The sequence below is a fragment of the Rubritalea spongiae genome (genome assembly GCF_042652385.1).
GTDB classification, from domain to species: Bacteria; Verrucomicrobiota; Verrucomicrobiia; order Verrucomicrobiales; family Akkermansiaceae; genus Rubritalea; species Rubritalea spongiae.
Genome location: NZ_JBHSJM010000001.1, coordinates 3,220,670 through 3,336,012, shown reverse-complemented (window position 1 = coordinate 3,336,012; position 115,343 = coordinate 3,220,670). Strand labels below are relative to the sequence as shown.

General features: G+C 46.8%; 86 protein-coding genes and 1 pseudogene (2 of these 87 running past the window's edge). 36 read left to right on the top strand and 51 right to left on the bottom strand.

Annotated features, from left to right (window positions below; translation table 11 throughout):
* From ACFPK9_RS14765 to ACFPK9_RS14665, 21 genes are all read left to right on the top strand, one after another.
* Positions 1 to 156, top strand: partial view of a circularly permuted type 2 ATP-grasp protein gene (locus ACFPK9_RS14765; RefSeq protein ID WP_377095993.1) — the end only. It extends 1,281 nt beyond the left edge of the window; the window shows 156 of its 1,437 coding nt (coding positions 1,282-1,437); its start codon lies off the left edge, out of view; its stop codon occupies positions 154 to 156.
* Between the two features lie 23 nt (positions 157 to 179).
* Positions 180 to 1,175, top strand: a complete 996-nt coding sequence (locus tag ACFPK9_RS14760) for an alpha-E domain-containing protein (RefSeq protein ID WP_377095990.1) — start codon at positions 180 to 182, stop codon at positions 1,173 to 1,175.
* Positions 1,176 to 1,187: 12 nt separating this feature from the next.
* On the top strand, positions 1,188 to 2,039 hold the full coding sequence (locus tag ACFPK9_RS14755) for a transglutaminase family protein (protein WP_377095987.1): 852 nt from the start codon (positions 1,188 to 1,190) through the stop codon (positions 2,037 to 2,039).
* 214 nt (positions 2,040 to 2,253) lie between these two features.
* Positions 2,254 to 5,076 carry an acetylxylan esterase gene (locus tag ACFPK9_RS14750; protein ID WP_377095984.1) on the top strand — a complete coding sequence of 941 codons (2,823 nt, stop codon included), beginning with the start codon at positions 2,254 to 2,256 and terminating at the stop codon, positions 5,074 to 5,076.
* Between the two features lie 70 nt (positions 5,077 to 5,146).
* On the top strand, positions 5,147 to 5,563 hold the full coding sequence (locus ACFPK9_RS14745; protein ID WP_377095981.1) for a hypothetical protein: 417 nt from the start codon (positions 5,147 to 5,149) through the stop codon (positions 5,561 to 5,563).
* Positions 5,564 to 5,743: 180 nt separating this feature from the next.
* The gene (locus tag ACFPK9_RS14740; protein WP_377095978.1) at positions 5,744 to 6,865 is read left to right on the top strand and encodes an alpha/beta hydrolase fold domain-containing protein; all 1,122 of its coding nucleotides are present in this window, start codon (positions 5,744 to 5,746) and stop codon (positions 6,863 to 6,865) included.
* Positions 6,866 to 7,081: 216 nt separating this feature from the next.
* Positions 7,082 to 8,920: an alpha-L-fucosidase gene (locus tag ACFPK9_RS14735; RefSeq protein ID WP_377095975.1), complete on the top strand. Its 1,839-nt coding sequence runs from the start codon at positions 7,082 to 7,084 to the stop codon at positions 8,918 to 8,920.
* 201 nt (positions 8,921 to 9,121) lie between these two features.
* On the top strand, positions 9,122 to 9,790 hold the full coding sequence (locus ACFPK9_RS14730; protein WP_377095972.1) for a hypothetical protein: 669 nt from the start codon (positions 9,122 to 9,124) through the stop codon (positions 9,788 to 9,790).
* Between the two features lie 12 nt (positions 9,791 to 9,802).
* Positions 9,803 to 10,750: a hypothetical protein gene (locus ACFPK9_RS14725; RefSeq protein WP_377095970.1), complete on the top strand. Its 948-nt coding sequence runs from the start codon at positions 9,803 to 9,805 to the stop codon at positions 10,748 to 10,750.
* 30 nt (positions 10,751 to 10,780) lie between these two features.
* The gene (locus ACFPK9_RS14720; protein WP_377095967.1) at positions 10,781 to 12,661 is read left to right on the top strand and encodes a sulfatase; all 1,881 of its coding nucleotides are present in this window, start codon (positions 10,781 to 10,783) and stop codon (positions 12,659 to 12,661) included.
* Between the two features lie 128 nt (positions 12,662 to 12,789).
* Positions 12,790 to 14,325 (top strand): sialate O-acetylesterase, encoded by a 1,536-nt coding sequence (locus ACFPK9_RS14715; protein ID WP_377095964.1) that lies wholly within the window; start codon positions 12,790 to 12,792, stop codon positions 14,323 to 14,325.
* A gap of 13 nt (positions 14,326 to 14,338) precedes the next feature.
* Positions 14,339 to 15,763: a glycoside hydrolase family 28 protein gene (locus tag ACFPK9_RS14710; RefSeq protein ID WP_377095961.1), complete on the top strand. Its 1,425-nt coding sequence runs from the start codon at positions 14,339 to 14,341 to the stop codon at positions 15,761 to 15,763.
* Positions 15,764 to 15,991: 228 nt separating this feature from the next.
* A complete protein-coding gene (locus ACFPK9_RS14705; protein WP_377095958.1) occupies positions 15,992 to 16,135 on the top strand; it encodes a hypothetical protein in 144 nt (47 codons plus the stop codon).
* A 24-nt stretch (positions 16,136 to 16,159) separates the two neighbouring features.
* Complete coding sequence (locus ACFPK9_RS14700; protein WP_377095955.1) at positions 16,160 to 17,467, top strand: sulfatase family protein; 1,308 nt, start codon at positions 16,160 to 16,162, stop codon at positions 17,465 to 17,467.
* 396 nt (positions 17,468 to 17,863) lie between these two features.
* Complete coding sequence (locus tag ACFPK9_RS14695) at positions 17,864 to 18,565, top strand: PEP-CTERM sorting domain-containing protein (protein ID WP_377095952.1); 702 nt, start codon at positions 17,864 to 17,866, stop codon at positions 18,563 to 18,565.
* A 291-nt stretch (positions 18,566 to 18,856) separates the two neighbouring features.
* Positions 18,857 to 19,570, top strand: coding sequence for a PEP-CTERM sorting domain-containing protein (locus tag ACFPK9_RS14690; protein ID WP_377095949.1), 714 nt, complete (start codon positions 18,857 to 18,859; stop codon positions 19,568 to 19,570).
* Between the two features lie 410 nt (positions 19,571 to 19,980).
* Positions 19,981 to 20,658: a hypothetical protein gene (locus tag ACFPK9_RS14685; protein ID WP_377095946.1), complete on the top strand. Its 678-nt coding sequence runs from the start codon at positions 19,981 to 19,983 to the stop codon at positions 20,656 to 20,658.
* Between the two features lie 127 nt (positions 20,659 to 20,785).
* Complete coding sequence (locus ACFPK9_RS14680) at positions 20,786 to 22,306, top strand: arylsulfatase (RefSeq protein ID WP_377095943.1); 1,521 nt, start codon at positions 20,786 to 20,788, stop codon at positions 22,304 to 22,306.
* 208 nt (positions 22,307 to 22,514) lie between these two features.
* Positions 22,515 to 25,013, top strand: coding sequence for a DUF1592 domain-containing protein (locus ACFPK9_RS14675; RefSeq protein ID WP_377095940.1), 2,499 nt, complete (start codon positions 22,515 to 22,517; stop codon positions 25,011 to 25,013).
* 11 nt (positions 25,014 to 25,024) lie between these two features.
* The gene (locus ACFPK9_RS14670) at positions 25,025 to 26,338 is read left to right on the top strand and encodes a DUF1552 domain-containing protein (RefSeq protein WP_377095937.1); all 1,314 of its coding nucleotides are present in this window, start codon (positions 25,025 to 25,027) and stop codon (positions 26,336 to 26,338) included.
* 50 nt (positions 26,339 to 26,388) lie between these two features.
* Positions 26,389 to 27,801: a sulfatase family protein gene (locus ACFPK9_RS14665; RefSeq protein WP_377095934.1), complete on the top strand. Its 1,413-nt coding sequence runs from the start codon at positions 26,389 to 26,391 to the stop codon at positions 27,799 to 27,801.
* A gap of 91 nt (positions 27,802 to 27,892) precedes the next feature.
* Here ACFPK9_RS14665 and ACFPK9_RS14660 read toward each other — a convergent pair whose 3' ends face one another.
* From ACFPK9_RS14660 to ACFPK9_RS14555, 22 genes are all read right to left on the bottom strand, one after another.
* The gene (locus tag ACFPK9_RS14660; RefSeq protein ID WP_377095932.1) at positions 27,893 to 29,404 is read right to left on the bottom strand and encodes an alpha-L-fucosidase; all 1,512 of its coding nucleotides are present in this window, start codon (positions 29,402 to 29,404) and stop codon (positions 27,893 to 27,895) included.
* 172 nt (positions 29,405 to 29,576) lie between these two features.
* A complete protein-coding gene (locus ACFPK9_RS14655; RefSeq protein WP_377095929.1) occupies positions 29,577 to 31,775 on the bottom strand; it encodes a DUF7133 domain-containing protein in 2,199 nt (732 codons plus the stop codon).
* A gap of 897 nt (positions 31,776 to 32,672) precedes the next feature.
* Positions 32,673 to 33,626 carry an alpha/beta hydrolase gene (locus tag ACFPK9_RS14650; protein ID WP_377095927.1) on the bottom strand — a complete coding sequence of 318 codons (954 nt, stop codon included), beginning with the start codon at positions 33,624 to 33,626 and terminating at the stop codon, positions 32,673 to 32,675.
* 242 nt (positions 33,627 to 33,868) lie between these two features.
* On the bottom strand, positions 33,869 to 35,236 hold the full coding sequence (locus ACFPK9_RS14645; protein WP_377095924.1) for an ammonium transporter: 1,368 nt from the start codon (positions 35,234 to 35,236) through the stop codon (positions 33,869 to 33,871).
* Between the two features lie 19 nt (positions 35,237 to 35,255).
* Positions 35,256 to 35,891, bottom strand: coding sequence for a hypothetical protein (locus ACFPK9_RS14640; protein WP_377095921.1), 636 nt, complete (start codon positions 35,889 to 35,891; stop codon positions 35,256 to 35,258).
* 5 nt (positions 35,892 to 35,896) lie between these two features.
* Positions 35,897 to 36,091: a hypothetical protein gene (locus tag ACFPK9_RS14635; RefSeq protein WP_377095918.1), complete on the bottom strand. Its 195-nt coding sequence runs from the start codon at positions 36,089 to 36,091 to the stop codon at positions 35,897 to 35,899.
* 1 nt (position 36,092) lies between these two features.
* Positions 36,093 to 36,482, bottom strand: a complete 390-nt coding sequence (locus ACFPK9_RS14630; protein ID WP_377095916.1) for a hypothetical protein — start codon at positions 36,480 to 36,482, stop codon at positions 36,093 to 36,095.
* Positions 36,483 to 36,489: 7 nt separating this feature from the next.
* Positions 36,490 to 36,978, bottom strand: a complete 489-nt coding sequence (locus ACFPK9_RS14625; RefSeq protein WP_377095913.1) for a chemotaxis protein CheX — start codon at positions 36,976 to 36,978, stop codon at positions 36,490 to 36,492.
* Positions 36,979 to 36,993: 15 nt separating this feature from the next.
* Positions 36,994 to 37,605, bottom strand: coding sequence for a response regulator transcription factor (locus ACFPK9_RS14620; protein ID WP_377095910.1), 612 nt, complete (start codon positions 37,603 to 37,605; stop codon positions 36,994 to 36,996).
* Positions 37,605 to 39,365: an ATP-binding protein gene (locus ACFPK9_RS14615; protein ID WP_377095907.1), complete on the bottom strand. Its 1,761-nt coding sequence runs from the start codon at positions 39,363 to 39,365 to the stop codon at positions 37,605 to 37,607. The genes ACFPK9_RS14620 and ACFPK9_RS14615 overlap by 1 nt, the downstream gene beginning before the upstream one ends.
* Before the next feature lie 690 nt (positions 39,366 to 40,055).
* On the bottom strand, positions 40,056 to 40,871 hold the full coding sequence (locus ACFPK9_RS14610; protein ID WP_377095905.1) for an SDR family oxidoreductase: 816 nt from the start codon (positions 40,869 to 40,871) through the stop codon (positions 40,056 to 40,058).
* 226 nt (positions 40,872 to 41,097) lie between these two features.
* The gene (locus ACFPK9_RS14605; RefSeq protein WP_377095902.1) at positions 41,098 to 42,612 is read right to left on the bottom strand and encodes an arylsulfatase; all 1,515 of its coding nucleotides are present in this window, start codon (positions 42,610 to 42,612) and stop codon (positions 41,098 to 41,100) included.
* 47 nt (positions 42,613 to 42,659) lie between these two features.
* Complete coding sequence (locus ACFPK9_RS14600) at positions 42,660 to 44,180, bottom strand: sulfatase-like hydrolase/transferase (RefSeq protein WP_377095899.1); 1,521 nt, start codon at positions 44,178 to 44,180, stop codon at positions 42,660 to 42,662.
* Between the two features lie 26 nt (positions 44,181 to 44,206).
* Positions 44,207 to 45,706, bottom strand: a complete 1,500-nt coding sequence (locus ACFPK9_RS14595) for a sulfatase family protein (RefSeq protein ID WP_377095896.1) — start codon at positions 45,704 to 45,706, stop codon at positions 44,207 to 44,209.
* A gap of 168 nt (positions 45,707 to 45,874) precedes the next feature.
* Positions 45,875 to 47,416, bottom strand: coding sequence for a sulfatase-like hydrolase/transferase (locus tag ACFPK9_RS14590; protein ID WP_377095893.1), 1,542 nt, complete (start codon positions 47,414 to 47,416; stop codon positions 45,875 to 45,877).
* Between the two features lie 342 nt (positions 47,417 to 47,758).
* Positions 47,759 to 49,324 carry a sulfatase family protein gene (locus ACFPK9_RS14585; RefSeq protein WP_377095890.1) on the bottom strand — a complete coding sequence of 522 codons (1,566 nt, stop codon included), beginning with the start codon at positions 49,322 to 49,324 and terminating at the stop codon, positions 47,759 to 47,761.
* Positions 49,325 to 49,383: 59 nt separating this feature from the next.
* The gene (locus ACFPK9_RS14580; protein WP_377095887.1) at positions 49,384 to 49,644 is read right to left on the bottom strand and encodes a hypothetical protein; all 261 of its coding nucleotides are present in this window, start codon (positions 49,642 to 49,644) and stop codon (positions 49,384 to 49,386) included.
* A 77-nt stretch (positions 49,645 to 49,721) separates the two neighbouring features.
* Complete coding sequence (locus tag ACFPK9_RS14575) at positions 49,722 to 50,384, bottom strand: PEP-CTERM sorting domain-containing protein (RefSeq protein ID WP_377095884.1); 663 nt, start codon at positions 50,382 to 50,384, stop codon at positions 49,722 to 49,724.
* A gap of 409 nt (positions 50,385 to 50,793) precedes the next feature.
* A complete protein-coding gene (locus ACFPK9_RS14570; RefSeq protein WP_377095881.1) occupies positions 50,794 to 53,583 on the bottom strand; it encodes a sulfatase-like hydrolase/transferase in 2,790 nt (929 codons plus the stop codon).
* Between the two features lie 237 nt (positions 53,584 to 53,820).
* On the bottom strand, positions 53,821 to 54,621 hold the full coding sequence (locus ACFPK9_RS14565; protein WP_377095879.1) for a PEP-CTERM sorting domain-containing protein: 801 nt from the start codon (positions 54,619 to 54,621) through the stop codon (positions 53,821 to 53,823).
* Between the two features lie 135 nt (positions 54,622 to 54,756).
* The gene (locus ACFPK9_RS14560) at positions 54,757 to 55,428 is read right to left on the bottom strand and encodes a response regulator (RefSeq protein WP_377095876.1); all 672 of its coding nucleotides are present in this window, start codon (positions 55,426 to 55,428) and stop codon (positions 54,757 to 54,759) included.
* Positions 55,429 to 55,437: 9 nt separating this feature from the next.
* Positions 55,438 to 57,429, bottom strand: a complete 1,992-nt coding sequence (locus ACFPK9_RS14555) for a sensor histidine kinase (RefSeq protein WP_377095873.1) — start codon at positions 57,427 to 57,429, stop codon at positions 55,438 to 55,440.
* A 218-nt stretch (positions 57,430 to 57,647) separates the two neighbouring features.
* On the opposite strand from ACFPK9_RS14555, the gene ACFPK9_RS14550 reads away from it, so the two are divergent.
* The 9 genes from ACFPK9_RS14550 to ACFPK9_RS14510 all read left to right on the top strand — a co-directional run bounded on the left by ACFPK9_RS14550 (position 57,648) and on the right by ACFPK9_RS14510 (position 70,882).
* A complete protein-coding gene (locus ACFPK9_RS14550) occupies positions 57,648 to 58,328 on the top strand; it encodes a PEP-CTERM sorting domain-containing protein (RefSeq protein ID WP_377095870.1) in 681 nt (226 codons plus the stop codon).
* A gap of 118 nt (positions 58,329 to 58,446) precedes the next feature.
* On the top strand, positions 58,447 to 60,057 hold the full coding sequence (locus tag ACFPK9_RS14545) for an alpha-L-fucosidase (protein ID WP_377095867.1): 1,611 nt from the start codon (positions 58,447 to 58,449) through the stop codon (positions 60,055 to 60,057).
* A 112-nt stretch (positions 60,058 to 60,169) separates the two neighbouring features.
* The gene (locus ACFPK9_RS14540) at positions 60,170 to 61,630 is read left to right on the top strand and encodes a sulfatase family protein (protein ID WP_377095864.1); all 1,461 of its coding nucleotides are present in this window, start codon (positions 60,170 to 60,172) and stop codon (positions 61,628 to 61,630) included.
* Between the two features lie 106 nt (positions 61,631 to 61,736).
* On the top strand, positions 61,737 to 63,305 hold the full coding sequence (locus ACFPK9_RS14535) for an alpha-L-fucosidase (protein WP_377095862.1): 1,569 nt from the start codon (positions 61,737 to 61,739) through the stop codon (positions 63,303 to 63,305).
* Between the two features lie 2 nt (positions 63,306 to 63,307).
* Positions 63,308 to 64,825 carry an arylsulfatase gene (locus tag ACFPK9_RS14530; protein ID WP_377095859.1) on the top strand — a complete coding sequence of 506 codons (1,518 nt, stop codon included), beginning with the start codon at positions 63,308 to 63,310 and terminating at the stop codon, positions 64,823 to 64,825.
* Positions 64,826 to 64,852: 27 nt separating this feature from the next.
* Positions 64,853 to 66,349 carry a sulfatase family protein gene (locus ACFPK9_RS14525; RefSeq protein WP_377095856.1) on the top strand — a complete coding sequence of 499 codons (1,497 nt, stop codon included), beginning with the start codon at positions 64,853 to 64,855 and terminating at the stop codon, positions 66,347 to 66,349.
* Position 66,350: 1 nt separating this feature from the next.
* Positions 66,351 to 68,108, top strand: a complete 1,758-nt coding sequence (locus tag ACFPK9_RS14520; protein ID WP_377095853.1) for an arylsulfatase — start codon at positions 66,351 to 66,353, stop codon at positions 68,106 to 68,108.
* Positions 68,109 to 68,285: 177 nt separating this feature from the next.
* Positions 68,286 to 70,226, top strand: a complete 1,941-nt coding sequence (locus tag ACFPK9_RS14515) for a histidine kinase (protein WP_377095850.1) — start codon at positions 68,286 to 68,288, stop codon at positions 70,224 to 70,226.
* Positions 70,223 to 70,882: a response regulator gene (locus ACFPK9_RS14510; protein WP_377095847.1), complete on the top strand. Its 660-nt coding sequence runs from the start codon at positions 70,223 to 70,225 to the stop codon at positions 70,880 to 70,882. Before ACFPK9_RS14515 ends, ACFPK9_RS14510 begins: the two co-directional genes overlap by 4 nt.
* A gap of 420 nt (positions 70,883 to 71,302) precedes the next feature.
* Here ACFPK9_RS14510 and ACFPK9_RS14505 read toward each other — a convergent pair whose 3' ends face one another.
* The 3 genes from ACFPK9_RS14505 to ACFPK9_RS14495 all read right to left on the bottom strand — a co-directional run bounded on the left by ACFPK9_RS14505 (position 71,303) and on the right by ACFPK9_RS14495 (position 74,437).
* Positions 71,303 to 72,025, bottom strand: coding sequence for a PEP-CTERM sorting domain-containing protein (locus ACFPK9_RS14505; RefSeq protein WP_377095844.1), 723 nt, complete (start codon positions 72,023 to 72,025; stop codon positions 71,303 to 71,305).
* Between the two features lie 325 nt (positions 72,026 to 72,350).
* The gene (locus ACFPK9_RS14500) at positions 72,351 to 73,880 is read right to left on the bottom strand and encodes a sulfatase family protein (protein ID WP_377095841.1); all 1,530 of its coding nucleotides are present in this window, start codon (positions 73,878 to 73,880) and stop codon (positions 72,351 to 72,353) included.
* A gap of 182 nt (positions 73,881 to 74,062) precedes the next feature.
* A complete protein-coding gene (locus ACFPK9_RS14495; protein ID WP_377095839.1) occupies positions 74,063 to 74,437 on the bottom strand; it encodes a PEP-CTERM sorting domain-containing protein in 375 nt (124 codons plus the stop codon).
* 136 nt (positions 74,438 to 74,573) lie between these two features.
* Between ACFPK9_RS14495 and ACFPK9_RS14490 the strand changes: the two genes are divergently transcribed.
* From ACFPK9_RS14490 to ACFPK9_RS14480, 3 genes are all read left to right on the top strand, one after another.
* Positions 74,574 to 75,638 (top strand): IS110 family RNA-guided transposase, encoded by a 1,065-nt coding sequence (locus ACFPK9_RS14490; protein WP_377092807.1) that lies wholly within the window; start codon positions 74,574 to 74,576, stop codon positions 75,636 to 75,638.
* 541 nt (positions 75,639 to 76,179) lie between these two features.
* Positions 76,180 to 78,132 carry an ATP-binding protein gene (locus ACFPK9_RS14485; protein ID WP_377095836.1) on the top strand — a complete coding sequence of 651 codons (1,953 nt, stop codon included), beginning with the start codon at positions 76,180 to 76,182 and terminating at the stop codon, positions 78,130 to 78,132.
* Positions 78,133 to 78,160: 28 nt separating this feature from the next.
* Positions 78,161 to 78,820 carry a response regulator gene (locus tag ACFPK9_RS14480; protein WP_377095833.1) on the top strand — a complete coding sequence of 220 codons (660 nt, stop codon included), beginning with the start codon at positions 78,161 to 78,163 and terminating at the stop codon, positions 78,818 to 78,820.
* 491 nt (positions 78,821 to 79,311) lie between these two features.
* On the opposite strand, the pseudogene ACFPK9_RS14475 reads toward ACFPK9_RS14480, so the two are convergent.
* Positions 79,312 to 79,992, bottom strand: a pseudogene (locus ACFPK9_RS14475) (IS5 family transposase); the annotation flags it as partial.
* A 148-nt stretch (positions 79,993 to 80,140) separates the two neighbouring features.
* On the opposite strand from ACFPK9_RS14475, the gene ACFPK9_RS14470 reads away from it, so the two are divergent.
* Complete coding sequence (locus ACFPK9_RS14470) at positions 80,141 to 80,515, top strand: PEP-CTERM sorting domain-containing protein (RefSeq protein WP_377095830.1); 375 nt, start codon at positions 80,141 to 80,143, stop codon at positions 80,513 to 80,515.
* A 224-nt stretch (positions 80,516 to 80,739) separates the two neighbouring features.
* Here ACFPK9_RS14470 and ACFPK9_RS14465 read toward each other — a convergent pair whose 3' ends face one another.
* From ACFPK9_RS14465 to ACFPK9_RS14385, 17 genes are all read right to left on the bottom strand, one after another.
* A complete protein-coding gene (locus tag ACFPK9_RS14465; protein ID WP_377095827.1) occupies positions 80,740 to 81,810 on the bottom strand; it encodes a hypothetical protein in 1,071 nt (356 codons plus the stop codon).
* A 123-nt stretch (positions 81,811 to 81,933) separates the two neighbouring features.
* A complete protein-coding gene (locus ACFPK9_RS14460) occupies positions 81,934 to 82,881 on the bottom strand; it encodes a hypothetical protein (RefSeq protein WP_377095824.1) in 948 nt (315 codons plus the stop codon).
* Between the two features lie 276 nt (positions 82,882 to 83,157).
* Positions 83,158 to 83,796: a hypothetical protein gene (locus ACFPK9_RS14455; protein WP_377095821.1), complete on the bottom strand. Its 639-nt coding sequence runs from the start codon at positions 83,794 to 83,796 to the stop codon at positions 83,158 to 83,160.
* Between the two features lie 293 nt (positions 83,797 to 84,089).
* Positions 84,090 to 85,484: a DUF1501 domain-containing protein gene (locus ACFPK9_RS14450; protein ID WP_377095818.1), complete on the bottom strand. Its 1,395-nt coding sequence runs from the start codon at positions 85,482 to 85,484 to the stop codon at positions 84,090 to 84,092.
* Positions 85,485 to 85,526: 42 nt separating this feature from the next.
* Complete coding sequence (locus ACFPK9_RS14445) at positions 85,527 to 87,395, bottom strand: DUF1800 family protein (RefSeq protein ID WP_377095815.1); 1,869 nt, start codon at positions 87,393 to 87,395, stop codon at positions 85,527 to 85,529.
* Between the two features lie 746 nt (positions 87,396 to 88,141).
* Positions 88,142 to 90,868, bottom strand: coding sequence for an alpha/beta hydrolase fold domain-containing protein (locus tag ACFPK9_RS14440; RefSeq protein ID WP_377095813.1), 2,727 nt, complete (start codon positions 90,866 to 90,868; stop codon positions 88,142 to 88,144).
* A gap of 86 nt (positions 90,869 to 90,954) precedes the next feature.
* Positions 90,955 to 91,275, bottom strand: coding sequence for a hypothetical protein (locus tag ACFPK9_RS14435; RefSeq protein ID WP_377095811.1), 321 nt, complete (start codon positions 91,273 to 91,275; stop codon positions 90,955 to 90,957).
* A 455-nt stretch (positions 91,276 to 91,730) separates the two neighbouring features.
* On the bottom strand, positions 91,731 to 93,605 hold the full coding sequence (locus ACFPK9_RS14430; RefSeq protein ID WP_377095808.1) for a sulfatase: 1,875 nt from the start codon (positions 93,603 to 93,605) through the stop codon (positions 91,731 to 91,733).
* 199 nt (positions 93,606 to 93,804) lie between these two features.
* Positions 93,805 to 95,253, bottom strand: a complete 1,449-nt coding sequence (locus ACFPK9_RS14425; protein WP_377095804.1) for a sulfatase family protein — start codon at positions 95,251 to 95,253, stop codon at positions 93,805 to 93,807.
* An 89-nt stretch (positions 95,254 to 95,342) separates the two neighbouring features.
* Positions 95,343 to 96,083 (bottom strand): SGNH/GDSL hydrolase family protein, encoded by a 741-nt coding sequence (locus ACFPK9_RS14420; protein WP_377095801.1) that lies wholly within the window; start codon positions 96,081 to 96,083, stop codon positions 95,343 to 95,345.
* Between the two features lie 292 nt (positions 96,084 to 96,375).
* Positions 96,376 to 98,139, bottom strand: coding sequence for a family 78 glycoside hydrolase catalytic domain (locus ACFPK9_RS14415; RefSeq protein WP_377095799.1), 1,764 nt, complete (start codon positions 98,137 to 98,139; stop codon positions 96,376 to 96,378).
* A gap of 529 nt (positions 98,140 to 98,668) precedes the next feature.
* Entirely contained in the window at positions 98,669 to 99,958 is a 1,290-nt protein-coding gene (locus ACFPK9_RS14410; protein WP_377095796.1) for a histidine phosphatase family protein, read from the bottom strand.
* 375 nt (positions 99,959 to 100,333) lie between these two features.
* Positions 100,334 to 100,492: a hypothetical protein gene (locus ACFPK9_RS14405; RefSeq protein ID WP_377095793.1), complete on the bottom strand. Its 159-nt coding sequence runs from the start codon at positions 100,490 to 100,492 to the stop codon at positions 100,334 to 100,336.
* Between the two features lie 185 nt (positions 100,493 to 100,677).
* The gene (locus tag ACFPK9_RS14400) at positions 100,678 to 101,586 is read right to left on the bottom strand and encodes an IS3 family transposase (RefSeq protein WP_377092530.1); all 909 of its coding nucleotides are present in this window, start codon (positions 101,584 to 101,586) and stop codon (positions 100,678 to 100,680) included.
* Positions 101,587 to 101,588: 2 nt separating this feature from the next.
* Complete coding sequence (locus ACFPK9_RS14395; protein WP_377092531.1) at positions 101,589 to 101,855, bottom strand: transposase; 267 nt, start codon at positions 101,853 to 101,855, stop codon at positions 101,589 to 101,591.
* 570 nt (positions 101,856 to 102,425) lie between these two features.
* Positions 102,426 to 104,024 (bottom strand): arylsulfatase, encoded by a 1,599-nt coding sequence (locus ACFPK9_RS14390; RefSeq protein WP_377095790.1) that lies wholly within the window; start codon positions 104,022 to 104,024, stop codon positions 102,426 to 102,428.
* A gap of 227 nt (positions 104,025 to 104,251) precedes the next feature.
* Positions 104,252 to 105,811 carry a sulfatase-like hydrolase/transferase gene (locus ACFPK9_RS14385; RefSeq protein WP_377095788.1) on the bottom strand — a complete coding sequence of 520 codons (1,560 nt, stop codon included), beginning with the start codon at positions 105,809 to 105,811 and terminating at the stop codon, positions 104,252 to 104,254.
* Positions 105,812 to 106,517: 706 nt separating this feature from the next.
* On the opposite strand from ACFPK9_RS14385, the gene ACFPK9_RS14380 reads away from it, so the two are divergent.
* Positions 106,518 to 107,537 (top strand): permease, encoded by a 1,020-nt coding sequence (locus ACFPK9_RS14380; protein WP_377095786.1) that lies wholly within the window; start codon positions 106,518 to 106,520, stop codon positions 107,535 to 107,537.
* Entirely contained in the window at positions 107,534 to 108,445 is a 912-nt protein-coding gene (locus tag ACFPK9_RS14375) for a TIGR03943 family putative permease subunit (protein WP_377095785.1), read from the top strand. Before ACFPK9_RS14380 ends, ACFPK9_RS14375 begins: the two co-directional genes overlap by 4 nt.
* Positions 108,446 to 108,562: 117 nt before the next feature.
* Here ACFPK9_RS14375 and ACFPK9_RS14370 read toward each other — a convergent pair whose 3' ends face one another.
* The 8 genes from ACFPK9_RS14370 to mbhE all read right to left on the bottom strand — a co-directional run.
* Positions 108,563 to 109,516 (bottom strand): ThuA domain-containing protein, encoded by a 954-nt coding sequence (locus ACFPK9_RS14370; protein WP_377095783.1) that lies wholly within the window; start codon positions 109,514 to 109,516, stop codon positions 108,563 to 108,565.
* A 615-nt stretch (positions 109,517 to 110,131) separates the two neighbouring features.
* Positions 110,132 to 110,431: a monovalent cation/H(+) antiporter subunit G gene (mnhG, locus tag ACFPK9_RS14365; RefSeq protein WP_377095781.1), complete on the bottom strand. Its 300-nt coding sequence runs from the start codon at positions 110,429 to 110,431 to the stop codon at positions 110,132 to 110,134.
* Positions 110,431 to 110,718 carry an MrpF/PhaF family protein gene (locus ACFPK9_RS14360; RefSeq protein ID WP_377095780.1) on the bottom strand — a complete coding sequence of 96 codons (288 nt, stop codon included), beginning with the start codon at positions 110,716 to 110,718 and terminating at the stop codon, positions 110,431 to 110,433. Before ACFPK9_RS14360 ends, mnhG begins: the two co-directional genes overlap by 1 nt.
* Positions 110,708 to 111,025, bottom strand: coding sequence for a Na+/H+ antiporter subunit E (locus ACFPK9_RS14355; RefSeq protein WP_377095778.1), 318 nt, complete (start codon positions 111,023 to 111,025; stop codon positions 110,708 to 110,710). Before ACFPK9_RS14355 ends, ACFPK9_RS14360 begins: the two co-directional genes overlap by 11 nt.
* Positions 111,018 to 112,517 (bottom strand): Na+/H+ antiporter subunit D, encoded by a 1,500-nt coding sequence (locus ACFPK9_RS14350; protein WP_377095776.1) that lies wholly within the window; start codon positions 112,515 to 112,517, stop codon positions 111,018 to 111,020. Before ACFPK9_RS14350 ends, ACFPK9_RS14355 begins: the two co-directional genes overlap by 8 nt.
* The gene (locus ACFPK9_RS14345) at positions 112,514 to 112,846 is read right to left on the bottom strand and encodes an NADH-quinone oxidoreductase subunit K (protein WP_377095774.1); all 333 of its coding nucleotides are present in this window, start codon (positions 112,844 to 112,846) and stop codon (positions 112,514 to 112,516) included. The genes ACFPK9_RS14350 and ACFPK9_RS14345 overlap by 4 nt, the downstream gene beginning before the upstream one ends.
* A 23-nt stretch (positions 112,847 to 112,869) precedes the next feature.
* A complete protein-coding gene (locus ACFPK9_RS14340; RefSeq protein WP_377095773.1) occupies positions 112,870 to 113,292 on the bottom strand; it encodes an MnhB domain-containing protein in 423 nt (140 codons plus the stop codon).
* Between the two features lie 3 nt (positions 113,293 to 113,295).
* On the bottom strand, positions 113,296 to 115,343 hold the 3' portion of the coding sequence (gene mbhE, locus ACFPK9_RS14335) for a hydrogen gas-evolving membrane-bound hydrogenase subunit E (RefSeq protein ID WP_377095771.1). Its footprint extends 241 nt past the window's final position; 2,048 of the gene's 2,289 nt are visible here — the last part of the coding sequence; its start codon lies off the right edge, out of view; the stop codon is at positions 113,296 to 113,298.

The window sequence follows — 115,343 nt, the reverse complement described above, 5'->3', positions numbered from 1 at the left end:
GGTCGACACATCGACCTCCGCCCCTTCATACTTTATGGTGAAAAAATCGAAATCATCCCCGGTGGACTCACTCGTGTCGCTCTCACAAAAGATTCACTCATAGTCAATTCCTCGCAGGGAGGAGGAAGTAAAGACACATGGGTTCTCCATCACTAAACTAGTTCATTATCACAAACCCTATGCTCTCAAGAGTTGCAAACAGCCTATACTGGCTCAGCCGTTATTTAGAACGCGCTGAAAATTTGACCCGCCTCGTCGATGTGAACCGCTATGATGCGCTCGATTCCATAGCGAGCGCCAAAGAAGCCGACCCTACGTGGAGCCCCTTACTCTACGCCACCTGCTCACAGGTGGAGTACGAGGCCGCCAAAGAAGCTTCAGAAGACGAGATCGATGTCAGCTGGTTCATTACCTTTTCCACCACAACGCATGATTCTATCCGCCAATGCATTGCCCAAGCACGTGAAAACGCTCGCATGGTACGTGATCAGATCTCCGAAGAAATGTGGCTAGAGCTCAACAGCTTTCACCTATTTTTACAATCGAAGGAAGCTGAAATTTTGTGGGAAAATAGACCAGATGCTTTCTACCGCAGAACTATTAAAGCATGTATGCTCTTAGCAGGCCTCATCAATGCCACAGTCCTGCAAGACGAAGGTTGGCACTTCATGGAAGCCGGGCGCTACCTCGAACGAGCAGACAAAACGACTCGGGTTCTCGATATGTTGTCTTATCAACCTAATCCCAACCGAGGAAAGCTCGCCTCTGCGCTGCGCTCATGTTCTGCCCTTTCAGCCTACCGTGCCGAAAACCGAGGCGAAATCACCCTCGATGGAGTCATCGATTTCCTCTTGTTCTCTCCATCCTTCCCGCGCTCAGTTCGCTTCTGCCTCCGCCAGCTCGATAGCCAACTTCACGCGATCTCAGGCAGCTACAGTGGAAGCTTCACCAACGAAGCTGAACGACTCGCAGGCAGTGCGCTCGCACAGCTCAATTTCTCCAGCATTCAAAATGTTCTCAACACCGGTTACCACGAATATATCGATGGCCTCCAGTTGCAGTTCAATCGCATTGGACGTCAAATTTTTGAAACCTACATTTTGCTGCCCCAAGAAATCAATAGCCTTCCAAAATACGGTACCCCCCATTGGCAACAGCAACAACAGCAGCAATAATTCGTCCAACTGATGCAATTTAAGGTACATCACCGGACCGAATATCACTATTCACGACCGATCACTAATAACTCGAACGAACTTCGACTGACGCCTCCGAATACCGAATCTCAGCAATGCCTGAGCTCATACATTAGTGTCGTACCTGCAACACGTCTGAAAAGCTATTCTGATCTCAACGGCAATCGTGTCCATCATTTTGAAATTCCGCGCCCACACCAGCGGCTCAGTATAGACTGTTTCTCAACCATCGAGACACAGCCAGCAGTGGATTTTTCCGATCTACCCTATGGATCATCACACGACACACTCTCTGCATGCTGCTCACTAGAGAAATGTCATACCTTCCTTCAAAGCAGTCCTTTGGTAGAAGTCACACCTGAATCATGGAGACGCGCTATCGATATCCAAGACCACTCCACCGATATATTCCAAACGAGCTACGCGATCATGGAATACATTTTCGAGCACTATACTTACGACCCAGATTCCACCACCGTCACCACTCACGCCAATGAAGTGCTCAAACAACAAACTGGTGTTTGCCAAGATTTTGCTCATGCCATGACGGCTCTCTGCCGTTCCATTCACATCCCCACGCGCTATGTGAGCGGCTATTTTTTCGATGCCACACGGGATCATATTCTTCGTGGAGCATCAGCTTCCCACGCCTGGGTCGAGGTCTACATTCCTCACTTTGGCTGGATTGGTCTCGACCCAACAAACAACAAAGTGGTCGATGAAACCTACATCAAAGTCGCCACTGGCCAAGACTATCGCGCCGTCGCCCCCATCATGGGCAGCTACTATGGCGGTGAACGCAGCGGCCTTGTTGTCAGCGTTCGAGTTGACCGCATTGAGTAGTATTCACATTACGTGATTTAACTCAGACATCATTGTTTGCGTTGCTGGGCTAACTTGCGCCCAAGCCTTTGATTGCTGGGCAACCCCCTATTTTTAGTTTCGATCGCAGCTTTGCGCCGTTATCTCAATATGACTATCTTTAGAGGATCTATTTACAAATGCAGGCCCCCTTCATGGTGTTCCCTCACACCAGACTGATACAACAATACACACTATGATCTTTCGTGCCTTCTTATTCTTTCTAGTCGCTAGCTCTCCACTCATCGCAGACACTGCAAGTGATCTTGCGGCACTAGAAGCTCTCAGCAATTTGACTTCCGCTCCTACCATCTATGAAGTCGACGACTCTTCTGGAGTTGAAGAGTCCTCTGCAACTATCGCAACTCTCTCACCCGGTGATCATAAAACCATCTTCTTTGATTCAATAGACTACGAGGGGAATCCAACGCGGGTCTACGCCTGGGTCAATGTTCCAGCTGGCGTCTCCGATGTCAACAAAGCATCAGCAATTGTCTTAGTGCACGGCGGTGGTGGACGCGCTTTCGAAGATTGGGTGGATCGATGGTCGGCTCGTGGATACGTTTCCATCTCCATAGATACCGAAGGCAATTCGAACAATAGCGCTGGAGCGAAAGTGCATCACGCTTTAGGAGGACCACCTCGTACCGGGGTCTACAATGAATCCTCAACTGCGATCGAAGATCAGTTCATGTATCACGCCACCGCAGCGACAATATTGGCGAATTCTTTATTACGCAGTCTTCCCTTTGTCGAAGACACCAAGATCGGCGTGCATGGAGTTTCTTGGGGCGGGGTCATCACCGCCACTGCCATCGGACTTGATCAGCGCTTTGCCTTTGCGATTCCATCCTACGGTTGCGGCCACATGTATGACGCCGTTGGAAATTGGGGCGACTCTCTCAAAAATAATGAACAGTATAAGTCGGTGTGGGACCCCTTCCTGCGTCTAGACAGAGCCACAATGCCCATCATGTGGCTTTCTTGGCCGACCGACAGGCCATTTAATATCGATAGCCAGGCTCAGTGCGCCGCTAAAGCTCCTGGGACGCAAATGGTGACGCTTATCCCAGGCATGGGCCATGGACATGGTGCGACTTGGACCCGCGCCGATTCCTATGACTTCGCCGACAGCATCGTCAATACAGGCAATGCTTGGTGCACCCAGCAAAGTCTCAGCCTCGTTGGTGATCAGATCACAGCTGAATTTGCGTCCACACGTACATTGAATAGTGCATCATTAATCTACACCAATGAAACTGGTTCAACAACCCCAATGACTTGGCCTGAAGTGGCCGTGGATAGTTTTGCTGAAACCTCCGTTGGCTCTGGCGTCTGGCGTGTAACCGCCACACTTCCCGCAGATGCCACCGCATGGTTTCTTAATGTCACCGCAACACCAACAGTTACTGGTTACCGGGACGATACCGTTTTCGTAAGTAGCGGCCTGCAGGAAGTCGTAGAAATTCAACAGCCACCATTGCTTCAACTTGGCTTAAAAGAAAATGGCGACACAACTACCAGCGGCAGTGTCAGTATAGATTTTAGCGCTATATATAACCTTGATGTCACCTCAGTAGACTTTGTCAATGAGTCGCATGCCGGAGCTTTTTCCCACATCCTCTCCTTCCCCTACATTTTACTCAGCGGTGATACTATGGATGTGTATTTTGATAATAGCGTAGCGGAATTAGCAGTTGGAGAAAGCGCAACGGCCACCATGCAGATCACATGGCTCGGTCTAGACAATACAGCAAATACGCTGAATATCCCCCTCCAAGCCACTGTCGACTCACCTCGCGAGATCATCTACGATGTCAGCGCCAATTGGAGTTCAAAATCACCAACAGTTGCCGATCATGTTATCATTCGTGACGGCGCTATTGTGACGCTAGATCAAGATATTGAAGTTTCGAAACTTACAGTTGGAAAAGACAGCTCTCAGGGAGAACTAATTATCGACCAATCATATGAAATTCTTGTCAGCGATGATTTAAGCGTTTTCTCAGGAAGCACTATTACGGTCAAAGACGGTAACCTCGATTATCTAGATCCTACATTACAGCTCGATGGTGAAATTCATATCACTGGAGGGTCATTCCATTTGATTGGCACCCAGCTTACTGGAGATGGAAAAATGCTCGTGACAGCAGGAGAATTAATTTTCGATGCCGCTAAATCAATCGATCTTGCCGAAATTGAAATTTCTGGCGGCACACTCAACTTCAATGGAAATGGCGGCACGACACAAACCTACTTTGGCGACAATGGAGTTAGCACGCTCACCATCATCGGTAGTACACCGGTGATCTCAGTCGGGCGCTTGAATTTACAACCACACACATCCACAAGCCCATTCATTCGTTTTATACTGGACGCAAATGGCGTTTCACCAGTGTCGTCTACTTCCTTCATGAACCTACCTCAGCTAAGCATCGTAGTGGATGCAGCGGACTACACTGGTGGAAGCGCTGATCTAGTTCTACTCGAGTCCAGCAACTTCGCTACACTTGGAAACACCGCGAACTACTCAGCCCCAGGCTTTTCAGCTAAAGGCCTCGATACCTACTTCCAGCAAAGCCAAGCCACAGATGATGTCATATTAAAATTAACGAAGAACGCCTACGGCAACTGGGCAGATTCAGAATCGCTCCCCTCTGGTAACTATGACTCAAATGCCGACCCTGATGGCGACGGAGTAGTTAACCTCCTCGAATTCGTTCTTGGCTCAGATCCGCAATCCAGTGCACCTTCAAACGTTCCGATTGCAGCGATCAGTTCAGACAATTTACTTTTCAGCTTCACCAGAAATACCGACGCCAATGCTTCGACGACTCAGGTATTTCAGTATTCAGCGAATCTCTACGATTGGACAGACCTGCCAATCGATGCATCAGACCCGAACATCACCATTAATGCAGCCGGCGCAGGCTTGGAAACTGTAGAAATAATGATCAGCCCATCCGCCCCAACCGAAGGAAAACTATTCGGCAAGATCATGGTCGAACTAAACCAGTAAGTGATGAAAGCATCTAACAAGTAAAAGTTACCAGTACTGAACAATAAACCTCATCTAAAACCCCCAAAAAATGTCTACTTCAAACAGCCTCATTCGCTTATTGGTAGGCCTGTTCATCCTCCCCTCTGTCTACGCTGCCCACACTGTATTTTTAAATACTTCCACAGATGGCTTGTGGAACACTGCCAGTAAGATTGATGCGATCCACGGTGAGACCCTCCCCCTTGGCAGTCAGGGAACTTTCCGCTTCAAGCTCGATACACTCGGAGTAACACCGCTGACATTAGACGGCGACCTCGCAGTTCATGCTTCCTATAAATTAATTGTCGATAGCAATGACTATGAGGCAATGAACGGATTTTTCCCTCTCATCACCAGCGGTAGAACACTTGGCAAATTTTATGATACTAATACCACACTACTTCGTTTCGAGCGGCGTGAAGCTGCATTGATCACTCAGGACAATGGCTTGTGGCTGCGACTCTAAGCACCGCAGTCTTCACTGATATCTCCATGGATTAGTCCTTAGAGCGAAATAGCTCACTCATACTCCTCATTCACTGCTGAAAGATACTTCTAGCTAAAGATTCATGAAATCCCTCCACAAATCCTGCGTATCATTTTTCACAAGCTTTCTAAATATTCCCCCATTTTTTAATACATACCTATGAAACACACACACCTTACGATTCTCGTAGCGGGCCTCACCTTCGCATCGCCTTGCCAAGCCCTTGAGCCATTAAAAGACTCAAGCGAGCTCTATAACGTAATTCTAGCCAAACGCACACTCGCAAGCTTGGACAAAAACAAAGACGGCTTCATTCAAGAAGAGGAAGACTCCAGAGGCTGGAAGAAAAAAGTACGCTATGATGCAAACAAAGATGGCTCCCTCGATTTTGATGAACTTAAAAGTATCCCGCAATCCTACATCGACAGCCCTGGCAAACAACTACGTAATGTCATGTTTAAGCGCTCTGAAACAGGCGAAGTCTTTTTCGATTTCTATTTCCCCGATGTCGACGATAGCAGCAAAAAGCCTGTGGTCATTTATACCCATGGAGGTGGCTGGGCCGTTGGCAGCAAACATGGAGCGGCGGTGGCATCATTTAAAGCTGTCCATAAAGAACTTCTCAAAAACGGCTTCTGCGTTCTTTCTGTCGACTACCGTTTGGTGAAAAAAGATGGCAAGACGGCAATGCGCGATTGTGTGATCGATGCGCAAGACGCTCTTAGATTCATCTCAGCTTACCACAAAGAGCTGGGTATCGACCCGACACGCATTTTCACTTTTGGCGACTCAGCTGGCGGTCATTTAGCACAAATGGTTTTACTTGCTCCATCAGACAGCATCAAAGGGGACCCAGATTTGGTAAAGTACGACTACAAGACCGTCGCCGGAGTTTCATGGTATGGCCCTTGTGACTTCCAAGACGAACAATTATTCAACCACAATGACCGTGAAGGATTCAGAGACCGCTTTGGTCCACGCATTCTCGGCGCAAACAGTAAGCCGGAAGACAAAGCTGCACTCTATCGCGAAATGAGCCCAGTAAACTACCTCACAAAAAATAGCCCACCACTACTAATGATCCAAGGTGACAAAGACACCACGATCCCAGTGAAGCAAGCCTATCGCATGCAAGAAGCGCTCAAAACCACCGACGCCCCAGTCGAGATTCTCATCGTAAAAAATGCAGGCCACAATTGGCGCCCAGTCGATGGAGTAGTCACTCCGAACCGCAACGAAATCATCAAACAAACAGTCGAATTCATCACTAAACACAAGTAACTAATAAGGTCTTAATAAGAGAGATCTGAAAGAGAATCTAACATTCCTGAAAGATGTCGCGTCGCAATTTGTAAATATCATTGGCATATTAAGCTAATGTGAAAGCATTGCGCTATTCTGAACGTTTCAACTTAAATACGTAGAAGCCAATTCTCGACAGAATAGTCTAGAGCTGTAAAACAGACCTCCACGACGCGATATTTACTAATGAATAACATGAATCTCACTTTCAAGGCATGTGCTACAGCCTTTGCTTTACTCCACTCCACTCCTTTTCTCACCGCTGCTGAAAAAGAAAAAAGCATGGATAAAATGTGGGGTGAAAAAGAAGCCCTCTCCATCGAAGCCAAGCATCCGTCTCTTAAATGGTTTACCCACGACAAGTACGCCATGTTTATCCACTGGGGCCTCTATTCAGAAATGGGTGGAGTGTGGAAAGACAAAACCTATTACGGCATTGGTGAATGGATCATGCACATGGCTGAAATTCCTGTAGACGAGTATAAGGCCTACGCCAGTCAATTTAATCCAGAGAAGTTTGATGCAACTCAACTCGTCAAACTCGCCAAAGCTGCGGGTATGAAAACCATCGTCATCACAGCCAAACACCACGATGGCTTCGCACTCTTTGACTCCGCTGCCAGCGATTTTACCGTCACCAAAGCCACGCCCTACAAACGTGACTTGATGAAACAGCTTGCCGATGCCTGCGCAGCAGAAGGCATCCGCCTCGGCTTTTACTACTCACAAAACCAAGATTGGACCGAGCCCTACGGAGGCGAGTACAAAGGTGAGCGCCCTAAAGACTACACACCTGACGACTTTAACATCTACTTCGAAAAGAAAGTCATCCCACAGGTGACCGAGCTTCTCACGAACTACGGAGACATCGCTATGGTCTGGTTTGACACCCCAGGTGACATGCCAAAAACCTACAGCGAGCGCCTCGTCAAACTCGTTACTAAACACCAGCCAAATTGTCTAATCAACAGCCGTATCGGCGGTGGTTACGGCGATTATGTCTCACTTGGAGACATGCACATCCCACCAGTTCGCCCTGATGTCGGCGCATGGGAAACCGTAGACACGACTAACGATTCCTGGTCCTACGCTTGGTACGACCAAAACTGGAAGTCACCAAAGACTATCATTGAACGCCTAGTTAAAGTCACCGCTCGAGGTGGTTCCTACATGCTCAATGTCGGCCCTAAAGGTGACGGAACGATTCCCGCAGAAGCTGTCACTTCCCTAGAAGAATCAGGAAAATGGCTCAAAGCACATAGCGAAGCCATCTATGGAACCGAAGGCTCACCATTCGACCAAGGATTCAGCTGGGGAGATATCACTAGTAAAGGCAACGACCTCTACCTCCATGTCTTCGACTGGCCAGAAGAGGGCACACTACGCCTCGCAGACCTAGGTGCTAATATCAAATCTGCAACCATGCTTCACAACAACTCCAAAGTGGATTGCAGCCAACAAGGATCCACTCTCGAAGTAAAACTCGGCTCCCAAGTCGGTCGCGACCTCCCGATCGTCCCAGTCATCAAACTCACTCTCGATGCTCCTGCAGTCGTCAAAAACCAAGCCACGCAAGTCGATGGTCTCACCCCTGTCACTCTACTCGCTGAAATGGCTACAGCTGAAGGATGTGAAGAAAAAGGCTACCGATGGATGGAAAAATTCGGTGAGTGGAAACACGACCACTTCATTCAAGGCTGGAAGTCCAAAGACGCCAAGGCGACTTGGGACATCAACGTCCTCGAACCTGGACAATACCACCTCAGCCTCGAGTATTCCTGTGAAAACGATGCAGCCAATTCCGAGTGGATTCTCTCATGCGGCGATGAAAGCATCACCTTCATCACCTACGAATCAGGAGCAGACTCTACCAAGTCATTCCAACCCGGCCCTGCGCGCCAGCGCAACTTCAAGGTGAACCTCGGAGTCCTCGAAATCCCTAAAGCTGGCCTCAACCAACTCAAAGTCGTCCCCCGCAAGCTCATTGGTGAAGGCATCGGCATCAAAGGAATTACTCTCAAGCCGTATCGCTAAAGTACAGAATTGTTGGGCTCCCTAACAGCTCCTAACAATCGTAAAATTCACTCACAGCCAGTCGATCACACCAATCGCCTGGCTGTTTTCGTTTAATTCATACCCCCTATATATTGTCTGAGCCATTTTCTCGAAACTCCTCTTCATTTATGCTCCCATCTCCTTCCCACATCTATGAAACAAAAAAACTCAACTCCAACCATGAAACGCCTACTCACAGCACTCAGCTGCAGTACCATTTCTATTTCAAGCCTCTTAGCCGCTGACACTATCGAAGAATCTAACGGCATCGTCTTTATCGAGCTCGAAGACACGGACTCTCGACTCGGTAAATGGAAACTGCGAGACACGAATCTTAAAAATTCATTCTCATGTAAAGGCTACCTCGAATTCACAGGCAACACTCCCTCCAAAGGCGCCCCTGAATCTCCGCTAGAGTACACTTTCACCATCAACAAAGACGGGCTCTACTTTCTACACCTACGCTGTGCGAAAGAAACTGTAGAAATCAGAGGAAAAGAACGTGATGACGTAGCTAACGATTGCTACTTCAGAGTCGAAGGCAATTTCGAGGCTGGTCCAAAAGCTGCAGACAAACACCGCGCACAAGCACCTCTCGAGTTACTCAAACAAGACACTAAATTTTTCGGAGGCGCTGATAACGAATTCGTATGGGTATCAGGCAACCGTTTCGATCCCGGTGGTCACAACAATAAACGCATCGCCGTCTATCATTTTAAAGCTGGAGAGACATACAAACTCGTCATGTCTGGCCGTTCCCAGTCTTTCAAAGTCGATTGCCTCGCATTCATCCACGCCGACCAACCAAGCAAAAAAGTCGAAAGCTTGGTTCAAACTTCTAACAAATAATTTTTAACGACCATGAAGCTCACACTTAGTTATATCCTCACCCTGCTCCTAGCTCTCGGCAGTAGCATGCACGTATTCAGTAAAGAGAAATTCAATCCTGAAACCGACCTCTTCATCGCTCAGTTTGACAACCTCCCCGACAACGACGACGTCCACTCCCAAGCCGCACTAGGTTGCATCCTCGCGCACCCAGACTATGAAAAAATCAACTTCTTCTGCGCCACTGGAGCATGGGGAAACCAATGGGCCCACCCGAAATCTGATAACTGGGAATACATCAATTCCCGATCACTCTTTAAACTCGCATTCGGAACAGAAGCGAAACCTAAGGATACTCCAGAACAGCGAGCCAAAGCAAAATGGGTCGACGCCAATGGCCCAAAAAACTCCAAGCAGCGGGAAGAAAACCTCAATTTTGCAGCAGAGGTCATCAAAAACAAAACCAAACCCATCCTCACCTCCGGTGGGAAAGTCTGGATCATGGAAGCTGGCCAGTCCGACCTCACCGCAGCATGGGTCGCTAAGCTTATCGCCGAGGGAGTCACTAACACCAAGAGCGACGTCATTCTCGTCCAACATAGCCATTGGAACGAAAAATGGACAACTCCAGAGGCCTTGGCCTACGTCAAAGAACATACTAACTACACCCAGATTGATGACGGGAACTCCCCCTACGGAGATGGCCCAGACCGTGGTGATGAAACACCGAATTACAAAAATGAAGCAAAGAACTTCATCCCTGAAGCTATCAGCAAGTCTAACCCTAACTCCCACGCCAGAACTCTTTGGACCAAAGCCAATGAGATCGCCACTAACACGCAATATAAAGGGCTCATCTCTAAAGGATCAGTTGACTTCTCGGACACCGTTGAAGGAATGTGGATTCTCGGGCTCTCTGATAAATGCGCAGGCCTCACCACCGTGCGTGGTTTCTGGGATAAATTCGTAATAAACCCATAGCCCTAGCGTATTTCTTTCTACCTACTTACCATGAAACATTCACTTTTAACATCGCTCTGCATCACACTCGTGTGCTCCAGCAACACACTAACCTCAGCCACCGAACGCCCAGAGAATCCCAATGTCATCCTCATTCTAACGGATGATCTCGGCTGGCAGGATGTAAAATGTTATGACATCGATGAGCCATCGCCGATGGAAACTCCTAACATCGACTCCCTCGCCAAAAAAGGCGCAATGTTTTGGCAAGGCTATTCTCCTGCTCCCACTTGCGCTCCTACGCGCTGCGCGATCATGAGTGGAAATCACCCTGCACGCGCCCAGAAAACCCATGTCGTCGGCGGAGCTCCTCCTACACCATACAACAAGGAGAATCACCGCATGATGGCCCCGTGGTATAGCGGTCGCATGCCAGAAAATGAGCTCACACTCGCTAAAGTCCTCCAACAAAATGGCTACACCACCGGTCACTGTGGCAAGTGGCACATGGCAATCAATCACAACGCTTTCCCCCAACCAGAAGACCAAGGCTTCGACTGGTCACGCCACAACCTAGGGATCACCAAACGCATGAAACCGCATCGCCTAACAGGTTTCGCAACAGACAAAGAAGGTGATCCATATCGCCTCGATGAAAACGGTTTTGCCTACCACCAAAATAGTGAAGACGCCCTCACCTTCGTCGAAGAAAACAAAGCCACCCCCTTCTTCCTCTATTACGCCACATGGTTAGTGCACACGCCTATCCAAACGCGTAACGAGCGCCTCCTTAAAAAATATTGCGAAAAACTCGGAGTTGAACTTCCTGAAAATCCCTCTGAATGGAAAGGTGAAGGACAAACCAACCCCTTCTATTGCGCGATGGTCGAAGAACTCGACTACTATGTGGGCCAATTGATCAACTACCTCGAGCAAACCGAGGACCCGCGCTGGCCTGGCCACAAATTGAGTGAAAACACCTATGTCATTTTCACCTCTGACAACGGCGGCATGGAGAAGCATCCTGGCGAAATCATCACCGACAACTACCCGCTCGACCGCGGCAAAATCTCCGCTATGGAAGGCGGCACACGCGTCCCACTTATCATCACCGGACCTGGTATTGAAGCGGGAGTTCAATCAGATGTGATGCTCAATGGCCTCGACTTCTACCCCACTATCCTCTCATGGACCGGAGCTAAGCTACCAAAAGAGAAGCACCTCGATGGCTGCGACATTTCGCAATTGTTAGCAAAAGACCCAGCGGACCCATCACTTGTGAAAGAAAACGACGGCTCCATACGCGACACCATGGTTTGGCATTTCCCTAACAGCATTGCCTTAGAAAGCACCATCCGCATCGGCGACTATAAACTCGTCCGCAACTACGATCATATCAGTAATCCAAGAACACCTGAACTAGAACTCTATCAGCTCTACCAGACCGAGGATGGGAAACAGCAGCGTGGTGACATAGAAGAATCCAAAAACCTTGTCGACTCCATGCCGGAAAAAGCCAAAGCGATGAACCAAAAGCTCAGCGAAATTCTCACCGAGATGAAGGCCAGCTATCCTTACTTCAATCCCGCGACCCGTCATGAGCTCCCTAATAAGGACAAGGTGTGCACTGTCACTTCTCATCAGCAAAATGGTGACCAAGTAAGTTTCAACTACCAAGAAAATGGAGCTAAAGTCGTCCGAGCCCAACTCATGTATACGCTCAATGGAGGCCACCGCTACGAAGAATGGTTCCGCGCGCCAGCCAAGCTAGGATCAAGCCACACAGTCACTGCTAAACTGCCAAAAGGAACGACTCATTACGTCATTAACTTGATCGACGAGAACAACTTCCTAGTGAGCTACCCAGAGATGATCGATTCAGTCTCTGCAATGAAAGAAAAATACTCAGAAAAAGCTCTCCCAGCTAAATAAATGCCACAAATGACTTTTATAAAGTGATTTGTCGCATCCAGTGAATGCTTCCCGTTTGTAAAAAATTCTCATCACAGATAGTCATACAGCGGCGAAGCTTTCACCACATCAGCTTCTTACTACTAATCATGAACACCATCAAACAATTCACCCTCTTGTGCTGTATACTGATCAGTTCAGTAATCAGCCTCCATGCTGCGGCGCCAGCCAAGCACCTCTTCATTCTCTCTGGTCAATCGAACATGGCAGGGCTCGATCCCAAAATTTCATTCACACCCGCTGTGCAATCCGCATTTGGTAAAGAAAATGTGACTATTGTCCTCGACGCCCAAGGCGGTCAACCGATCCGCCGATGGTACAAAGAGTGGAAACCAGCGCCAGGAAGAGAAGTCGTTAACCGCAAAACCATGACCAATGGAGACCTCTATCAGCGTCTCATAAAGAAAGTAAAACAAGCGACACAAGGCCAAGAGTACAACACCGTCACCTTCCTCTGGATGCAAGGTGAGCGCGACGCAAAAGAAAGCCACGGCGAAGTCTACGCCAAAAGCCTCCTAGGAATTATCAACCAGCTAAAAAAGGATCTCAACAAAAAGGACCTTAATTTCGTCATTGGCCGTCTCAGTGATTACGATCTAGAAAATAAAATCGGCCCACACTGGACAATGGTGCGCAATGCTCAGGTGCAAGTCGCAGAATCCAGCCCAAGTGGAGCCTGGGTAAACACTGACGACTTAAACGACGGACTGAGCAAGAATGGAAAAATGTACAAAAACGACCTTCACTACTCTGTCGAAGGCTATAAAGAATTTGGCAAACGTCTTGCAGGGGAAGCCATTGCCTTGATCGAAAGCAAAGGCTTCTCAGCCAACAAAGAGCAGGCGAAAAAAGCATCAAACCATCCCGTGATTCGTCTCTGGCCGATTGAGCAAATCGGTGGCCAGACGAACTATCTAAAAGAAGAATCAGAAGACAGAGGCGAAGGAAAAACAACCTTTCGCAATATCAAAGACCCCCACCTTGTCGTTTCCCAAGTATCAAGTGACACACCCACACCAGCGGTCATTTATAGTCCTGGAGGCTCCTACAAACAAGTCTCCCCTGTACAGGGATACATCGATTGGCTCAATTCCCTCGGCTTCACGGTCTTCACACTGAAATACACCGTTCCAAACGACAGAGAAGCAGCCTATAGAGACATCCAGCGTGCCATCCGTCTAGTGCGCCATAATGCTAAAAAATGGAATATCGATCCTAAACAACTCGGTCTCGTAGGCACCTCAGCTGGCGGTCACCTCTCGGCTCGCCTCAGCCAGAACTACACCGAATCCGCCTACGCGCCCATCGATCAAGCGGACAGCCAGAGCTGTGAACCACAATTCGTCCTCTTGCGTTCCGCCGCTTATCTAGCCAAGAAAAATAAAGGCTCTACCATCGCCGAAGAATTTCACTTTAACAACAAAGTCCCCCCTACTCTCTTGCTCTATTCAAAAGACGATCACAATTTTGTCAAAGGAGGGATAGCCTATGCAGAAGCTCTAGAAGAAGCCTCTTTCCCCGTAAAACTCCTTCTCTACGAAAAAGGTGGCCATAGCATGCAAGGAGTCAACTGGCACTCCGATGCCCAGTCATGGATCGACACACTTGGCTTAGATCTGAACTAAACCTTCATTCAAAATGAAAACCTCAGTTCTCGCTCTATTTTTCATCATCTATGCATTGCCCTTCTACGCTGCAAGCGCTGAAAAAGAGGTTTTCAATATAAACGATTTTGGAGCGATTGCTGACGGTCAAACCCTCAACACCAAGGCCCTCCAGTCAGCCATCGATGCATGCCACGCTGAGAGTGGCGGCATTGTGAGAGTCCCTGCTGGTAAATACGTCATCGGGACTATAAAGCTCAAAAGCAAAGTCACCTTGTCCCTAGACTACGGAGCCAAATTGCTCGGCAGTACAGATATACAAGACTACCCCACCAAAGACCTACGACCCGCGCGTGAGGGTCAGGCGGAATGTCTAATTTACGCCGAAGATGCGATGGACATTCGACTCGAAGGACTCGGAGTCATCGATGGCCGTGGCAGCCCAGAGTTTTTCAAGAAGCGAGCCGGACCAGCTGGAAAAGATGACCGTCCACGACTCATCCGATTTGAGAGTTGCGAAAAAGTGACTTTCTCTGGCATCACCTATAAAAACCCCGCATTCTGGGGAATCCATCTCATCGATTGTAAAGATGTACATTTTAGCGCCGTCACCACACGCTTTAGAAACAACCACTACAACAATGATGGAATCGACCTCGATGGCTGTGAAAACGTACTGATTGAAAACTGCGACATCCAAGCCGGCGACGATGCCGTATGCCTCAAGAGTTCACTCAATCCCTGTCGCAACATAATCATACGTGACTGTGTGATTAGCAGTAACACAGCAGCGATAAAATTCGGCACCTCATCCTATGGTGGCTTCATCAATATTGATATTAGCAATTGCTATATCCATGACTGCCCGATGGGGGCGATAAAGCTCCAATGTGTCGATGGTGGAAGGCTAGAAAACATCTCAATCTCCCGCTTGAAAATGGAAGAGGTCGGCTGTCCCCTCTTTATCCGTCTCGGCGACCGCGGTAGCAATTTTTCAAGAAAGCGCGATGCAGGCAAGCGTCCAGTCGGCAGTATCAAAAACATCCACATCTCCGACATCGAAGCTGAAGTCGTCATCGAAGACCGCGAGAAAGCTGCGCGAGCTCATTACAAAAAACTCAAAATTGACCTAACAAAAGGCATCACTGAAAAAGAAAAAGCCAAAGCTGGCCCCATCATGATCACCGGCATCCCAGACCAATATATCGGAGATGTCTTGCTCGAAAACATTGCCATTTCCTACCCCGGCCACGGCACAGCAGAAAATTCTAACAATGTAGTAGCAGAAGACATCACACGCTACCCAGAGCAATACTTCTTCGGCGTTCTCCCATCCTGGGGAGCCTACATTCGCCACGCCAAAAACATCACCTTCAAAAACGTCACACTCTCCACCCGCAACCAAGACGCCCGCAAAATGATCATCCTCGACGATGTCGAAAACTTCCTCCACCAATAAAAGCGATACCTCTCAGCGACTATCACCATCAGTAAACTTCTACGCGGTCAAAACCTCTCCCATCGCGACCACGCGATGCTCTCCCGGACTTCAATCTCCAACACTCCGTTAGAAGAAAGCGCTCACATCTCACTTTTTCATGGCTGTCGCTTATGAGTAACCACCTTGACGCCTGTCCTCATTGTCACGAATCAAAGAATAGGTTTTAACCAGTATTACACCTTCCGAGTGAACAAGCACGCAGACGAAAACCGTAATGCCCCCATCTTAGTTTTCCTACCATCCTCACCTGCACCACCATACGGTGCTTCCTCCCCGACCTTAGACACTCTGCTACAAGAACACGCTATCGCCATTTCACAACTAATCTAAACTTCTGACTAAAACCCATAACAGATGAAAAAACTAACAGGCTCTCTTATTATAACTCTCTTTCTGAGCTCCCTCGCTATCTGTTCGCCTAAGAAAAATGTCATTGTCATCATGGCCGATGACATTGCCTATGATAACAACTTCGGTGCCTACGGAGCCCGCGAATCCTGGACTCCGCGACTCGATCAAATGGCGAAGGAGGGCATCACCTTCGAACACGCCTATTCCACACCAAAATGCACCCCGAGCCGAGTAAAAATCATGACTGGCCGCAGTGGTATTCGTAACTACAAGGGCTTTGGCATACTGCCCTCCGAAGAAATAAGCTTTGTTGAAATGCTCAAAGCTGCTGGCTATAAAACCCATTGTGCAGGCAAGTGGCAGCTCGACGACAAAGGTGGTACTGCAACGAAAGACGCAGGCTTTGATTCATGGATGCTCTGGAATACCGAGCTCGGACGAGAGAGCCGCTACTGGAAGCCCAGCTTCGACCTCAACGGTAAGTTCGTCACCTTCGATAAAGACGACTTCGGCCCCGATCTCTGTGTGAAATCGATCCTCAAATTTATCGCCAAAAACAAGGATGAACCATTTTTAGTCTATTACCCGATGTTACTCGTTCACGGTCCCTTTGTGACCACTCCAGACAGTGAGCAACGCACGGAAAAAGACCCTCAGAAAAATTTCGCCGACATGATCAAATACATGGATCAATGTGTCGGAAGGATTATCGACGGAGTGAAGGAAATGGGGATCGCAGAAGAGACAGTCATCCTTTTCTGCTCCGACAATGGCACCAACCGCGCTCTAACTTATGAATCTTTCGGTAAGACAGTGGATGGCAAAAAAGGAGTCCCTCACGACCGTGGCACCCACTCCCCCATGGTCGTTTGGAACCCTGGAAGCATCCCCGCCGGCACTCGATGTAGTGATATTATCGATTTCTCCGATGTCCTCCCCACTCTCGCAGAAATCACCAAGGCCAAACTTCCTGATGTCACAATCGATGGCCTTAGCTTCTGGCCACAGTGCAAAGGAGAGAAAGGTAACCCACGTGAATGTATTTTCCAATACTACTGGCCGAAAAGCTACAGTTGGATCCCTGATGAACTAGGCCAAAAAGAACTCATCTGGGTCCACAACCAGCAGTACAAACTTCACAAAAATGGTCTCTTTTACGACATCGTGAACGACCGTGAAGAAGAGAAACCGATCCCTCTTGAAACGCTCACGGACGAACAAAAGAAAATCCACGCGTCCTTTAAGAAAGCAATCGCTTCCATGCCCAAAACAAACCCAGCCTATCAAGAGAGCTTAGTGAAGGAAAAATAGAATGGGACACCTCTCTCCAAGTTTCTGCACGCCAAACACCGTGCGAACTTTCAAGCCTGAGACGTTCATCTAACAGGCTAAGCAATCTAACAAGTCAAGCAATCACCCTCACTGCGCCATCGTCCTCTACACTTATTGGCTTTTAACTTAACGATCTCATGCATCGTAGACACTTCAACAGACAATGAAGTAAAGCGCTTTTCCACATGGAGAAGTATGGACCCACCGAGTCTATTAGCTTTCTCTATGTATACGACTAATCTACCATTACCTCCATTTTACAGCCTCAGACACGCCATTAAACAAAGTGTCGCACTTAATGAATAAGCTTGTCGCCAGCGATCATTGTCAGGATTTAAGAATTAGTTTCTCATGTACTTAACCCGTTCTAGGTAAATGAAATTAAAACATACAAAGATAATGAAATCCTCCACAATAATCACCTCTCTACTCGCAAGTGCTGGCATCTCTCAGGCTGCGGTTATCTACTCTGAAGACTTCACAGGACAGACTGGACAAGGAGAAAATGATACAAGTTCAGTTGATTGGTCAGTCAACCTTGACGGTAACCCGAGTGTCTTTGGTGTAACAACTGCGACAACAAACCAAGGTGTGGATATTGGCGAACACTTTAGAGCGACTAATACAAATGCAGGAGGCGATTCAGCAACTAACGATGAAGGCGCTAGCTGGATTTCTCCTCTTATTGACACTACCTCTTTTTCAGGCCAACAACTAAATTTTAATATCGACGTTACTCCTGCTGGGGCTCTCGGCTTTTACGAAGCTGAAGACATAGTAGAAATTTTTTACTCCGTGGATGGCGGGCCAGCGGTATCTCTAGGTGATTTAATTACAGCGAATGATAATTTCAATGGTCAAACTGGAGGAAATACCACATTCGGGATAACACAGACAATTGAGCAAAACTTTATTGCGGGAAATAGTCTTCAGCTCGAAGTGCTATTCAATTTAAATGCAAATTCAAACGAAACTGTCGCTATTGACAATATCTCAGTGGCCAGTGTTCCAGAACCATCCTCCACAGCTCTGCTTGGCCTTGGTGGATTTACACTTATCCTGCGCCGTCGCCGCTAGAGTAACACTAAACTTTTCTTCATATGTGGGCCTCGCCGGAATCCGTTCCGGCGAGGCTTTTTCGTTATAACAAAAATATCCTGTGACATAAGCCATACATCCCCCCTATAAATGATACTGGACATAACCTTACCTACCATTGCCTCCATTTTACTGTCTCAGACACGCCATTAGACAAAGTGTCGCATTTAATGAATAACCTTGTCGCCAGCGATCATTGTCAGGAATTAAGAATTAGTCTCTTATGTACACAACCTTTTCTAGGTAAATCAAAAAACACATAAAACTATCATGATGAAATCCTCCGTAATAATCACCTCTCTACTCGCATCAGCTAGCATCTCGCAAGCAGCTACTCTCTACTATCAAGATTTTTCTGCGAGTAATCCAACCTCATCAAATGCGACAAACAACCCTATCATCGATAATACACTCGTTACAGATGTAGCTAACGGTGAGGTCATCACTGGCGGTAACGCAGCTGCACTAGCGACAAATGGCAACTACACAATTACTCTCACTTCGGTTAATCCAACCTCAGGAGGAGGGCAAACAAATGGTTACATCTTTAATCCGTCTGGAGATCTAGGCTTCAAGCTTGATGATGGCCAATTCATCTTCCAGTCAGGAACTATTAACCTCAATGGAACTAACTCTGGAACTGTTTCGCTAGAACAACGAACCAATGCAGGGGATGAATTTTTTAGCATCAACTCAATCTCCATTGTAGAGAATGATGTGAACGGCGAGATTCTGTTAGAAATCGATTATAATTACTTCGCAGACTTTGATAATACCACTGATAGTCTCAGACTGACCACCAATTTTGGAACAGGAAACGATGTTACAGCCTTATTCATTGATGAGCTAAATGGAGAAACAGCGAATAATGTTTCAGGAAGCGCTGTTTACCAACTTACATTAGTTGCTGCCGTCCCAGAGCCATCTTCCACAGCACTTCTCGGCCTCGGCGGCTTAGCTCTCACCCTGCGCCGTCGCCGCTAGAGTAACACTAAACTTTTCTTCATATGTGGGCCTCGTCGGAATCCGTTCCGGCGAGGCTTTCGTTGAGCTAGGACTCATGGTTTCTGTTGAAATTTAACCGCCTGTGGTCCTTCGTTCCCATCGGCAGCTTCTAGCTTTCTTCTATATCGGGGGCAAATAACAACATTAACTGGCTCGATTCGAGCTTCTCACTCTCGCTGCTGTGGATGACTCGAACTAGGTAATCAACCAAAAGTAAATAGTCTCCACAACAACCTCTACAGGAAACGTTCACATTCATTCACACGACACCCCAAAGTGTCGCTTTTTATTAAGCACCTTGTCGCCTGTCCTCATTGTCAGCAATCAAAGAATAGGATTTCATCCATATCATACATTCTGAGTAAACCAATACGCAGAAAAAAGTCATAATGAAACCCACCTTAGTCATCACCACCATTCTCACCAGCACGACACTCTGTCAGGCTGAGGTCTTGGCTCGTTTTACTTTTAATGATAATTCTGCGAAATCTAGCGACACTTCCAAGTATAGCTCTGCGAGCACTTGGGATCTGAGCAACTCCGCTGAGGCCAACACAATTTCTGAAGGGACATCCAAAGTTCATGCCAATCAAGAAGATGAACCTGCTGGTATCAGTGCAACCAATGTAGACGCATCGGACAGCGAAGCGCAATGGCAGCAGTTTAAATTCATCGTACAAAACCTAGTGGCTGGCGAAACACTGACACTCACTACTTTCAGTTATGATTATATCACCACTACACCCTTAAATTTTGAATCCGCAGTCTATTCAAACCTATCTGGATACAGTGGGATCGTTGACGTCATTGGAGGAACTAGTAACACCTCAGATGCTGGGCTGCAGACAGCCACTCTCAGCCTCTCCAAACCTCAATTCGCTGGCCTCACTAATGGAGATGTTGTTGAATTTCGTATTTACCTCAAGGATGGCTCCAAACAACTCTCTCGACGCATCCATCAACTCGATAATATTTCCCTAGAAGGGAGAGTTGTAAGTGTTGCTGAATCATCAACCTCGGCCTTGATTGGCCTAGGTGAAAACACACTGATACTTCGTCACCACTAAACCCTATTATTCTACCTCTTTTTTCATATGTGGAGACCTCGTCGGAATGAATTCCGGCGGGGCTTTTTCATCGTAACCTTTACCATCTTTGATCGGTTACACTTTGCCCCCCATCGCTTATAAGCTTATGAAACTGTTAATCTGCTTTATTATTTATCTTAGTCTATGCCATTTTGCCCAGTGCGCCCAAAAGCCTAATATTCTCATCATAATGGCTGATGACATGGGCTACTCAGATATCGCTTGTTTCGGAGGTGAAATTGAGACGCCGAACATCGACACCTTAGCAGCTGCAGGTATGCGCTTTGGCAATTTCTACACCGACGCCAAATGCGGTCCCTCGCGCGCCGCTATGATGACTGGCCAATTTTCTCATTTAGGACGCCTAAGAGTCGGAGCGACATTTGCCGAAATTCTCAAGCCCCTTAACTACCGTACTCTCATGACTGGTAAGTGGCACCAAGGGCCCAAGCCAACCGATTATGGTTTCGATCGCTATTACGGCCTAGTCGATGGCTGTTGTAACTTCTGGAACCCAGGACTTGAAGCACGTCCAGGCGAAGGCAAACCTGGCCGTAAAAAACAAATGGGAGACAAAGCTCGCATCTGGGGAATCGAGGACCAATTGATAGAAACTGGCTACACGCCAAAAGATAAAAACTTTTACACCACTGACGCCTTCACTGACTACGCCGTTGAACGACTCGAAGAATACAAAAACGAAGAAAATCCATTCTTATTATACGTCGCCTACACCGCGCCACATTACCCACTCCACGCATGGCCAGAGGACATAGCAAAGTATAAAGACACCTACACGGTCGGCTGGGATGCCATTCGAAACAGCCGCTATCAGCGCATGTTAGAGATGGGGATCATCAATGAGAAATTTAAGCTCTCGCCACGCGATAACGAAGTCGATGCTTGGGATGAGCTAACCGCGGAGGAACAACAGAAACAAGCCAAACTGATGGCCGTTTACGCGGCAATGATCGACCGAATGGACCAAGGAATTGGAAAAATCATCAACAAGCTGAAAGAAACCGGACAATACGAGAACACGATGATCATCTTCATGTCCGACAATGGAGCTTGTGCGGAACCACCGAACACCGACCCTAACATTCCTCCGGGACCAGTCGAAGGGTATCGCTCTGTAGGCAAAGGGTGGGCAAACGCCTCAAGCACTCCCTTCCGACTCTACAAAGCCACTAGTCACGAGGGAGGAACACGTGCGCCAATGATTCTCAGCTGGCCAGGAGTGACCAAGCCTGGTTCATTTTCTGACCACGTCTGTCACCTCATCGATTTTGTCCCAACCTTTATGGAAATCACTGGAGCGACTTACCCCACTGAAATTCGTGGCAGAAAACTCAAGAAGACCAACGGCATTTCCATATTGCCCACACTCAATGGCGAGGAGCAAAAACAACACCCCTACCTAGCGTGGGAGCGTGGTGGCTCAAAAGCGATACGTATAGGCGACTGGAAACTCGTCAGCCAAAAATCAAAAAGCAAGAATACTCCATGGGAACTCTACAATCTCGCAGACGATCCCGTAGAGCTCAACGACCTCGCCTCTCAGCATCCAGAAAAATTGAAAACCATGGAAAAAAAATGGCTCCAATGGATGCAATTGAAAGAATGATTTAACCCCTAAAAACCCTAGATTTCAAGGCCGTTTCCATTCATCTCAATAGCACTGTCTCATTATAAAAAGTGATTTGGCGCATAACATAGATATAAAATTTTGCAAGCAATCGTATGTGTCATCTCTAATGCTTGCAAAATACGAAATGAAAATGTGGGCTATCTCGATTGATTAATTACCAATCCCGAATTTGCACATCCTATATATGAAATTCCAAAAACAATACAGCCCCCCGCGCCTCATGATCTTGGTCGGGTATCTTATTGTCGGTATTTCCAAAGCTGAGACTACTCAAGCAACTATCGTGCCGACAAAGCACATCCAACCATTTCTAGAAAAGCACTGCATCAACTGTCACGGCCCTGAGAAACAAAAAGGACAACTTCGTTTTGACGACATTAGCTGGTCGATCTCTACCAACGACAAAGCCCAGCACTGGCAGGATATTCTCGATGTTCTCAATGCCAACGAAATGCCTCCAGAGGAAAAGCCTCAACCAGAAAAAGAAGAACTGCTCGAGGTACTCAACACACTCACAAAAACTCTCAATACAGCAAGAAAACGACTTACAGCAAGTGGTGGCGAAATCACCATGAGGCACCTGAACCGACGGGAGTATGTGAATTCTATTCGCGACCTCTTCGGTATTCATATTTCAGAAAATGCTCTCCCCGAAGACGCAGAATCAGAAAATTTCGATACGGCCGGAAGTGCTCAATATTTCAGCTCGGTAAATTTTGAACGCTACTACGACCTCGGAACAAAAATCGCCAGAGAAGGCCTCAATTGGTCAGGGAAACCCTACCAAGAACCTAGCAAAGTTACCCGCTATCCAGGCCAACATGGAAACAAACGCCTAAAAAGCTCGATTGCAGATGCCCAAAAGAAGAAACAACAATTAGAAGCTGGCGTGCATTGGAAAAAGGTAGGCTTTAAGGATGAAGTGGATAAACGCCTTTTCCTAGACCGCTACGAAGGACGCTACGGCCTCAGTGAAAAATATCTTGATCGGCTCAAAGGACGCGAGGGCTCGTATATCTTTAATGGTTTACGCGGAACAGATGACGCCACTATCCACTTGGATAAAGCTGACCCACGAGCAGCCTATCGCTTAAAAATCTACGCGGGAACAGTAGCAGGCACCCCAGAGGCCAGACATTACTTATACACGCGCACCCGCAGCCATTCGGAGCATAAAGTAATGAAGGTCACTGGAACCGAACAAAACTTAGGGACGCTTGAATTTCTCACTACTCCCAAATTATTGTCAGACGATAAGAGAAACGCAGTGACTTTCTACGAAGCCTCACCATTCTTAACTTACGACCGTAAATTTAAAAATTACCAAAGACAAATTGGAGATAAAACCGACTTCGCCTCTATTTATATCGATCGTGTCGACGTCGAAGGACCATTTTACCCTAAAAAAAGCAATTTCTTTGGCAATCTCATTTCTAAAGAAGGCAAGGATCTAGCTGGGCCTGATAATGCCAGAGAATTGATCAAAAAATTTGCCTATGAAGCATTTCGTCGCCAAACCCCAGAGACGGCGTACATCAATGAGCTAGTCGATTACTTTGAGCAGAACATCGAGGCTGGAGATCGATACGAAGAAGCCATGAGCAAGACGCTCGGAGTGGTCCTCACCTCACCTAACTTCCTCTACATCCAAGAATCTCCTACGAGCAATTCCATCACTGCTAGAGAATTCGTGATCCGGCTTTCCTACTTCCTCTGGAGTAGCCCGCCGGATGAAGAACTCTATCAGCTCGCTGAATCAGGAACACTGCATAGCGAAGTACTGAAGGAACAGGTGGTTCGCATGCTCGCCGACCGCAAAGCGGAATCTTTCTTCAAGGGTTTTATGGATCAATGGGCTGAAATCGATCGCTTCCACGCCATCTCTGTAGACCCTCAAGAGTACTTCCATTACAACAAAGGAGTACAAGCGTCCGCCACCCAAGAGGTCTACGAATTCTTTAAGGTCCTGGTGAAGGAAAACTTGCCAGTGGAAAACATCATCGATTCCGACTTCGTTGTAATCAACCAGCACCTCGGTCATTACTACGGGATTGCTGGAGCCCAATCAGACGATTTTCAAAAGGTCCCGCTACCGCAAAAAACTAAACGTGGAGGCTTCCTCACCCAAACAGCTTTCCTAACAATGGGCTCTAACGGAGAGAGATCTTCCCCTGTAATCCGAGGCACCATGGTGCTCGATAAAATCCTCAACGACCCACCCCCGCCGCCGCCGCCCAACGTGCCAGAATTAGGCCTCAACGTGAAAGAGCCCTTATCCAACCGCGAAATGGTCAAACTGCACCAAAGCCAAACTCAATGCTCGTCCTGCCACAGTCGCATCGATCCTATCGGCTTCGGCATGGAAAACTTCGATGCCATTGGCCGCTTTAGAACACGCGAAAAAATTGGCAAAAGTGAGCTAGATATCGAAGCGGGAGGAACACTGGTCAGTGGAATCACCTTTAATGGCATCGATGAACTAAAAACCTTACTCAAAACTCAAAGACACAGACTCGCCAGAGAATTCATTGAATCAATGGCCTCTTATGGAATCGGAAGGGACATGGAGTTTTCAGATGATACAGCGATTCATGAACTCACCGTTAAATGCCTAGACGATGACTTCAGACTGCAAGCCATGATCTATCGCATTATTTCCAGCCCTCTCTTCAGATCAAAATAAACACCCACATTATGAACCCATACTATACCAATTCAGTAACTCGTCGCTCGTTTATTCGCAGTGCCAGCGGATTCATTCTTGGACTCCCCTTCCTCGAAAGCTTTGCATCTGCTAGAACATTAACCCAATCTGTAGCCCCCAAACGCATGGTCTTTCTTGGCGGCGGCTTCGGCTTCACCAAACAAACCTTTTATCCAAGCCAAGCAGGAAGATTCGCAGATATCGGCCTAACCCAGGGTCTCGAGCCTCTCGCTCGCCACGCGAACGACCTCACTATGGTCTCTAACATGACGAATCACGGAGCGACAAATCCACACGGTGGAAGTACCTCCTACCTCACTGGAGCCAACGTGACTGGCACTCCAGGCAAGCGATTCTACAACTCGATTTCCTGTGACCAACTCGCAGCCCAACAACTAGGCACGCAAACTCGATTCCCATCACTTGTGCTCTCAGCAAAAGAACCTGACGGTTTACAAAACTCAGGTCATGGTGATGGACTCTCGCTGTCATGGGATGCCGCGGGCAATCCCGTCCCTGGGCTCAACACCCCAATCGAGCTCTACCACAAAATCTTCGCCAACAACAATGAATCGAAAGAAGAGTTAGAATACCAACTCGCTCACAAGAAAAGCGTTCTCGATATTGTAAAAATTGATGGTTCCAGCATGAAGCGCAAGCTCAGCAAGAACGACCAAGAAAAGCTTGAGGAGTACTTTGGAAGCTTGCGCCAAATCGAACTCGACCTTGAGCGCCAAGCTAAGTGGGCAAACATTCCAAAGCCTGAAGCACCATATGGCGTTCCTGGAATGGACCTGTTAGGCGAAGAGGAGATCAAGCTGATGTATGACATGATGATCATCGCAATGCAGACCGATTCCACCCGCATCATTACCTACCGTCAGCCGGTGTGCTCAGTACTTACAGGTATGGAATTAGCTCTTAAAGCCCACTCTCTGAGTCATTACGGATTCTCAGCTGAACGCCGCAAGGCCTCAGAAGAACGAGACAGAAAATGCATGGAGCTCTTTGCGCACTTCATCGATCGCCTCAAGTCAGCGCAAGATGTCGATGGCAGCAGACTTTATGATAACTGCATTGTCAGTTACGGCAGCAACCTTCGCTCAGGCCACGAACTCAAAAACGTTCCCGCCCTACTCACCGGAGGAGGGGCGCAAAACATCAAACACGGTAGCCATATCAAACTTCCAAAATACGACACCCCACTCGCCAATTATTGGCTCACCCTCATGCAAGAAGCAGGTGTACACGTTGACAAATTTAGCCACAGCACCGGCACCATCCCAGAGCTAGCTAAAGCATAAGTCATGCTGGCTCGATACCTATCTACAACACAAAATCATTAACAAAGCACATGTATCTAAAATCCATACTAACCACAGTGAGTCTACTAGTCGGACTTGTCTCCCCTACATTCGGCCAAAGTAGCACCCTAACAAAAGATGCGAAAAAACCAAATATCCTCTTCATCTTTGCCGATGACTGGGGCTGGGGAGATCTCAGCTGCCATGATCATCCCTACGTCAAAACCCCGAACATTGACCGCCTTGCGAAAGAAGGCTCAGACTTCACCCGCTTCACCGTGGCTAGTGGCGTTTGCTCACCCAGTCGTACTGCAGTCATGACTGGCCACTTTCCTGCTAGACACAATGTCGACGGCCATTTTGCTTGGGTTCCTAACAATGAACAAAGGGGCATGCCTGATTGGGTCGACACTGCGGCTCCCATGCTGCCGAGAATGCTCCAAGGTGCTGGTTATAAAACTGCCCATTTCGGCAAATGGCACCTCTCTAATAATATGATCCCAGACTCTCCGTCACCAGCTGAATACGGCTATGACGAATACGGCGCATTCAACTGCTCAGGAGAACAAATGCCCTACGATCACGATGCTCGCCGCACCATCGCGTTCATGAAAAAAGCACAAGCCGAAAACAGCCCGTTCTTCATCAACCTCTGGATTCACGAACCACACACCCCCTTCCACGTCATCCCTAAATACCGTCAAATGTTCCCAGAAATAACCAATGACGCTGACAGCATTTTCGCTGCGACTCTTGCCTATGCTGATGAGCGAGTCGGTCAGGTATTAGACGCCCTTGACGAATTAGACCTCGCGGATAACACCTTAGTGATCTTCACCTCGGACAATGGTCCCGCTAGACCAAAAGAAGGGAGAGAACCAGGTCTTAGCTATGATTCAGCCACTGGAGCAGGTTTCGATGTAGGAGCCGCCATGGGTCTCACAGCGGGTCGTAAAGGCTTCAAGGCATCACTCTACGAAGGAGGGATTAACGTCCCCTTTCTAGTACGTTGGCCAAACAAAGTCCCTGCAAACAAGATCGACAACGATACAATGATCTCTGCGGTCGATCTACTTCCAACATTCAGCACCCTTGCTGGAGCTGAACTCCCTAATGGCTACCAAGCCGATGGATACTCGCAAGTTGAAGCACTCCTCGGAACAGCATCGAAAACTCGCACAAAGGACTTATTCTGGAAATCAACCAACCGCTTTTCCGACCCTAGCAAATCTGAACATTGGGCCAGTTACGCGGTAGTCTCCGATAAATGGAAACTCCTCACGAATCAGGACCAATCTTACATCGAGCTCTACGACATCGTTGCAGATCCTCTTGAACAAAACAATCTAGCGAGCAAAGACCCAGAAACTAGCCAGATGCTCACCAAAAAGCTCTCCAACTGGATTGCCACACTTCCCACTAAACCCACGGGCAACGTCTTTTCCGATCTTCGTAAAAAATAGATCACCTCAAGTCACCTAAAACTTTAGCGATGCCCTACAAAAACCTACTCCTCACAGGGAGATGCGTTTTGTAGGGCAATCTTTTGGCCTCTTACTTGAGCTCCACTCGGAAACCATTCACAATTTCTCCTGGCAGCTTGTTAGGTAACTTAATTTTAAGGCCCTCACTATCGCGCTGCCAATCCATTTTCTCATCACTTCCCAGCAAGCTTACTGAGGAGATCTCATCTTCGAGCTCGCCACCTTCTGCAAGGCTTTTGATTAATATATCATCATTAGGAGGAGCGAGAACAAAGGCATAGAGCTCCCCGTCATTAGTGGTGAAGCGAATGTCTTCTTGAGAAAATTTCTTATGGTTTTCCCCCTGTCTCCCATCCTTCACTTCTAACGGACCTTCACCAAAAATCTTCCAAGGTCGCGAACCATAGATCCCTTCACCATTAATGCGGAGGAAATCTCCCATTCCTTCGAGATAAACCGCTTGGTTTTCAGGCAATGTGCCATCGCCACGTAGAGCGACGTTCATCATCACCACTCCATTCTTACTGATAGCATCGACAGCATTGCCGACCATCACAGGGACGCTCATCCTGTTCTTTTGATCCTTACGATAGTACCATCCACCAGAAACGTCTGTCGCCCACATCCAGGGTTCCTCACGGATATCAGCTGAACCACCGCGCTCTAAATTGTAGGTGAAAGCACGAGGATCGAGTTTGCCATTTTTACAAGAGAACACGACAGTTTGCTTCCCATCATTTTCTTCCAAGTCACGATTGATGTAATCTGAAAACAGTTTCACGCCGAGCCCCTTACCCCGCTTTTCATCGGGATACGGAGCGTCGTTATTAAACATATCTGGATCATATTTTTCAATAATTTCCCAACAACGATCATACCAATGCTGATTCCAGCTATCTTGGCTGGCGTACATCTTCGGATCGTAGTTCATGTTAAATAACTTCGACTCCAGCGTGCCCGGTGTTTGGTATTGGCGTGCCGTATTGAAAAAACGCGGAGACCAATAGAGATGGGTCGAAACCCCAAACTTCATTCCGTTCTTTTTCGCGGCGTCTTTCCATTCTTGCAAGGTGTCGCGCTTCGGCCCCATATCCACCGAGTTCCACGGGTGAGACGAATCATACATGTCGAAATTATCATGGTGACAACCGAGCGGCATGATGAAGTTCGCTCCATTGTCTTTAAAAAATTTCGCTAAAGCCTCAGGATCCCATTTCTCGCCTTTGAATAAAGGCACTAGATCTTCGTAACCAAACTCAGAAGGTGGCCCGTAGCGCTCAGCATGGAAAGCCGCGAGCTTCTCGGTCATCTCTAACTGTCCACCAGTCTCGCCATCATTTGGACCATACATCCGGCGACCGTAATGCGAACCGTCGTTTGGGCGATTCTCGTCGACCGATGAAGGAACTCCCCAGTGCACCCAAATCCCAAACTTACCATCTTGCAGCCACGTCGGTACTTGATAGTTCTCAGCCATCGAGTCCCAAGTGGGCTCAATGGGGGCGGCATTCACATTGCTCGCACCTACTATGAGAAAAGCGAGAGCGCTTAGTTTAGATTTTCCTACAAATTTCATTTTCATCGATTTTTAAAACTGACTGACTCGCCATTCTATGCACTGTCATTCGCTTTCTCTACATATAAAGAAAAACGCTCTGTGTATAGAATGCTCGACCTTTGGTCACTAGTTACCAGAGGAAACGCTTTCCTCTTTCATCAAGGACAGCATCAGCTGTAAGCAAACGAACTCGTCATTATTTTGCAAGCTCTTCAAGCGTCCAAGGCTTGTTGCGTTTACGATTATATTTGCGTGTTTTGCCCACTTCTTTATCAGTGATGATAGACTCCTCATTGCCCCAAGAATTGCGGATATAGGAGAGAACCGAGGCAATATATTGGTCATCATGCGCCGCTAAGGCCTCCATCGCACCTGGATACGTTTTACCATCCACTGGACCAGTCAACCCATGTAGCGCAATTTTAATCAAAGTGTCTTTATCACCCAAAACACGTGCTGAGCCAGCCAATGGCGGCGCAAGCGTGGTATCCGTCCCCGCCATTGGAGCTCCTTCACCATTGGCTCCATGACAAGCGAAGCAAAGCGCAGCGTAATGCTTCTCTCCCTCTTGCATCGTTTTCTCGAAATAAGGTCCTTTCCCCTTCATTGCAGCCGCACGATCTCTAGCCTCTTGTGCTGCTTTCTGATCGCGAGCCCACTGCTCTAGGTAATGCTCTACCATTTCGGTGCCTTTGTGCTTCTCATAAAATTTCTCGAGATAAGGTCCTGCGGTCGCTCTTGGCCCAAAAGTCTTCATGCTTAACAAGGCTTGAGTCAACAACTCCGGTGATTCCGAGTGAGTATAGATCTTCTCGTAAAGATCAATCAGCTCAGTATTACCTTCGGCTAGCCATGGATCTGAAACTCGTAAAGCATGCACAGCAAATCGAGAATCTTTCGAGCGAATCAATGGTAAAATATAATCGAGATCTAAAGCCTGTAAGCCTTCTAAAGTCCACAGAACTTCTATCTTCGCCTGAGTATTATCTGTCTTCTCTAACGCAGCCTTAAGCTTAGGGACAATGCTCTGATCATTTCGGAGTATCAGCACTTTCCTCGCCGTGCTACGCATCCAGCCATTGGTGTGACCAAGGTAAGGAATCAATTCCGCTGAGGACTTCTTTAACATTTCAGGTCGGGTGAACTTTTTAGTATAGTCTTCTGGAACTAACCGGTAAATACGACCATTCTTGACCGTCTCTGCCAAACCATATTTATCAATGACTTCACGTAAGTATGAACCTTTTTTAGTCCAATTACCTTCTTGGATGATGCCACGGTACATATCGACAATGTACAGAGCTCCATCCGGTCCAGTCTTGATATTCACCGGTCTAAAATTCGCATCAGCAGAACGCATAAACTCGGACTGAGGGTAAGCATTTTGCATCTGCTTAAATCCTTGCGAGGTATCGACTTTTGCCATGCGCACCAATCTTCCAACGGGCTCCGCCACCAAGTAATTCCCGTAAAATTCAGGCATCAATTCACCGCGATACACCCCATGTCCGCACGCACCAGTCACATGGTTGAGCGTATTGTCCTCACGTAGACGACGGCGACCTCCTTGGGTGTCAGGAATATTATCAATAGGCCACACAGCGTTGAAATTTTTCTCTAACTCATTTGGAAATGTACTCTTAGTGTAAACCACAGGGTTCTGGAAATATTGGAAACTCTTTTCACCTCCAGAAAGTGCTGCAGCAAAATTGCCGTCGTCATCGTGATCCAAGCCCCACTGCGCTATGATATTCCCCCTCTTGTCTTCAATCACTTCTCCATCCACGATTCTTAAACGTTCGCTACCTTTGGTGAAATAAATCCAGTTATCTATATTCCAAATCATCCCGCTCGCCTGATGTTCTAGGTTCCCCTTTCGTGGTCCGCCTTTATACCAGATTTTTTTCTCATCCGCTGTTCCATCTCCATTGGTATCCCTGTACGCGTAAATATCTAAAGTATCAGTTTCACAAATAAGAATCCGGTCATCGAGAGGGAGAATCATCCTCGGAAGCATTAAACCATCGGCAAACACGGTCGACTTATCAATCTTCCCATCGCCATCGGTGTCGACCAGTTTCATCACACGACTAGTTTTGTCGTACTGGTCAGTACCATCGGCATCCTTCATGTAAGTAGACATCTCAATAACGTACATATCGCCGTTCGCATCCCATACACAATCAACAGGCTCCATGATCGTGGGCTCGGATACGACTAATTCAAGCTTGTACCCCTTCGGAACTTCAATGGACTTCATCGCCTCCTCTGGACTCAATGGTTGAACTAACTTCTGCAGCTCCTCTGGGCTCATTTGCTCCCATTCGTCACCAGTAATTTCTTTGGCTGAAACCGAGCTGATGGCTAAACATGAAACGAGTAAGGTCTTAATCATAGGAAATATATCTGGCGTGAATTGATCTGTGGATTTTTGAAACCTCGAGCTACCCACTCGAACTCCGTAATAGTACACAGTAGACCATCTGTCATTCTGCGCACTTTAATATCGTTATTCATCACTACGAAGTAGAAAAGCTCATATATCATATCTCACCATCGAATTCGCTATATAATACAAATAACTTCGTAATAAATCACATACAGAGTCGCTCAGAAAAAGTCTTCACCACATTCCAAGCATTAATCCCCAAGTCTATTCTAGGTCTGGGCGATCAGAAGGATCGACTCCTCCATTGAGCTTTTGATAAAAGCAAGCCCCTTGATTTGTACGTTTCCTTCGCTGCCCTGCTTCATAACAATTGCGATGTATCCTTTATAATACCATTTGAGTGTATAGATTGTCGGAATGGCGGTGTTAATTTGGCCTTCATCTCAAGGCATGACGAAGGATTGTAGCAGGCTACATGACTGAGGAAAAACGCAGAAATAAAGCCGAAGTAATTCCGCTCTTTATTGTAATCAGCTCCGCTGACTAGCGTTCATATCAAACTCATCCATTCCGACAAAATAGCCGGGAGAATGGTATAAGGAACCGACGGAGTCTTATCCAAATAGTTCGCCCTTTCCGTGCCATTGACGAACACCTGAATGCGTGACCGTTGACTCGAATACGGAAGGAGCTCCAATCATTTTCTTTGACCAAGGAAACGACCTTCTCCGCGTCAACTTTGACTAAACTACCACGCCGTCTTTCATCTGTGATCGCCCCCAAGCCTCATACCATTCAACTCGCACACCAAAAGTACTGATGCACAGTAAAGACGACAGTACTTGCTTTCTACTCACCGACCACTGCTGACTTAACAGGCCAATTTAGCAAAAGCGTGTGGTCTTACTTCTTACTCTTCTGCTTTGCTCCTCGCTCAGCTTTGTAATGCTCGATTGCTTTCGCGGTCCACGCTTCAACCTCGCTCTCACCGCTGAGAAACTTGTGCTCGACCAGAAACCCATCGACCTTATTCATCACATCCTCAAAGATCTTCCTTCCGCCTTTTGAAATATGAAAGAAGCCATGCTTTTCTTTATCATAGATATGAGTAACACACTCATTCCCCGCTTTTTCCATGTCAGTTTGAAATGCTTGGATCAAAGGTAATTTGATGCAGTGGTCATCAGAACCAAAAAACACGATCGTTGGAGGTAAGCCCTCGCGGATGTTGTGATAAGGTGAAATCTCTCTCCAGTAATCCGTCACCCTGCTGTGACCGTAACCTTCAGGGCCATTGTGGTACACAGGATTAAACAACACCAATGCATCGGGAATACTGGAAACTTTGCTGTTAGGGTGAACATCAATTTGGGGACACATGCCAACAGCCGCCGCCACGTGCCCACCAGCTGATCCTCCACCCGCAGCAATCCGCTCCGGATCGACACCAATCTCCGTAGCGTGCTCCCGCACATAACGAATTGCCTCACGTCCGTCTTCAACACAATCGCGCGGAATCGCCTTTTGTTTTTTTGTCCGATACTGAGCAGAAATCGCCACCATGCCACGCGATGCTAAATATTTACTAATACCATAAAACTGATCAGGGCTGCCACCTGACCAACCACCTCCAAAGTAAAACACAATACAAGGAGTCTCGTTACTCCTCTTGTGCCCTTCAGGATAGAAAACATGAAGTTTCAAATCCATGTCAGGCTTTGGTGTGTAAAAAGTAATCAGTTCATCAGGCTTATAGCCGAGAGTCCAACTGTACTTCTCTCTCGCTACTTTGTCCGACTGAGCGTGGATAGCACCTGTAAGTAGTAGAGTAAGTGTGAATAGTAAAAAATATTTCATATGCTTGCTTGGGCTAGTACCCAGATCTCATTGCTAAGCTCTGTACAACTTATTCAGCGCCTTGAACGAGGTCTGCCTCCCCCCCTTTCACATAGATCTGTGAGAGACATTACGCATCTTAAGAACAAACTATTACATCTTTTGCTCAACAAAATAAGCCAGGCACCGCATTTACGCGGTGCCTGGCAACCTACAACTCATATTCTATCCTACGAGATTATGATAAATTCATCGAAGCTCCGCTAATCAAGTTCCCCGGCAACATTTGTTGAAAACTCTGGGTAGGCACTCGATGCATGTTCTGCAAAGTCGAGACCAATAGCTTCTTCATCCTCTGAAGTACGAATTCCAATCGTCATTCCAATCAGTTTAAAAGTAAGGAATGAAACTCCGAAAGCATATGCACTGATGATAAAAGTTCCGAGCGTTTGTACCCAAAGCTGATTATAACTAAACCCACCTTCATGAAAGATCGCTACAGCAATTGTCCCCCAAACACCTGCACCTAGATGGACAGGAACAGCTCCCACTACATCATCGAGCTTGGCCTTAAGTAAAAGCAACTCCACGAAGATAGCTACAATCCCACCTATCAAACCGATCAACACCGCAGATATCGGAGTCACATTCGCACAACCAGCAGTAATCGCGGCACAGCCAGCTAAAATACCATTCAGCAATGCTGAAGGACTCGGGCGCCCTTGAATTCCCCAATAACAAATCATTCCACTCAAACCTCCCGCACAGCCAGCGAGAAGAGTATTGAAGGTGATTCGGCCAACAGAAGCGTTAATCTCTAATGCAGAACCCCCATTGAAACCAAACCAACCAAACCAAAGAATTAAAGTCCCCAAAGCCACTAGTGGCTTATTATGACCAGATACCAGTTTGGGTGTTCCATCTTCAGCAAACCGCCCCTTCCTTGCACCAATCACTATAATTCCAGCCAAAGCCGCAGCTCCACCCACTGCATGAACCACTGTCGATCCAGCAAAATCAATGAATCCCATATCTGCGAGCCATCCACCTGAGGACTCGCTGCTTTCAGCTACATAACCGAATCCTTCCACTAGGCCGCCTGATAAATTCCCCCAAGCCCAGTGTCCACTGATCGGATAGATCAATCCTGATAGCACAGCTGAGAAGACCAGATAGCCCATGAACTTAGCTCTTTCAGCTAATGCTCCTGAAACAATAGTCGCAGCCGTACCCACGAACATTGATTGGAACAGAAGAAACATCCAAATCGGTGAATCCACTGAAAAATCCGAAATCCATGGAAGTTCTGTACCAAACCAACCGGTCTTCGACGCTCCAAACATGATCCCGAAACCAATCACAAAATACAAAATGACAGCTACGCAAATATCCGTCGCATTCTTCATCACCACATTTAAGCAGCTCTTCGACCGTGCATAACCTAGCTCTAACAGACAGAACCCAGCCTGCATCAAAAAAACCATCCCAGCACACACAAACACAAACAATAAGTTCATATCTAAGGTAATAGAATCAGCAGCAGACTCTGATACCTGCGCTACTGCTTCAGCTGTAGCTTCCTGAGCAATCGCTGCAGACGACATCATAAGCATGATAAGTAAATATCTCATAATCATTATAAATAGTTTGTTAGTTAACTGTTAGTTTAGACACATTTTCTTCAAATATCTTTCGGAAGGCATCCTTCTTACTCTTATCAGGAATCCCTTCTGCAATTCGGTTTGCGGCTTGGCGGGCCTCACCAACTGTCCTTGGTTCTATCCCCTTCAATTGTCTCCGAATAAAAATATCAACCTGTGAGGCATGGAGGACCCGAGTTAGCTCAGAGCTCGCCACATCAATAAATTCATCCCAGCGAGTGAACTCAGAATCCTCTAAATTCACTTCTTCTTCAGCGGCTGGCTTAGCCTCTAAAACGTTAAAGATAACTGGAGCTTGTAGTAATTCTAAAGTCGCTTTGAGCGCCATACGCCTACCACCTTCGACTAGTTCATCCAAATAGGGGAACTCTGAAGCCATAACAAAGCCCACAAGACAGGCTTTGAGCTTAATCAATAGCACCGTGCCATTTGTATAACCAAAAACCAATGAATCAACCTCTCGATCAGCCCCCTTATAGTTTTCCACTGCCGAAACACCAAAAGTGCTTAACCTAAGTGCAATGTCCTGGTCCAGGCCCTCTGTGACATGCGTCACCCCTCTCCCTTTCTGTACCCAACCTCCTAGTAAGTTGTTTGCATCAACACACTGTTGTAACTCAGCCATTAAACTCATACTTCAAAAATACTATTTAAGGTTAAATGAGCCCCCACTTGTGCCGTGCTCGAAACGTGATCCACCAACATAACAGAACCACCTTCTGATATCCCACAGAATTTGACTTCTCCAAAGTCAACTAACCCCAACAACTCCTTAGCTAACAAGCTTAGTCGTTCACCTTCATCTCTCACTTCTTGTTCATCCATATTAATTGATTTCTATCAGTTCATCCACTTCGACCTCGACCACTACATTCTCGCTCACACTTGGCTCTATACCCTTGCTTTGAGATCTCTCTGGAAGAGGGGTTTCACTGGCTACCTTCGCTAAATCACTACTAGAAAACTCCACTAACTGCGTGCGATCCTCAATCAGCCCCATTGAGCACAAGCTATTCAGAAAATGAGAAGACTCATTGGGAAGCAACGCAGATATTTCTGTGAACTCAGCAACGCTAAAAGACCCTCCCCTCAACTTAATCAATGCCTTCCACAACTCCTGAGTTAACTTCAATCTCGAGTTGAACAGTGATTCTCCAGCATAATAAACTCTTGCTGACATTGGAGTTTCCACCTCTAAAACATTTCTATTAGACATAACTATTTTAAATACCCAGTATAAGGTGACACTTGAATTCCTTCCAAGTAATGGGAAGCACTAGACCCGTTGTATTGTCTGGAAGCATCACTGGCTCACCAGGTGACTTTATAACAACTGGAGTTGAAATTAGAAAATGCTCACCTAGATAGTTCCGCACATTTCCTGCCACAATGTTTGCCATTTCTCCGGCATAATCTTGACGAAGCGCTTCTGCATTCTGCGACTCCCCCCCCTCCTGATAAATATCTGAAAACTGCGTATTCAGTACTGTAGATAGAAGCCCCTCACTCATTGTCCAATAGACAGCTCCCTTTTCGGAACCCGAGACGGCTATCACACCAGTATAGTCTGAATGCTCAAAGTCCTCAAAAAGATAAGGAGCTCCGATCTCAGCTTCTTCATCGCAAGTTTGCTTAAAAAAATTCCAAACGGACCAGATAAAGAAACGTGCGTTATCTTCCACAAACCCTTTTCGTTGAATCATTGTATCCATAACCAAAATCCATTGTTAATGATTCAACTTATGCATCTGCACATAAGTACTACTAAAAGGCTTAATCTTCCTCGTTGAATCCGTCTCGTGTTTGAACTTCTTCCCAAACTGAGGAGGGCTAACAAAACCAGAAGGGTATTGATGCGCGCTAGGTCTGGGCAAAGCACTTTTCGCAGGCTTCTCAACTAGCGAGACTCTAGAATGGGCGATCGTATTTTTTAGCTTCAGCCTTTCGCTCACAACTGAAGCCGCCTGCTCTTGCGGCTTCCTGTCTTGAATTAAATCATCTAACGCCTCCTTCAAATCACTAGTATCAAATGGCTTACAAATGAACTGGTGTGCTCCTCGCTTCAAAGCCTGAATAGCGGTATGACTATCTGCTAGCGCTGAAACAATTAAGATCGAAGCTGATGAATCCATTTCTAACATTTCAGACATCGCGGCCAGTCCGTCCATATGGGGCATCGTAATATCCAAAGTGACCACTTCAGGCTGAAAACATTTAAACGCTTGCACTGCTTCTAAACCATTCGATGCGGTCTCGAATTCTGTGAAAATACTCCCTTGATAAGCATTTGCTATAGCCTCGCGCATCATCAACGAATCATCGACTACTAATAACTTCATTAAATCACCTCCTCCAATACGTTCGCAGTTTTACTTACTGGAAATTCACATTTCAACAACATGTAATGCCCCTTGGAGAAGGCCATATTCAGCTTTCCTCCTAAAGTATCATTCACTGTGTGCTTTATCACATCCATCCCCATTCCTCGGCCTGAAAGGTTTGTCTCCTCCTCTGTCGTAGAGAACCCACTTTTGAAGATCAGATTGACAGCTTCTGAACCACTCATTGATGCGGCCTCTTCCTTGGAAATCATCTCTAGCTCTACAGCTCTTTGCTTTATAGATGCAAGATCCAAGCCTGCACCATCATCCCTAACACTCAGTTCATACTGATCAGGAAATTCAATAGACGGTCTACAAACAACCGTAATTAATCCTGCTTCTATTTTACCAGCTTTGAGTCTTTCCATGGGTCTCTCAATACCGTGTGCGATCGAGTTCCTTATTGACTGAGTAATCACACTCATAAGTGTCGCAATTTGTTCCTCCGACAAGTCATCCATCGTAATGTCTGTGATGACATTCACTTTCTTTCCTACTACAGCAGCGTTCTCACGTGCAAACTCGCTCAACTGTAGACTATATTCACAAGCCTCAGTTTCTAAGCTATCATTAATCACAGGCTTTCGTACGAATTCTTGGAAAATAGATGCAGACACATTCTTATAAGTAACCAACTGTGTTTTCAATGAAGCCAAGTGCATCAGCGCGCCTAATAACTTGTCGCCAGTTAGGTCTCCACTACCTCGTAACTCAGACAACTGACTTTCAATACTGTGAGCTAAATCAACAACTGATTGAAGTTTAAGCAAACTAGCATCTCCTTTAATCTTATGGATCTTACGGTAAATTTCATCAACAGTTTCCCCTGGCACACCACCGCTCTTCGACCCTAGATCCTTCAAAGTCGCATTAATGATCTCAACTTCACTTTCTGCATCTAAAATAAACGGATCTAACTTACTGTAATCAGAATTAAGAATCTCAATAATAACCACTGTCTGTCTCTCCTGCTCCTCCACATTCTTTTTTAGCTCCTTTTCGAGAATCACTGACTCTGTCAGGTCAGTCACCGATACCAATACCGCACCAACTTCATTCCCATCCATGATACGTTGAAATTTAAAACCTAACTGTTTGGCTGAAAACTTCTCTCCATTCCAATTCAGTGTTATTTCAACCTTCTTCAAAGGGTTAAATTTATCTAACTGCTTAGTAAGTGTTTTACCTTCAAATAATAACTCTAGAAAATCTGATAATGTTCGTAGCTCCTTCTCTGAGATAAGAGGTTTCATGAGTGATACAAAACTTACTCCAGCTAGAGTATCAGTCTCAAATATCTCATACATTGCTAAACTGATTTTATTTCCAATTTTATAATCAGGACCTAACAAACAAACTCCATTATCAATCGAATTAAATATAGTATCAGACTCTTCAGTAAGGCGCTGTAACTCAGCTGATTTACCTTCAATCTCCATCGCACGTAACTCCGCCTCCTCAGCACTATGCTGAAGGGATTCAAAGGCCTGCTCCAATGAAGAGTTTAATTCATCCAATCCATCCTTAGCAGCCAGCAACTCTTCATTCGCTTGCTTTTGAGCTTTACGCTCCACTTCCAATGCTGACACGTAGGACTTAATAGCCTGCTCACGCTCGCCAGCTTGCTTCATTACCTTCCCAAAGAGAAAAACAGTCAGAAAAAAGACCACAACTACACCTATTCCTAAGACAACTTTAAGATCAAAGTCACCGGCCATCCCTATACCCGTGACTAAACAAAGTGCTGTGATTATGATACACGATAACACAAACTTCCTAATAGAGGACAAGTTATATTCTGGATTAGTCGTAGTTAATTCCGATTGGGTACTCAATGTGCGTTCCATATTTATATAGTAATATAAAGTCTCATCACCCATTTAGCATGATCGATGCCAACAACCCCGTCTTTGGAAAATTATACACTATATAATCGAACGTTCGAAAAAGCCACTCTACATCCAAAAGTTTAATTCATGAAAAACTATAAATTTTATTCATACATCAAATACAACCCGTCGTACTGTGAAGCAATTTGTCCATACGACCTATACACGTGCTTTAGGAAGGTTCACTCTCATCAAAGTCAATTTCTCTCGACAGGCATCTCTATCCATGGAGCCAATGAATTGCTCTATATTTGATGTGTTCAACGGTAAGGTAACTGTCTCAACTCATGGACAGTCTCTTCACACTCCAACAGCCCACCATTTCCTTTATAAAAAGGAAGAGGCTTCAAACTCAAAACTCTCTAAAGGAAGTACATCTCATACACAACACCTTCCAGTGAAGTACTATGAATCACGGTGCCCCCCAGATAAAAAAAGAGCTTATTGATTAAGAGTAAAATCAATAAGCCACTTAAGGAGCATAACTTATGCTCTAATCAAATAGTCCACTTCCCTAGTTTACCAAGGGAGCTCTTCACCATTGTAGTACCAAAAGCGACCAGCTTGCTTTTGAGTCAGCCCTTCAATCAGTGACTTTACTTTCTGCATACTCACTTCAGGAGTAAGCTTCGCACGATCGCCACCCATGTCCGTCTTATTGTGTCCAGGTGCCACAGCAACGACAATAGAATTACCGAGCGCTTTATCGACTGACATGATTTTTACCGCGCGATTCACCGCTGTCTTACTAATTCTATAGCCATAAGCGCCAGCAGATCTCGTCTGGTTGATTATCCCTGAACGACTTGAGATCACGACGATCTTTGCCTGCTTCGACTTCTTAAGGTTAGGTATCAACCCTTGTGTTACGAAAATGGGTCCCGCCGCATTCACTGCAAAACAATCTAATACTTCGCTACGCGTCAAAGCTTTGAGAGTCGATGACTTATCCCTCTCGCTACCCAGTCCTTGAGTAGGTCCAAAGTACCCAGCATTGTGCACTAAGATATCAATAGGCTGCCCCTTGAGCGCGGCAGATAACCCTTTGATACTTTCATCCGATGTCACATCGAGCGCAAGCACCTCATCGGCTACCTCCTTCAACTCTATGGCTTTTTCAGGAGAGCGTGCCGTACCGATCACATGGTAACCATCTGCAGCAAATTGACGACTGAGTTCGAGCCCTAACCCACGATTCGCTCCCGTAATGAGCACGGTCCCCTGAGACTCTTTTACTACATCCGGTGCTGCCTTAACTTCCACACTCTCTCCTTCCGCAGCAAAACTAAAAAGCGTGGTAGAGAATAATACGATGAGAAACGATTTGATCTTCATAATTGTTTTGGGTTGTTTTTGTTCAAAGGTAAAAAAGAGTATAGCATGCTGGCCTGCGAGTTTTTTTTATGCACACACGCACCATTTTTGTCTCTCAACGAGCTAGAGCACTGCACATCAGTTCACTGGCGCCACACTATAGCGCGTTGCATAAAAACGCCAACCTTTCCTGCTCGCTCAGAGCAGTATTTGGTCTATTTTAAATGAGCTATTCTGATAGAAAAACTTACAAGCTCGGCTCTTTCCACAGAGGGATGCCAGAGCTGTCTTTCTGCGCGTTATAGTCCACGTGGTAGGGCTTTTCTTTCGCCAAGGGCACCTCTTCATTGACCATCAACGGACGCACCTCGTCCCAGAATTTCCCGTACGCTTTTTTCATCGCTTCAGCCACTTCTGGAAACTCCGCCGTCACATCCTTCGTCTGCTCAGGGTCGTTCTGCATGTCGTAAAGCACGCCCTCGACGAATCGGAATCGCTGATTGCGCACCGAGTAGTTCTTCCACTTAAAGTCGTCAGGATTCGCGCCTAGATCCCAACGCGTGACGTGCTGAAAATGCATGCGGTCTTCCCACGCTGGATTCTCTTCTAACAAAAATGGCTGCAGACTTCTCCCTTCAAACTTCTGCGAACTCGGCAGCTCAGCGCCCGCCACTGCGGCCAAGGTAGGTAGAATATCCAAGTAGGTGACCACGGTGTCCACGGTCCGACCTTCTTTGATTCCCCCCTCCCATTTCACAAAAAATGGCACGCGCACTCCGCCTTCATCCACCGTTCCCTTGAGGCCCTTCATGTCTGCATTGTAGGTCATCATGGCATTCCCACCCTTGTCTTTGCCGAGCTGCACCTGAGGTCGTCCTCCCTTTCCCTTCAAGCCACACCCCTTGGTCGTCATTCCATTGTCGGAGGTGAAAATGACCAGCGTGTTATCCGCCAGCCCCCATTCCTCTAACTTCTCAAACAACAGCCCCATGTTCAAATCGATGTGTTCAATCATCCCGTAAAAACCCGCCGCGCTCTTGTTAAAACCTAAATCTTGAAAATGCTGCTGATATTCAGGTGGAGCCACGAAAGGACTGTGTGGAGCATTCGTCGATAGATAGGCAAAGAACGGCGCATCCTGATCCTTCACTTCTTTGATCCATCCCAGCGTTGCCTTAAACAAAATATCCGTGCAGTAGCCCTTGGTTTGCACAAATGTCCCATTCTCCTTAAACACTGGATCGAAATACTTATTCTTAGGCACGTCCGCACACGATCCCTTAAATGCCTGACCGATACCACCTGCTCCATGGATAAACACCTGGTCGAAACCACGATTCTCTGGCTGATAAGGAGCCTCGTCACCCAAGTGCCATTTGCCGAAATACCCCGAGGTGTAACCAGCGGACTTCAGCACTTGTGGAATGGTGATCGCTTCGAGGTTGAGTCGCTCACGCTCAAAGATCGTGTGCGTCACACCGTTACGGATCGAGTGATTCCCCGTCATGATTCCAGCCCGGCTCGGAGCACAGGTCGATCCCATCATGAAGCGATCAAAACGAATCGACTCCGCGTGCATCTTATCCAGATTCGGCGTTTTTATCCACGGATGCCCGTGCGCTCCAACCACTGGATAACCTTGGTCATCCGTCATCACAAAAATGATGTTAGGCTTTTTCGCAGACGAAGTATTCGCTAGCAACAAGGAGGTCGAGGACGCCGCCACAAGCAGCGATGTCAGAAGAGTGAGGTGTTTTTTCATGCGTTTAGATCTATCACAGGTGAGTTCTTAGTTAGGTATTGAAAGTCTCAGTCGTGTGCGCTGCGAGCCTTCGATTTTTTTTTCTTTTTGTCGCCAAAGGGTTTACCGCCCGTCCAGGTCATCTTCTCCATCGCTTCTTTGTAGGCGGCTTCACCGAAGGCCTTACGATAGCGCTCATGGTAGGGTTTGTGCTCAGCTGGGACATTCTCTAACTCATCGTTGATCATGTAAGGACGCACGTCCTTCCACCATCCGTCGTAAGTCGTTTTTAGTGTCGAAACGATTTCTGGGTGCTGTGCCGCGATGTTCTGTTTCTGCTGTAAATCCTTCTTCAGATCGTAGAGTTCGACCTCGCCCTTCGGATTCCACACCAATTGGAAATCGCCATGGCGGATACTCGCATTCTTGTATTGATTCTCATCTGCCGATCCATCCCAGCGCGTCTTGTGCGTCACCAGATCGCGATCCGACCACTTCGCATCAGCGGACTCGAGCAAGGGCAACATATTCCGCCCATCCCAAGCTTCCCCACCGGGCACGGGCTCATCGACTTTTCCAACCAATTGGGCAAAAGTGGTATAAAGGTCCAAATGCGCAGTCGTTGCGCTGACCTCACGGCCACCCTCCAACTTTCCTTTCCAATACATGGCACAAGGAACACGACTGCCTCCTTGGTACGGGCTGGTCTTCGACCCACGTAACCTCCCAAAGGATGGCCCACCATTATCCGCAAAGTACAGAATCAGTGTGTCTTCCATCAAGGATTGCGCCTCGAGCTCCTTGAGCAATTTCCCCACATTCGCATCCAAATTCTGCAAAATCTCCTCACGCGGGTAATAGGTTCCATCGTCCTTGAGCGGTGGAATGTGCGGCCCATGCGTCACATTCGTAGGAATAAAACAGAAAAATGGCTTCCCCGCTGCATGCTGTTGGGTGATCCACTGGATCGCCTGGTCGAAGAAAAGATCGGTGCAATAGCCTTCCGTCCTGATGACCTTGTCATTGTGTAACAACACGGGGTTATTGTAATCGTTGTTAGGAAAATCAGCGGAATGCGCATAGTTTTGGCCAATGCCGCCCGCTCCGTGGATATACATTTCATCAAAGCCACGCGCATTCGGAAGATAAGCATCATCATCCCCCAAGTGCCACTTGCCAAAAATCCCTGTCGTGTAACCAGCGTCTTTCAGCACATGTGTCAAAAGCCGTTGCTCAGGATTCATGCGATCGCGCAGATTGATCGTGTGGGTGACTCCAGCATAGCACTCGTGTCTGCCAGTCAACATCGCTGCTCGGCTCGGCGCACAGGTCGGCGACACGTGAAAATCGGTCAAGCGAATCCCCTTTTCAAAAAGTGACTCGATGTGCTCAGCATAGTTCGTCTTCGCACCCAAGTGTTTCAAACCACTCGCTCCGATATCATCTGGCATGATGATCAAAATGTTGGGTCGAGACCCGGCTAGACTTTCAGCAAATGAGCTCTGCGTCCCAATCACTGATACCAGTCCAATGGCAGCAAGCACTCTAGTCCCCAATGCTTGTATTTTAGTAAAAATGGCTACTTTCATTTGAGTTTTTCTATTCGTTTTGAGAGTCAATTCTGCTCACGCAAAGGCGCACAGCGCTCACCATCCACGTAACGCTCTAACAAAGCATTCATGGCTTCCACCTTCTCAGGATGCTGAGCATACAGGTTCTTCGACTGCCTCGGGTCCTCCTTCAGATTAAATAACAAGCCCTTGGCTTCAGGAAATTTTTCTAAGCCAAAATGCTCTAAATACTCCTGCGGTTCCTTTTGCCCAGCCCCCGTGTTCTGATTAATGTACACCCAGTCCCCCTGACGCAGCGCATACCCCTTCTTACTCGTGTTCTGCACCGTCGCCACGCGCAGCGGCTTACTATATGTCTCACCCGTCAGCACGGGGAGCAAATTATAACTATCAATCGCTTCTTCATTGCTCAGCGAGTAGCCAATCATTTCCGCAAAGGTCGCCGCCAGATCCACTTGGCTCACCACTTCTTCTGAACGAGAACCCTCTGCTATCTTGCTCGGCCAGCGCACAATAAACGGAACGCGATGACCACCTTCATAAAGATCGCGCTTCAACCCGCGAAACTCTCCCGAGCTCCATTGGTCAAATTCCTGAAGCCTTTTATACGCGTGACTCTCCGTCCCATTGTCTGCAGTGAAAATGACCATAGTGTTTTCCGCCAAGCCCTTTGCTTCCAGAGCGTCCATCACCTTGCCCACCATCGCATCTGTCTCAATCACGAAATCGCCGTAATACCCCGCCTTGGATTTCCCGTGAAATTCCTTGTTAGGAACGATCGGGTAATGCGGAGAATTGAAAGCCAGATAGATAAAAAACGGCTCCTCGGCCTTCTGCTGCTCGATCCATTCTACCGCTTTCTCCGTAGTCTTCGGAAGAATCTCATAGGGATCCCATCCCTCAGCCATCGGGCCAGGGCGAAAACCTCCACCACCAGCGAGCGGTTTCGACTTGATTACCGGCTTCGTCGGAATCGTCAAAAAGCGATCGTCTTCAATCCAACAATACGGAGGGAAATTAATCGTCCCATCGCCAAAGTAATAGTCAAACCCCTGGTCAATAGGTCCTCCAGCAAACCGCTTGGACCAATCGTAGGACTCAGCCTTTGGATTCTTCGCCTTCACACCAGGCTTACGAATAGCATCCCAATCCCAACCGAGGTGCCATTTTCCAAAAGCTCCAGTAGCGTACCCCTGTTCCTGGAACATTCGAGCAAGAGTAAACTCTCCTGGTTTGAAAACCGACTTCCCAAAGGCGTGAGTGATGTCATGAAAACTGCGCCAGTGGTGCTGCCCAGTAAGTAAGGCATAGCGACTCGGCGTGCATATTCCTGATGAGCTGTGACCATCAGTAAACGTCATTCCCTGACTCGCTAAACGATCAATATTCGGAGTTTGAATTTTAGCCTCAGGATCTCCATAGGAGACATCAGCCACTCCCATGTCATCGGCATAGAGAATAACTACATTCGGTCGCTCCTCAGCAACTGCGGCTTTGACCAGCCCGATGGCTACATATAAGGGAATGATGTTTTTTGATTTCATATGCTCGAATGATTTAAAAGGAACCACTACACTTAAGCGCTTCTATGGAGGTGGACAGGAGGATCTACGGAGCTACTTTCTTAAATTGTTCAAAATAAGAGCTCACCAGTAAAAAATGGTTAGGAGCTCTATGCATAAATTTGAAGTAATGGATAACTCAAATGAGAGTCACTTCACCACATTCCCCTTCCACAACTTGATCTGACCAACAGGAATGTCATTTTCCAGCTTAGGCCCAGTAGTACTGCGACCATTAGCGATGTCCTCCTTCAGCTGCGCGATAAGTTTCTCTACGACTTCCGGTTTTTGTTGATAGAGATTTTTCTGCTCACCTGGATCTGCCTCGAGATCAAACAGCTGACCTTCTGGAGCCTCTGCATCTCCTGCCATACTCGCCTCGCGCGGTTTAGACCAACCACCGGATCCCTTCGAAAGCAGCAGCTTCCAATTTCCTTGGCGGTAGGAGAAATGCCCACTAATAGAATGGTGTACCACTCCTTTTCGCGTAGATTTAATAGCTTCCCCCTTCAGCGCTGGAGCAAAACTTACACTGTCTTCGCCAGCATCTTCCGGCATGCTTACTCCTGAAAGTTCTGCACTGGTTGCCATGAGGTCAGTGAGGCAGATCAAGTCATCGCTCTGAGATCCAGCTTTAACTCCTTTCGGCCAACGCACAATGAATGGTACTCGGTGACCTCCCTCATAGATATCCGCTTTATTACCTCGAAACTGCGCGCTGGGGAAATGCCCTTGCTTCTCCAAGGCTTCAATTTTAGCCGCGGGTGAGCAGCCATTATCTGCAGTGACAATGATCATTGTGTTTTCAGCAAATTCAGAAGCATCCACTGCCGCCATAATCTGGCCCACAATATGATCAGTCTCCATCATAAAGTCGCCATATATACCTAGCCCACTCTTTCCCCTCCATTCCTCATTTGGAATGATCGGTGTGTGGGGTGAAGTCAGTGGCACATAAATAAAAAACGGCTTCGAGCTGTCTTGCTTTCCAATGTACTCGACTGTCTTACGACCTATCTCAGGCAAAACCTGATTCTTTACAAACCCTGGAGCAGGCTTGCGAGGCCGCTCATTATCTACCGCACCGACAAAACGATCATTCTCAATCCATATGTATGGAGCCATGTCCAGCGATGCAGAAATGCCGTAAAGGTAATCGAAGCCAACATCCACTGGGCCATTTTTAATCTCGCCTGACCAGTCAACATTTGTCTTTTGAGGACTGCGTGTATCTTTTGGCCCATCGATCGGTGTCTTGCCATCAATAGTCGGCAGCTCCATTCCCAAATGCCATTTCCCCACCATCGCCGTTTTGTAGCCAGCCTTTTTCAGAAGTCCGGGAACCGTTAAACGATTCTCCGAAATCAAGGGCTTACTAAATCCCCAAAGAACGCCACTCTGCAGCTGAGTCCGCCAGTTATAGCGACCAGTCAACACACTGTAGCGTGTCGGCGTACACACAGACGAACTAGAGTGCGCATCAGTAAATATCATCCCTTCCTTCGCCAGACGGTCCATGTGTGGAGTCGGGATCATCCCGCGCTCCGGATTTAGGCACTGCACATCACCATAGCCCATATCGTCCGCAAGGATGTAAATTATGTTAGGCTTCGTTGCGGCATGTAGCGAATTCACCAGACACGTGACGAGGCATAGATTTCGTAGGGTTCTTAGAGTATGTGTCATATCCATGATTTATTATAAGTAGAACTGGTGTTAAAAACACGAGTCTACCTTAGTACAGTTTGGTTGCTTAGGCTATCCACCAAAGCTATCTTTAGAAACCATCAAGAAAAAACGGAAAACCTACTATCCCCTCTATAGCGGATGCTGTCGTCTATTGGCGCGATTAGTAAGTAGGTAAGATTGTTTCAACTGTCTCTATGTAGTCGTTGGCCAGATTCTTTTGTTTAGTTGGAACATAGAGTAACTTTAAGAATCACACATTGGCTGCTCGGTTTGCAGCCGAAAAACATGTGAGCCCAGATGCAAACTATTTCAGCTGGGCTTCAGCATTGTTCCTGAACAGTTAGCCTACCTCGCTATATTTCCCTTCCACAGCTTGATTTGATCAACAGGGATATCATTCTGTTGTTTTGGCCCCTCTGTGCTTCTGCCATTAGCAACGTCCTCCTTCAATTGCGCAAGCAGAGTGGCCACGACCTCTGGCTGCGTAACATAAAGATTATTTTGCTCACCTGGATCAGCCTCTAAATCATAAAGCTGTCCTTCAGGAGCGTCTGGCTTTTTGGCCATATCTTTTTCTCTAGGAGCGGTCCACCCTCCAGACCCCTTAGCAAGTAGAAGTTTCCATTTGCCTTGGCGATAGGCAAAGTGACCACTTACACTATGATTCACGATACCCTTGCGCGTAAACTTAACCGGTTCTCCTTTGAAAACAGGCAAAATATTCTCACTATCTTCAGCGGCATTTACTGGAAGCTCTTTACCAACAAGAGCTGCACAGGTAGCGAATAAATCGGTCTGACATGTAAGTACATCAGAAACACTGCCCGGCTTGATAACCTTAGGCCATTTCACAAGAAATGGGACCCGATGACCGCCCTCCCATAGGTCAGCCTTGGAACCTCGGTATTGCGCGCTCGCATAATGGCCATGGCTTTCCAAGTTCTTAAAATTAGCAGCTTTAGAACAACCATTGTCACTTGTCACAATGAGCATCGTATTCTCTGAAATCCCTTTATCTTCAAGCGCTTTTACTACCTGACCGACCAGATCATCAGTCTGCATCATGAAGTCACCGTAGTGACCAATACCACTCTTACCCTGCCACTTTTTGGAAGGGACAATCGGTGTGTGTGGTGACGGCAATGGAAGGTAGATGAAAAACGGCTCCTGCTTGTCATACTCGGTGATATATCTAACAGATTCCTCCGCCAGTTCGTCTAACACATCAATCGCTTCAAAATCAGCAGTAGCTGGCCCTGGGCGTTTGAACGCCTTGGCATGAGTGCCTTCACCAACCCAATGACGATCTCGAATCCACACATACGGAGGGAAATCGAGAGATGCCGTAATACCGAACCATGAATCAAATCCAAGGTCGACAGGCCCACCCTTGATTGGTGCTTTCCAATCAATATTAGAAAGCTCTTCAGGAGGGAACGCGCCCTTACCCATTTTCTGTTTCAATCCACCCGCAGGTTTGGCCGGTTTGCCATCAGTAGTTGCGATCTCAAGCCCCAAGTGCCATTTACCAATCATCGCCGTGGTGTAACCATTTTCCTTTAGGAAGCTGGGAACGGTCATACGAGTTGTTGGAATTAGCGGTAAATCGTAGCCATCCAAAACGTGCTCTTGCTTCCAAGTACGCCAGTTATAGCGGCCAGTGATGATTCCATAACGTGTCGGTGTACAGACTGAGGATGTGGTGTGAGCATCGGTTAAAATCATTCCATCCTTGGCCACTTTATCCATGTGTGGCGTAGCGATCTTGCCTCGCTCAGGATTGAGGATCTGCACATCGCCGTAGCCCATGTCATCAGCTAAAATATAAATGATATTAGGCTTACTTGATGAGGCGATCGCTGAAAAGGCGCTAAGTCCGATCGCAAGAATAGAGAACACGGTAGATTTCATAGTTAATTTCAGTTAAGTAGTTATTTAGTGAGAGTCAATGACACTTTGTCGATCAGCGGTTACACTACATTCTCAGTAGAATCTTTGATTTTTAATTCAATTTGAAAGCCATAGCCGTCTGACAATTTCGATAATTTGATCTTCGCTGGCGTTTTCTCGACTTGCTTCGTAAAGCCAAGAATACCCTTGCAGCTTTCATAAATTTCCTGCCACTCACTCCACTCATTGATCTCTCCATCATTATTCACAACAGCTACTACCAACCATCCCCCATTTAGTGGATTCATCACCGTCACACCGCAGGTAGCATCACAAGCCACAACTCACCTCAAAAAAATAAAACCGCCACAGACTCACATCCGTAGCGGCTTAAATGATTTTTCTTTTCTGACAATCCCTATGCGCGACGACGACGCAGAATCATCGCGATCCCACCAAGCCCGAGAAGTGCTGTGGAAGACGGCTCTGGGACAGATGAAATGGTAATATTATCCATACCCATACGCTTATTATTCCATGTGTTACTCCAAGCACCGTCCAACGTCCAACGGAAAGTAACAGTCGTATCACTAAGGTTATCCAATCCACTAAGATCAATAAGACCGGAATTTTCTACTTTTGTGGATTGGCCAACCAGGCTCATTGTACCAGATTTAACATTCGCAGCTGGATCACTTCCCACAACGGTCTCAAAAGTCCAATTTACGTCACCTGTAATATTGTTGCTGGATCGATACAGAGTATCAAAGGACACTTGGTCAAACGTGACACTAGCACTCGATAAAATAGTCACCGTAAACTCAAAAGAAAGTGGATTGGCTCTATCAACACCAGCAGCACTGACAGAACCGGGCCCAATGTCAGCAATTCTCGACACATGAGCTGCAGACTCTTCAGTCATTGTGAAATCACTAAAAGTAATACCTGCTCCAAATTCATTCACGTCTGGTGCTGTGTAGACTTGGTCAACACCAGCACCTGAGATGTTACCTGCATTTTCAAAGGTATACGCAATCGTTGCTGCCTGCGTGCTCGCTACAGCCCCGAACGTACATGCCATAAGTAGAGGGATTTTATTCATATATTCGTTGTATTTTCGTTAAAAAGCTCACCTTCCTGTGAGCTTCCACAGTAGAACAACAATTGACCGTCTTGCCTAGGTACGTAATCGCGCCCCACAAAACAACAAGGTCACAGCCTAAGCAATAGGCTGCAGTATAAAAAATCAGCTCTAGTAGCTTACTAGGCTCAACGACGGAGAACCATCGCAAGACCACCAAACGCTGTGGGCGATGGCTTGGCACTGCTGACGGCTAGCCAGTATGGTAAATAACCTCAATTCCAATACTACTCATATTAATGTTATCATTTTTATCAGAATTCAAGCTCTACAGGTCTGCAATACCCCTCACTCTTGGCTAGATACGCCATGGAGTATCCGACAGTCAGACAACTTAAAATTCAACACCTCAGGGGAGCAGCTCAATGGAAAAAAACTTTCTCTCGGAATCGACAGGAATCTCCACCGAGGTAAAATCGAGAACTCCATCAGCTGCGACATTAGGTAGAAATACCTGCCATTCGCCCACGGGTTCTGAAAGATCATCACTGGAAAGAATCTGGAAAAATACGCCTGGAGCCGATGGCCATTCAAGCTTGATAACCCCCTCGCTCTCTGACTGCGTATCTACAGCGAAAAACGAATGTCTATCAAGAGGATCAAGATTCAGTCGCAACTCCACGAAATCCCCAGTCTGATCCCCATCAGTATCCCAATTCTCAGCATCCGTCTCGGACACCCCAACAAGGCCATCACGATTAGTGTCTTCAACAATATCTGCCAAACCATCACCATCACTATCCACCACATCTCTCCCCCCAGCTTCATACGATAAGTAAAAAGGGTCTTCCGTCCCTGGACGAGGAGATCCAGATCCAGCCACTATTGGCCAAATAGTACCAAGCGGCCCCCAGTGATTCTCAATCTCGCGCGACATTGCACGCGCCATCTGCACCACTAACTCTGGCTCAGAATCCGCCACATCATACGATTCCGTCGGATCATTGGCTAAATCGTAGAGTAAAAAGTCATTAGCTCCATAGTTGTACATCAGTTTCCAATCCCCCTCGCGGTACCATGTCAGATTCCCCGTTGGGAAGCCTCCGTTCGGATAATGTAAATGGTATTTCTGAGGACGATGCACTCCCGCCTCACCACGTAAATAGGCACTTAAATCATAGCCATGCAAATCCTCAGAAATCGTTTGTCCCGCTGTTGACAAAATAGTCGGCACCACATCCACAATCCCTACAATATCATGCTCTACCCCACCTGAAACTATCGGTAAGGATTGTTGAAACGCATTGTCAGAATCTGGCTTAGCCCAAGAAATAATTAATGGCACCCGACTCCCTCCTTGGTAACCATCATTTTTCTGCCCGCGCATTGGAAAATCACTAAAAATGCCCAAAGGAATCGACGCCTGATTCCCATGCACCGGAGACTCACTTCCATTATCACCCAAATGAATGATCAATGTCTCTTCCGCGATGCCTAGATCTTCAAGCTGTTCCACCACAGAACCTAGGGATACATCAATCGCTTCTATCATTGTGGCGAAAGTCCTATGATTCGCACTGTGTGCATTACTATAATCTCCCACTGCATCTGGATTATTAGTATAAGGCCGGTGCACCCCATAATAGGACATATATCCAAAGAAAGGCACATCTGCATCCACAGCATTCGCCATCGCTTTATTTAATTCAATTGTAAGCGCCTTAGTTAAATACATGCCAGTTCCTGCATAATTCCCCATATTTGGCATGGGACGAGTACCACTCGCGTATCCAGCTGATGCATTCGCGATATAACGCGCTGGCTGCCCAGCTTGCGAACCCGCAATATTTACATCGAATCCCACAGCTGTCGGATACTGAGCATAGTCACCAGGTCCCCCAAGGTGCCATTTCCCACAGTGAATCGAGCGATAACCCAATGGCGCAAGCATCTGCGGTACGGTAACATCCGTAGCATCAAGACCTTCATAGCGCCAATTATTGGGACCATCGCTAATAGTCCCTGCGAGATTGAGATGTGTAGTAATACCATGTCTTGTAGGATGGAACCCAGTCATCAAAGTTGCCCGTGAGGGACTACATTTCGGAGTCGCATAATTCTGTGTAAACTTCATTCCATTCGCAGCTAAAGCCTCCAAATGCGGCGTTTTATGCAGAATATTCAAATTCGTAATAATTGCTGTTCCACTATCGTCGTACCTATCATACGCAAAAGGTACGGATAGGTCCGTCACCCCCCAATCATCCACCAGCATTAACAAAATGTTCGGTTTATCAGGCAGCAGCGTCACCTCGAGCTCAGATTGAACTGTCCCCACAGCATTGCTCGCCATAAGTACATACGTGGTCCTAGTTGTCGGCTGCACACTCGTCGAACCATTTGTCGTTACCGTACCGACGGAACTGAGAGTAACCGTATCCGCGCCAGATGTGTTCCAAGTAAATGCCACAGGCGTATTCGGAGGCACCGCTTTATCATCCACACTAAAGGTCGTAATCACAGGCAATCCTGGATCACTTGCCAACTCCGCACTCAATTGAATATTATCAATGGTGTGAGCACGCGATGTGAAATTATGCGTGGCAGTAGAGTTCAGCTGCCAATGAAAAGTAACCGTCGTATTGGTGAGTCCACTAAAGCCTGACAAATCCACATTACCTGCTGCCGCTCCTGGTTCTTGGTAATCCGTTCCCCCGTCATGCGTAAACCCGCCTCTAGCGACCTCTGTCGTCACATCGCCAACTTTCACACTGAATACCCACTCGTTGTCTGCAGCAATAGCGATTGAACTATAGAAACCGTAATCGAAAGAAAGCCCACTGAGATCTAAACTCATTCCTTCTGGGATATCTACAGCAAAACTCATCGCATTCCCACTCGGTGCAGTCCCACGACTAGTTACAGCCGCTTTGGTACTCCCAAGAGACGTACCATTAATAGCACTCACAATACGCCCATGCTGACCAGCATTGTCATTATCCGTCAATTCAAAGTCCCCAATACTCAACACTTCACCAAGCGTATTACTATCTGGAGCGACGTAAATAATTGACGATCCCGTGCCAGTGATCGAACTACTATTGTTAAAATCATAGCCGATTATCCCCGCAGAGGCAAACCCTCCAAAGCCCAGAAAAGAAAGGGCATTAAGAGCATTACTCAAAAATATATTTTTCATTAATACAGAATCAAAATCTAATAACACGATGAGGGGAAATCACATAAAATCTATAGGACGATAAACAAAGCCAAGCTACCCGTCTAGGTACGTAATTACGTCCTTTCACTATTGCTTCATCTCCATTTTCAGACCAGTGCTCTTTATAAAAAAACACCTTGGCTATCACAGCCAAGGTGCCTCGATTTTCATCATATGAAAAACGTTCTGATATAACTTAGTCCATAACCCATTTTACTAGCGGCGACGTCTCAAAGCGAGAAGCCCCAAGCCTCCACAAAGAAGCACAGAAGAAGATGGCTCAGGAACTGCACTCAAGACGAGATCAACACCCGTGGCTCCATAGACAACGTCGGTATTGTAACCTGAGAACCCTGAGATGGTCTCAGCAAACTCGTCAGCAGTCCCAGCCGAACCATAAGAAAACAAATTGATGGTGCCAGCTCCGCCAGTATAAGAAGAACCGTCAATGCTAAGTTCGGATCCTGAAAAAATACTCATCACTCCTGTAACATTAATAGCATTCATTCCTGTGGCGCCAAATGTAAAATCAAACAGAGAGTCTGTATTAGCATTCAAGACTCCTCCTACATTCACCGCCGCTGAGTTGCCAACAATTGCAAAAGTAGCAGCATAATTTGCTCCAGAATTAAAATCACCAGTAATATCCAATGTACCACCAGACATCGTATAACTAGAAGTTCCGCCTGTAGCATTACCAGATAAACTCAAGTTACCGCCAACATTCACATCACTCGTACCTAGTTGCGTGATGCTTGCGCCGCTACCATTGACACCTTGAGAGATATTTATACCACTTGTTAAATTAACAACTGCTGCATCTTCCACAGTGAGAGCATAGCCATTTCTCACTTGGATTGCTGTAGCGTTATTGGTCCCTACTAACTCCCCGGAGTTACCTTGACCAGCTAAGATTTGATTCCCTGAAATAGCAATGGCAGCGGCGTTTGAGGTGGCTATTGAAGCGAGTAATCCGACAACCGTAATGGAGGTGTATTTTTTATGTAGAAGTTTCATACTGCATCTTGATATTCAAAATGACCCAACCAGTATAGACACGTAATCACGTAACTAGACTTCACGCCTACATGGCGGCATCAACCTAAACAAGCCCCCATTGGAAACACCCACTTATCCCCATGAAATACAGTTTCACTCTTTTTTCACCATTGGGAACAACCCACCTTTATACGCTTTTGAAATCGCTGCTGGAGCATTTTCCACCTGAAGCTTTTCGTAAATGTGACGGATATGAGTGGCTACTGTGCCGAATCCTATATCGAGTCGATCTGCGATCTCTTTCTTGAGTAACCCTTCACCAAGAAGTCCTAAAATCTCTAATTCACGATTACTAAGCGGTCTGTCGAAGGATACTTCAGTAGTGCTCCCCTGTATTGCTTTAGTAAGATATTTAGCCAAACAGCCATCGATCAGTGCATGACCTGCGATCACACTCCTAATACCCTCAATGATCTGACTTACCGTGGAAGCCTTCATCAAGTAGCCAGAAGCACCGTGGCTCAATGCATACAAAACATCCGCTTCTCGATCTGACTGGGTCAAAATGATAATTTTCGAGCTTGGAGTATATTCTCTAATCCAATGAATCGCTTCAAGTCCAGAGATACCAGGTAGGCTGAGATCCAGCAAAATGATATCTGGTTGGGCTACTGGACTGGAATTTTGCAGCTTGGTTAAAGCCACTTCAGCCGCACCAAACACGCCTTTTAGCCTCATGTCTTTCTCTTTATAAATCGCTAGTTTAATAACCTCTCGATACTCTGGACTGTCTTCCACCAGCATAATTTCGATAAGTTTTTCCATGAGAGTTTTTTAAGGGTAAGGGGGCTTCGGAGAGCAAAAAGATCCTATCCACGTCTTGCGTGTACGGATCCGCAAGGTGATATACGTTCCTTTGTCCATCGAGCTTTCAACTATGAGCTTACCCTTGAGTAATTTTGCTCGACGTTTGAGCGAGGGAGGAATACCGCCAATGATAGATGCAGGTATTCCACGCCCATTATCAACAAAGCTCAAAATAACCTCGTTCGGTTCTGCGATGAGTTTTGTCTGCACCCGTGTCGCACTAGAGTGCCGGCAGGCATTGATGAGACATTCCTTATAAAAAAGATAAAGATCTATGCGGGTCTGAGGTTTGAGATCCGCAACATTCAGTTCGCCTTCTATCGAAAGATTATGCTCAAATTGATCGGCTACGATTCGGTCTGCCGCGCGCTGCATATCAATTTTCAAACCTTTAAAAAGATTAGTCGACTCCTGCATATCCACCATACTCCGAGCCGCACGCCCAGAACGGTCGCTAACTGCTCGAATACGCTTTAAATAGCATGACAACTCATCCGAATCATTCTGACAATCAAGAGCTAAATCACTCAACAGCCCAATCGTATGGAGGTTCGCCCCCAGCTCATCGTGCAAATCAGCTGCGAATCGTTCTTTGATTTGAGTGATCCGTCGTTGATGCACCTTCCTGTAAATGCCCCCAATAATGACACTACATACGATAAGTACAATGGCGATCCACTGGGCAACATGAAGTTGGTCCTTTTGGCGGGCGTAACGAGTATTCAGTTCCGCGATCACCAACGGCCGCTCCTTCTCCAGATCATGACGTTTCGCCAATTGGTTCATCCAGTCACGAAGCGGTAAAATATTCCCGTAGTAGTTCCTGCCATCCGTAATCTTTTGACGAATCTCCTTGTTCGCAAATAACCCGCGACTCAAGCCGACAAGCCGTCCCTGAGCTACATTCACTCCATCGGCCATCACCTCAATTTCAGAAAATGCGACGACCGGATTCTTCCGATCCTCTGAAATAATAGGGAGATGATCAACAATCTCAATACGTAGAAAACGACACTCTTTTGCCTCGAAACGCCGAATGATAATCGGCCCACTTGAAGCGACAGAAAGTTGTTCGTATTCACAGAGCTGGAACCCATCGCTGAAATCTGGCAGCATGGCGCCAATAACCCGTACATGTCTAGGCACGCCAACATCACCAAAATTGATCATAGGAACCGACAAGGCAGTATCAGCGGCATGAAAGTTGATCTGGTCTACCACTTGGGCAGCTCCTAGATCAAGAGTGAGAAACAAGGGCAATTTTTGTTTTCTGACATTAATCCATCGTGTCTGGCTACGCTCCCCCTGCGCAGCATCCATCAGGTAAGGAGTAAACCCATCGGTTAACAACTTGGGAGACAAAAAAGCGCTCTTAGTCTCAGATGCTCGAACGTTTTGACCAAGGGCCACATTGTTCCGTCCACTGAACACCATGACTTCCGACAGTTGCAGCATGTATGCCCCCCCATTGATACGCTCGGAAAGGATGGTAGCTTCAATCCGAATCCAACTCGCCTTAATCGATGGGAAATGAACAGCTAGTGGAGCAATGCGTGGCAACAACATGTCATCGGTGGACCGCGAGGCCACCAGCGTTTCTCCCTCCTCGGTCCCTGCGTAAATACTAAATGCCAGGGGAAAGCCCTCGGCCAACAGTCCAACCTCTGATTCCCGCCATAGACACGGAACCAATACCACCTCATCAATTAATGCCTCTTTTTCTAAATCAATGTGAAGAGTAACCAAACTGTGCTGATTTTTGTGATGACCTGATCGGTAGCCGACCGCTCCCGTGTCGGCACGTAACGTGTAACTCGCAAGCTCTTTTAGTTCAGAATCGATCTCGACGAGTCGTTGCTCCAGACCGTGGATCGACATTTTTTCAAGCTCCCGTTGATCCGTCGTCACGTAGAGCGACGATGAAAGAAGGCAAGCGATAATAAATAGAAGACCTTGCATAGCGCATCTAAGTGATGACTCTTATACTGGATGAAAGCTAGATTTTTTCATGCGACAGGTCGAGCTTTCGGCATATTGACGTGCGCGATTTCCACCAAAAACGACTCATAAGTTATCCACCAAACGGTGGATGGCGAACCTCTCCCCCATCACTCATCCTTTGCAACCTAGGGAAGGCGCACCTAGCCCCCATAGACAACATCCTCCAAATAATGTATATGAAACTACAAAAAACCAAGCATGCTCTGATTTCAGGCATAGCACTCACCATCCTCCCAGCAGCCGTGCAGGCGGCAACTCTCGCTTCCTTCGATTGGGAAGGAGGGCCAACTGGATCTGCCAATGGCTTCACACCCGCCACTATTTCAGGCTTTGAGGTCACTGGCCTCACTGGTTTCAGTTATCAAGCGGACGGCAATGCAGCTAATGGTACTTTCTACAATGGCACCTCCGGCGCGCGCCATAACACCCCTATCAGAACTAGTAATGTCACTGCTGACACCTCTACTTTCACAACATCCAGCACATCTGGCCAGACTGTCACTTACGAAAGCTTCTCGGGTTTATTCTCCAGTAGTGCAGGCAACATAAATATCGACCTTTCCTACAGTATCGATGGCGGCACTTCCGTGGCGGCTGGCTCCTTCAATCCGCCTGAAGGCAATGTACCCAACGGCTCCCAACTCGACGATTCCGCTTCGGCCTTCGATTTCACAGATTTCTCCACTGATAAGTCTGTGGTCTGGACTCTTACCTTTACAGCTCTGAATAATGCCAACGACCGGATGCGATTCGATGATTGGGAGCTCACAGGGAATGTCGCAGCCGTTCCTGAGCCATCCTCTACTGCGTTGCTCGGTCTTGGCGCTGTAGCTCTCGTGATGCGCCGCAGAAAATAAGCGCACCACACAGGACATCAGTCCTTCATGCTTCAATGCTCCGCTTGTAAACCGCAGGCGGGGCATTTCTGTAAAACTCCCTATCTAGCCCAGAGAAAAAACCTTCGAATTTCTACAAATGTATAAAATAAAACAGCGCCTACTTCCATTATTCGCCACATGGGCGATCTCCTCTGTATCTCAGCTCTGTGCCCAAACAGCAACGCAACCTTACGATGGTAGTTGGGAGTCGCTTCAGAAAATGCCTGTACCAGCGTGGTTTGACGATGGCAAGATCGGCATTTTCATCCACTGGGGGCCGTATAGCGCGATTGGTTACAAGAAAGGAAATCGTGGTTACGCGGAGCACGTGCCGAAACTTATCTATGCCGAGCCGGTTCACTACTTCCCCTACCTAGAAAAGCGCTGGGGTGCGACTCCGCCAGAGTTTGGCTACAAAGACATCATCCCTGAATTTAAAGCTGAAGATTGGGATCCCGAGGCGTGGGCAAAACTCTTCCACGAAGTCGGTTTCAAGTACGTCGTCATGACCGCCGAGCATCACGATGGCTGGGCAAACTGGGATTCCGAACTTACACCATGGAATGCCATGGACATGGGGCCGAAGCGCGACCTCGTCGGCGACCTAGGCAAGGCTCTAAAGAAATATAATCTCAAGTATGCACCCTCGTACCACCGTGAACGCCACGCTTCGTTCTTCGCGAAGAAGCTCTATGTAGTCGATGCACAACCGCAAGACGTGGTGGCAGAGGAAATTAAACGCGTGCCAGAAGCAGCGGCGCTCTATGGTCCCTTCGGGATTGATAAAGCATTCGTCGATGACTACGTGGCGCGCTGGAAAGAGATCCAGACAAAGTATCAGCCAGATTTCATGTGGATCGACGACATCCCCATCTGGACACGCGATGGCAACAAGGTGTTAGCTGGCAAAGCGAAGCCCGAGGTACAGTATTTTTACGATCAATGCCGAGAAATGATCACCGACTTTATGAACGATGCCGCAGCTCGAGGCGCTGAGGTTTACCTAAACAACAAGGGGGGAAATCGCAATTGGCCAGACGGCGTCGGTTGCTTGGAAAAAGACAACCTCAAACTCAAGGTGATTGGCCCGAAATGGGAAAGCTGCACAACCTTCGGCACCTCCTTCGGCTATCTCGACGGGGACAAGTACAAGAATATCGACAGCGTGATCCACGAAATGGTCGAGGTGATTGCACGCAATGGAAATTTCCTAGTAAATATTGGCCCGAAAGCCGACGGCACGATTCCCGAGCCGCAGATGGAACGTCTAATGGCTATGAAAGACTGGCTAGCAGTCAATGGCGAGGCGATCTACGGCTCGCGCTATTGGAAAGAAAGCGAGCAAGCGGACGAGCACTTGGCCTTCACCACCAAGGGCACGACCCTCTATGCAATCAAACTCCAAAAACCCGAACAGCCATTCGTCATCAACGGCACAGCTGATTGGGATGCCAAAAATGTACAATCAGTGCGTTTACTAGGATCAGATGCTAATGTGGCGTATACCATGACTCCTCAAGGCTTACGTATTTCTCCGCCGTCTAATCTTGGTAAAAGCAAACATGCGTGGTCATTCGAAATTATTACGGATCAAGAACAACATTACCCCAACGTAGTAGTGACGGATACGGACAAAGCTCTCCAAGGAACTACGAAGCTAGACCCAGACGGGAATCCGACTCGCAAAAAAAATAAAAAAAACAAATGAGAGGATACTCCAATCATTGAGACCACACAAAGTTGGATCCGTGAAAGTCAGTAATTTTCATCTATAGGCACCATCACAAATCCGCTCACTCCATCAAATCCCATTACATACTATGAAAAAAAAATCTGCTCTTGCTGCTCTCACCCTAGGGCTTGCTTTCTTACCCACATTAACCTTTGCCGCTGCAAAGAATCGCCCCAATGTTATCCTGTTCTATGCGGATGATATGGGTTACGGCGAAATTCAACGTTTTTATCCAGAACAATCGAAAGTTCCTACGCCGCACCTGAACCAACTATGTGATGAGGGCATGATGTTTACCGATGCGCACACCAGCGCCTCGATCTGCACACCTTCGCGCTATGCATTACTAACTGGACGCTACAACTGGCGATCGAGACACCAAAGAGGCGTCGCTAGTGGAGGAAAACCCTGCATCATCGACGCAGACCGAATGACCTTGCCTTCACTTTTTAAAAAGCAGGGCTACAAAACCGCAATGTTCGGGAAATGGCACTTGGATTTCCAATACGAGGTTCCAGAGGGTGCCAAAACTCCGAAATCCCAGCGGGATGTCTGGAACTACGGGCAGCCCGTGGGAACGAAAATTCCCGATGGCCCAGTTTCCCGTGGCTTTGACTATTTCCTCGGCTTCCATCATTCGCGTTCGATGAGCAGCTTGATCGAGAATGACGAAGTGACCGAGTATGTGAAATGTGTGGACACCATGGGTAGGCTTACGGATGCGGTGGTGTCCTACATTGACGAACAGGCAACTGACTCCGGCGATGAGCCGTTTTTTATCTACTACCCGATGAACTCCCCCCATGCGCCGGTAGTCCCCCGTCAGGATTGGAAAGACAAAGGGGGAATTGGCGATCCCTACGGTGACTTCGTAGCACAGACCGATGATGCGGTCGGACAGGTGTTGGCGGCTCTTGAGAAGAACGGATTGAAGGACAATACCCTTGTGATTTTCGGCACGGACAACGGCTGTCACAAACCGGCCGATACCTTCCTTGACCGGGGGCATGCGGTTTCCGGTCCGCTCCGTGATAAAAAAACCTCCATCTACGATGGTGGTCATCGCATTCCCTTTATCATCCGTTGGCCTAGCATGGTGAAGGCTAAAACGAAATCCGATCAACTGATCTGCATGACGGATGTCTTTGCAACCTTCGCGGATTATTTCTCCTTTGACTACGGGGACGATACTGCCGAGGACAGCATCAGCTTTCTTCCTGTGCTCGATGGGAGCGAGTCAGAAGTTGTGCGTAAAAATATCGTTCATAACGACACGGGACCAACTTTCGCGGTGCGTGATGGAGAATGGAAACTCATTTTACAGGCCGATAGTAAGGTAAAACAAGCCAAGGGCTTGGAGACAAAATATCAGCTCTACAATATGGCCGAGGATATCGATGAGAGCGAGAACCTTGCTAACGAAAACCCGGAAAGGGTCAAAGCACTCATTGCTTTGTTGGAAAAGCTGGTAGCGGACGGAAGGTCAACTCCTGGTGAACCTCAGCAAAATGATGCGAAAGTGAACCTCGGGAATAAAGGTCGAAAGTAACACCGCATTGCATACCTTCAATGAGGCACACCCGTAAAACAAACATAGTCAAATATATACATCTATAAAGACTAAGAGTTACATAACAAAAATCCTTTCATCGATTATGAAAATAAAATCAACAAGTAATTTAACAGTTTCCCTCTACACCACCATGTATGTCCTCTGGGGTGTCTTTGTGGGAGTAGGAATTGCTCAAGCAAAAGGAGAGATTAATCCATATGCTGTAACAGCGGAATCAGTCACCCTTGCCGAACCCGCTCCGCTGAAAGTCGATGCCACAGGGATCACCGTGATGGCTCCGAACCTCGCAAAGCTCAGCGCCAAGATCCGTCCAGTCGTGCGAAACTATATGATCTTGTGGTGTGCTGCAGAAGCGGGTGAAAGCCACGTTGAGTGGACCCTGGATGCGCCGACAGACGGTGAATATGAAGTCACCGCTTCGGTTCTTGGCACTGGCTCACAATTGGCTGTCACGTGTAACGATCAGAAACAAAAAGAGGTAAGCGTGACCGAAGCTGGCTGGCAACGGATTGGCCTTGGAAAGATCGCATTAAAGGCCGGCCATAACAAAGTCGTGTTGCATGTGGACTCGGCCAACCTCAAAGCGGGCAAAAGAAACAAAGAGTTTCAGTTGAGTGCTCTTGAGTTGGTGCAACCCGATACGAAAAAGTCCATCGAAGCAGAGGCTCTCGCAATGAGGAATCAGCCGGATTGGTTCAAGGATGCTGGCTATGGTTTGATGTTCCAATGGACGAATCGTGCCACTCCGCCCGAAGGTCCGATCAAGGCTTGGGAAGAGAAGGTCAATGACTTCGATCTCGACGGATTCATCTCGCTGGTTGAGGAATCCGGCGCGTCCTATGTCGTCTGGTCCATCACTTGGGGAAATCAATATATCTCCGCACCGATCAAATCGCTCGATGCGATCATCGCTGGTCGCACGACAAGCCGAGATCTACTGGGCGAAATGGTAAACCGTTTGCAAGATAAAGGGATCAAAGTGATTTTCTACTACCACTACGGCTACGACTGTTATCACTCACAAGACACAGAGTGGCTCAAGGCTGTGGGAGGAATGAAAGCGGATAAGACGCAGCTCTTTACGAACTTGATGAGCATCCTTGCAGAAGTAGGAACTCGCTACGGAGACAAGCTGGATGGCTGGTGGTTTGACGGTGGCGCGCGTTACTTGAATTGCCATTACGATGGTTCTTCCGCAGCGGATGGAATTCTGACTGCTCCCTTTGAGGCCTATACCGCTGCTGCGCGGACTGGGAATCCCGAACGAATGGTGGCATATAATTCGTGGATTAAACCCAAGGTCACGGAGTACCAGGACTATTACGGCGGCGAAGGCGTGCGCTCGTTTAAGCCTGAGGAATTGACCAATGGAGTTTTCAACTCTGGGCGTCAGAAAGGTCTACAAGCCCATGGCTGCTTTATCTTGGAGAAGCGATGGGGGCATATCGAGCTCAACACACCGATCCCAAAACCAAAATACAGCTTAAAGCAACTGACAGAGTATGTTCAGCAAGCGAAAGAGAACCGCTACCCGCTATCGATCAATTTAGAAATGTATGAGGACGGCTCGGTATCCCCAGCTTCGGCAGAGTTATTGAAAAAGCTGAAAGCTGCAGTCGCTGAAACAAATCCAAAAACGAGTACAAAATAAAGATGAAGATGAAACCTAAATTAGCAACGGGACTGACTCTGTGTGCACTATTAGTAAGTGCTTTCCAAGTGCCGGCTGCTGCTGCCTCGGAAAGACCAAATATCATTTTCATCATGACCGATGATCAAGGTTACGCTCCCGTTGGAGCACATGGTCATCCTTGGCTAAAGACGCCAAACATGGATAAGATGCACGCTCAATCAATCCGTTTTGACCGATTCATGATGGGGTCGACCTGTGCGCCGAGCCGGGCTGGGATCATGACGGGGGTGCACTCAATCAAAAACGGAGTCACACATACGATCTATGAACGGGAGCGGCTAAATCTGAAAGCGACGACGATTCCCCAAGTGCTGCAGCCTGCGGGTTATACTTCAGGATATTTCGGCAAGTGGCACCTCGGCGATGAATCCCCCTATCAACCCGAAAATCGAGGCTTCGATGAGGTGTTTATCCACGGTGCTGGTGGTATTGGCCAAGCTTATCCTGGCTCCTGTGCGGATGTCCCAAAGAACAACTACTTCGACCCTGTGTTCAAGCACAACGGCACTTTCGTAAAAACCAAGGGCTACTGCACCGATATCTTGTTCAAAGCAACACTTGGCTGGATCAAGGAGGTAAAAGATAAAGATCAACCTTTCTTTGCCTATCTCTCTACCAATGCCCCGCATAGTCCTTTTGTCGCACCGCCGGCGTATCAAAAGCGTTACAAGGATCGAGGATTCAATAAATCAGCAGCTGGTTTCTACGGTATGATCGAGCATATTGACGACAATCTCGGTGCTATGTTCGATCAGTTGGAGAAATGGGGCTTAATGGAGCACACGATCATTATTTTCACCTCTGACAATGGAATGACGAGAATTGGCTGTGGTCTCAAGGGCTTTGATGGTCGCCCCCAAGTGAAGCTTGGGAAAGATCAGGAAGGAAATTCAATGATGAGTTACAATGCAGGAATGAAAGGCCTCAAGGGAACCGTCGATGAAGGCGGTGTGCGCGTTCCGTTCTTCGTGCTCTGGGAAGGAAAAATCAAAGAAGGTCGCACAGTAGACACGGTGGTGAGCTATCTAGACATTCTTCCAACTCTAGCGGACCTTGTGGGAGCTACCCTTCCGGACTCCCAAGCCTTCGAAGGGAGAAGTCTAAAACCTCTCATATTTGAGAAAAATCCACAATGGGAGGATCGTTTCCAATTCCAGCACGTGACACGCTGGGACCGTGGAGCGGATCCAGATAAGTTCAAATGGAAAAACTATTCGGTGCGCAATCAACGCTTCCGTCTCGTCGAGGGCGTACTCTACGACATGGAGAACGATCCGGAACAAACAAAGGAGGTGACCGCGGAGTTTCCCGAAGTCGTGACGGAGATGAAGAAAGCCTACGAAAAATTCTGGGAAGAGGCTCGCCCCCTGATGATCAATGAGGACGTGCCCATGGCGAAAGAGAAGCCTTTCCATGTGGACTACAATACACAGAAATTAAATGAAGGTATCCCAATGTGGGAAGAGCCGAAACTCTAAATCACGGATTAATTTAAAAACAAAAAAATGAACAATCGAATCACCTACCTCATAACGCTTGGCCTTAGTCTACTATGCCTATACTCCGCACATGCGGAAACCCAAAAGCCCAATGTACTTTTCATTTTCGCAGATGACCAGATGTGGAACAGCCTCGGCTGCTTAGAAGGAAGCCAAGTGAAGACGCCGAACTTGGATCGTTTGCGGCATCAAGGCGCCCTATTCACGCATGCCTACAACATGGGTTCCTACACCCCAGCCGTTTGTGTGGCGAGCCGGACGATGCTCAATACCGGCGCGTTTGTGTGGAATGCTGCCGAACTCTCACCAAAAGGAAACAACCACAACGATCCCAATGCGCCAAAGAACCAAGCGAAATACACCATCGATAAACGCAAGCCTACTGGCTATTGGTCACAGTGGATGAAAGAGGCCGGGTATGAAACCTACTTTTCTGGGAAATGGCATGTGTCTGGCACCAAGGCGAAGAACCTCTTTGACCATGTGAAACATGAGCGTGGCGGGATGCCAGGCGGAGCGAAGAAAAACTACAGCAGGGAATTTATCCCAGGCGAGCCAGATGGTTGGTCCTATGACAAATCTCAAGGTGGCTTTTGGCAAGGTGGCAAGCACTGGAGCGAAGTCCTTGGTGACGATAGTGAGGCCTTCCTCGAGCAGGCTGGAAAAAGTGATAAACCCTTCTTTATGTATCTCGGGTTCAACGCCCCGCACGATCCACGTCAGGCACCGAAAGAATACCTCGACATGTATGATGTGAATAAAATGAAAGTGCCCGTGAATTTTCTTCCTGAGTATCCCTACAACGAGGCCGCAGGTGCTGGCCGCGGATTGCGCGATGAAAGAACTGCTCCATTTCCCCGAACCGAGCACGCGATCAAGGTCACACGTCAGGAGTACTACGCATTGATCACTCACATGGATACGCAGATTGGTCGCATCCTCGATGCCTTGGAGGCAACGGGCAAAGCGGACAACACCTACATCTTCTTTACTGCAGACCACGGTCTCGCGGTGGGAGACCATGGCTTCCTCGGTAAGCAAAACATGTATGACAGCAGCATGCGCGTGCCCTTCCTCCTAGCAGGCCCCGGCATTCCAGCTGACAGCACGGTCGATGCACCGATCTATCTGCAAGACGCGATGGCCACTTCGTTGGCGATTGCTCAGTTTCCGAAACCGAAACAAGTCGAGTTCCAAAACCTCCTTCCGCTCGCCAAAGGGGAGACCAAGACCAGCGCCTACGACGCCATTTACGGTGCCTACTTTGGTGCCCAGCGCATGTACCGCAATGAGAAATACAAGATGATCATTTACCCGACCATCAATGTGGTGCGACTCTACGACATGGTGAATGACCCATTGGAAACCAAGGATTTGGCAGAGGGACGCAACCGCCCCGTCGAGCTAATGAATTCACTCTTCAGTGCCTACCAAAAGCAGCAAGAGGAAATGAAAGACCCCGTCGACGTCTCCAAAGCGTATGAAACCTTTATGAGCAAATAATATGAAATACTTACCCACACTCCTCGCAGGCTTATTTATCAGCATTGCGCATGCGGAAACAGAAAGACCCAACGTCATCCTCGTGATGACCGATGACCAAGGCTATGGCGATCTCGGCTGCCACGGCAATCCCATCCTCAAGACACCCGAACTCGATAAACTGCATGACGAATCGGTACGTTTTACCGACTTCCATGTGAGTTCGTTCTGCACGCCGACACGTGCGGCATTGATGACGGGCAACTATCCAGCATTCGCAGGCGCCTACCGCACCAGCGCTGGACGCACCTTGATGCATACCGATGAAAAAACCATCGCCAACCTCTTCTCCGATGCGGGCTACACCACAGGAATGGTAGGCAAATGGCACCTCGGCGACAACGCGCCGCACCGTCCACAGGACCGTGGTTTCCAAAAAGTACTCTGGCATAAAGCAGGCGGCGTAGGACAAGCTCCAGATTATTGGGGGAATGACTATTTCGACGACACCTACGAGCGCGCGTCGGCAGACAATAAAAATGGCACCTACGAGAAGTTTGAGGGCTATTGCACGGACGTCTGGTTCCGCGAAAGCATTCGCTTCATTGAACAAAATAAAGAGAAACCCTTTTTCCTCTACCTCGCGCTAAACGCTCCGCACGGACCGTACTTTGTGCCAGATGAGTGGGCCGCCCCTTACAAAGGCAATGACGATGTAGTGAATCCAAACTTCTATGGAATGATCGCAAATATCGATCACAATATGGGCATTCTCCGCCAGCAATTGGAGAAACTCGGCTTAGCTGAAAACACCATTCTCATCTTCATGACCGATAATGGGACTTCAGCTGGAGCGAAGTTCAAAGGTTTAAATTCCTTACCTCTGAAAGGATACAACGCGGGAATGCGCGGTAAAAAATCATCGGTCTACGATGGTGGCCAGCGGGTGCCCTTCTTTATTTACTGGCCGAAAGGTGGCCTCACTGGCGGCCGTGATATGGATACTATCACTGCGCATATCGATGTGCTGCCGAGCTTGGCCGACATGTGCGGCATCTCGGTTCCTAGCGAATACGATGTCGACGGCATTTCTTTCAAACCTTTACTCCAAGGTGAGAACAAGGATTGGCCGAGAAAGTCCCATGTCATCCAATACCACGGCGGAGCCCACGGTAAGGCTATGCCTCCAGCTCCATTAAACTTCTCTGTCGTGCTCACCGAGCAATGGCGTTTGGTGAATTCCGATGGAGAATTCCTCTACGACATCGAAGCAGATCCAGCCCAACAGAACGATGTCGCCGCCAATCACCCAGGAGTGGTCGAGCAGTTGAGACAGGATTACCAACCGTTCTGGAAACGCGTCTCACCAAGAATGACACCCGTACGCATCGATCTAGGAAATCCGGCGAACAACCCAACTATCTTATCTTCCCAAGACTGGTATATGGACAAAGGCAATCCACCATGGAATTTTGGCTCCATCAAAAAACTTCCGAAGGTAACCGGACCCTGGATGGTTGATGTCCAACGTGCAGGTCGCTACCGCATCACCTTGCGCCAGTGGCCAAAAGAGGCCGAGAAACCTGTGGTTGCCGTGCGCGCCAAACTAGAAATCGCCGATCAAGTGGCAGAAAGCCCAGTCAAAGCTGGAAGTACAGGCGTGGAGTTCGAGATCGACCTCCCAGCCGGCCCAACCAAACTCGTGACCTATCTTTACGATAAAAAAGGGAAAGCGGGTGGCGCGTATTTCACCGATGTCGAGTTCCTCTCAGGCAACTAAGAATAGCCCTCTCTCAATCACTACGGAGTTTACCCTCAGCATATAGACTCCCTTCTCGGATTTAATCTAGATTCAAACGCAGACGCTTGTTTAAGTTGCCTAAAGCAGGCAATTCATGCTTCTGTAGTTTGAATGATTCGGCAAGGTAGAATAATTTTAAGAAGAGCACTACTTGCAGTGCTCTTCTTTTGCCTCAATACGCTCTCTGCTCAAGAAACCACTGCCGATTCCTTTTCTCATTTATCTATAGAAGAACTCAAAAGAAAGATCGAAAGCACGCAGGACAAGCTCGATCAACTCCCTCTCCGTCTCATCCGAGAATCGGGAGGCACCCTAGGCATCCGCCCCTTTCATAAACACGATCTACCTCACAAACTATGGGTCGAAGTCAATCTGCAAAAGCCGCAACAGTTTGACACCATTGTCATCGTACCCGCAGTGATGATAGACGAGCACCAAACTTCCTCCAATTTCGGATTTCCTAAAAACTTTCAAATCCGATGCTACGCAGACTCCAAAGACAATACCGGCACACTGCTCTACGACTCTACGATCACTCCCCTCACCCCCTTCCCAAACCAGTCACCTATCCTCATCGATTGCCCAAACACTTCTGCTCAGCGTGTGCGTTTCATCCCTCTCGATTTAATTAAATCCACCGAAGCACCCCATTACTTTTTTGCTCTAAGTGAGTTACTTATCTTCAATAAACAACAAAACCTAGCTCTCGGAAGACCCGTCCACAGCCCCCAATCGACACGCCACTATCCTATCTGGGGCAGACAATATCTGACCGACGGTTACATGCCGTATTCTGAACCTAGTATACGAACAAAAAAGGTTACAAACTACTGCAGAATCTTCGTCCCTTCTGAAAGCCAGAGAACTGCCACGATTACTCTCGATCTTGGGCGTAAAATCTCACTCGACGAAATCCGCTTGTACCCAGTCCATATGGATCAAAACTTCGTCGTCTTTCATCGCTCCGCCCTAGGTTTTCCTAAAAAATTTAAACTCGAAGTCGCGTCCGACCCATCCTTCCGTAATCCCACTCTGATTTACGATACCAAAAACCGTATTTACCCGTCTCCAGGTGATCGCATGGCGAGCTTTGCAGCCAAAGGCGCAACTGGTCGCTTCGTCCGCCTCACCGCACTCGAGCTCCAGCATCACCCTCGTAAAAGAGGCTTTCTCCTCTCATTAGCGGAATTCGAAGTCATCGCACAGGGCATGGCAATTTCAAAAGGAGCCAAAGTCTCACTCTCCCACGCAACCGAAATCAAAAGATTTCCCGCTGCGATGCTCGCCGATGGTGTCTCAGACACTGGCACCATCATGCCTATGCGTACCTGGCTCTCAGAGCTCGCCGAACGTAACCGATTAGAATCAGAGCTCAGTGCACTACATGCTGCCCAAAAAACACAATTTCTCAAGCAATCTCAAATGATCCAAGCCCTCCAATGGGCAGTAGGCATCACCCTCCTCATCGCGCTCGTTGCTTATTTCTGGCAACGCTTTATTCGTCAGCGGCAGATCTACCAACTCCGCGAAAACCTCGCCGCTGACCTCCACGATGAAATCGGCGGCAACTTCAGCGGCATAGCTCTGCTCTCAGACGAGCTTACCCAGGAACCAGACATGCCCAAACACCATTTAGCTCAACTCATAAACATCGCTGAAATTTCACGTGCCAGCGCAAGTGACGCTCGCTCACTCGTACGCTTCCTTGAATCACGAAACGTCACTGGCGAACTACTCCAAGAAATGCGCTATACTGCGGAAATCCTACTCTCCGCACATCAATATCACTTCGAGGTAAAAGGCAACAAATACGTCAGCACCCTCGAACCCAAAGATAAATGGCACCTCCTCCTCTTCTTCAAAGAAGCACTGAACAACATTGTCAAACATGCCCACGCCTCAGAGGTTCATATCAAATTTCACCTCACCCCGAGGCAACTCACACTCACTATTCATGACAACGGCTGTGGTCTTAACTCTACACTCCCTTTCGAACCTGCCCACCTCACCATGCGAGCCCATAAACTAAAAGCCTCTCTCGACTTTTCAACGCCTCCCAATAATGGCACCCTTATCACCCTACGAAAAAAACTATGAGTAATAGCTCCCTTAAAGTCATGGTGATCGAAGACAACTCTGTCTACCGTCAAGCCATTGCCTCTTCCTTAAATAAAAACTCAGAATTCACATGCATCGCCGAAGCGGCCTCCAGCGATGAAGCCTTTCTCATTTTTGATAAAAAGCAAATCCAGCCAGAAATCATCCTACTCGATCTCGAAATGCCTGGTATCCATGGACTCGATGCAATCCAGCGCCTTCTCGAACTCTCACCGAAGAGCCGGATTATTATCCTCACCCAATCCGATCGCGAAGCCCACATCCTCCAAGCTATCACTCACGGAGCCTCTGGCTACCTCCTAAAAACCGCTACCCGCAACGAAATCCTCGAAAGTATTAAAAATGTCCAAAGTGGTGGCGCCACCATCGACCCAAAGCTCGCTCATATCACTCTCAACCTTATCCGACGCATCCAAACAAATACCCCCAAAGATTCTGATCACCAAAAGCTTACCTCAAGAGAACTTGAAGTCCTCCAAATGCTCAGTGACGGGCTCGTTAAAAAAGAAATCGCCGATCGCCTCGAGCTATCCCCCCACGGGGTTGATAAACGGATGAGGCGTATCTATAACAAACTTCAGGTCAAAAATGTTGCTGCCGCAGTCGCCACAGCCCTCCGTAAAGGCTGGATCTAACTACGCCCCCTGACTATAGCTAATTTTTCAGCCTCGCCGACTCTTACCAAGTTCGGTAATGAGGGCTCCCTTTTGACCAACCAACACAGTACTGAGTGCGGCGAGTCAAATGTCTGCTCAGTCATATATGGACGAATATTTGTCGCGTCTCCATCTGGTCATTATTGACCACAAATTCAGCGAAGATATGATCAACCGCGAGATCTGAGCGTAGGTAACCCAGTAATTCACCTTCAACATCATCTACCTCATAACCCGATGATAACTCATTAATATCCCCGCTAGACTCTCATAACAACTACCCCACATTCCAAAAGTAAAGATACAGGCACACTAACCGAATGGAAAAAGCTTCCACCAAATCCAAAAGACTCGATGAAAGCTCCTAACAATACAATTCGGTGTGAATTAATAAATCTTTTAAGCGCGGCGTCGACGCAGAGCCAAAGCACCAAACCCGATTCCGAGTAAGGCCACAGAGCTTGGTTCAGGAACAGCAGCTACCTCGAAACTGAAATCAAGATCACGTAAGCGTTTAGCATTGACTGTCGAAGTAACGGTCAGCACATCAACAGGAGAAAACCCTAAATCGACTCCAGATGGAGTAAGGACCTCTGCCCCAGTAGTGCCGACGTAAAAAGTTTGGGCTCCTGCAGGGTTTGCGTATACACTAATGGCGGAGAAGCCATTAAACACAGCTGTCTCAGGTCCGCCATCTCCTGAGGTATAAACAATATTTTCAATGCTCAGCTGAAAAGACTGGTTAGTATCCAGATCATAGTCAGGCCCAAAATGTTGATCTGCAGGAGTTGTGACTGTGCCTCCTACTGAGTAATCAAACGCGGTTCCAAGGCTCAGATCAGTGCCATCAAATGAGGAGCCAGTATAAGCCGAGCTACGGAGATTAAAGCTAAGCGTATCAGCCGCATTACCTAGACCATCTAGGTCACCAGTTTTTGTCCATGTGTATAGCCAATCATTACCATCAGCTGCTACTGTCACCATAAACTGATTAGTTTCACCACTTTGCCCTATATCTGCAGCTTCCCAATTAATACCTGCATTGACTATAGCTGCTTGGGACACTCCAGCCATTGACATCAAAGCGGCAGCACCAAATAGACTTTTACTTATCATCTTCATATTTTTTATATTCTGTTTGAGTTTCTGTATTCCTTTACGCGCAATAAAAAAACTGCACTTAACCACTCAAACAAGTGGGGGAATAACATGGTAATTATCAAACATTAAGGAGCATACGAAAACCCCCAGTTATTAGGGGGGGAATTGAAACGATTACAAACAAAGCACTCGCCCCCTTCAGAATTTAACATCCCACTTCACTATAGAAAAACCCTCGACAAATCCATGAGATCCAACGAGGGGAACACGTAAACAACAACCTATGACAAACAATCAGCCCTATGCACGAAAACAGCTGACCTAGTGTAAAGTGCTCTCCAATAAATTACTTGGTGAGGCTTGCTGATTGCTTCTGGATTTCCTTTAACAATGTCTGCATCGCTTGCACTTTTTCAGGATGTTCTTTAGCCAGATTCTTATACTGCGCAGGATCCTCTCTGAGGTTATAGAGTTCAACGGGTAGTTTATCACCCGCCTCATAACCGCGCTTTTCCTCAAATGCTGTTGAGCGTCCTTTCTTATTCTCATCACCAGATTTAGCATTAATAAGCACCCAGTCACCTTGGCGGATCGCGTAGGATTTTGGATTGGTATTGTGTACCAGTGCTGGACGCGCACTTTCTTTCTCACCCTTCCAGACTGGCAGCATATTGTAGGAATCCGCAGCTTCGCCTGGCGGTATGGAACTTCCAGCCACCGCACCGAGCGTAGCCATTAAATCGATTTGTGATATCAATGCATTGGAAACGCTACCAGCCTCAATCACACTTGGCCATTTAACAATAAATGGCACGTGATGACCTCCTTCATAAAGATCACGTTTAGCTCCTCGAAATGGCTCAGACGACCAATGATCATACTTTAGCGCACGAGGATACGCGTAGTGTTCAGCACCATTATCCGCAGTAAAAATGACGATCGTGTTATCAGCTATACCTGCACGATCTAAGGCGTCAAGCAGCTGGCCACAGCTCCAATCCGTCTGCACCACAAAGTCACCGTAAGGACCTGCTTCAGAACTTCCTTCAAACTCTTCAGCGGGAACGATCGGAGCGTGCGGTGATGGAAATGCAAAATAAAGAAAAAACGGTTCCTTCGCCTCTTTACGAGATTCAATAAAACTGACCGCCTTGCGTGTCATTTCAGGCAAAACATCGTACGGATCCCAGCTTGTAATCATAGGACCACTACGACATTCCCACGCCCCTTCATTCAATGGTTTCCAAACTTCCGTCGACATCTGAGTGTCCGGAGCCTCAGTCACCTTATCATCCTTAATCCATACGTAAGGCGGGAAGTTAATCACATTATCACCAAAATACTCGTCAAATCCGTGCGCGGTCGGACCATCTGGAATCAATTTATTCCAGTCGTATTCAGAGAAATGAACCTCTAAGTTTCCAGATTTAGCCTGCACCTTTTTGGGGCCTGCATCTGGTTTACGCAATGCCTCCCAATCCCAACCTAAGTGCCACTTCCCAATTGCAGATGTATGGTAACCACTCGCTTGCAACATCTCAGGTAATGTAAGCTGCTCAGGCGTAAACACGCTCTCGCCCAACGCTTTTACGATCGTGTGAAAGTCACGCCAGTGGTAACGCCCGGTCAATAAAGCGTAGCGGCTCGGCGTACAAATGCCAGACGAAGAATGACCATCGGTAAAACGCATCCCCTCGCCTGCCAACTTATCTAGATGCGGGGTCGGGATTTTAGACTTCGAATTCTGCACAGCTAAATCTCCATAGCCCATGTCATCGGCATAGAGAATCAGTACATTAGGTTTGGCCGATTCAGCAGCAACTCCAGGTAAGGGTGTCAATAGCAGCGATGCGATGAGTGATGATAAAATTTTCATAGTAATGGATCTGTACAGGATAAAAAAGCTACTTGCCAATACGAGCACGAATACGCTCCGCTTTCAATTGAATGACTATATCAATTCCACAATTAATGCCCCTTGTTCTTAAACATAAAATCCCGACCAGCAAAGAATGACGATCAGGCAACACAATGAAATTTCACTAGATATTTCTCTGATTAAGCGCGACGACGCAATGTCAATGCAACCATGCCTAATCCGAGGAGAGCAGCAGAACTTGGTTCTGGAACTGCTTGGATGTTTAGGTTGTCGATAGTGATGGCCCCACTGCCATCGGAATTATTCATGTTTGTACTAAAAGCCGCCAGCACAAGATCAAAGTCGTTTACGCCAGTAATGCTGCCTGTGATCAGCACTCCATGAGTAGCCTGTGAGGTCAAAGGTTGCGCTATAAGAACTGAAGTACCCGCAGCAAACGTCACCGAGTCACCGGTGCCATTCCCCGGATCGCCACCAGTAAGAAGACTTATATCTCCGAAATCAGTCTCACTTTGGTTTTGAATGGAACCATGCTGCGGCTCCGTATTGGCCAACTGTTCATTGCCCCGTTCTCTGTAAAACCAATAAGATAGAAATAAAGCGTAGATCCAGCACCAACGGTATAATCAAATGAGATAGGATGAGAAGAGAGGTGAGGCCGCGCCATGGTTGCTGGTAAGCTCATGCATTATGGAAAATAACACAAAGCAAGCAACAGTAGTCGGCGTCGACCTCAGTGATAAAAAACATCAAATCTGTGTACTAGACAAGAATGGAGATACCCTTGTCGAAAAAACTATTCCTAATAGCTACGCAGGACTCGATACACTCTGCACGAATTACCCCAATGCACTCATCGCTATGGAAGTCGGAACTCACAGCCCATGGATTAGCAACTATCTCAAAGACCGAGGTCATAGAGTCATTGTCGCCAATGCGCGTAAACTACGCGCCATTTATTGCAACGAACGCAAAAGTGATAAACGAGATGCCCAAATGCTCGCCAAGATCGCGCGCGTTGATACAAGCTTGCTGTACCCTATAGAGCACGGGTCGGTTGATAATCTCGAAAACCGCCAACGTATCGCGATGCGTGACACCTTGGTAAAACGACGTGTTGATCTCATCAACTCTGTTAGGTTTAGCCTTAAAAGCCTTGGGGTACGGCTGATGTCCCCTAGTTCAGCAAGTTTTGCAGGCTATGCAAGAAAAGCACTCGCCACATATCCAACTAAACTTGAGTTAGTAGAACCGCTACTCGTAGTGATTGAAACGATGACTGAGCAAATCAAAGAATCCGATCGCTACCTCAAAGAGGAAATGCTTGAAATGCACCCTGAAGCAAAGCGTTTGATGCAAATACCTGGCGTCGGAGCTCTATCAGCGGTTAGCTTCGTTCTGGCTATAGATGATGCATCTCGTTTTAAAAACTCACGAGATGTAGCTGCCTATTTAGGACTCGTTCCACGAAGAGACCAATCTGGAGATGTCGATAAGCAGCTCTCCATAAGTAAAGCGGGCAACAGGCAGATGCGAACACTACTGGTTCAATGTGCACAGTATATCATGCGCAAAAGCAGCCCTGATAGCGACCTTAAGAGGCATGGTATGCGAATCGCAGAGCGTGGTGGACGAATCGCAAAACGCAAAGCGATCGTCGCTGTAGCACGCAAGTTGAGTGTGGTTATGCTTACACTCTGGCAAAAGCAGATCGATTATCAGCCACTTGTGGCATTAAAAGCAAAAACAGCCTAACAGCTATCGAAAACAAGTTTCAATGAACAACACAAATCGATTTTCCAGAACGACTGCGGGCATATCGTCAACATGCATGAATGTGTAAATGAGAGAGCAGCGTTCTGAAACTTTAAACAACGAAACGGAACCAATCCTGCACCGTAAGCCAAGTAGAGCTTCAATAAGAGTGCGTATAAAAGCCAGATTCCGTTGTTCAACACACTTCATCACAAACCAAATAGAAAGGGACTTCAACTTACCAGTTGACCTCTCTTCACATAAAAGACTGTAATAGTCCTCAGGCCATCGGTAAGACCGGAAGCCGAAACGGTTACAGCAGTAGTGAGTATTTTTTCATGTTCGTGTGTTCTATTTGAGTTGATAATTTTCCATCATCGTTTCTCACATAAACATTGATCCTAAACCAGTTGAAATAGAATCACCCTCAGTATCGACAAATTAAAAAATACGTGTACCCCCAGTTATTAGGGGGACGAAAATAAATCTTATTCAGCGTAGCGTATTCGACATGATACCATTTCATGGTATACCCTCCACTATGCGACAGTTTGCCTCTTTACCCTTTTTCCTTGTTGGACTGCTGTTCACGCAATTACTGCACGCTAAGCCCACGCAAGAACTCAGTCTACCAGAGCTCGAGCAGCGCATCATCGATATCGACGCTGAACTCGAGCAACTCGCTCAATACAGCCTCCGCAGTGGGATTGGCTCGATCGGTTACCGTTCCAACCCACACGACAGCCCGCACACCACTGAATGGCTTCAGATCTCACTCGAAAAGGAAACGCAAATCGACACGATTGTTCTGACCCCCACTATCAGACGAGACGCTAGCGAGGGCTACCAAGCTGACGCTTTCCCTGTAGCATTCAAAATCATCGCGGGCACAGACTCGGACGATAAAGGTTCGGTTATTGTCGATTATCGAGCTAGCAAGGCCCCCCCTCCGAGCATCGCTCCTTTGATTTTCGAGTTCAAAGATGTTAAGGCCTCATGGATCAAGCTCGAAGCTACTGAACTTTCTCAAAGGGCCTTCGACTCTAAATACATTTTTCAGCTCTCGGAACTTATGGTCTTCAGTGGAGAAAAAAATGTCGCTTTGCGCCGCCCAGTCAAAATCTCATCCACTATTACATTTATGGGTACAGGCTGGAACAAGCGCTATCTGGTAGATGGTCACACCCCTTACCTCATGGATGCAGCAACTGGCCAGCAAAGCGTTGGTTTTATAAGTAAGACTTTCACTCGCTCACTCCCCTCCTTCATCATAGATTTAGGAAAGCCGACTCCTCTCTCCCACATCCATTTGCACGCCGTCGATCAAAGCGACACCATCCCACAGGCCCAGCCGGGAGATTACGGTCTGACCGACCACCTTTTGGTCACCGGATTCAATCGACCTGACCAGTCTGACGCAGTCACCCTAATCGATTTTAAAAAGGACACGATTCAAGACACTGGCCCTATCATGATGTGGAACGTGCCTGAATCACGTTGCCGTTACGTTCAAGTTGCCTCAGTCAACCCCGACATTGAAAGCCAACTCGGCTTTGCCGAAGTTGAGGTTTTCTCAAAAGGCCGAAACGTCGCTTTAAAGAAGACAGTGAATTTAGACAATCCCAGCCTAGCTACTATGAGGAGATCGAGAAGAATCGAGACGCTTACCGACGGTCAGAATTTCTTTGGAGAGATTCTCCCCATCCGCAATTGGCTCCAACAGCTCGCCCGGCGCCATGAGCTTGAAGTCGAGCGGCCTCTCGTAGCAGACGCTTTGCAGGCTCATTACACGCGGCAGAAAGAAAATCTCAAAAAAATGAAAATCGTCGCCGCAATCCTTGCTGCCGGCACCATCATTATTATTCTCATTACTCACGTCATTCGCCAACGCGCAGTCTTTCGTACCCGTGAACGTATTGCGGCAAATTTACACGATGAACTGGGGGCTAACCTCCACGCCATCGGTCTATTTGGCGACCTCGCAAAGCAAGAAGTCAAGACTATAGAGACGGCCAATAAAGATGGAAAATGGGACCGCCTCGTCCAGTACGTCGACGAAATCCGAACACTCACTGAACATACAGGAAAAACTGCCCGCTACTGCGCCAACATGCTCGAAGCCGATGGAACCTACTCGGATCTGGCCAAGGACATGAGAAAAACGGTCGATCACCTAAAAGCCGACTTGGAGCATGATATGACAATCGAGAATGAAGAACTTCTCCAGAAACTACCACCGCGAAGACGTATCGGCATTTTTCTCTTCTATAAAGAATGTATCACGAACATCATCCGCCACGCCAATGCCACACGCGCCGTAACCCATCTGACAGCTGCGCCAGGATCCATCTGCTTAAGTGTCTACGACAACGGAAAAGGATTAACCTCCACCCCTGTCGCATTAAAGCGGCGAGCAAGGCTACTTAAAGGTAAAATCTCTATCGAAACACCCGAAGAAGGTGGAACTAAAGTCACTCTAAAATTACAAACCTAACCAAGGCACTAAGCCCTTATACATTTCCATGGATAAACACATTAAAGTCATGCTGGTGGAGGACAACCCAGCGTATCGTAAAGGTCTAGCATGTGCACTTGAGCAAACGCCGGACATGGAACTCGTCGGAGAGTTCAGCGCCGCAGAATTCGCACTCCGAAGCTTACAAGAAAACCAAGACTCACCAGACATCCTCTTGCTCGACCTTAACCTCCCTGGAATGTCTGGTATCGAATCGATCGGCCCCTTCAAAAAAGAAAGGCCTGAAACCAAGATCATCATCCTCACTCAGTCAGATAAAGAAAAAGACATTCTACACGCCACCAAATTAGGAGCATCTGGCTACTTGCTTAAATCCACATCGATCAGTCAGCTAATGGATGACATCAAGTGTGTCCACGGTGGAGGTGTCACACTCGACCCCAGCGTCTCACAATTCATCTTAGACAGCTTACATGAAGCATCAGGAAAAACGGTTGCTAATAGTGAGCTCTCCACTCGTGAACTCGAAATCCTCACCCTCATCGCAGACGGTTTAGTACAAAAGCAAATTGCCTCAGAATTAGAAATCAGCATCTACACTGTCACCGAGTATATCCGCAACATATACGACAAACTCGATGTACCCAACGCCCCAGCCGCTGTCGCTAAAGCCTACAAAAGCGGCATATTTCCACCACCAAAATAAAAACGAAATATCACGTACTCGTTGACTCAATGATAAGCAACTACGCTTTTGCTTAGGTACCTTTTTAGGGTAAATCTCCTTGCCACACACCATCCACCTATTGTATATATCTTGGCTAATATGAATAAACCCCTCCTCCTTTCCGTCATAGGTATCTGTGTAAATCAGGCACACGCCGCAACATTCGTCATGCCTGCGTCAAATTACGATGACCTCAATGGCGTTGCTACTGACACTTTCGTCGTTGCTATCTCCGATATTGGTGTTAACGCAAATATCTCTTTCACTTTTACTGCTACAGCTCCCGGGAGCACTACTATCACTCCCGTTTTTAATGAAGATACTAGAATGGGTATCACTTCCGATTTCGATCAAGGTGCCGCCGCTGAAACATCTTTCAACGAAGGTGAGGTTTTAACTCTTACAGTTTCAGCAGTCATCACCTCTGTGCCAGTAGGACAAACTGTATCTAGGCCGTGTGGACAAATTGACTATCTAATCCAATCCATTATGGATGCAAGACATATGAAGGATACGAAAGTCTCGCTCAATCTATCGTAGCGAGTGCCTATTCTTCTATAGCGCTTAATTCTAGCAAAGTAGTTCTCTACTACATGACGCCTTTTACCGACTTCTTTGATATAAAAAGGCTTCTTCTTTCGATTTTTTCGCCCTGGTATGAGTGCCACGCCTCCGAGCTTTTCAATATGCTCTCTCAAGGCGTCTGAATCGTAACCTTTGTCAGCAAGTACAATACAGTCGGCAAGTTCACCTAATAGCTCTTCAGCTGTTTTTATTTCAGCTTCATTGCCTGGACGAAGGATTAGATCTAGCAAATTTCCATTACTATTTGTCATCGCATGTAGCTTACTGTTTCGACCACCCTTTGTTTTCCCAAAGCATTGATCTTTAGAGGTGTCACATTGATAGCAAGCATCTTGGTGAACTTTAATGTGAGACCCATCAATGATTTTGAATTGATCCTCGTTTTTGAGTTTAGCTGTGGCCTCTAGTAACTCCTTGAAGACTCCTTTTTTAGACCAACGCAGATGAAATCGATAGACACTATTCCACTTTCCGTAGCGCTCAGGAAGCTGATTCCACTGGGCTCCTGTTACCAGTATCCACCAGATTCCGTTCAGAGTTCGGTCAAAATTAGCAGGTTTTCTGCCTTTTCCTGAACTGTTAGATTTTCTCTGCTGAGATTTAAGTTAATTTTTTTAGGTGCTCTTTGAGCACGTCCGGCATCGCTGTCGCAAATTTATTCATTTTCCAGCGGCAGAATGCCGGATTTCATTGATAAATCAACGATTAATCAATTTGTCCACACGGCCTAGCATTGACTTCGGCATTCCAAATATACAGCTCGTTAGATCGGGACCAGCAAACGGTAGCGTTTCATACACTTGGGACTCCTCAGCTAGAAGTATTACCCATGATTTAGGTACTAATGTGGGAAGTGCCGTGGCTGACACACTAGATGACACCAACACCTTCGACATTCTAGGGGCGAATTACACCGCGATTCTTACTGTCGATGAAGACGGTGACAATAACACTTCAGGACCTCGCTTCGACACGACTTCAGACTTAAGCTTCACGGCAACTATTTCAACAGCTGCTGTACCTGAGCCATCCTCTACAGTTCTTTTAAGTCTTAGTGCACTAGCTCTTATTGCCAGACGCAGGAAATAAATTACATTCATCCGTTCATGACCCTCAACGAGGTTCCCTCTCCCTGCCCAATGGTAAAGCCGTAAGCGACGCCTTGGGCATAAGAACCGGATCAAGTAGACTACGCTGAAGGCGTTGCGGCCAAACGAGCCTCATCCGGCAAAATTAGTAGGCTCACCTTCAACTAACATCGCGACCACGCGATACTATCTCTAACCTTCGGCACTTTGCCTTCTAGAAAATTCTTAATACTTGTCCTCGTCCCGTTTCTCAATCGCTGCATTGATTTCTAAGAGCTGCTTGAACTGAGGCTGGGCAAAGCCACTGCCTTCCCGAGCCACTGCCCATATGTACATGCCTCCAGCATCCATCACGCGTGTTGTCCAATCAATGGCTTGTTCGGTTGGAAAACCTGCTGCGCCATCTCGCCAATTCTCTTGTAACGGTATAAAAATAGTTCCCAGCGCAGTGCCTTCACGATCATCAGGCCTCCCTTTCAAATCTACCCAAGGTCCAGCTTCAATACTTCTAATCAGATCCTCATTTTCGTTTTTTTTGCCGTCATCCCATGGAACCTGTTCTTTCATCGTCCATGGATGCCCTGCTGTGTAATCACACTCGATCGTACCTTGATGGACCGGAGCTCCAACGCGTTTATGCATCGCAATAATCGCATTCGGGTTACCAGCGCGCAGTGCGGACGCGAAGAGTAAATGATCATCATGAGAAAAAGATTTATTCACACGGTCGACCCACCAGCCGTCTACTTTATTCCCAAACTTCAGCGAATAGTACTCCATGATCTGAGCAACGCCTTCTCTATGGGTTAACCCCTTCGTTGTTAGATACGACTTCCACGTATTCATCTGCTCTTTCGTAAGATAAGCTCTATCCATTCCAGTCACACTGAAGTAAACCAATACTTTGATGCCTCTAGCGTGGAGTGCTGCTGCCAGTTCACCACAAAGATCGCGCTCAGCAAATAAGTCCTCGCCCATGATGGCGGACAATTCTGGACAGGGAGAGGAATACCAGCTCGCCTGGTGCCCTCTGCCAATGTTAATCATCACATGGTCGACTGAACTGAGTTGATCGATTTGTGACATAAAGTAATCGATATCAAAGTTTTCTGCATTCACAGAGGCATCTGGCGTTTTACTTTTATCATATGCTGTTGGAGCAAGAATGCGCACTCCCCACGTGCCCTGAAAACTCTCTACGCGCGCATGCCGAGCCTCTTGCTGAGCTGAGACAACACCCGTCGCAACAACCACAAGAGCTACGATACCATATCCAATAAACCTACTTAGCCTCATCTTAATTTTTATATCTTTCTAGTGTGCAGGCATCCGCCCAAGCCCTCGCGACCGCGCTATGCTATCTCAGAACATTTGACCTCCCGACCTTCGACACTTCGCATAGCATTTCATTCTTCTTCATTAGTGTGGACGGCTGATGACAACACTCGTGGAGCCAAAACCAATAAGCGCTGATGCTGATGAACCTCCGGACGAGGAAACTGATGCCTCTGGATCTGCAATCACCTCAAATATTAGATCACCGTTTCCTTCATGATCTTGAGTCAATGTATATCCTTCACCCTCAGCACCAAAGCCGTTCACAATGATATTACTCGTAGCAAATCCCGTATATCTATTGGCATTTACTAGGGTAAAGGAGCCGCCAGCACTTCGGTCGTAACTACCAGCATTGATCTCTAAAACTGTGTCCTCGCTCACTTTAAAGATACCTTCAGACGTTAGCGAACCGATACCTGATGTATCAAAGTTAAATGTTAGAGTAGACGCTCCTATAAAATTTATCAAGCTGGCTTTCAACGACGCGCTAGCCCCCGTCAGCACCACATCCCCCAGCTCTTTCACTTCGTACTTTCCAGTCAATGAGACAGTTCCACCAGATAGCGTATGTGAAGAGCGTGATGCAGCTTTGCGGCTAGAAGCTACATAAAAATGGTTCCCAAAAAGATTTCCCCCTGTTTGTACAATATGTCCACCACTCTTTGGAGCTCCATTTGGCGCCAATCGTACATTCTCAAAATTGGAAATGCTCACTCCAGCTTCAAGCGTCAATGTAGCTTCATCTCTGAGATTAAAATTCGATGCTTTGATAAAATTAAAAGAACTTATCGGAGTACAACTATCCTCCACCCCCTCAAAGATCACATTATCCTCTTCACCATTGTTACCTGGAACATATTTCGTATTCCAATTGTCCAGATCATGCCAATCATCCGAAGACCCTTCACCCTGCCAATGCATTGTTGCGGAGTGACTAACTGACATCAATGCAACTGAGGCGGTTAAGAGATAAACGTTTCGAACAGTCATCATATATTTCCAAGGTTTAAAGTTAGGGCTGACAGACATACACAGTGAGAATGTTTGCTAATCTATACTATCTACATAAACACCAAAAAGCGCATCCCCCAGTTTTCTGGGGAGACCAGCACCACGAAGAAGCAATCTGACGCTCGATTCATCGAAAAAAGACCGCATCACACACACAGATCAGCGGTCTTTCAATCTTTGCTATAAGGCCAAGTCTTAATAGGCGTCAGCATCGTGTCTACTTGATTCCAATTAGCGGTATCATTCCAATCATCGGTAGCCGCATTACCGATCTAAGAGACCGCTGCTGCATGCCTAATAGAGATCATCCTCTGTATACAGCTCTTGGTCTGGCCCTGCAGAACGAATCGAAATTTTCGTCAAAGAGTCATTGTGAAATTGGTACGGTGTCCCCCAGCTGTCTATGAGCTCACCACTAGCATTGATGCGAGGATGATTCTGGGAAATTAGTGCTATTTTTTTGGGGTTTTTCCCAAGTAAGGCATTGGTGATTTCTATATTCAATCCAGTTGGGTAGCTCCCACCTTTCACAATATCTTTATATTGCTCGAGTAAAGAATGAAGTTGTTCAATATGAACGTCTTCTGGGTAAGCCGAATTAGCGAGTAACTCAGCCTCTTCGAACCATTTACTAGGGTCATTACGTAGCTCTTGCTTTGATTGGTCGAATCGGCGGATACGATACGGCGGCAAACTTAGTTTATCATCAAAAGTGGTTTTCGAAGTTTGAGCTTCATCATAATGAGTGGGAAATCGCGCCCCATTGGTTGTTTTTCCACCGGTTTGTGAACGATTTTCGTTAGTGGGGCCTCCAGCTGGACTTAGTAACTCAGGTCTAAAATGAGTCGATGAGGGATCAGTACGCAACAGCCAAACAGTCCAGAGAGAAATGGCAAAGAAGCTGGCAAGAATGAGAATCCGTGATTTTTTCATAAAATAATAACAGTCAGGCTAAGTGGATAGAACCCTAACAATTGAGGTGTTTATGTGGTGTGACATTCCCTCCATCTGTTGGAGCTCTAGCTTAAACTCTACATCAATGACTCCATTGCCAACGCTGCTATAGTTGAAATGCCCCTCAAGGCTTTTATCAACACAATCAGGCCACCAATTTCGCATCAAATACAATCGGGTCGTGTGGTAAATCAATCTCTCCATACGGCCTAAAGACCCACCATCACCTTCGCGATGGCAGGTCTGAGCAAAGAATCTATGAACTCTGACAATTAGAGTTTCATCAAACCCATCGGGGAGTAGTTGAAGTTGTTGATATTCGGTAAAACGGTCGGGAGATCGTTCAGCCCCACACCATACCAGCAGGCGAGCTCGGCATGGAGCTCATCCACCGAAGTCGTCGGGATAAAACGCCCTCTGCCTGTATCAACATCCATAAATCCTGGACGCAAATCAGAAGGATACTCACCATAGACCTTATTTCCATTGACCGCCCCTCCCATCACAATCTGGTTGCCTCCCCAAGCATGGTCAGTACCTGACGAATTACCACTAATCGTACGACCAAAGTCAGAAGCGGTGTAAGTGGTCACTGCATCATGTAGACCTATGGATTTCATCGCATTGTTGAAGGCAATCAAAGCATCATTGAGCTGAGGTAACAGCGCGTCCTGGTTCAACAAAAGCTCCGAGTGGTGGTCAAATCCTCCCTGAGATACAAAAAAGGACTGCCTTTTGGCCCCTAATTCATTTTTTGCATAAATGGTTAATGCGACACGCTTCAGCTGTTTCCCAAGACTTGTGTTAGGGAAAGCATCTGCCGCAAAAGGGTCACCAACTTTTGCTATAGACTCATTGTAAAACTCGTTCTTATCAATAATCTCCTTAGACTTATGGGCATAGTGTTGCTTAATGACACTTTCATATTGGTAGTCTAGAGTCGCATCGTAAGCAGCCTTCATGTCCAAACGATTTCCGTAGACATCCAAAATATTTGCCCCCTTATCATTAATTTGGAATGGATTCGTGAGCTGGCCAGTCTGCAGCCTACTTGCACTATTGAGACTAAAGTTGAGAGAAACGTCCGTACTCGAGGAGTCGGTGTCATTAATTAACTCAGACATACGCCCAACCCACCCCTTCGCGGACTCATTTTCAGGAACTGATGTCTGCCAAGAAAGCTGTTGTTCCCGGTGCGAGTAAAGACCTTTAGGTAAAGCATTTCCGTTCGCAACATCTGTCAGAGTGGTGGGCTGTCTCAAAGTTCCTACATTGGACATCAAGGCTATGTCCCCCGCACGATAAGCAGCTGCCACATCTGTCAGTGCATTGTGTAACCCAAAATGTGCCATATTCTCAGAGCTATTAGAGCGTATAGGAGCTAACAACTCTTTCGGTAAAGCTAGATGCTGCCGTGCCTCTAGGTAGTTCAAGTGATATGCATGGGTCCATGGCACCATCATATTAAAAGAATCATTCCCCCCATAAAGGAATACGCAAACTAGGGCCTTATAGTCGTCACCTATCGCAGTATTGTTCGCTACAGCTGCATTGAGCATACGCATGGACAATAGGGACGAGAGAACTGGCAGCGCTGACATTTTGCCGCACGTTGACAGGAAATGACGGCGGTTGATCGGAGTAGAAAATTGATCTGAATTTTTCATAATTATTTTTATAATTTAAATAGGTTGATTGTAGTTAGACCTCTAGTTCGACACGGCGAAATCTGCAGAATTCATGAGGACTGATAGTGCATTTGCAAAACGAGTTTCCTGATTACCGTCTGTTAGCCCATCTAGAGCAGCAATGAGGTCAGCTTGTAATTGTTCGTCCATAGTTCCATGAAACATGTAAATATTGAGCTGGCTGACCAACCATTCAAACGAGTCCTGAACTTCATCAATGTCACTATAATTGCGTAAATTGACGAGCGGAGCATCCGTGCTGCTTGTTGTCGCATTTTGAATCACATGACCATTAAGAGCCATCGTTTTGACACCTTCGGTTAATGGTATCAAAAAATCGGGCAACGACTCGAACTCAGGTAAGGCAAAGGTATTACCACTTCGAGTTCGATTTGCTGCCGGTCCAGACGTGGGTAAGAAGTCCGCACTGTAATAACCAAACACAGAAATCTGCTCAGCTATACCTTGTTCGGTACCGCGAATACTCAATCGATCTGGTTTGAGATATCCGGCGAAACTCCCCGTTTCATTTTCATCGCTATCAGGCTCGAAGAAACGGATAAAGTGAGCCATCTGTAATACGGGCTCACGAAGACGACCTTGTAACACTCCGTATTTTGCCTGCGATCTATTTAGGTCAACCGTAATCAGTGTGTTGCCACCTGATAGAGCTGTTTGACCAATAACTAAGTTATCTCTAACAGCTGTATTCATAAGAACCTCTCGAATGACTTCTTTAAAATCCCCTCGCACACCATATCCATTGTCTTGAAATTTCTTCGCGACAGCAAAAACGTAATGGGTGTGTGGAGTCGAACAGGTAAAACGTTGAATCAAGCGATGGGCGATGAACTGAGGAGTTGTTTCAAAATTGAATAGAATATCTAGCGCATCCGAGATGTCTTGATCTCCAGCTTGTCCAGCTGGAAGAGTGTGTCCTAAGAAACTCTTTTCACCTGTGTGGTGATGGTCCTCATGCATGATCATGGGGTCGCTGTAGGTCGAGGGTAATGCACTGTAGAAATCCATAGTGACAGGGTTTCTAGGATCATGACTTAAGCCTGTGAACACCTTCGCTAGCCCTTTGATATCCTCATTACTGTAGTTCTCTACATACTCTCCATTAAGGGTAATTGGGCGCCCAGCAGGGTTTGTCTGATAGACACCAATTGAGAAAAGCTGCATGATTTCTCGGGCAAAATTTTCGTCAGGGAAAATGCCGAGAGATTCGTCGCCTTTATCATTCTTTAGATGACTAAGAAACTCGCCCATTACGGGGTTATAGGTAACATCTTCTATCAAGTTGCGGTAATTCCCAAAAGCATGCGATTGCAACATATCATAATAACGAACATTCCTGTTCCACTTAGTTCTCGTGTTGTTGGTATTAGCTATGAAAATTTGTGAAAGAGCCCAGGCCATGCGTTGGCGTAGTTGATCGTCTCCATGAATAGCCTGATGCCACCAAGAATATTGGTAGTAATTATTTACCCCTAGGACGAGCTGCGGGTACTCACTACCCCGCGCATCTGTATCCGCAGTTCCATCAGAATTAACAATGCCATCGGCAACCAACATTTCCTTGGCTTGCTCGAATTTAGAAATGTTGGGTTTACTAAATTGATCGTCGAGCCATTCATTAAATGCAGCAATCTCGCCAATCTGTCCTATTCGATTAGCAAGCGCATCAATCTCATCCACTCGTGGTCCCATTGTAGCCTGAGTCAAGAAGTGACTCGCTTTGATTTTGCGAATAGTGAGGTCAGCTTCAGCGGTTGGGACAATTACATCCGCTTGAGCTGAAAACTGGGTGAGCAATATACTAACTGCTGTCATTCGGAGCCAACTACAGCTCGCTCCTATTGTGGTTTTTAATCTATCTTTTTTCATATTTTTTTAATCTATAATTACTTATAGTGGGTTAATGATTGAGGCTGGCAAAACTCGCCATCTAATATCAGCAGACTTGGTAAAACAAACGGCCTAACGATTATCTTGTTAATCGTCAGCTCCAGATCCAGGGACACAGAATCAATATCTGTAAGCTTCGTTGAGCGACGAACACGGCTCTTAATTAATTGGGGATGACACCCTTGTAAGGGTGCCACGATAAGAGGCCTCTGGGGGACACAAGCGCCTATGAACTTTACCAATGATGTAAAAAACATAGTTTCGATAGTCGGTATTATTTAATGATCGGCATGAAAAATATTAATACTCAATCTAACATCATTAGATCACGTACAGAAATATCGCCTACCCCCAGTAATAAGGGGGTGGTCACAAACACACTCAAAAACCACATAAAACACTAAAATAAAGCTAATAACACAAATCCACAACATCACCCACTGGGCTACACTTGTTGTGAGAGTATCCGCCACCTCACTCCCCTAGGCCTAAAATTTCTTAGTCCCTATATAGTAAATAGAACTTCATTCCAAAGTCCATCAATCTATCAGCCCCCCCTCGCCATCACCAAGCATGGAGAGAACCAGCTGTATTTTAATCTGAAATACTTCTTACACTTGCCGAATCTAGAACTAGGATTGCTAACAACTCACCTTCTGCTGGCCGCATGAAAATTCAAATGCTAGCTATACAATCAAAGTTTCACTCAAAGATCCCGCGATGGATTAATACCTTTTATAGTCACTTTCCTCTAGCACCTTAACGTCATCTTGAATTTTCACAAGTGACTTACCTTGAATTACTCCCTCACTCACGAGAAACTGGTCGGCTAATTCGAGTGACCAATAGAAAAAGCGATTCTTAGGATTCCGTCCATTGCACAATCCATGTTTGCCACCAATTCCGACATAAAGTTCTGAGCTATTTCCCTTGTCTCGATAATCATCTTGGAACGCAACCAGACTCTCTACTGTGACAGCTGGATCCTTATCTCCAACAAAAGTAATCAGTGGTGGTAGACCTTCCGTTACAAAGTTTGGAGGTGAGAGTGACGCCTCGCACTTATAATATGGGTTATACGCGATCACCGCGTCTGGCACACAAGAAATTGCGAGATCATAACTCTCATCATTTGTATCAGGGCTCTTCAAGGTGGCCAATGCCACTGCGAGCTGACCGCCAGCGGATCCCCCAGCTGCAACTAGCTTATTCGGATCGACCTTCAATTCGTCTGCGTTCTTTCTCAAATAGCGGATTGCTGACTTGGCATCCTTCACACATTCCAGCGGCACCTCAACTCCATCGCGCGCGCTGAGCCGATAATCCACAGAAACAGCAATCATCCCGCGCTGACTCCAATAGCTACAGTCTGGATAATGCCAACTCGCTTCTCCCGTTTTCCAGCTCCCTCCGTGAAACACTACAAAACATGGATACTTTTCCTCGGAGCTCTCGTAACCTTCTGGTAAGAAGACTGAGAGCTTCAGCGCCTTACCTTCGACTTCTTTGTAGGTCCAAAACGTGTCGGGAAGCCCTTGTTGCAGCGTCTCTTTCTTTCCTAGATCTTTACCCACGCTCTGCTCTTCTGTCCCCTCTGGCAACGACCAATGCAAATCGTTGAATACCGGACTGGGCCCTTTCCAAGTTGCCCCCAATTTGCGGCTGGCGCTCGATCCCCGACCTCCTCTCAGACTCTCTTGTGGGCTCAACTTTAACTCCTTCACCCCATCAAAAGTCTCCAGAGACTCGCCCTCAACATTTTTAAAATCGCTTGGAGAAAAGCTCAATGCCTCCCATGCGGAGCCACCTTCCAGCTCAACCTCCGTTCCGTAATCGTCTAACAATACGACGAATTTATTCGCCTCCGCAGCCGAAACCTGAAGGTTCAGCTTTGCTCCTTTAGGCGCTTTCCAACGTGGATCATAGATTTTGTGCGTCGAGCGTGCCCATTCACTAGGCCGATACGTAAACCATTCATTCTGCCAGCCACTTGCAAAATCCTCAATCATCAATGATCGTTCCTCAGTAGAACGTACTCCAGCGGCTTCTAACTCCGCCGGCGTAGCACTATACAGCAATGAAGAAAGTACGAACGATTCACTAGAGCCGACTCTGTAATAATACCCAGCATAACTCACGGGTTGCTCTAATGCGTAGCGGACATTCGCATAAACCCAAAGTGGTTTATCAAGCCCATTAAGCGGCAGCTCCGCTTTCCAGATCTGGCCCTGAGCAACACCTTCAGCATGATGCCAGAATCGGTTCACCGTATTGCTCCGGTCATCTTGTAGTCCATCCATCTGCCCTTGGCGCGTGTAGTAAAAATCAACACTCAAAATCGGCTTCGAAGTATCGACCTTCAACTGTGCGACTGGCACTCCTTCCTTCGCCTTTAAATTCACAGCAATCTCAGGTGTCTGCGGGAACTCGAAGCTTCCTTTTAAATATTGGTCAAACCAAAGCTGACTCACGACCTCGTAATCCGCTGTGTCTTGGTGATTATGATGTGGAGCACAAGTCACTCTCCAGTCCTTTGTCTGAATCTCGGTAACCGCTTTTTGCAAATCATCAATCCGCCCATGAAAATCATTAGACGGACTCTGAAAAAGTATCGGGCAGGAGATGTGTTTAAGCGAGACATCATCATTGATGGTATCCAGATATACCCCTTCTCCCTTTGTGCGGTCACTAACTCCCCCACAAGAGGGAACGGCGGCTTTCACACGCGAATCCGCACCAGCCGTTAGAACGGTTTGCTTGCCCCCCATCGAGTGTCCATAGACACCGAGACGCGTGCCATCCACTTCCTCTTGTTGCTCCAAGAAGGTCAATGCTCGGCGTGCATTCAAAACACGAAGGAACCAAGGATTATTCCGTGGCGATTCCACTACATCCAGAGTCCACTCGTTTGGCGCTATATTTAACGAGTTATTCTTGGGAAAACGCTCAGGAGCATGATAGCCATCTAGCGCACCCCAGTCCGTCGTCACATTGTAGGCTGGGTCTTTCGTTTTCCCATCGAAGAAAAGCTTTACCTCTTTACTGCTCACTGTGTAGTCAGGCGCACTGATCCGACCCGCCCAAGCTAGTGAAATAGTCGCGTAGCCACGTTTCGCGTTGGTGAGTGGGCCTCGGTAATCTGCGAATTGACCACCTCCATGAATGTTCACTAGCCCCGGCAGATTTTTGCCACCTTTGGGATACGCATAGACCGCAGCCATCATCGCTTTCTTTCCTTTAAAAATACCTACTCGGTAGCGAATGACTTTCAAAATTACTCCACCCTCTTCCCACTCGTGTAAGACTTCTACATCTAAGGGCTCAGCACTAGGATCAAAACCCGCCCACAGCTCTTCGTGATTCTGTGGCGCTCGACCATCAACAAGTGGTGGCAAGGTTTCAGCAAGTACTGAACTCACTAAAAGTAGTGTCAGTTGTAGGAATTTTTTCATCTTATTAGATTTCGTTGGAAGAACTATCAGCCAGCATCGATAAATCTCCCAGCTGCTTTCTTATCTGAAAATGGAAGTCAGTGCGATTAGTTTAACCCAAAGGAGTTCAATTTACTCTTATCAGGATCAACTGCTTCAATACGCGTTTCTTTCACGCCTCTGGCGAACAATGTTACGGATTCACTCTCATTCATCGAAACCGAGTAAACACCCTCTTTTAGGCGCTTCACTGCAGACTGCTCAATGCCTTCGACCCTCTCTGGAGTGAAATCGATTTTAATCACGTATGGTTCTCCCGCATGACTTTGAATCGTCACAAATTCAGTTTTCCCATCTTTGCGGCTGGCACTAATTTCAAAACCGCCAGGCGCCAAAAACTTCTCGAAAACCACATTTTCCCATTCCAAGTCTGTAAAAGTATCTCATCACTATGCACCAAGGCTTCTAGATCAATCGCTCCATTTTCAGTGAAAATGCGAGCCTTCGTTTGCGCATTATATAAATCGAGCTGCCCTTCAAAGCCAGTGATCTTACTAGTCCTCTCTAGAGTAAAGTAATCATTTGGCAGACGAGACTTAGCAATAAAAGGCGGTCCTACAGATTTATTATCCTCGGCATCGCTACGTCCTCAACTGATTCGCAGAGGACGATCATCGAGCTGGAAAAACATGGTCCCCAGCATCCCATTGCCCATCAAGCCAAGCTTACGGCATTTCGGTCCAAACCAAGTCGTGACGCGACAGGAAATCTTTCCAATCAACGTCAGATTTGGTTTGGGCGGATAGGTTTTGAAATGAGACAAAGAATGCTACAAGAACTGCAAGAGCTACAAACATTGAAAACGCATGCTACTACTGAAGATTTATTTCTTCACTTTCAGTGCTGACTTAGAAAATGGTTTTCCTTTGCCGTGCTTCATCATTGCAGTCAGCTCTGGGTAACTCACCAAGAAGTTATTCTCGTCGATCAGATTGATGAAATAGTGAGTCGTCTCTTCGGGGAGTTTGGCTGTCACAGTATCCCCAGAGATTTTAAGATTCGGTAGGCGGAACCATTCTTCATACTTTTGTCCACCATTGAGCGTATAGATCAAATTCGCGTGTGAAAGCTTTGCTCCATTATTCTTAAAGCTAACTGTCACTGTCCTTCCCTTCTGTTCCACATTCACCACACTTGGGACATTCTCTTTATTCGGGAAGTCTTTAGGGTAGTTCGGATTGTAGGAAGGAAGGCTCGCTTCCATCTCAGTGAGCATTTCACTGAGTACTCGATCCATTTGTGCTGCCTTTTCTGGCATCTTATCGGCTAAGTTATTTGCTTCCTCGATGTCGACACGTACTTGCTTTTCTCCGCTTGAGTCGTAGAGACGGTAGAGCTCCAAAGGCTTCACGCCGGGATTGTGGAGATGGTCGTACTTGCGGATAAGCTTGTAGTCGCCGATCCGGATCGTGCTCTCCATCGCATGCCCATGAGGAAAATGCCACATCATCGTATCGCGTGGTTTACCATCAGCCTCTTTCACTAGTGATGGATCAGTCGGGTCATTCGTCAACAAGGGTAACAGATCCAAACCATCGAGATTTTTTCCTTTTGGTTTCTCAGCACCCACCATCGACAAAATAGTTGGGTAGAAATCTAGGCCATTGGCCATGACATCAGTCTGAACACCAGCAGGAATATCTGGACCGACAACGATCAATGGAACGCGGGTGCCACCCTCGCGAGCGGAGATTTTACCACGATCGAGGGGATTGTTATCCGTATAGCGTTCCTTCGGAGACCCCTCCATACCGCCATTATCTGATGTAAAAATAATATAAGTATTCTCGCTGAGCATATGCCCCGGCCAGCGAGGATCTTCAGTGGTTTCCAAGTAGTTAAATACCTGCCCGACGTAATAATCCAGCTCCTCAACCATTGCTCCGTAGAATGGGTTCAGTTGTCCCTCCTCGTCGCGCTTCAGCACTTTTTCCGGATCGACACCCATGCGTTCAATGTACTTATCAAGCAGGGCTTTCGAGCGAGTCTGAATCGGTGAGTGCACCAACCAGGTCGCATAGTACAAGAAGAAGGGCTTCGCCTTATTTTCTCGGATAAAATTAATTGCATTTTCATTAGTCGGGTGAAATGGAAATCCATTTTCATCCAAACGAAATGGGTCATCTTCAGCATTTGTCGAAAAGTCCTTCAGACGATTTTTCATGCTTCCGCGTGCTCCGCGGGTCGCATCCGAATAATCAAAGCCCACATCGGTGGGTTGCGGGTAGGCGTGATGATCAATCGCGATATGCCATTTACCGGAGTGCCCAGTAGTGTACCCATTTTGCTTGAGCGCTTTAGCAAGGGTCAATGTGTCCGCTGGCATACGACCGCTATACCAAGGATCCATCACACGAAAATGCTTATTGATCGGCACTGGCGGAGCACCACCTACCACATGCGTCTTCTGCGCACGAGCTGGGTGATTGCCGCTCATGATCGCACAGCGGGATGGTGCACACGTGGGAGCAGGCGAGTAGCCTTGCCAGAACATCACACCTTTCTTTGCCAGCGCATCAATGTTTGGTGTATCGTAGGGCGATGGTTCATCGATGTCATACACCTTCACATCTTGCCAGCCGAGATCATCGGTCAGTAAGAGTAAAATATTAGGTTGTTCTGGTCTATCCTCAGCAGCCCATGCAGAAGCGCAAAGTAAGCTAATAACAGAAACTGTGAGTCTTTTGATCTTTTTCATATGTTACCAAGAAATAGTTTTAATGCTTAGCTAGGAGAAGAAAAATGACTTGTCTGGCTGACACCAAACTAGGCATCAATTAATCAGAATAACGCCCTAACTAGAACGTGAAAAACTACACAAAAAAAAAGTATCCACACCCCCCATTTTTTAGGGGGAAATGAGTTGTAAGATATTCCCCTACTAATCTTTCTATAATTTAATGTCCCTTGTTCTTCGTGGATGGCATAGATTTTTCATAGTCAGCAGCCGTCAATGAAGTCATTGGGTCCCCCAACTCATCCATAGTTTCTTCTAGAAGCTGAGTCATCTCGCTGAGTTTAACTGCATACTCTGGGTTGCCTGCTAGATCGATCATTTCCAGAGGATCTTTCTCTAGATTAAATAGCTTCGACTTTTTAAGTTTAGGATAGACGATCAATTTCCACCCGTCACGGATGACTGCGCGTTGCGTACCAATATAGGCACCGAAAATCGTATCGTAGCTTTTCTCTCTGCGCCCATCAATCAGAGGCAAGACACTCTTGAAATCGATATTTTCAGGGATTGGCTCTCCACTAAGTTCCAAGGCGGTAGCCATCGCATCCTGCAAATAAATCGGGGTATCGATCACTTTCCCAGCAGGCACTCCGGGACCTACGACCATGAATGGTGGTCGCAAGGAATGCTCGTACATATTCTGCTTACCAACCAACCCATGATGTCCCACTGCGAGTCCGTGATCTGCCGTGAAAATAATCCACGTGTTATCCGCTTTTTCCGAGCTCTCGATAGCATCTAAGATGCGCCCAATTTGAGCATCCATGTGGGTAATAATCGCAAAGTACTCCTGACGGTTGACCTTGATCGAATATTCCGTCCGCGGAAATGGAGCGAGCTTCTCATCGCGAATCACTGGCACAGCGTCCTCCCCCATGTCGGGATACTGGTCCATATAGTTCTCAGGAAGCTTAATTCGATCCAGCGGATACATATCGACATATTCCTTTGGCGCCTGCCTTGGATCATGCGGAGCATTGAAGGCAAGATACATAAAAAAGGGGGGCTCGCTCTCTGACGCTTGTTGAATGAAGGCAACGCTATCATCAGCGGTCACCTCGCTCCAGTGTTTTCCACCCTGCCAAAAGCCTCCATATTTAATATCCCACGGTTTCCAACCTGCCTCATAATCCGCCTCGTCTATAGGACGGTTATATCCAGCTTGCACCGCTTTGGGCATCCCCGCACGCACGTGAGTTGTATGATCAAAGGCCTGTTTAGCCTGATATGGCACATGCCACTTACCCGTCATGTAGGTATCGTAGCCAGCATCGCTCATCAACTGGCCCCACATTTTACGCTTACCCTTCTTTGCGTCGTCTAGCGCCTCTTTTGCCTGCCATAGAAATGCCCCGGTATTAAGCGATGTCCGACTCGCCATGCAAACAGCTCCCGACCACGCACCCATGTTATAAGCATGCGAGAACGTCGTGCCCTTATTCACGAGCCGATCCAAATTCGGCGTATCAATATCAAGCATACCATGCGCACGGATAGTCTCGTACGACTGGTCATCGGTAAAGATGAAGACAATGTTTGGTTTTTCAGCCGCTAAAAGCGCGGAGCTTAAGCTAGTTGCTAACAGCAAAGTGAGAGCCTTAATTTTCATAATGGATTGTTTCGGTGTGGAATTGTGTCTGCTCGAAGCTATGAGCTATGGCCCATGCGACTCCAAAGCTGAATATCAATTGTTTCGGTTTAATCTGTCGACCCAAGTTCTTCAGTAATCGCTTTCGCTACCTGCTTCGCAAGTGCTTCCGAACCTACAGCATTGAAATGGCAATTCTTAGGCTTCTGCCATTCACTCAAATGCGGTTCACATAATTCATGAAGATCGTTTACTCGGACACCGTTTGCTTTCATGATTTTAAGTGCAGCAGCATTATAGCGCACCGGAGCTTCGGGTGTACGCAGAGGATTGAGCGTCCCAGATACGATCGGTGTTGTCGTGGCAAAAATTAACCGAGCATCAGTCGCTTTCAGCCTCGAAACCAGTACCTTCATATTCTTCGTATATTCTCCTATTGTCGCCTGAGTCGGATCATTTATGTCATTCGACTTTTCGTTCGTGCCAGGAGTCTTCACATGCTTTAGGTCGTGCAAACCCCAGTTAAAATGAATCACGTCCCATTTCTGCACTGCTAACCATCGATCAATATTGGCGACTCCGTAACCAGTGCCATTGCAGTTCTCTCTCCGATTTCCATGACGCCCCATCGGACGAAATACATTGCTCTTCCCCTGTAATAGCTCACGAACCTGTAGGGTATAGCCGATTGAAATCGAGTCTCCAAGTATCAGTACGTTGGGTAAAGCTGGATCTGGCGTGAAGGCCCAATTCAAATGTTGGTCACTTTCTTCAGCCGATCCCTCCTCAGGCGCGGCCGTAGCTACGACAACTGATAATAGTGCGATAATCAGAGAGAGGATGGTTTTCATAGAGCTTTTTTGATTAATAGATGTGTGTTGCGGATACGTTAGAAATCAGATCATTATGTCATTTATTGAATGTTTTTATAAGCTAAATGAAGAGCATAGTCCAACAACCCCCAGAAATATGGGAGGGAGCTAAGTGATTGAGTGTCTATAAAGGGAAAATAGCTTCAGCTTAGTGAGCCGTGGCTTCATCACACCTAACAATAATAACGCCTATACCACCATCCACAAGGCACACAACACCGGCCTCTTCTTAAACGAGTAATAGAAAGCCAAACTCATTGGATGCGTTCCTTTACTTGGTGACTACGAAACGCATTGTACCTTCGGCGAGTTCATCTATCACCCATCGGCTGCCTATACGTTTCGCTTGGACCAAACGTCCATCACAATACACACGATCAGACTCCTCAAAAGCTGGAAGCTCGACTTTCGCGAGCACCCCTTTGGGGAGAGTCAATTCCATCTTAAAATTATCCGAGTTTGCCCAATCCACTACAATCGGCCCGTGAGGGGTCGGGACTTTTCCCTTGGCAAACTTTAAGCCACTAACAGAAGGGCGCACATGTGCAGTCACCCAGCCTGGGCTGAGAGCTTGCACCCCTAATACATAACGGGGTAATAAGTTGGCAGGAGCAGCGCCCCAAGCATGATTCCAGTCTTGGTTCGGCTTGTATTTATGATCCCAAGCTTCCCAAGTGATCGTGGCCCCGCGTTCGACCATATGACGCCAGCTACGGTCACCCTCCGCCACCATCAGGGACAGAGCTTCTTCAGACGCACCTGACTCAAAAAGGCCTTCCAACAGATACTGAGCGGCATAAACTGAACACCGCATGCCACGTCCGACCAACCACGCGGCCATCGATTCGCGTACTTCATCGGGGGCTAATCCAAATGCCAATGAAAACAAGTTGGCATGCTGCGAACTGTGCTTGGTTCCCACCCCGTCCATGAATAGCCCAGTTTCCGTATCAAAAAACGTTTGCTGAAATGCTGCATAGGATTCGTCAAACTCAGCTTTAAATACCTCCGCCTCATCGTCCTTGCCCAGAGCTCGCGCCAGTTCTTCCATCCGTCTAATCGACTGAAGGTAAAATGCGTTCACCACCGTGTTGCGTGAGGTAAATACATAAGCGTCTCGCTCGCCTATTGGCCAATCCACTATATCAGTTCTCTTAATGTCTTGCGAAGCACTGGCAATCAAGCCATCGCCAGCTCTACGTTCCGCCAGTGTCTTGGATTTCAAAATTTCATAATATCTTCTCACCCATTCCGTCTCGCCAGTCTGCATCCAGTCAGCATGTACCATAAACACCATATGTGGCGCCCATTCAGTCGGCCATGTCGGATTCTTAAATAAGTGTGCCAAAGTATCGCGAGCCATCTGGATATCGTTGTCAGTATAGTAATGGCTCAGCTGGTTAAGGTAAGCATCTGCCTCGTAAGGAATACGCTCACGATCACCATCTACATAAACTCCGGCAAAGGTCGTCGCTTTGATAGAATAGCGGCAGAGCTCCCACACGCGGTTCAGCATTTCATCAGAACAATCAAACGCAGCTGCGTCATTATCCCAAGTGGCAGAAAATGCCGATTGACGAACAATCTGCGCCGGTTTCAACTCACCCTCCCACCCTTCAATCTCGACCCAGCGAAAGGGCAACACAACGCCCCACTCCTTCGGCGTCAAAACGGCTGGCGGGGTCGGAGGCTTGCCTCTACTAGTATTCCGTCCATCTTTACTCGGTGCGACTACCCTTACTTCGTTCGCTTTTAAATGAACCTCTGCAGCCTTATAGCGAACGGTTCCCAACGGTTTTCGGTTCACCCGACCATTTTTCAGGTCTTCGCCAAAATGTATAGTGAGATTCACAGCTGCTGGGGAGACTACTCGTACATTCCCGAAAGCTACGCGTCCGAAGTCTATGAGATAAACACTATCCTCGACCTCACTGATGAGAACTGGCTTTTCATCTACCAAATGCGTCGGCGCTGCATGTACTGATCCCAATAAAAGAATTAGAAAAAATAGGGTATCGATAACTTTTTTCATCATTTGATCATAAGTAGATTGTTGTCAGAGACGTTCATAATGCACGCTTAGCTCGTCGTAATGTAATACACAGCAAACTTGTAACGTTTCCCGCGCACTCCATGCCAGTTTTTGTAGTGCACAATGTCCCCTCGCTCTGATCTAAGACATTCACACCGTAATCAGCGGCCATGCGTTCATCTTGATAGACCTCCGGTGCTTCCGCCCATTCATTCAATTTCTATCTATGCCTAGCGCGACTTCTTTGTGACAAGGATTTTGTTAGAATTCGCTTATAACATCTTAGCCAAAAGCGCTTCTATTTCGGTTCATCCCCTGCTTTGTCATCTGGTCAATCTATTCTGTATTGATCTCTGGCGAACCATAGCAGCCTAAGTTAGTGAAACCACAGTAATCGTTTAACATTACAATAACATTTTAATTTCACAATATGAAGACACTAGACTGCATGTACTTATTAATATGGCTCCCAGAACCTGCTTTATTCTACTCATAGTGTTCTGTGATGTTATAAATAGATAAAAACTGGTGGTCATTGATTAAGGCTGGCTTCATTACCCTTAGAAAGGGTAAAAGAGCCCGTCAAATCACGAACCCGCAACTTGCCCTCTGCACAAGACAGGGTAAGTACAGACATCGGTGTAAATGTGAAATCTGCATCATCCTTGGTGACCTTTGATTCCAGCCCAGATTTCCCAACTCCGAAAATGTAGCAATCGTCCGTGCCGTAGACTCCATCAAAGCCGTTAAATCTAACAGATATACGACTATCCGATTGTATAGTGAGGTTCTCAATAGAAAATTGGATCGAGTCACCCTCGTCAACATAGCGCTCATCGGACACCCCAAAATAGTCGTCACTCGCATGAACCTTCGCTCTCTTCCCTAGTGTCACAGAAGCACTCGAGTCATCCCCCTTTAATGTAACATCACCGCCCACAAAACCTTGGAATCGGATATCCCATGAAAGAGAATCATTACTGCCGCCAACACCATCGAGATCTTGGTCTTTAATGGAAAATGAATAAACGATGTCCAAGCCATCCGTCGCCTTGGTGATCTTCGCTCCCGTACGATGCACGGTCTGACCATTGATCTCCACATCCGATAAATTAGAGCGTAGATCAGAAAATCTCACCTCCAACTTACCATTGTTAGGGATCGCGCCAATACCGACAGTAACCGAGTTATATATCTTCACCTCAAAGCTCCCATCCTCTTGTTGCTCTACCATCCAGATGCCTGTGTTATCAATCGATTCGTAATCCATCTCCCCTGTCAACAGGCGGATGAGGTTTTTACCACTCGCACCATGCCCAGCCAAAAGAATCGTTTTATCCGTCCCTCCAAATTTTTTCAGAATGCGATCAATTGCGGCCTGATAAACAATTTTCGCAGCCGCAGATTCCTCCTTCTCATCCAAATCATTCGATATATCAAACCCACGAGTAACCCCCGCTCTCATTGAAAACCAATCAGTCTCATCTGTTGGTATTTCTATCACTTTCCCTTGTTCCAAAACCGGTTGTTTAAACTTAGGCAACTCCTTATCGAACAAGTATTCACTGGGGATCGACAGTTCCTTGAGTTCAGGCCATATTTCCCCCTTAGCTCCCACATCTTTCATATAAGGAAGAATTGTATTTCGTGAGCGCCATAGTGGACTTGAGGCTATGAAATCAAAGCGCTTTTCCAGCGCTTGCAGCTTTCCAGACACCTTTGCAAGCTGGACTTTCCCCAGTGGTGTGAACTGGTTAGAGTCGCCCACGTAATCTGGCCAGTCATCTTCCGGGATGCCTTTCTCTTTCCACGCTTTCTTCACATTATGGCCCCCCTCAGCGTGGCGAATGTAATATATCTTTAAGCCAGCTTCACAGACCCCCCGGCCAGCCACACCATGACCAACACAAACGAGATAATGAGTTGAAAGTAATTTTTTAGTAAAGACTGACTAACAAATCCTAACAAACGAGAAACTCCATTGCCCTTACTATAATCTTTCGTCTTCATATTAATGGCTACGTACGAGCAGATGTGACAGTTTATATCAACTATTCATTTAATACTCCAATAGCATCATATATGGCATATCTGTAGGAATCATACCAAATCTCTTGAATCGCATACGATTCATCCTAAATAAAAATTCACCATATGTAGCCCCCCATTCTATGGGGGGCCGTATCTCACTCAGTTTTTAGAGCTGAGCAAGTAGTGCATTCTTCTTAATTTTACCGTTCTCGACATCGGTGTTAGTATGTTCGGCATAGCTGATTACCGCTGACCTAGCAAAAATGTGTGAGCCTCTCTTCGTACCGCCAAAACCACCAGATCCTGTCCAAGAATATACATCCACTTCCCTTTGCGCTCAGCTAGACTACTCACTCTAACGGGGCTAAAAGAAGATGATCAACAATACCCTCCATAGAACTCCCGATGAGCAATGGTAAGACATTCACACTGTCACCCGCCAAACTTAAAGCCTAACAAATCGTCATTTAAACGGTACCCAGCTGGCCTGACCCCGCGCTTTGGACAGATCTAAACTGTAGATTCAGTGAAGATGTTGTTTCTTATTAGGTTAGGGATTAGTTCGCGTACAGACGGAGTGGAGGGCGTAGCCCGTAACGGAGTCTGTACGCTGCGCGCGAACTCATTGGGTGTGAGATAAGCCAACGAGCTATGGATGCGTTCATCGTTATACTCTTTTCGCCATCCTTCTAGCAAAATTTTAGCTTCTGCTAGAGAGTAGAAGATTTCACGATTCAGGAACTCATCGCGTAGCTTGTCGTGAAAGCTCTCGATGTAGCACTGCTCCCATGGTGAACCTAGTGTAATGTAGTGTGTTTGGATGCCTTGCTCTTTGAGCCAGTCTCGAATTTTGTAGGCTATAAACTCTGGACCATTATCACTACGAATGAACCGAGGAGGCCCATGCTCAACAATGAGCTCTTCTAGAACTTCAATTACGTCTTCGGCTCGGTAGCTATGACGAGGATTCAAGCTATGACATTGACGAGTGTATTCATCTAACACGCTTAAAATGCGGAAGCTCGACCCATGCTCTGTTTGATCGTAAACAAAGTCCCAGCTCCAGACTTCATTTTTTGCACTGGCGCGGAGTCGTTTGGGTTCATTTTCATTTACTCGTCTACTCTTGCGCTGCTTCTTGCGTACTTGTAGGCCGTGACGGCGACGTATCGCCTGTACACGCTTAGAGTTGATTTTATGGCCTTCTCGGCGCATCAAAGCGGTAATGCGCCTGTAGCCATAACGAGGGTTATCCTTGCTGAGCCTCAGAACCTCTCGCTCAAGCTCTATACTCTCAGGGCTACGTTGACTAACCCAATAAAAGCTAGATCGCTGTAAGCCTATCGCTCTACACACTTCACTTACTTTCGCAAACCCAGACTCTACTAGTGTGCGAACCACCGTCTTCTTGGCTGCCACACTTACCACTTTTTTGAGTTCACTTCCTTGAGTATGTCGATCTGCATCGCCTGATCAGCTATGATGCGCTTCATCCGCGCATTTTCCTCTTCTAAGGCTTTAAGCTTTCGAGCCTCGTTTACATCCATATCCCCATATTTACTCTTCCATAGGGAAATTGTTTGAGGACTCACATTATGCTCGGCACAGATTTCTTTACGACTCTTACCAGCTCGCAATTCTTGCAGGATTCTGACTTTTTGCTCTTCGCTAAAACGGCTTCTTTTCATGTTTTTCGATTTGGTTATATCACCAAATCTACATTTATGAACTGCACAGTTCTACGGGGTCAGGCCACAGCCTCCCAAGCATCCTGACCAGTTTCATTAAACATACCACTGTTGTCATTAGTAAAAAAAATCAGTGTTATATCAACCACACCTCGTGTTTCTAGCGTCTTTACTACCTCGCAAAAAATCCAGTCGACTCCATGGACAAAGTCTCCATACAGTGCGTACTTGCAGCTACCCTGAAAGCGATCTAAAATCCGATCACCTAGCATTTTAAGTTTCGCCACCGAGGTCGCCATAACTGCTATGATGCTCGTTAATATCCTCAGTAGATAACCAGAGGATATTTGGTCGGTCCGTCGCAGAAATGTTCGGGAGGGAGCTCAGCTTTAGTAAAGTATAAAAAGGCCACAAGCTTGTAGCCAAACTTGACGTGTTATCACCAAGAGCTTACTCCTTAAAGACTGAGCAGATAGCGTGGGCTTTCATTACTCGATCTTGTAAATCGTCAATCCTATTGAGATTTGTGTGTGATCTACACATGATTTTGTTCAGCAATGAAATAGCAGCTTAATTAGAAGCCGCTGTAGATTCATACCATTCCGTCCATTGCTGCTTCATTGATTCCAGTTTTTCAGGATATTGCTGAGACAGGTCGTTTGTCTCATTCGGGTCAATGGACATATCGAAGAGAGCCCAATTTGATTTCTCAGCGACTGCTTTCCACTTGCCTTGGCGGATGGCAGACCCATTGCCGAATTGCCAATAAATGGCTCGATCACCAGCTCCGTTCGATTCACCTTCTAGTTGTGGAGCAAAGCTTTCACCAGCCATCGCAGGTACTTTCTGATTGTTAAATTCCATGGGATATTTGGCGCCACTCAACTCGACAATGGTCGGCATGACATCGATGAAATGGCCGACGAACGATCTGTTAATGCTGCCCGCTTTTTTGATTCCATTAGGCCAGTGCGCTATAAATGGTGTGCGTGTGCCACCCTCATAACTACTCTGCTTTGCTTTACGCAAAGGCGTATTGGATACATTGGCCCAGTTGCTACCGAGTGATGCCCAGTAATCAATACAACCTAACTTATCGATAGGTAGACCGTCGCCAACACGCTGACCTTCTATATGTTTACGATATTCGGCCATCTCTGCAGATGAGCCATTATCGGCAGCAAAGAAAATAAGCGTATTTTCTAAATCACCAAGCGATTCAAGCTTCCCAATGAGTTTACCTATATTTTGATCCACACGGTCAATCATAGCAGCGTAAATAGCCATCTTGCGTGCTTCGATGTCGCGTTCCTCATCAGTTAAGCTTTCCCACTTTTGGTAAGTCGGTTTCGCAATTGGTTGATTCGCATCGATAATTCCTAGTTGCTTAAGCTTTTTAATACGTGCGTCGCGAATAGCTTCGTAACCGACCTTGTAGGTATCTTTATATTTTTCAATATCATCAGGCCATGCTTGAAGTGGGTCGTGAGGTGCAGTGTAAGCAAGGTAAAGAAAGAAAGGTACGTCCTCGTCTTTGTATTGATCTAAATATTCGATAGCTTTTTCTGTGTAGTTGTCAGTCGAATAAAAATTAGACTCACTTGGCGTGTAGGGTTGCAATACTTGCTCATCAATTGCCCAGAATCGTTTTCCATACTTCTTCTGTGCCGGCTTGGCTTCATCGTCACGTTTGAGCCCTGGATTAAAGTGATTGGTCGCACCATCAAGCAGTCCCCAGTAACGATCAAAACCACGATCATACAGCGACTCTCTAGAATGGTGTTTCCCAGACGCAAGCGTGCGGTAACCTACACTCTTTAAAACCTCACCTAGGGTGATTCCAGCTGTAAACCTCGCACTAGAAGCTGCCATTCCTACATCTTGAGCGTATAGCCCAGTGAGCAATGTTGCGCGCGACGGGAAGCACTTCGCAGTATTATGCATCTGAGTAAAACGCATGCCATCCTTAGCGAGCCGATCTAGATGAGGTGTCTCAATTTCTCCTCCGTAACAGCCGATGTCACTGTAACCCATATCATCGACGAGGATGAAAATAATGTTTGGTTTATCAGGTGTCCCTAACTGTTGCTCTCTAGCTGAACTTGTTTTCGGTAAAAACGAAAGTAGAAGAACAAAAAGAAGAAAATGTAGCGGTGAACGAAAAATCATTTGTGCAATAAGACACCATAGCAACTAGCCTCTACCAGAAGAACCAACTTCCAATTTCCGCCAAACCATTTTCCGAATCTATACGCACAATAAACGCCACGCTATTCATAGCATCTAGACTTCTCCTGAAAGACAGCCCTGCAGATCTACATAATGTTAAACAGCTGTTAGTAGCAGGCAACAGACATCCGAAAATGGCTTCACCGTCGCCGAGCCACTTTCATACGTTATTCTGCAAGTTCAACAACAAGCTCCTGACAGCGCTCCCGATGTGCAGCCAGCACTGATGCGTACTCTGGATTAGTCGCTAAGTTCACTTGTTCTTTAGGATCTTTACTCAAGTCAAATAACTCCTCGTAAATCGGCTTCTCCCCTTCAATCGATGCATCGGGCAAATATTTTTTCCGATCATTTTCACGACTAAAGTAGCGGATGTATTTAAATTTTTCACTACGGACAGACTCAGCTCTTGGATATTCTTGATCGGTAAAAAGGTTTTCTAAAAACACCTCTTTGCGCCAATTTGAGTCATTCCCTTCTATAAGCGGAACCATGCTTTGCCCTTGGTAGCTATCGGGCACTTGCACTCCACACAAATCGAGAATTGTCGCTGGAATATCCTGGGCTACAACTAACGAATCGAGTCGTTTCCCCGCTGTTCCTGAATCCATGAAAGGAGAGTAGATAATCAGAGGAACGTGCACCGCCTCTTCATAAAGCATACTTTTCCCACTAATTCCATGCTCACCATAGATCAAGCCATTGTCAGAACAGAAGATGATGATAGTGTTCTCATCTTCACCCAGATCTGACAAGAGTTCACGGAGGTTTTGAAGGTATTGATCAATGCCATAGACTGCACGTGCTGTCTTCAGCTTCGTCACACGAAGAGCGTTACCATTTAATCGATAGTAACCAGGCATCTTCGCGATGGTTAGAACTTCATCTGGGAACAAGGGTTTATCATTCGGAATGATAATCTGATCCTTCTTATCGGCATAAAGCATCGAGTAAAACTCTGGGTCGTTAGCGTCCGATCCCATGCCACTAAGACTCGATTGATGGGGCAGATTGAAATTAATCCACGCGCAAAATGGTTTCTTTGGATCGCGTCTATTCAGCGATTCTTTAAAACTGGGGTCCGCATTTTCATAAAAATAGTCGAACTCACTACCTTGCTTTAAATAAGCTTGGGTCGCTTCAAAGATCCCTTCAGTTTGTGACTTCGTCTTTAAGTTAGAAAAAGCTTTATGCTTCTTCGCAGGATGAAAACCCAGATGACCTTCCCCATAATAACAAAAATCAATATTTTCTCTCAACGGAGTATTGTTCCGATCAACAATCTTCGTGTGGTGCTTCCCAAGAAATGCAGTCGAGTATCCGGCCTGTTTGAGCTGCATCAAAAAGCTAGTTGCGAAAACCTCTTCAGTGATCACATTCTTCGATACACTGCTAAAACCAATACGATTCTTTCGCTCCCATTGGCCAGTGAAGATGTTCGCACGGCTCGGTCCACAAATCGGACTGGTCACAAAAGCCTGGTCGAAGAAAACTCCCTCTTTTGCCAGTTGATCCAAGTGTGGTGTCTGAGTAAGCGGATCCCCAGTCATACCGAGTGAATCATAGCGCTGGTCGTCCGAAAAAAGAAAGATCACATTCGGTTTCGAATCTTGCTCAGCAACTTCAGCATTCACCACGACACAAGAGCATAAGAAAAAACCAGCACAAGTCCTACGCAGTAGAGAAATTCCCATCAAACCAGAGATTTTGAAGACGTTATTTTTCATGTTAATAAGATACCATTCCAGCCCGAAGGACCCAGAACTCACTAAATTGACATACCACAAGCTTTGAAATAAAAAACAATAGCGAGTTCACGTGAGTTGACAAAGTCCGACTATGCCCATTCTTGAACAATTCTCTCAAACAGGTCTCTATCAATCCATTCAAACTGTCGAAAATCCACAAGTCCAATGTCGCCCCAACAAAATCTAATATTCGACCTTCAGCCCTTGGCCGTGTGGATAATTTTGTTGCCTGATCCAGTCCATTATAAATGCAAAACATATATATAGCGAAAGTCTCACTTAACCGATCGTAGCGAGTTCCAATCTTTCGAATTCTTTTAACTCTAACAAAGTAGTGCTCTAGGGCATGGCACTTTTACCGACCTCTTTACTGTAGAAAACTTTCTTTTTTCTATTCTTACGACCTGGAATTAAGGCAACTCCTCTTTGTTGATCGACGTAATTTCTTAGTTCGTCTGAATCATAGCCTTTATCAACATGGCTTACTAAGATTCCCATACCCGTCTATACTTGCCGCTGAAACAGATTAGAATAGTAGTGCGGCTGTTTTTGCTTTTTCTGACACACGTCGAAATGCTTCTCAACCTGCACTCTTGCTTTTAGAAATATTCTGCTAAGACAATGAAATACCGATCAAAGCACTCCGTAAACATCCTCGTAGCATACTCAGCTTTCTAACATCTCTATGGATCACTTTCTAGCCACACTCATCAGCGAAGACATCGCACAAGATTTTGCCTTCGCCTTCTTGTCTGTGCTTTTTGAAGGTCTCCCCTTCATTCTCATTGGCACCTTGATCAGTGGCTTTATAGACGTCTACCTACCTGCGAAAACGCTCGATAAGCTCCTGCCGAAAAATCGCTGGCTTTCCATTTTCACTTGTGGCCTGCTCGGGCTCATCATTCCAGTCTGCGAATGCACAGTCGTTCCAGTAATCCGCCGGCTCATCGCAAAAGGACTACCTCTAGGTAGCGCATTTACCTACATGCTCGCCGCTCCGATTGTGAATCCCATCACCTTCATGAGCACCTACACGGCATTTGCTAACGAACCATTGGGAATCGCTCTATCAAGAATAGCTCTGGGATATGTGGTCTCTGTCAGTGTGGGAACCTTGATTCTCTTTGTACCAATTGAAACAATCCTCAAACGCAACATCATTGATAGGCTTCACTTCAGCGGTGTCGGCCACAGCAAGCAGGATGGAACGTGCTGCCATACACATCAGCACGTGATACCAGCTAGCCACAAGTACGTAGCTGCCATGCGCACCGCAGTCAGAGACTTTTTAGATGTCTCCGTCTACTTCGTCATCGGCATCACACTCATGACCATTTTCAAATCAGCAGCCAATACTAACAGCCTACTCAACTATCTTGCAGAAGATGGAAGGTTGCTCGAAAGTACAAGCTTCATGATAGCTCTCTCATTTATCCTGAGCCTTTGCAGCACCTCCGACGCCTTTGTGGTAGCTACCAGCTTTGAAAGACTAAGCCGCGTTTCCAAGATGGCTTTTCTCGTTTTCGGCCCGATGATGGATATAAAGCTCATGCTCCTCTACCAAAGTATGATGAAAATGCGGGCTGTGTTAATGCTTGCTGTGCTCTTATTTATTCTCATCACTGCCAGCTGCCTCCTGTGGGGAAATATCTACGTCGATACCCTAGAGTGGGTTGAACAATTAACCAAAGGAGGCTCACTGTGAAGACACGGATCAACTTATGGATTCAAGTAACGGTGCTCCTCTCTCTGGCTGTCCTGTGCTTACACTATTACTTCAAAGTCGAGCTACGCCTTGACGGGACCGAGTACTCCATCATCCAGAATTACCTCTCTCCAAGCTTCCAGACCGCTACCTTCATCGGTGGAGGCTTGCTGCTTATCCTAGGAATTTTTCTACTTCTCACTCAAAAAATCCCTGCCAGCTGCGGCCACGATCACAGCAGTGAAGACTCCTGTGATGATACCCATCAACACGGGGATATTCATCCCATCGTAGCTGTACTCATTCTTGGCATCCCAATCCTCTTTTCAATCACTCACACCCAACATCAATTTTCAGAAAGAGAACTCACAAGAAGAACCGAAGTCGATATTAACCCTGAAACCTTTCAAAACACAGCCGACGTCCCACCTAGTTTCTCACGTGCAACCCTAGACCAATATCTGCAAAAAAACGAAAATGGAGCATATAGACTCGGTATGTTCGAGCTCTTCACCACCGCGAACGACCCTGAAGTTTCCAGAGCCATTGATGGAGTCACGGTTGAAGTCGAAGCCGCTGTCCGCTCGATGCCCGGTGATGAGTCGAACCCGAAACTAAAACGCGCATACCGACTCATGATGCAATGCTGTGCCGCTGACATGCAAGCCATCCCAATGACAATGAAACTTACCGATGCCATGGCTGCCAATTTCACTTTCCCCGAACACACCTGGCTAAAAATCGAAGCTCAACTCAACTATGAGCGAGATAGCAAGGGACAACAACAAGCCGTCCTCACCGCCCACAACATGGTGCCGAGTGAACGACCTGATGACGAAATACTCCTCTCCGATTATAACCCCAGTATAGAAGAGTTAGAGACACATGCTGAACATGAGAGTGATTAAAATAACAATCGTCCAGTCAGCCTTGAAGTTAGCCTACGGCATCAACCAGAAATAACAAAATAGTCTCCCGTTTAAAAAACTCAACAAGGTCTCGTCACCGAGCTTAGAAACGTAATCCTACTTGAAGTGCTCTGCTTTCATGTAAATAGCGGCCTTCTTATTCACTGCCAGTAACTCTTTCAATGTAGGAGTCGGAATAGCAGCTCCATTCTCAGGCACCTCTTCATTCAGCGTCCAAAGAACGCTGTTCGTAAAGGTCTTAAAGAAATGAGGATTTGCCCATGTGTGGTAAAAATGCGCCGATGTAAGCCCCACTGAGCGTCCACCATCTTCACGGTCGTATGTCCAGTACGTTGGCTGCTCGCGCCACTTAGTTTCATCTTCGATATCATCCCGAGTACTCGGCGCTTTGGATGAATGAATATACGTGACTTTGTCATTCTTAGGATTGCGAGAATCTGCACCTTCGGTAAAGAAATTGTAATAGTATTCATCCTGCAATTTGAAAGTCTCAGGCAAACCGTTAGAAATAGGATGCTCCTTATTGACAGTGAACTCCATAACCGGGAATTTCCATGTCCAGCTACTCTCAGGCGACTTTCCTTTATTCACCCAATAATACACGGCACCAATCCAATCCTGCATCAGTTGCGCATTTTCTTTATGTAAGCCTCCAAACTTTGGAGAGGGAGCGTCAGTCGCCCAGTGCACCATAATCACACCTGTCTTATTCTTCTTAATCACGGAATCGAAATGCTTCGTGAAATTCGTTGGATCCTTCTTGTGAAAAAGCGCGTGCTTCGGTCCGCCATCACTCGAAATAATCACAAGGTCAGCATTCTCAACTTTCGAGAGATCACTTGGGTAATTGAGACAAGTCTCAATTACAAACTTTTCAGCGTATTCGGAATTATCGAACTTTGTCTTCAACAATGTCGCAACCTCCTCATTATTATGAGCATAGTTTTGGTGCGTAGACTTCCCGTAAATAATGAGAATGTTCTTTTTTTCTGCGAGAGCAGAACTGAATAGCCCTATGGAGAATAGGATGCATGTAGATAGCTTTTTCATAACCTTGGGTGAAATGCTTCCCAAATCTCTGGCAAGCGCATTAGTTCATAGATGTACTAGATTCCAACGGAGATTTCCAATGGGTTTTTACATAAACATATCCACTTTAACATATAGGTTTCCCACATAGCCATTGATTATACTTTCTCACACCGAACTCTCCAAATAACGCAAAATACTAAATTACAGAATATTAAATCATTTATTCAGTTCTAACTCGTTCAAAACACCCCCTATTCAGCTCCCCATACTAACGACACTTCTTCTATCAATTGCAACTTCAGTTCACGCCAGTGCACCTGCAAAAGAGAAACAAGTGTGCAGCCAATATTATTATATCGCATGCCATGCTCCCGATTTGTCTGAAAGTATCAGACCGTCCTTGAAAGATGAATTCTGGCCTCACGGCTCGTCGCCTGAGAAAATCACCAAGGGCGTCTCGGGGGCTGATATGGTAGAAGTTGAAATTTTTCTAAACAAGATCGACTCGCTATCAGAGAATAGATCTGCATCTTTTTTTAATGCCCACCGCATTTGCAACGCAAGCATTCACGGATAGATGAAATCCACAGTTCTCTAACTTAACATCTCGTATTTCAAAAAACCAAATGAAGCTTACTTCTTTCCGCGCTTCCAAATTGGGAAATGGCGTCGATAACTAATCCGTCCCACCAAATGCGCCGCAATAGGAGCAGTGAGGTAAAAGAAAAACAGAATTGCTAAACTCTCGATAATCACCCTCGGTGTCGGATTACTCAACATCACTGCAATCAAAATCAGAGCACAACCAAAAGCTCCCGCCTTGGTCGCCGCATGCATGCGACAGTATAAGTCTGGCATCTTCAATACGCCAACTGCCGCTAGAAGTGCAAACAATGAACCTGCCAATAGAAAAAAGCTAATTACAACACTCATTATACAACATCTTTATGTTCAAGGTAGCGGACCAGAGCCACTGTGGCTATGAAGCTGATGAGTGCAATACCCATTGCTATATCTAGATAGGGAACAAATCCCCCCACTAGCGAAAGTAAAACACATTGTGCCATCGTCAATGCAGCCAACAAATCTAGCGCCACCACTCTATCTAGAAAACTCGGCCCCTTCACGATGCGGCAGGTAGCCAAAATAATCGCCAAGGCTAACATCCATTGACAAGCGTCTAACACCCAGCTCGGTATCGTTGTAATCTCAAAAAACATCGCAAACTTTATTTATATAGTTTTCCACCAAATCTTTAGACTCCGCCTCGGCATCATCGGAATACATACTGTGAATATAAAGTACTCCATCAGCCACATCTAAACTCAAGGTCCCTGGTGTCATGGTAATTAAATTCGTGACCACTAATAATTGACGAGGAGTGAGCTGGCTCACATCAATCGTCAAAATATCTGGCTTCATCAAATAAGCCGGTGAAACAATATCGATCGCAACTCGAATATTACTCACCACCACCTCTTTGAGGTAAAATGCTCCAAATGCTATTAATTTAACCAATTTAATCATCTGCTACCTCCTTCACATGCATTACTTTCTCAATGTATGACTGAGGATCAGCCAACTGCTCACTTGCCAGCGTCGACCATTCCAACAACTGTTGTGGACATAGACTAATCCACACAGTGATCGCTGCCATCGCAATACACGGCCATATCATGATCCATGGAATGTGTTTATGCGTAGCGTGTGTATGTTCTGGCTCTTGCTTCCAAAAAGCCTCTGCCCAGATCTTTGTCATCGAATACAAAGTCAATATTCCCACAAACAAAGCACAGCCAACCAGCCAGTAGTGTTGTGTATCTATACCCGCTTTAATCACCCCCAGTTTCGCCCAGAACCCTGATAAAGGAGGAATCCCACCCAATGAAAATGCAGGTAAAAAGAAGAGTAAGGCTAGCCCAGGCATCGCCTTGTATAACCCTCCGATAGCCTTCAAGTCAGTCGTCCCACTTCTCTTTTCAATAAGCCCAGCAATAAGGAACAAATTGGTTTTCACCAAAATGTGGTGAATTGTGTAGAAAATGGCACCCGCTATCGCCACTGGTGTACCAATCGCTAAGCCCATCACAATGTATCCGATCTGACTAACAATATGGAACGAGAGGATCTTCTTAATGTCGAAATGAGAAGCCGCTCCAAAAACCCCAGTAAGCATCGTCATTGCTGCGAGGAAGATAAGCACATCTTGAACGATGTTGAATTGGCTGTGGAAGAGTAGTGTGTAAGAACGAATCATTGCATACACACCTACCTTTGTCAGCAAACCTGCAAACAAGCCAGAAATCGCAACCTTTGGAGTATGGTAAGATGCTGGCAGCCAGAAAAAGAACGGAAAGAGCGCAGCCTTAATACCAAATGCGACTAGCAAGAGCATTCCACTGCTGTTTACTAACAAAGCATCTTCATGAGCATCTAAACGCTGAGCAATATCCGCCATATTGAGCGTGCCAATCTTTCCATACAGCAAGCCTACGCCACAGAGGAAAATAACAGAAGACAGTAAATTAATCAGCAGATACTTAACTCCTCCTTCAATCTGATCCTTCGTACCAGAGAGTGTGATCAACACAAACGAGGATAAGAGCATTACCTCAAACCACACATAGAGGTTGAATAAGTCCCCTGTTAAGAAGGAACCATTCACACCCATCAGCAGCATGTGAATCAAACTGTAGTAATGCTTTCGCGTATGAAGCTCATCAATGTCTCCCAGAGAGTACACTGCAATGGCGACTGAGATGACTCCGGTAATACATACCATCATCGCACTGAATAAATCGCAAACTAAGGAGATACCAAAGGGAGCTTCCCAAGCCCCTACTTGAATCACAATCATTCCATGCGTAAGCACATGCTGCATCAACATGACCGCCGAAATAAGCTGAGCGACTGCGCCAACGATACTGAACTTAGGAACTAAACTGTTCGTGTAGTCTCTACGCAAGCAACTCACTGCCGTTAGAAATGGCAGAATCAAAGATAGAATTAACCAAATCATGGAAGTGCATCTGTACGGTTAAATTCATTCACATCATCACTCTGCAGCACCTTGTGCGCTCGCATAAGGAGAGTGATCGTGAACACCATAAGCCCAAAGCCAATCACAATCGCAGTGAGGACAAGGGCCTGAGGAATAGGGTCAGCATGACCCTCAGCTACCTTTTTAGTCGCAGAATCAGCAAACACAGGTTCGTGCGCAATGATTCCACCCATACTGAACACCAATAAATTCGCAGCCTGGCTCAATAGAATGATGCCAATAATAATTTTAGTCATGTTCCGCCTTAATAGGCAATAAATCCCCGCGGCAAATAGTATGCCCGCCATAATTGTTATCAAGAGTGACATTATTAGTTATTATTTGAATCAAGAGATTTTGCACAAAGTACCGCAAAGCCCAGTACCGTTAAATACACGCCAATATCGAAAAGGATCGGAGTCCCTAATTTTACTTTACCTAATACCGGTACATACCAAGTAGGAGCCCATAGTGCTTCCATAAATGTGTGAGTCACAAATAAGCCTACAAACGCGCTCGCACAGGCCAGAATCAAACCGACCTGCATCAGCGTGATAGGATTACGAAATCTTCCTTCCCCTATACCTTCCCAGCCTCCAGCCAAGGCTCTCAACATCACCGCCGAGGCTGCAATCAGCCCGCCAATAAAACCTCCTCCAGGAAGGTTATGCCCTCTGTAGAGAACGACTAAAGACAAGCCTATGAGCACTGGGTACAGATAGCGAGTCGCTGTTTTGAGTATGATTGAATCCATCACTTACTTCTTCTCCTTTTGAACTTTTTCCACCAGTGCCCACACCCCGAGAGCTGCGACAGCAAGCACTGTGATTTCCCCGAAGGTGTCCAGCGCTCGGAAGTCCACCAGAATCACGTTCACCACATTGGCGCCATTCCCCAGCGGATAACTCATTTGAGTCAAGGTGTCAGCGATACGGTCACCAATCACGAGATGTTGAGATTTGATCATCAGTACCGTCATCACTCCACCCGTTAGTAAAGCGAGGCATCCATCCATTACTCGCTGAAATTTCGTAGAAAGTACACGATACCTAGGCAAGTGCTTCACCACCCAAGCGAACAAAACAACCGTCAAGGTTTCGACTAACACCTGAGTAATCGCCAAGTCAGGAGCGCTATACTTAGCAAAGATCATTGCCACGCCGTACCCGACAACTCCTAAAGAAATAACTGCTGTTAGTCTGCGCTTTGAGAAAACAGCAAAGGCGGTGGCTATCAGCATTGCCACTAAGAGTAGCAGCATGAATGGATGGATCGAGCCAATCGGTTCAAGTGACGGCCAGCCACCATATCGAAACAGTTTAAGCAAAATGAGCGCACAGGTGCTCACCAAAATAATCACCAAATAAGAACGAAGATTGCCAGTTTGTAGCATTCCAGTACAGCGGTGCGCCACGCGTAAAACTGCTTGAAACACCTTGTCATACACTCCGTCAGCAGAGGTTGTTTCTTTCACCTCTACCCCTTTAGCCGCTGGTTTCAAAAATGCGGTTAGAGCAAAACCTAGGGCGAAAGTAATCAAACTAAGAATCAGCGGTAAATTAATACCATGCCACAAATGCACTTCAATCTCAGGTCCGTCCACAGCGAGTTGTTGATAACATGACTGTAGCACAGGTTCGAAAAGCATAGGAACACAACCAAACGCTACCCCAAGCGTCGCAAGTATCGCAGGCCCTCCTGCCATCCAGAGATCTACCTCGTGCGGAGTATGAGGCGTTGCCTCTACCCGTTTTCTAAAAAACGGAATCACACCTGCACGCGCTGCGAGTACCATCATAAGTGCATTCCCAAGGACTAACACACCTGTCACGACCCAAGGCGCATACAAACTCGCCTTGTAAGCATATTCCTTACCTAAGAAACCTAAAAACAACGGCAGCCCCATCATCGACAAGGCCGCAGCCCCTGCAGTAAAGGCAGTCAAAGGCATCGAACGTTTCAAGCTTCCTAGCACACGAATATCTCGCGTCCCAGTAGAGTGATCCACTGCACCAGCAGTCATAAATAAAGTCGCCTTATAGAGAGCATGCCCAAGTAAAAATAGAATAGCTGCGAAAATCGCTGCAGGCTTATCGATACCAATCAGCAATGTCAAAATCCCCAGAACTGCCAACGTAGTCGCTGCCAAAATCTTTTTAAGATCAACTTGCCGCAGTCCAAACAAAAGAGCCAGAAGCATCGTCATCCCTCCTGCCACCATCAACGTATTTGACCACAACCCAGTCCCACCAAGCATCGGCTGCATAATCAACATCAAGAAGATGCCCGCCTTAACCATTGTCGCTGAGTGTAAGTAGGCACTCACAGGCGTCGGTGCCGACATCGCGTTCGGCAGCCAGAAATGAAACGGAAATTGCGCCGACTTAGTAAATGCTCCTAACAGCACAGTAATCACACATGCCACATAAAGTGGATGCTCGGATAATGCATAGCTCTGAGCATGCATTTCTGACAGCAACCAAGTCCCAGTCATGACCTGCAGCATGATCACACCAGCTAACAAAGCTAAACCGCCTAAACCAGTAACCACTAATGCTTGCAATGCATTTCTACGGGCTGACGCATTTTCATGGTTGAAGCCAATAAGCATGTAGGAACTGATACTAGTGAGCTCCCAAAAGATAAATAGGATCAATAAATGATCAGACAGCACCACGCCAGTCATGGCGAACATAAACAAATAGAGTAGTGAACAGAGTCGCATCGTGCCCGATTTTCCACCCATGTAGCCCAATGCATAAGCAATAATACATGATCCAATTCCTGTAACTAGCAAAGCCATGA

Excerpts from the sequence above, each read along its gene's own strand:
- ACFPK9_RS14675 (WP_377095940.1), top strand. The coding sequence starts at position 22,515 with ATGAAATTCCAAAAACAATACAGCCCCCCGCGCCTCATGATCTTGGTC.
- ACFPK9_RS14630 (WP_377095916.1), bottom strand. The coding sequence starts at position 36,482 with ATGTCTAATAGAAATGTTTTAGAGGTGGAAACTCCAATGTCAGCAAGA.
- ACFPK9_RS14500 (WP_377095841.1), bottom strand. The coding sequence starts at position 73,880 with ATGAAAATTTTATCATCACTCATCGCATCGCTGCTATTGACACCCTTA.
- ACFPK9_RS14385 (WP_377095788.1), bottom strand. The coding sequence starts at position 105,811 with ATGAAAAATAACGTCTTCAAAATCTCTGGTTTGATGGGAATTTCTCTA.
- ACFPK9_RS14605 (WP_377095902.1), bottom strand. The coding sequence starts at position 42,612 with ATGAAAAAACACCTCACTCTTCTGACATCGCTGCTTGTGGCGGCGTCC.
- ACFPK9_RS14360 (WP_377095780.1), bottom strand. The coding sequence starts at position 110,718 with ATGTTTTTTGAGATTACAACGATACCGAGCTGGGTGTTAGACGCTTGT.
- ACFPK9_RS14660 (WP_377095932.1), bottom strand. The coding sequence starts at position 29,404 with ATGAAAATGAAATTTGTAGGAAAATCTAAACTAAGCGCTCTCGCTTTT.
- ACFPK9_RS14575 (WP_377095884.1), bottom strand. The coding sequence starts at position 50,384 with ATGGCATGTACGTTCGGGGCTGTAGCGAGCACGCAGGCAGCAACGATT.
- ACFPK9_RS14720 (WP_377095967.1), top strand. The coding sequence starts at position 10,781 with ATGAAACATTCACTTTTAACATCGCTCTGCATCACACTCGTGTGCTCC.
- ACFPK9_RS14735 (WP_377095975.1), top strand. The coding sequence starts at position 7,082 with ATGAATCTCACTTTCAAGGCATGTGCTACAGCCTTTGCTTTACTCCAC.
- ACFPK9_RS14695 (WP_377095952.1), top strand. The coding sequence starts at position 17,864 with ATGAAATTAAAACATACAAAGATAATGAAATCCTCCACAATAATCACC.
- ACFPK9_RS14535 (WP_377095862.1), top strand. The coding sequence starts at position 61,737 with ATGAAAATAAAATCAACAAGTAATTTAACAGTTTCCCTCTACACCACC.
- ACFPK9_RS14760 (WP_377095990.1), top strand. The coding sequence starts at position 180 with ATGCTCTCAAGAGTTGCAAACAGCCTATACTGGCTCAGCCGTTATTTA.
- ACFPK9_RS14415 (WP_377095799.1), bottom strand. The coding sequence starts at position 98,139 with ATGATGAAAAAAGTTATCGATACCCTATTTTTTCTAATTCTTTTATTG.
- ACFPK9_RS14505 (WP_377095844.1), bottom strand. The coding sequence starts at position 72,025 with ATGAAGATGATAAGTAAAAGTCTATTTGGTGCTGCCGCTTTGATGTCA.
- ACFPK9_RS14425 (WP_377095804.1), bottom strand. The coding sequence starts at position 95,253 with ATGAAAATTAAGGCTCTCACTTTGCTGTTAGCAACTAGCTTAAGCTCC.
- ACFPK9_RS14490 (WP_377092807.1), top strand. The coding sequence starts at position 74,574 with ATGGAAAATAACACAAAGCAAGCAACAGTAGTCGGCGTCGACCTCAGT.
- ACFPK9_RS14565 (WP_377095879.1), bottom strand. The coding sequence starts at position 54,621 with ATGAAACTTCTACATAAAAAATACACCTCCATTACGGTTGTCGGATTA.
- ACFPK9_RS14450 (WP_377095818.1), bottom strand. The coding sequence starts at position 85,484 with ATGAAAAATTCAGATCAATTTTCTACTCCGATCAACCGCCGTCATTTC.
- ACFPK9_RS14615 (WP_377095907.1), bottom strand. The coding sequence starts at position 39,365 with ATGGCCGGTGACTTTGATCTTAAAGTTGTCTTAGGAATAGGTGTAGTT.
- ACFPK9_RS14555 (WP_377095873.1), bottom strand. The coding sequence starts at position 57,429 with ATGCAAGGTCTTCTATTTATTATCGCTTGCCTTCTTTCATCGTCGCTC.
- ACFPK9_RS14540 (WP_377095864.1), top strand. The coding sequence starts at position 60,170 with ATGAAAAAAAAATCTGCTCTTGCTGCTCTCACCCTAGGGCTTGCTTTC.
- ACFPK9_RS14700 (WP_377095955.1), top strand. The coding sequence starts at position 16,160 with ATGAAAAAACTAACAGGCTCTCTTATTATAACTCTCTTTCTGAGCTCC.
- ACFPK9_RS14595 (WP_377095896.1), bottom strand. The coding sequence starts at position 45,706 with ATGAAATCAAAAAACATCATTCCCTTATATGTAGCCATCGGGCTGGTC.
- ACFPK9_RS14710 (WP_377095961.1), top strand. The coding sequence starts at position 14,339 with ATGAAAACCTCAGTTCTCGCTCTATTTTTCATCATCTATGCATTGCCC.
- ACFPK9_RS14480 (WP_377095833.1), top strand. The coding sequence starts at position 78,161 with ATGGATAAACACATTAAAGTCATGCTGGTGGAGGACAACCCAGCGTAT.
- ACFPK9_RS14655 (WP_377095929.1), bottom strand. The coding sequence starts at position 31,775 with ATGATTAAGACCTTACTCGTTTCATGTTTAGCCATCAGCTCGGTTTCA.
- mnhG (WP_377095781.1), bottom strand. The coding sequence starts at position 110,431 with ATGAGTGTTGTAATTAGCTTTTTTCTATTGGCAGGTTCATTGTTTGCA.
- ACFPK9_RS14650 (WP_377095927.1), bottom strand. The coding sequence starts at position 33,626 with ATGAAATATTTTTTACTATTCACACTTACTCTACTACTTACAGGTGCT.
- ACFPK9_RS14640 (WP_377095921.1), bottom strand. The coding sequence starts at position 35,891 with ATGGCTGAGTTACAACAGTGTGTTGATGCAAACAACTTACTAGGAGGT.
- ACFPK9_RS14585 (WP_377095890.1), bottom strand. The coding sequence starts at position 49,324 with ATGAAATCTACCGTGTTCTCTATTCTTGCGATCGGACTTAGCGCCTTT.
- ACFPK9_RS14350 (WP_377095776.1), bottom strand. The coding sequence starts at position 112,517 with ATGATTTGGTTAATTCTATCTTTGATTCTGCCATTTCTAACGGCAGTG.
- ACFPK9_RS14570 (WP_377095881.1), bottom strand. The coding sequence starts at position 53,583 with ATGAAAAATATATTTTTGAGTAATGCTCTTAATGCCCTTTCTTTTCTG.
- ACFPK9_RS14485 (WP_377095836.1), top strand. The coding sequence starts at position 76,180 with ATGCGACAGTTTGCCTCTTTACCCTTTTTCCTTGTTGGACTGCTGTTC.
- ACFPK9_RS14755 (WP_377095987.1), top strand. The coding sequence starts at position 1,188 with ATGCAATTTAAGGTACATCACCGGACCGAATATCACTATTCACGACCG.
- ACFPK9_RS14430 (WP_377095808.1), bottom strand. The coding sequence starts at position 93,605 with ATGAAAAAGATCAAAAGACTCACAGTTTCTGTTATTAGCTTACTTTGC.
- ACFPK9_RS14680 (WP_377095943.1), top strand. The coding sequence starts at position 20,786 with ATGAAACTGTTAATCTGCTTTATTATTTATCTTAGTCTATGCCATTTT.
- ACFPK9_RS14440 (WP_377095813.1), bottom strand. The coding sequence starts at position 90,868 with ATGAAAAAATTCCTACAACTGACACTACTTTTAGTGAGTTCAGTACTT.
- ACFPK9_RS14620 (WP_377095910.1), bottom strand. The coding sequence starts at position 37,605 with ATGAAGTTATTAGTAGTCGATGATTCGTTGATGATGCGCGAGGCTATA.
- ACFPK9_RS14560 (WP_377095876.1), bottom strand. The coding sequence starts at position 55,428 with ATGGAAAAACTTATCGAAATTATGCTGGTGGAAGACAGTCCAGAGTAT.
- ACFPK9_RS14380 (WP_377095786.1), top strand. The coding sequence starts at position 106,518 with ATGGATCACTTTCTAGCCACACTCATCAGCGAAGACATCGCACAAGAT.
- ACFPK9_RS14745 (WP_377095981.1), top strand. The coding sequence starts at position 5,147 with ATGTCTACTTCAAACAGCCTCATTCGCTTATTGGTAGGCCTGTTCATC.
- ACFPK9_RS14665 (WP_377095934.1), top strand. The coding sequence starts at position 26,389 with ATGTATCTAAAATCCATACTAACCACAGTGAGTCTACTAGTCGGACTT.
- ACFPK9_RS14395 (WP_377092531.1), bottom strand. The coding sequence starts at position 101,855 with ATGAAAAGAAGCCGTTTTAGCGAAGAGCAAAAAGTCAGAATCCTGCAA.
- ACFPK9_RS14635 (WP_377095918.1), bottom strand. The coding sequence starts at position 36,091 with ATGGATGAACAAGAAGTGAGAGATGAAGGTGAACGACTAAGCTTGTTA.
- ACFPK9_RS14340 (WP_377095773.1), bottom strand. The coding sequence starts at position 113,292 with ATGGATTCAATCATACTCAAAACAGCGACTCGCTATCTGTACCCAGTG.
- ACFPK9_RS14455 (WP_377095821.1), bottom strand. The coding sequence starts at position 83,796 with ATGAAAAAATCACGGATTCTCATTCTTGCCAGCTTCTTTGCCATTTCT.
- ACFPK9_RS14525 (WP_377095856.1), top strand. The coding sequence starts at position 64,853 with ATGAACAATCGAATCACCTACCTCATAACGCTTGGCCTTAGTCTACTA.
- ACFPK9_RS14460 (WP_377095824.1), bottom strand. The coding sequence starts at position 82,881 with ATGTCTGTCAGCCCTAACTTTAAACCTTGGAAATATATGATGACTGTT.
- ACFPK9_RS14590 (WP_377095893.1), bottom strand. The coding sequence starts at position 47,416 with ATGGATATGACACATACTCTAAGAACCCTACGAAATCTATGCCTCGTC.
- ACFPK9_RS14520 (WP_377095853.1), top strand. The coding sequence starts at position 66,351 with ATGAAATACTTACCCACACTCCTCGCAGGCTTATTTATCAGCATTGCG.
- ACFPK9_RS14690 (WP_377095949.1), top strand. The coding sequence starts at position 18,857 with ATGATGAAATCCTCCGTAATAATCACCTCTCTACTCGCATCAGCTAGC.
- ACFPK9_RS14390 (WP_377095790.1), bottom strand. The coding sequence starts at position 104,024 with ATGATTTTTCGTTCACCGCTACATTTTCTTCTTTTTGTTCTTCTACTT.
- ACFPK9_RS14600 (WP_377095899.1), bottom strand. The coding sequence starts at position 44,180 with ATGAAAGTAGCCATTTTTACTAAAATACAAGCATTGGGGACTAGAGTG.
- ACFPK9_RS14610 (WP_377095905.1), bottom strand. The coding sequence starts at position 40,871 with ATGAAGATCAAATCGTTTCTCATCGTATTATTCTCTACCACGCTTTTT.
- ACFPK9_RS14740 (WP_377095978.1), top strand. The coding sequence starts at position 5,744 with ATGAAACACACACACCTTACGATTCTCGTAGCGGGCCTCACCTTCGCA.
- ACFPK9_RS14670 (WP_377095937.1), top strand. The coding sequence starts at position 25,025 with ATGAACCCATACTATACCAATTCAGTAACTCGTCGCTCGTTTATTCGC.
- ACFPK9_RS14550 (WP_377095870.1), top strand. The coding sequence starts at position 57,648 with ATGAAACTACAAAAAACCAAGCATGCTCTGATTTCAGGCATAGCACTC.
- ACFPK9_RS14420 (WP_377095801.1), bottom strand. The coding sequence starts at position 96,083 with ATGAAAACCATCCTCTCTCTGATTATCGCACTATTATCAGTTGTCGTA.
- ACFPK9_RS14530 (WP_377095859.1), top strand. The coding sequence starts at position 63,308 with ATGAAGATGAAACCTAAATTAGCAACGGGACTGACTCTGTGTGCACTA.
- ACFPK9_RS14645 (WP_377095924.1), bottom strand. The coding sequence starts at position 35,236 with ATGAGATATTTACTTATCATGCTTATGATGTCGTCTGCAGCGATTGCT.
- ACFPK9_RS14750 (WP_377095984.1), top strand. The coding sequence starts at position 2,254 with ATGATCTTTCGTGCCTTCTTATTCTTTCTAGTCGCTAGCTCTCCACTC.
- ACFPK9_RS14730 (WP_377095972.1), top strand. The coding sequence starts at position 9,122 with ATGAAACGCCTACTCACAGCACTCAGCTGCAGTACCATTTCTATTTCA.
- ACFPK9_RS14545 (WP_377095867.1), top strand. The coding sequence starts at position 58,447 with ATGTATAAAATAAAACAGCGCCTACTTCCATTATTCGCCACATGGGCG.
- ACFPK9_RS14625 (WP_377095913.1), bottom strand. The coding sequence starts at position 36,978 with ATGGATACAATGATTCAACGAAAAGGGTTTGTGGAAGATAACGCACGT.
- ACFPK9_RS14355 (WP_377095778.1), bottom strand. The coding sequence starts at position 111,025 with ATGATTAAATTGGTTAAATTAATAGCATTTGGAGCATTTTACCTCAAA.
- ACFPK9_RS14510 (WP_377095847.1), top strand. The coding sequence starts at position 70,223 with ATGAGTAATAGCTCCCTTAAAGTCATGGTGATCGAAGACAACTCTGTC.
- ACFPK9_RS14725 (WP_377095970.1), top strand. The coding sequence starts at position 9,803 with ATGAAGCTCACACTTAGTTATATCCTCACCCTGCTCCTAGCTCTCGGC.
- ACFPK9_RS14685 (WP_377095946.1), top strand. The coding sequence starts at position 19,981 with ATGAAACCCACCTTAGTCATCACCACCATTCTCACCAGCACGACACTC.
- ACFPK9_RS14370 (WP_377095783.1), bottom strand. The coding sequence starts at position 109,516 with ATGAAAAAGCTATCTACATGCATCCTATTCTCCATAGGGCTATTCAGT.
- ACFPK9_RS14345 (WP_377095774.1), bottom strand. The coding sequence starts at position 112,846 with ATGGCGGGCATACTATTTGCCGCGGGGATTTATTGCCTATTAAGGCGG.
- ACFPK9_RS14715 (WP_377095964.1), top strand. The coding sequence starts at position 12,790 with ATGAACACCATCAAACAATTCACCCTCTTGTGCTGTATACTGATCAGT.
- ACFPK9_RS14445 (WP_377095815.1), bottom strand. The coding sequence starts at position 87,395 with ATGAAAAAAGATAGATTAAAAACCACAATAGGAGCGAGCTGTAGTTGG.
- ACFPK9_RS14465 (WP_377095827.1), bottom strand. The coding sequence starts at position 81,810 with ATGAGGCTAAGTAGGTTTATTGGATATGGTATCGTAGCTCTTGTGGTT.